This window comes from Pseudoalteromonas sp., assembly GCF_036960685.1.
GTDB lineage: Bacteria > Pseudomonadota > Gammaproteobacteria > Enterobacterales > Alteromonadaceae > Pseudoalteromonas.
The window spans coordinates 1-115343 of sequence record NZ_JBALXK010000008.1; the positions used below are offsets into that span (position 1 = coordinate 1).

The window sequence follows — 115343 nt, forward strand, 5'->3', positions numbered from 1 at the left end:
TATTTACCGAGTAGGCGCATGAGTGCTTTGTCTTTGATTTTACGGCTAACACGATTCATCAGCATGTCATGATCTACTTCATCAAAGAACTTAGACAAGTCGATATCAACCGCTGTTTTATAACCTTGTTTAACACAAGACTGAACATGGTTCACTGCTTGACTGGCTCTTTTATGAGGGCGATAACCATAACTATGTGGTGAAAATTGAGGCTCAAAGTAAGGGCTGATCACTTGAGCAATGGCTTGTTGGATCACTCTGTCGATAACAGCAGGAAATCAAAAGGGTCAAATCTTGACTCGATACAATACAATTTTTGACTGGCCGCTTTTTGCTCCAGCCGTTTTTCAATTTGATTCTTCCATCGTTGGGTTTCGTTGCTCTCAACCACAACCTACGTGGTTAATTTAACGTCGGACTATGCTGTTTTCCTAGAACCTAGAACCTAGTACCTTTTCCCTTGCAACTTGTAGCTTTCAACTTAAAATTTACCGTTTACCGTTTACCGTTTACCGTTTACCGTTTACCGTTTACCGTTTACCGTTTACCGTTTACCGCTTACCGCTGACCGCTTTACCTCCCACTCACTCCTTTACTTTCTGCCTGCGCGAGTTGTATATATTTACGCTCTACCAGCTGCGATAGCGGCACCAGTTCAAAGCCTTGTTGTTCCAGTTCGGGGAGTTTGCGTTGTAAAAATTCGATAGTTTCAGGGTAAGGGTGGGCGATTGCGATGGCGAAATTATAGCGCTCGGCTTTATATTTTAATTCGTTGAGGCGAAATTGCAGTTGTTGTTCATTAACTATGTTGTCTAAAAATACATGGCGGCCAACATTCTCTACACCATATAAATTAGCGACGTTTTGCGCTTGGCTTAAGCCGGTAGTGCGGCTATCTAAAAAATACAGATTGCGCTTTTTTAGCACTTCCATGGTCCATTTCATAGGCTGGCTTTCTTGGGTCAGTGCTGAGCCCATGTGGTTATTCACGCCTTTAACTTGTGGCAGTGTGGCAAGGGCGTTACCGAGTGTATGCTGTAATTGTTCTTTGCTCATATCGCTGGTGAGTGCGCCGGGGCCAAGTGCTTTACTGTTATCCAGTGCTTGCATCGGAATATGCAGCAGTAATTCTTTATCTGATTGACTGGCCAAGCGAGCAAAAATTTGTGAATAGGGGGTATGAGGCAAAATCGAGAACGATATTTTACCTGGTAAATTTAAGGTTTCGAGGTCGCGTTGATGATTACCAATATCGTCAATCACGATGGCTATTTGTTTACCTGCTGCAACAGCGGGTAAGCTGCAAATAGCCAATAATAGCCAAGCTAGTTTTTTCACGTTTATAATTTTTATTATCTTTTTTTATGAGCTACAACGTTTATTTCATCGTTAATAGCTGCTGCGCCTTTAATAACAGAGGATCGCTTACGGCTGAATTTTGCCATAACGGATCGTCGCTTCCTTGTTCATTTTTTATTATAACTACTTTATCTATTTGTGAAAGGGTTGATTGATTAATCGCCACGTCGGGGGTCACGCCAACACCATCAATTGACTGCCCTGAGGGGGTAAAATATTTTGCTGTGGTTAGTTTTAGGGCTGTATTACCATTACCAAGTGGGATCAGCGACTGTACAGAACCTTTACCAAATGACTGGCTACCGATTAACGTTGCACGGTGGTTGTCTTTTAATGCGGCAGCTAAAATTTCTGCTGCTGAGGCCGAGTTTTCATTGATCAACACCACAATAGGGGCGCCATTTAAAATATCGCCTTTTTTAGCGCGATAATGTTGGTTCGCATCATAAAAGCGGCCTTTGGTGGTCACTATAGTGCCACTTTGTAAGAACAGATCAGAGACCGCTACCGCACTTTGTAATGTGCCGCCTGGGTTATCGCGTAGATCAATTACTAGTCCTGTTAGTGCTGCGCCATAATTACTTTGTAATATGGTTATGTGTCGTGCTACATCATGTAAAGTGTGGTTGCTAAAGCTATTAATCGCTAAATAGCCAATGCCAAAACCAGACAGAGAGCTTGTCACGCTTTCTAGGTTAATTTCAGAGCGAGTAATTTCAAAATCAAGAGTATGTGCTGCATTAGCGCGTGCAATCGTTAAGGTGACTGCTGCGGTGTCGCTGCTTTTTATCATTTGTGCAACTTGGTTGATGTCTTTATCTATTACCGTTTGTTGATTGATGGCGAGCACAACATCATCTTTTTGTATACCGGCCAGAGCGGCAGGGGAGTTTTTAATGGTGTTTATAATAACTATTTTTTGATCTTGCAGTTTTACTTCTATGCCAAGTCCAGTATAGCGACCGTTAGTGCTACTAAATAACGCTTCTAGTTCTTGCTCATCAAGGTACTTAGAATAGGGGTCTAGCTGCGCTAGCAAGGCTTCAAATTGTTGGTTGTTTTCGAAACTTTGTTGCAGTGCTAAATCTTCCACATAATAGGCGTGGATATTAAAGAGGATTTCATTTTTTTGCTGGCTTTTTAAATCGCCGACGGTAGTAAGCGCAAAGCTATTAAAGCTCAGGCACAAAAAAAGGCTAGCTAACAATAAATAACTGAATAAATAACTGATATAAGCGCGCGTTAAAGCAAGGTGCTGTAACTGCTGTATTTTTAATTGTGTATGTGGCATCAGCTGCTCCCAGTGGGGTGCAGCTGTTTAATCACTTAAATGCGTCTGCACCATTTTACAGGATTTACTGCGCGTCCTTTGTGGCGTATTTCAAAGTATAGACCAGAATTTGCTTGTCCGCCGCTTTGTCCAACTAAAGCGATTATATCGCCTTGACGAACCATATCGCCCACGTCTTTTAACAGGGTTTGGGTATGACCGTATAAACTCATAAAGCCGTCACCATGATCAAGTACAATCACCCAACCATAGCCTTTTAACCAATCAGCAAAGACCACTTGGCCATTGTGAACACTTTGTACGTTACTGCCTTCTCGTGCGCCGATTAATACGCCCTTCCAGTCAATGCCGCCGTGTTTTCGCTGTCCGAAGCTGTGTTCTATTTTGCCTTTTGTTGGCCAGTCTAACTTTCCTTTACTGCTTGCTAAGCCGAGTAGTTCAACCTTTTTACTCTTCTCTTTTTCCAACTCTTGTAGGGTTGTGACTAAGGTTTTTTCATTCTCTTTTAGGTAATCAATAGAGTTTTTAGTTGAGCTAAGTTTGGTTTTTAGCTCACTAATATTTGCTTTACGTTGCTGCTGTGCAGCTATTAGTGCTTGCTGGCGATTGGCTTGCTCTTTATGTAGGGCAACTAAATGAAGTTTGGTTTTTTCAAGTTCAGCTTGCACCGCTTCGATTTCTAGCAGTAACGCTTTTAATTCTTCAATTTGTTCAATACGTGCTTTGTTAAGGTAATTGTAATAGCTTAATGTTCGCTCAACTTGTGCGGTATTTTCTTGATTCAACAGCATTTTTGAATAGTCATGCCCACCGGACATGTAAGCACTTTTTATTTGTGCGGCAAGGGCTTGTTGTTGCTCTTGGCGTTCTTTTTCAAGCTTATCAGCTTGTTGCTGTTGCTGCTTTTGTTGTTTTTCGGTATCGCGAATTGATTGCTCCGCAATATTCAGTGCTTTGGCATTTTTCGCAATATCAAGTTCATGCTGCTTAAGGCTTTTTTGTGATTTAGCGATGTCTTTACGTTGAGCTGCCAATTCGGCTTGGCTTTGCTTTAACGCACTTTGAATTTCACTGAGGTCTTTTTTAGTACGGTCTTCATTAGCGACAGCCGAAGCTGCCACCAATGAAGACATAATTAACGTACTAACAACTAAATGTTTAACGCATCTACGCATAGTTTATTTCAAAGTCATGATCGGTGTGCCGGTCATTTCGCTTGGTTGTTCCATACCCATTAGGTGTAGCATGGTAGGTGCAACGTCGCTTAAGGCTTTGCCTTCGCTTGGCGTTGCATCACGACCAACATAAATAAATGGTACAGGTTCGCTGGTGTGAGCCGTATGGGCTTGGCCGGTCGCAGGATTAGCCATTTGCTCGGCATTACCATGATCCGCTGTAATTAATGCTTCACCGCCAAATTCTTGTAAGGCAGCAACAACACGACCAATACAGTGATCAACCGCTTCACAGGCTTTTACTGCGGCTTCAAACACGCCTGAGTGGCCAACCATATCGCCATTTGGGTAGTTACAAATAATTGCGTCGTACTTGCCGCTTTTTATAGCTTCAACAAGTTTGTCGGTGAGCATTTCTGAATTCATTTCAGGCTGTAAGTCATAGGTGGCAACTTGTGGTGAAGGAATTAGCTCGCGGGTTTCACCTTCGAATTCATTTTCACGGCCGCCGCTGAAGAAAAACGTCACGTGTGCGTATTTTTCAGTTTCTGAAATACGTAGTTGTGTTTTATTGTGTTTTTCAAACCATTCGCCTAAAACATTAGTTAAAGGGACGGTGGCGAAAGCGGCTGGAGCGTCGATGTCTGCGGCGTATTCGGTCAACATAACAAAAGCACTTAATGCTGGTGCTTTCTTTTTAGCAAAGCCGTCGAAATCTTTATCAACAAATGCGCGGGTCATTTCACGGGCACGGTCGGCTCTAAAGTTTAAGAAAATAACGGTGTCGCCATCATTAATTTGTACCGGCTCTTGGTCTGGTGCCGCGATTGTGGTGGCTGCAACGAATTCATCGTTTTCATCACGTTCATAAGCGCCAGCTAATGCATCGACTGCGTTAGTATAATTATGCTGTGCAATACCACTTACCATTAGATCATAGGCTTGTTCAACACGGTTCCAGCGATTATCGCGGTCCATTGCGTAGTAACGACCAATGATTGAAGCAAGACGACCACAATTTAATTTACTGAACAGAGCTTCAACACGTTCAATCGACGCCTTTGCACTGCGAGGTGGGGTATCTCGGCCATCTAAGAAAGCATGAAAGTACACTTCTTTTGCGCCGCGAGCTGCTGCTAATTCGATTGCAGCTAGAATATGATCTTCATGGCTGTGTACGCCGCCTGGGCTTAGTAAACCCATTAAGTGAACAGCTTTACCGGCATTAACTGCTTTATCTATGTTTTCAACTAACACTGGGTTATGGTCAAACTCACCATCGTCGATTGCTTTAGTGATACGGGTAAAGTCTTGATAAACCACACGACCTGCGCCTAGATTGACGTGGCCAACTTCTGAGTTACCCATTTGCCCATCAGGAAGACCAACATCTAAACCCGAGCCAGAAATTAGGGTATGCGGGCGAGTTGCCCAAAGTTCATCTAAAACAGGGGTATTAGCCGCTAAAATTGCATTACTTTGTGCATCTTCACGGTATCCCCAACCATCTAAAATCATTAATACGAGAGGTTTTTTATGTTGTGTCATTTTGGTTCCTGAAAATTAGCTCCTGTTTCAGCTAAGCATACCGTGTTTTGTAGTTATGATCAGCAATCAAAGCTGCATATTAAAATATTTCACTCTCTGGTAATTTCTAATCAAGCACGTATACTTGCGTGGCTAGGGCATTGCCCTTACGTTTAACCCCAGCGCTAAAGGCGCGGGACAATTTTCATAGTGGAAGACGCATGGATCAATATATTGAATTTGTCGGTAATCATCCGATATTAAGTTTAGCGTGGGTTGCTTTGGTTGCACTCATTGTCGGCGGTTGGATTAAAAGTAAGTTTTCAGCAATTCGTCAAATAAACCCGCAACAACTAACGTTATTAATTAACCGTGAAGACGGTCTTGTTGTAGACATACGTGCCCAAAAAGAATTTAATAATGGCCGTATAGCAGGCGCAGAGCACCTTAGCCCTGAAAAAGCCAAACAATCTGACTTTTCAAGCCTTGAAAAGTCTAAGAGTAAACCCATTATATTGGTATGCACCACAGGCATGACTGCTTCTGGTATCGCAACTGCCATGCATAAAGCTGGTTTTGAATCAGTGTATGTATTGTCTGGCGGAATGGGGGCATGGCAAAGTGCCGGTCTACCAACGACAACAGGTCGCTAATTTACTTAGTTAGGCCGCTAGAGGAATTGTTATGAGTAATGTTGTTCTTTACACCAAAGCGTATTGTCCTTTTTGCCAACGAGCATTGGCATTGCTAACCAGTAAAGGTGTGCAATTTAAGAATATAGATATCGGTGTACAGCCTGAACTTCGCGATGAAATGATCGCCAAAGCAGGTGGCGCGAGCACAGTACCGCAAATCTTTATTAATGATGAGCATATTGGCGGTTGTGACGACATGATGGCGATTGAAGCCCAAGGCAAGCTTGACGCAAAGTTAAACGCTTAAACATTTATTATAAAAACGATTAAAAGTTAGGAATTATCATGAACGAAGAAAATCAGAACGTAGCAGCACAAGAAGAAACTGGCGCACAATTTACTATTCAACGTATTTATACAAAAGACGTGTCTTTTGAAACGCCTAATTCACCTGCTATTTTCCAAAAAGAATGGACGCCAGAAGTTAAGCTTGACCTTGATACACGTTCAAACAAATTAGACGAAGGTGTGTTTGAAGTTGTGTTAGCATTGACAGTAACAGCGTCAATCGGTGAAGAAACTGCATTCTTATGTGAAATTCAACAAGCGGGTATTTTCACTATCGCTGAAATTGAAGAAGTACAACTTGCACATATGCTAGGCGCATTCTGCCCTAACGTGTTATTCCCATATGCGCGTGAAGCGGTATCTAACTTAGTTAACCGTGGTACGTTCCCACAGCTTAACCTTGCACCTGTAAACTTTGACGCGTTATTCGCGCAATACATGCAGCAACGTGCAGCGCAAGCTGAACAGGCAACTGCAGACGCATAATCGATGAATACAGCCAATTCAGCTGTTACAGTATTAGGGGCGGGGTCTTATGGCACCGCCCTTGCTATTTGTTTAGCCCGAAACGGTCACCAAGTGACACTTTGGGGGCGCAATAGCGATGACGTTGCCACGCTTGCAGCTGAGCGGAAAAATCAACGTTACCTACCAGACGTCACATTCCCTGACACTTTACACCTTGAAGCCGACTTACATACAGCAGTAACTGCAAGCCAGGTTATTTTGGTCGTGGTACCGAGCCATGCATTTGGCGATACGCTACAGCAGATTAAGCCTTCATTACTTGATGGCGCGCAAGTGGCGTGGGCGACCAAAGGCTTAGAGCCTGATACGGGTAGATTACTGCAAGAAGTTGCCCAACAAGAACTTGGTGATGACGTGCCATTGGCTGTGGTTTCGGGCCCTACTTTTGCCAAAGAAATGGCAATGGGTTTACCTACGGCTATTTCTGTGTCGTCAACATCAACCGCTTTTGCAAAACAGCTTGCTGATTTACTGCATTGCGGTCGCTCATTTCGGGTTTATAACAATAATGATTTTATTGGTATACAGCTCGGTGGTGCGGTTAAAAATGTAATTGCAATTGGCGCGGGTATGTCTGATGGCTTTGGTTTTGGTGCAAACGCTAGAACTGCATTAATCACGCGTGGTTTAGCTGAGCTGTGCCGTTTAGGCTGTGCATTGGGCGCGAAATCTGAAACCTTTATGGGGATGGCAGGTCTTGGCGATTTAATACTCACCTGTACAGACAATCAGTCTCGTAACCGACGCTTTGGTTTAGCGCTTGGTAAAGGTGAAGGTGTTGAGCGGGCGATTGAATCAATTGGTCAAGTGGTAGAAGGTTACCGCAACACCAAAGAGGTTTATTTACTGGCGCAACGCACCGGCATTGAAATGCCTATCACTGAGCAAATTTATCAGGTACTTTATGAAAATAAAGACGTGAAAGAAGCTGCGATGGCGTTATTAGGCCGCGAGCAAAAATCTGAGTAACAGTGCCTTGTAGCTGTCAGTGTTTATGAATTTGTATAAACACTGGCAGCTAACTGAGTAACTAAAGCGGAATTTAATCATTACTCGAGCTAGATTGTTTTTTCTGGTTATTTTTTTTAATAAAAGCAGCTACTTTATCAGCATGAAGCGGGCGGCTATAGTAATAACCTTGCATGGTATTACATCCCATTACATGCAGCATATAAGCCTGTTCCTTCGTTTCAACGCCTTCTGCAACGACATCTATTTTTAAGTATTTTGCCAGACGAATAATGGTCGCGGTGATATTACGGTCCTGTTCACTATCAATAATATCTTTAATAAAAGAGCGATCTATTTTTAATGTATCTATTGGAAAACGCTTTAAATAACCAAGTGATGAATGCCCCGTGCCAAAATCATCCAGCGCAATAGTAAAGCCAAGCGCTTTTAAACGATTCATTTGCTGCTGGGCAAATTCGGGGTTATCCATCATGGCACTTTCAGTAATTTCCAGCTCTACACAGCGTGCTGGCACATCGTAGTTTGTTAAGCATTCGGTAAGCGTTTCTACTAAGCTACTTTGTTGAAAATGCAGGGCAGAAATATTAATTGCCACTTTACCAAAACCAACCTGTTCATTACGCCATAATTCGAGCTGTTTAAATAACAGCTTCATTAGTAATAACGTCAGCGGAATAATCGCGCCATTTTGCTCCGCCAGCGGTATAAATTCATCCGGGCTAATAATACTGCCATCAGCTTGCGGCCAACGGACTAATGCCTCAAAGCCATGAATTTGATTTTTATCTGCATTATATTTTACTTGGTAAAATAACTCGAAGTCTTGGTTTTCGATAGCCCTGAATAGTGCACTTTCTTTACTAAGTTCATTTGTGTCTATGGTGTGTTTAGATTTATCAAAAAACTGATAGTTGTTATGGCCCATTTTTTTTGCGTGGTTAAGGGCACTATTAGCGCTGCGCATCAGTGCTTCGCTGCTGTAGCCGTTTTCTGGGTAGACGGCAATGCCACAACAGGCTGAAATAAAGCTCTCTATCCCATCAAGCATAAATGGTGTTTGAAACTGTTTAAGTATATTGTCGGCAAGCTTCTTAGCGAAAAAGATGGTCATCCCGGAATATAAATAGGGCGGCACCAGCACTGCAAATTCATCGCCGCCTAAGCGGGCGAGTGTATAGCCAGAATCAAGATTACGCGATAGCCTACCAGCCACTTCTTTTAGTAATTCATCACCAATGGCGTGTCCGAGCGATTCATTGATTTTATTAAAGTTATCTAAATCGATAAAAATAATCAGCAAGTCAGGAAAGTTGTTATTGCAGCTTTTAATTGCTTTATTAACGGATTCTATAAAAATAGTACGGTTAGACAGCCCAGTAACAGCATCTCGGGTGGTCAGTTTTAGCATTGCACGTTCATTGTTCTTGCGTGCGGTTACATCTGAAAATAGCCCAATATAATGCGCGCTACTGTTGCGTAAGTTAGGCGTTTTTACTTTAGTGATCGACAGATCTAATGCATAAGGCTGGCCGTCCTTGCGTAAATTCCAAATTTCCCCAGACCAATAACCATCGGTTTCCAAATCATTATGGATGAGGCTTTCTAGTTTTTTATCGCGACCATTTACAGTTAACGCTTTAGGTTTTTTACCTACAACATCAGCTAAAGTGAATCCACAAATTGTTGTAAATGCTTGGTTTATGTTTGTTATTTGAAAATGCTCATTGGCAATCCAAATCGCATCTTTCGATTGTGCCATGAGTGCGTTAGCTAAATTGTGTTTTGCAGCACTTTTTAATTTATAAATAATGAGTAGCAGTAATAGCGCAAACACAACGGTTAAAATCAAATAGTTGAACCAGTTAGGGAAGCTAAACGCGGTTTGTTTAATCATTAATACTAATGGTTCGCTACTTACTTGATTGAGGTTTTTAACTTCCAAGTAAATATTCTTTTTATTACTTGCCAGTGACAGCATCGATTGCGAACTTGGTAGCGGCAGCCAAAGCCCATTAGGATCGAGCCGATAAGACAGTCGCATAGGTAAATCGCTATTACTGCTGAACCACACAGATATACCTTGCAGTGTTTGGAGTGCATTTACGGCATTCGTTGCTAAGTGGTAATAATGTTGGTCATTTTCTTGATAGTGCAAAGTTAGATGACTGACTGAAAATGAACTAAATTGTGGTGTTGTTTGCGTTGCGTGTACTTCTAATAACGTGCTGCCGTTATCTGCAAAGCGCATTATTTTGTCACGGTAGCTAACGGTAAATTGCGCTTCAGGTAATTGCTCGAGGCTAATTGAATCATCGATATTTGCAGCCATGCTGCGGGTGGCATTTTCAACCCAGATAGTGTCACTGGGTCTGTAGAGTTTGATTGCTTGAGAATCGACTACCCAAAGCGTATTGAGTGGTGCTCCATAAATGGCTGAAGTATCAAGCTCACTGACTTGATTAAAGTGAATGCTGTTTGTTGCCAGTGCAAAGTTCTCAGTTGTTTGCCATAACCCGTTATTGCTGGCAAGCCAAAGCCTTGATGAATGGCGTTGATAATACATATCAGTGATCTTGCCAACCGATTCTGTTTGCACTGTTAATGGCGTGACTTGTTGATTGTTTATATAAAATAACTGCTCGCTATTGCTTGCTAAATACTGCCCATCACTGAGGTTTGTAAAAGCGCTAATGTTGCTAATTGGCAGTGTGAAATTTTGTTGTTGGGTTGCAAAATCATAATTGATTAATTGTTTTTTGGATGCAATCCATAAGGTTGTTGGTGCCGTGAAATGTAGTTTGCTTACATGTTCTGGCACCAATAAATCAAAGGCTTGGTTGCGGGCACTGTATAAATATAATCCGCTGGCGGTTGTTATGGCCCACTTGTCATCGCGTAAATAATTAATATTGAGTACTTTTTTATCCTCAGTATAACTATCTATTTGCGCCAACATTTTAAAGTATTGCTGTATTCTGGGGGCGGGGCTATTAGTGATTGGTGTTGCAATAATTTGCATTGCAGGAAGTTTTAACCAACTTTTAGTGATTGTTTGCAACCACAGTTGATCATTATTTTGCTTGATTGATAAAAAACGCGCTGGGGAGTTATAAAATAGAGGCTTACTGTTTTTGGTTGTTAAATCATATTTATACGCTTGATTATTATGTAAGTAATAAAGCTGCTCTTGAAAGAAGTGTAGGTGTTGCACATTGGTGTGGTTGAGCTTTATTACCTCTAATGAGTGAGTGTTATTGTATAGATAATGTTGTTTATTACTGGTGGTGATCAGCAGCGCTGTTGATGTTTGGTTTGGGCTTAATTGACTAATCTCTGAGGGGGCAGTGAGCTGGGATATAATTTTATTACTCGCAATATCAAAGCGACTCGCTAAACTCCCGCCAGAATGCAGCCATAGGCTGTTATTAAAGCCTAATGTAAGCTCGACTATTTGCTCAGAAAAAGTGAATACAGAATGCAGTTTTTCATCTTTTATTGTGTAAATTTGCCCTAAGTGCAGAAAATAAAAACCGTGATCTGTGCTAAATATTGGCTGCGTTAAAGGGGTATCAGTAAGTTGAATTAACCGATTGTTTATTAAATTTATTAAGCTTAAGCCTCGCTCAGTATTAATTAATAACCACGATTTATAAGAGGCTACTTGTAAAATATCAAGCGTTGCGAATGACAAAAAAGGCGCGGTTTGGCTACTAAAAAGGTGTGCTGAGTCGTAGTTATATAAGCCTTTCTCAGTTGCCAGCCAATACGCATTACTCGGGCTTTGAGTAAAGTCATTAATCGCGGGTATAGAAAGCTCGTTGGCGTTTAATTCAGCCACACTCGCGTTTACATTAACAATAAATAACAGGCTGATAAGGCAGCATGTTTTAAGCATAAACCGCATTGCAATCCATTGAATAAGTTTAAAAAGAACGTATTGAGAATAGTGCAGGAATAGATAAAATGCGAATCGGTGAAAGTGAAATTTATTGTATTGCGGGTAACTGAACTTACAGGCTTAAGCGCCTAACGATTTAGGCGCATATTTATGCTGCTTACTGAGCGTTAGGAAAGCCTAATTGGCGCCATGATTCATAAACAAACACAGCCACTGCATTTGATAAGTTCATGCTTCTACTGTTAGCTTGCATTGGAATACGTACCCGTTGCTCATTGGGTAACGATTGAATTAAATCATCTGGTAAACCGCGTGTTTCTGGGCCAAATACTAAACAGTCACCCGCTTCATAGCTTGCTTGATGATGAAACTGGCTACCTTTAGTGGTGCAGGCGTATACTTTTTTAGGTTTGCACTTTTCCAGGTATGCTTCAAACGAGGCGTGACGTTGCACATGGCTAAACTCATGATAATCAAGGCCTGCTCTTTTTACGCGCTTATCATCCCACTCAAAGCCCAACGGTTCGATTAGGTGCAAGGCAAAACCTGTATTTGCGCACAAACGAATAATATTGCCTGTGTTAGGAGGAATTTCAGGTTGGTATAAAACGATATCAAGCATAACGAGCCTTATTGGTGATCTACATTTTGACGTTCGAGAGTATACACGAAATAAATAAAAAAAATGATATACTCATTTTAATCAAACAGTTTAAAACATAGGCAAAAGCGTGCATCAGCGTAGTTATGAATTTTGGGTGAAAACCGCCAGTATCGTTACCATGGTAATGGTGAGCTTGATGATTGCGGCTAAGTGTTGGGCATGGCTTGCGTCTGGGTCTGCATCAATGCTCGGCTCACTCACAGACTCTTTGATGGATATTACCGCCTCAGCAATGAGTTTTATGGTGTTAGGTTATGCACTGCGCCCTGCGGATGACGATCACCGCTTTGGACACGGCAAAGCTGAAGCTTTGGCTGGGTTAGGGCAGGCAGCCTTTATTGCCGGCTCAGGTTGTTTATTGGCGTTTCATGGGATTGAACGGTTATTTAATCCGGTGGTATTAAATCATTCTATGTTGGGTGTGTGGGTGAGTATTTTTGCTATTGCCTGTACCTTGGTGGTGGTTTACGTACAAACCAAAGTGATAAGTCATACCGAATCTATCGCGATTAAAGCCGACTCAGTACATTACAAAGGTGACTTAATTTTAAATGCCGCGGTATTAATTGCGATTTTACTAGCACAAAATGGCATGCTTTACGCGGATCCTATTTTTGCCATTGGCGTGGCTGGTTATTTACTTTATAACAGCTGGGATATTGCAACCCAAAGTGCCGACCATCTAATGGACAAAGAGCTTCCAGATGAAGAAAAAGCCAGCATCGTATTAATTGCCAACAGTCATAAGGATGTTTTTGGTGTCCATGATGTGCGTACGCGACAAGGCGGTAAAGTTAAGTTTATTCAAATGCATTTAGAGCTTGAAGACCAACTACCTTTGATCCGTGCTCATTACGTTGCTGATGAAGTTGTAGCAATGATCCAACAAGAGTTTAATTGCGAAATGGATATTTTGATCCACCAAGATCCCATGTCACTGAGTCAAACAAGTGCTCAACTCAGTGAATCACAAAACTGATAAAAACGGCTAAGTACAGCTTGGCGAATGGGGTCTTGTTCAAACAACAGCTCGTGTTTTGCACCAGCAAAAGTCTGTAAAACTGCATTGTTTTGGCGATGTACCAACTCAACTTGGGCTTGGTTATCAACAACCGTATCGTTTTCAGCACTGGCGATAAAAAGTGGAATAGCCAGCTGTTGGTCTAGCCTATCAATAAATTGAAACACGGTGTGCAACCAACCATAAGTCACACCACCAAGTTGTAACACGCTATCGCTGCGATAAATCTCTCTAAATAGTTTATAACGGTACTCACTATTGGTGAGGCTGTTGATAGAAAATTCCTCAGCCAAATAATTTTTTTGACCGAATGCGTAGCATTGCTTGCCGCCAAGTTTACAGGCGAGCCAAGCCACAAATCTAGCCAGTGGTTTGGGGATGCCTTTTGTGTGAATATCAAACATAGGGGCAGATAAAAATACGCCACTGTAGTTATGCTCAAACCGGGTTAAAAAATCAAAGGCAATTGCACCGCCCATTGAATGGCCTAGTATTATTTTTTTACCTTGAAAGTGCCTGTTGACTATTTGTTGGTCAAATAAAGCGAAATCGTCAGCATAATCACTAAATTTATTTACATACCCTTTATGGCGGTTAGCTAACGCGCGATAGGAGCGGCCTTGCCCTTGGTGATCAATAATAAAAACCGCATAGTTGTTTTGCTGTAACTCCCAAATGAGTTCTTGGTATTTGTCTAACCCTTCAATACGCCCTGAGCAAATTACTACAGCAGCTTTAGCCTGCTCAGGAACAATATATGCGTAATGTAACTTGCCGTTATCCGTTGTTAGTTGCGCTTTGTACACGTTGTGTTTAAAAAACGTTGATATCTCAGGTTGTTGGGCTAGTAAGTTTGGCTCTGTACTGTAAAACATGGTGTCCATTATTATTGTTGTTTATCCAATGGCAGTGCAATGCGCACACACAGCCCGTTTGGTTGGCTATTATGCAGTGTTAAGCTACCAGCATGCGCGACAATGGCATTTTTCGCAATAGCTAAACCAAGCCCAGTACCACCGCTGGTTCTGTCTCGAGCATCCGATTGACGAAAAAACGGCTCGCATAGCTTAGTTAAATTTTGTGGTTCAACACCCGGGCCATCGTCACGGATCTCTATATAACTTGCATCGCTTAAACTCAGTGATAGGGTAATAGTGTGTGTCGCATATTTTATAGCATTGCGTAATACATTTTCTAGCGCACTGGCAATTAAACTCTCATCACAACGAATATCAATATTAAGCTGACCTTCTACAAGCAATTGCTTATTAGTTTGTTTAGCCTCAAATTGAGCATCATTTAACACATGATCGATGATCACTTGCAATGACTGTTGATGCAGCGATAGTGTTTGGCTTTTTGCTTCTAAGCGTGATACTTGCAACACATCGGCAATCATTTTATCGAGTTGGTTGGCCTCTTTTTCAATGCGTAATAAGTAGGTTTGGTTTTCTTCTGGGGTTTGCATTTGCGCAAGTCCCGTAGCCATTTTAAGGCGAGTTAAGGGAGAGCGTAGCTCGTGAGAGATATCAGCCAATAAGCGTTTTTGTGCGCTGATCAATTGCTCTAACTGAGTTGCCATACTATTAAAGTCACGGCCAAGTACACCCAGTTCATCTTGTCGGTTTGGGTCAATGTCAGCACGCGCGGTTAAATCGCCATTAGCGAGTTTAACAGCCGCTTGTTTTAAGTGATTGATAGGTGCAATAAGATTACGACTAAATATAAAACTTAATGTTAGCGATGCAAGTAGTGCTATTACTACTTTTAACCAAATCGGCATGAGTCTTAGCCGCACGAAAAATGGCGTTTGGTGATTTTCGTCGACTTCGTATAAGTAAAAGGTACCTTCAGGAAGGTCTATTTTAATTGGCCCGAATGCTTGGTAATACTCAGTAAAAATAATTTGCGGCGTCATATTTTTAGTGAAATTAATTAAACTTAAATCAATTTCATTGGGAGGCGTGCGGCTAGTTATTGAATGCTCAGGCTGATCTGAATTTAAATACAGCAGCTTACGCTTCGCTAAGCGCGGATGCATTAAAATATCTGCTACGGCTTTATTGTGCTTTACTACCGTACGCTCAATGCCTTTTGCTGTGTATTGCAGGTTTTTTAGCATTGGGCCATGTAAATCTTCATTGCTAACTTGATTAGTGGCAATATTACTTAGAAACACCAAGGCGGTGATCGTGCCTATCACCGTCAGCCAAAACCACACAAAAATTTTAAAAAATAAAAAGTGTTTAGGGTGCTTAAGCCAAGCAAAGTGCGTTTTGCTATTCTCCTTGGATAAAGACATAGCCCGTTCCTCGCATGGTTTTAATTCGTTCGGCGCTATTAAATTCGGCAATTTTTTTACGAATATTACTAACATGCATATCAATAGAGCGATCAAAAGAAGCCAAGCGTCTGCCGAGCACCTCTTCACTTATTTGCTCTTTACTGACCACTTCACCCGCGTGTTTAACCAGTAAGGCAAGTACTTCATATTCAGTACCGGTCAGGCTTAGAGGGTGTTCATCAACCGATGCCTCGCGAGCGGCTAAATTAATAATGATATTATTAACGCTGAGCTTATTAGAGCTGTTGTTGGTTAAACTGGTAATGTGCTCAATACGACGCGTAATGGCTTTAACCCGCGCCAGTAACTCCCGGTGGTTGAACGGTTTTGGAATGTAGTCATCAGCCCCTAGTTCAAGGCCAAAAATACGGTCAAAGTCTTCACCTTTAGCGGTTAGCATAATCACCGGCGTTAACTTTTTTTGCCTAAGCTGTTTAAGCACTTCAAAGCCATCGAGCTTTGGTAGCATCACATCGAGTAAAATGAGTGCATAATCATGAGCAAGCGCTTGCTTTAAACCTTGCTCGCCATCGTGTACACATTCAATTTGAAACCCTTGCGCAGTTAAGTACTCACAGAGTAACTCACATAAACCGGTATCATCATCAATCATTAATAGTTTCATTTGCTCACCTTAACTACGCTGGAATAACTTCATTTTACGCCTTAACGGGCCTAAAAGTGAACCTTTACACAACCTTTACATTGCTTTGCGTTGCTTTGCACTTGGTTGGTTATAGTGAGCATAACAACTGAACACGCAGTAAGTTCGCAACCAACCAAAGGTAATTATTATGACTATTTCAAGTAAAGTTTCTAAACTAGTATTAATTTGTGGATTAGCAACAGCAACCTTAGGCACTGGCGCTGTAATGGCAAAAGAAGGCATGCAGCATAAACAAGGCCATGCTCAACAGCATAAACAAGCACGTTTTTTATTATCTGAGCGTGGTGTTAAAAAATTAGATTTAACTGAGCAACAACAAACCGAGTTAAAAACTATTTTTGCTGAGCAAAAAGCTCAATTTAAAGCGCTTCGTGGTACTGATAAAGACGCGATGAAGCAAGCACGTGCTGCACATAAAGCGCAAATGCAAGCATTATTAGATATGCCAACATTTGATGAAGCCGCAGCCAAAGAGTTATTAGCGCAGCGCCAAGCTAAAGGCGAGCAATTTGGCTTAATTAACCTAAAAACTCAACACCAAGTATGGCAAGTATTAAATGCCGAACAACGTGAAAAGTACCAAGAGATTAAAAAGCACATGCGTAAAAAAGGTCATAAAAAAGGTGACAAAAAACGCAGCCGTGACGAGCAAACAGCAGGCTAAGTAATTACCACAATTACTAAAGCAAAAAATGAAGCGCGGCAGAGATCCCGCGCTTTTCTTTTTTAACGACCCATGTAGCGAGTTTACCTCGTGGCTGGCTTTCGTCACTTAAAGACTTTTTGCACAAGGAGAAGTGAATGAGCGTAAATGAGAAGAAAAATGCCGCGGGCTTCGAGCAACGAGCTCCGAATACACCCCAGCACCTAGCCACTACCTAGGTCCTGTTTTTACAATTACTTCTCTAAAAGCGCAGCGCATCATAACCTCTTTGTGAATAATTTATATTTGCGCGGGGTAAACCCGCGCCTACGAATTGGTCGCAGGTTTTATATCGCGTCATAGTGACGATAGATAGCAAGGTTGCTTGATAAGTATACGTTAGTTGCGTATATTTAAGCACATTCGCAAGGCAAGTTAACCTTACGCACTCATACTGTAAGTGACGCGAGTGAACTCGCCATTTCACCCGATGAAATAATCAATATTCGCGAAGCATTTAATATGTCGCGCGGCGTATTTGCAAACTTATTACATACCTCAGCAAGAACGCTAGAAAACTGGGAGCAAGGCCGCAGCGCACCTAATGGTCAAGCAGTTACTTTACTAAAGCTAGTACAACGCCATCCTGAGACATTGAACCAGATAGCTGAGTTGTAGAGTTCGTTTTCCTAGCCCCTATAACCTAGCACCTATGTTAACTCTTTAATCGCTCTACTAATTCCATCTAAACTCAGCGGGTACATGCGGTTGTTCATTAGCTGCTTGATAAAATCAATTGATTGGTAATAACGCCAGTGTTCTACCGGTTGTGGGTTAAGCCAGGCGACTTTATCAAAGTGATTGGTGATGCGATTAAGCCATACATTTCCCGGCTCTTCGTTGTAGTGCTCTACAGAGCCGCCGGCATAGGCAATTTCATATGGGCCCATAGTGGCATCCCCTACAAAAATGACCTTATAGTCGCTGGTGAACTTGTTGATCAGCGTCATGGTATCAATTACGTTTGAGTGGCGGCGTTGGTTGTCTTGCCATACGTGTTCGTATAAACAGTTATGAAAGTAGTAAAACTCTAAGTGTTTAAACTCGCTGTGCGCGGCGCTAAATAATTCTTCACAGGTGTGAATGTAATCATCCATTGAGCCGCCAATATCAAACAGCATTAATACTTTTACCGCGTTGTGGCGCTCTGGTGCCATTTTTACATCAAGCATGCCGCCTTGTTTGGCGGTAGCGCGAATGGTCTCGTTTAAGTCGAGGGTGTCACTGGCGCCAGTGCGGGCAAATTTGCGTAGCTTTTTAAGGGCGAGCTTAATAGTGCGTGAGCCAATTTCACGGTCAGAATCCAGATTACGATATTCGCGTTTATCCCATACTTTTACTGCACGGCGGTTGCGGTTGCCGTCTTGACCAATCCGCACGCCTTCGGGGTTATAACCATACGCGCCAAACGGCGATGTACCACCTGTACCCACCCACTTATTGCCGCCGGCGTGGCGTTTTTGTTGTTCTTCTAGGCGCTGTTTGAGGGTTTTCATTAGCTCATCAAGACCGCCCATGGTTTTGAGTTGTGCTTTTTCTTCATCACTTAGGTGTTTTTCAAACTCTTTGCGTAGCCAATCATGAGGTAAGTCGTGTTGCTGTTTTAAGCTCTCGAGTAAGTCGAGATCGGCAATGCCGCTAAAGTAATCAGCAAAGGCTTTGTCGAAGCGGTCAAAATGGGTTTCGTCTTTAACCATAATGGTACGGGCTAAATAATAAAATCCGTCAACATCGGCAAATACCGCGCCTTTTTTCAGCGCGTTGATCAAATCAAGTAGCTCGCGCAAACTGACAGGTAAACGGTATTCACGTAATTTGAAGAAAAACGCAATCAACATCTTAACGGCGGCTCATAAAGGCAAGTTTTTCAATTAAGCTGATATCTTGCTCATTTTTTAAAAGCGCGCCAAACATTGGCATTAAACCGCCTTTTTGAGTTTTATCGTGCAGCGTTTTTGCATCGATGTCTTCAGCCATTAATAATTTAAGCCAATCGAGTAGTTCGCTGGTGGAAGGCTTTTTCTTAATGCCGTTTACTTCACGTAGGCCAAAAAATACTTCCAGCGCTTGGCGTACTAAATCTTGCTTAACGTGAGGGTGATGCACATCAATAATTTGCTGCATTTCATCGGTAGATGGAAAGTCAATATAATGGAAAAAACAACGGCGTAAGAATGCATCGGGCAGCTCTTTTTCGTTATTAGAGGTGATGATCACAATAGGGCGCTGTTTTGCAACGATGCGCTCGCCAGTTTCATAAACATGAAACTCCATTTTATCAAGCTCTAATAGTAAGTCGTTCGGGAATTCGATGTCGGCTTTGTCTATTTCATCAATTAATAATACCGGGCGTTTATTATGCTCTTCGCCATAGGTAAATGCTTGCCAAAGTTTGCCTTTTACTATGTAGTTGCCAATATCATGCACGCGCTCATCACCCAATTGACTGTCACGTAGACGTGATACAGCATCGTATTCGTATAAGCCTTGCTGGGCTTTGGTGGTTGATTTGATATGCCATTGGATCAGCGTGGTATCTAAGCTTTTAGCTAACTCTTCAGCCAGCATGGTTTTACCCGTACCAGGCTCGCCCTTTATAAGCAGTGGCTTTTCCAGCAATATCGCCGCATTCACCGCTTGTTTTAACGCTGAACTTGCGATGTAGTTATCTGTAGAATTAAATTGCACGTAAATACCTTATCTGGTCTGAGCAGTAAACAATATGACTATCATGCCATAGTTATTCAACCTCTCCAAGGTATGCAAAGCGAGGAATAATTTGGCCGTCTTTCTCGACGGTTTCGCTAAACATACTCAGTGGTCGTGCCCACATGCCAAACTCACCATATAAGGCTTGGTAAATCACCAATTGTTCTTCGGTTTCACTGTGGGTGGCAACATAAAACACTTTGTATTTAGGCCCTTTGTAGTGTTGGTATATGCCTGATTTTAGGGTATGTGGTTTTATTGCTGTAGTCATGTTTTGATCTCTTGTATAATTTATCTTTGCACTTTTAATGCTAACTAATTTGCCAATACTATGAACTATATTTCGTTAGATGATTACAAAAAAGCGTGGGTTTTTCGCCATCAAGATGCGCCGGTAACAGACCAAGACCTTGCTTTAATTAAACCTATGAGCCATGAGCGTGCCGCAGTTTTATGGAGCACTATGGTGAGCCGCGAGCATGACCACCCTGATTTTTTTGAAAAAACAGATTGGTGTGGCAATGACGACAATTTCTCGCAAACTATTGCATGGGAAGCTGCCTGGGAAGAAGGTGCAGAGCAGTTGCCTACAGAGATTTTAGCTCATCTTGATTGGCAAGCTAACACTACGGTGTATTTTTGTATGGCTCGTGACAACATCATCGAAACCAGTTTTGATGTGTTTAAACGCAATTGGCAGAACTTTATGTTTTTAGCTGATGGCAGTTTGTTGCTTGGCAAAAAACGTAATGAAGTAGTGCAATTTTTAGCAACTGGCGATGCAAAATTAGGCGCAAAGGCTGACGTTAAGTAACTTGAACGTTATTTAGGTAAATTGAAGAGCTTAAAAAGCAGTCAATACTGTGCTATAAAACAAGCAACTAGATGTTTTTGAGTACAATCGTTGGCTGCAAGCGACCCTTTTCAACAAGTCGATATTTGGCAATCTGATGCGCAGCGTGTGCTATACACGCAGCTGTGTAATGCCTTTTATGCGCGAGAAATTGCTTTGTTAGTCGCGGAGCCTAATGAGCAACGCCTACGCAAACGATTAAAAAGCCTTCCTTTTTATATTGAACGTGCGGCAGCCGCAGTGGTAAATGGTCAGGTTCCTTTTCAGTTAGATCCCCACAATGGCAGCTGGCTTGATAAGCAAAAGTTGCAGCCACCTAACGAAAAAAATAATGATGATTTTTATCAAATACACAAAAAAGTGGGTTTAATTGTGCCGCTGTTACTCAATCACGCAAATCAAACCCGTGTTGCAATAGACAGCATCGACCAAGTAAGCGACAATAAACTTCATTGTAATGAGCATGGTTGGTTTGATGACCAAGGGCTGCCTGTTGAGGGGCAATCTGTGGTGTTGTTAAAGCCTACAAAAGCAACAATGGCCGCCGCATGCTGTGGTCATCAGTGGTTTTTTGATAAACGCACGACACCGCGAACTTTATCACTGAGAGAAATGCTGTTAGCAGGTAATATCAATTGGCGTAATTTAAAACGCCCCCATGTTCGAGTTAAAAAAATATAATACCAGTTGCCTTAAGCGCATTATAAATTTGTACTGGTAGAGTAAAACCAAGGAGTGTTTAATGCGATTTTTTCAGCTCGCGCTACTGTGTTTAGCGTTATTTGTGCAATACCGATTATGGTTTGGCCACAATGGCGTACAAGATTATAGCCGTTTAAAAACCGCTGTTACTTCCCACCAAGATACCAACGCTCAGCTACTTAAGCGCAATAAAGTACTTAAAGCCGACATTGAAGATTTAAAACTTGGTCAAGAAGGGGTAGAAGAGCGTGCCCGTAATGAATTAGGGATGATCAAACCCGGCGAAACATTTATTCGTGTTTTACCTGGGCAACAACTCAATGAAAACTAATTATACCCTTGCTGTTATAGTCCCAGCCGCTGGCGTGGGAAGTCGAATGCAACACTCAGCCCCAAAGCAATATATACGCTTAGCTGGCAAAACAATTCTTGAGCATACACTGGCTAAGTTAGCGCAGCTAAAACAAGCATCCCGTATTATTGTGGCGGTGAGTGATGATGACCCTTATTTTGCTGCTCTGGAGTTTATCGATCAACGCATTGTGCGAGCAAGCGGCGGAAAAGAACGCGCCGACTCAGTACTTAATGGTTTATTGGCATTAGCAGACAACCCACCTGATTGGGTGTTAGTGCATGATGCGGCAAGGCCATTAGTGACACTGGCAGATATTGAGCGCTTACTGACTGACTGCATTAGCGCCGATGAAGGTGGTATTTTAGCCAGCAAAGTGAAAGACACCATTAAACGTGGCACCACCCACAGTGAGCAAACCGTGCCACGAGATGACTTATGGCAAGCGTTGACTCCGCAATTATTTAAGTACCAAGATTTAACTCAGGCACTACAAAGTGCGCTCGCCCAACAGGTAACAATTACCGATGAAGCCTCAGCAATTGAATGGGCTAAGAAGCCTGTTAAGCTGGTGGCAGGGCGCAGTGATAATATTAAAATAACCACCCCAGAAGATTTAGATTTAGCCAACTTTTTACTCCAAAAACAACACAGTGAGAATGCATTATGATTCGAATCGGCCATGGCTTCGATGTCCATAAATTTGGTGGCGAAGGCCCGTTAACTATTTGTGGTGAAAAAATTGCTTATCCGCAAGGCTTTTTAGCGCATTCCGATGGTGATGTTGCTATTCACGCATTATGCGATGCCATTTTAGGTGCCTTGGCGATGGGGGATATTGGCAAGCATTTTCCAGATACTGCTAGTGAGTATGAAAATATCGACAGCCGTATTTTATTGCGTCATGTTGTTGATTTAGCTAAACAGCAAGGTTATGTGCTGGGCAATGCTGATGTGACGATTGTAGCGCAAGCGCCAAAGATGCTGCCGCACATTCAAGCTATGCGTACTAACTTAGCCGCCGATTTAAATGCTGAACTTAGCCAAGTAAACGTCAAAGCCACCACCACTGAAAAGCTTGGTTTTGAAGGCCGCAAAGAAGGTATTTCAAGTCATGCAGTGGTTATCATGAGTAAACAATCACTATGAGTGAGTTAAACTATTTATACGGTGCACCACTATCTAAAGCGGATTTTAAAACCAGTGCTGAAGATTTTATGGTTGATGAAGACCTAGGCATAGAATTTACCGGCAGTGGTGAACATGTGTGTTTACAGGTGGTAAAAAAAGGTGAAAACACCCAGTACGTTGCTAAGTTACTAGCCCAAAAAGCGGGGATTTCACCCCGTGACGTAAGTTACGCCGGTATGAAAGACCGTCACGGTGTGTGTAGTCAGTGGTTCAGTGTGCCAGTCCCGATTAAAAAGGATATTGATTTCACTGAGCTCAATAGTGAATCATTGTTTATTATTGCTCAGCAACGTCACAACCGTAAGCTGCGTACTGGCTGCCATAAAGGTAATAAATTTACCATTACGTTGCGTAATGTCACACAGCCGTTAGATATTCTTTGTAGAATTAATGCCGTACGCGCCGGTGTGCCCAACTATTTTGGTGAACAACGCTTTGGTCACGATGGTCATAATCTTGAAATGGCCAAGCGAATGTTTGCCGGTGAGCGCATACGTGATAAAAAACTACGCGGTTTAATTATCTCTGCGGCACGCTCTTATGTGTTTAATCAAATTGTGAACTTACGTGTTGCTGAGCACGGCCTAGCGAAAACGATGCACCGAGAAGTGTTTATGCTCAGTGGCAGTAATGCTTTTTTTGAAGATGCCATTAGCGATGAAAATATCGCACGACTTGCCTCTGGCGACATTATGATGTCTGCGCCTTTGGTGGGTAAAAGTGAAAAAGGTCTCACCGAACAAGAAAAAATATGGCTGGCACCTTATCAAGAGTGGTGTGATGGACTTGGTGAATTAGGGCTTAAAAATGAACGTAGAATGCTGCGTTTGATACCACAAGATTTAACCGTAGCAACGATTGACGAAACCACCATTAAATTAAGTTTTGGCTTACCTAAAGGTACCTTTGCTACGGCATTATTACGTGAGCTGGTGGATTACACTGATGCCAGCCCCCGTGTACATAAAGAAAAGGACGCTGAAGATGAAGATTCTGCTAAGTAATGACGATGGCGTAAATGCAAAAGGGATTGCGGTGTTGTATCAAGCACTGACGCAAATTGCTGAGGTTACCTTAGTGGCACCTGATCGCAATTGCAGCGGCGCAAGCAACTCCTTAACCTTAATGAACCCACTGCGGGCAACCACACTTGATAACGGCTTTATTTCTGTCAATGGCACCCCAACAGATTGTGTTCATTTGGGCGTTAATGAATTACTGACAGAAAAGCCCGATTTGGTCGTTGCAGGTATCAACCACGGCGCCAATTTAGGTGATGATACCTTGTATTCAGGCACTGTTGCTGCTGCAACTGAAGGCCGTCATTTGGGTTTGCCCGCAGTGGCCGTATCGTTATGCTCTAAAGAAGGCAATCACTTTGAGACGGCAGCAGCGGTGACTGTGAGTATTATTAAAGAGCTGGCTTCTCATCCGTTGCCAAAAGATCAAATTATTAATATCAATGTGCCAGACATCCCTTTATCTGAACTTAAGGGTGTGCAAGTTACCCGTTTAGGGGCTCGCCATAAAGCCGAAACCATGACAAAACAACAAGACCCATGGGGCCGTGATATATACTGGTACGGTGTTTTGGGGGCTGAAAGTGATGCAGGTGAAGGTACTGACTTTTATGCAATTAATAATGGCTATGCCTCAGTTACCCCATTAAGTGTTGATATGACTGCTAAAGACAGTTTAGTAGCGGTTGGAGATTGGCTTAAAACAATGGAGATCAACGGTGCTGGCTAATTATACTCGCAGCGCGCGTGCGTTGGCTGAATTATTACAGCGTGAGGGTGTTGAAGATAATGTGGTGCTCAGCGCTATTGCTGATATTCCACGACATTTGTTTATAGATGATGTACTCAAACACAAAGCCTATCAAAATACAGCGTTACCAATAGGCCAAGGGCAAACAATCTCGCAGCCTTATATTGTTGCGCGGATGACGGAGCTGCTGCGTTTAGCTGGAGTGCGTGAAAAAGTACTCGAAATTGGCACTGGCTCTGGCTACCAAACCGCGATATTGGCTAAAACCTTTACAAAAGTATTTTCGGTGGAACGTATTAAGGCGTTACAATGGCAAGCTAAGCGCCGTTTACATAACCTTGATCTTTATAATGTATCCATGAAACATGGCGATGGCTGGCAAGGTTGGCAGTCGCAAGCGCCATTTGACGGCATTATTGTTACTGCTGCTGCATCGCAGGTACCGCAGGCATTACTTGACCAACTTAGTGATGGTGGGGTGATGATTGCGCCAATCGGTAATGAAGACCAGCAACTGGTTATGGTTGTGCGCGAAGGCGAAAAATTTACTCAACATGTTATTGCGCCAGTTAGGTTTGTGCCTTTAGTCCCTGGCGATATTGAATAGGAAGTCACTTTGAAATTGTTTACTAAGTTGTATGATATGGCATTAGTGTGGGCAAAACATCGCCACGCAGAGCGTTATTTAGCAGGGATGAGTTTTGCTGAATCAGTTATCTTTCCTATTCCACCGGATGTAATGCTGGCGCCTATGTCGCTTGCACAACCTAGCAAAGCGTGGCGTTTTGCTACATTTGCTACTGTTGCTTCAGTGCTTGGCGGGGTGTTGGGTTATTTACTCGGGTTTTGGTTGTTTGAACCTGTAGTAGAGCCTCTAATCGCGCAAATGGGCTGGCAAGAAAAGTTTAATATCGCCTTAAATTGGTTTAAAGAGTATGGCGTATGGGTGGTGTTTTTAGCAGGCTTTTCACCTATACCTTATAAAGTGTTTACCATTGGTGCAGGACTTTTGCACATGGCGTTTTTACCTTTTTTATTAGCTTCCGCTGTTGGTCGCGGTGCGCGTTTCTTTTTAGTCTCAGCACTGATGAAATGGGGCGGAGTAAAAATGGAGCAAAAATTACGTCAATATGTTGAAGCACTTGGCTGGGGATTAGTGATTTTAGTGGTGGTTGCATACTTTTTATTACGTTAAGCATTAAAAACCACAATTATTAGTACAAGGAGCAAAACACCATGAATAAGCAGTACATTTTCTATGTTACTTTATTTACAAGTGTTTTGCTCAGTGCTTGCTCTTCTCGCCAAGCGCCAGCGCCAGTCAGCAGTTTAAATACCAGCGTTAAACCTTACACAAGCAAAGTTAATATTAATGGCGATCGCTATGTTGTAAAAAAAGGCGATACGCTCTATTCAATAGCCTTCAGTGCTCAGCAAGATTTTCGAACGTTGGCAAAAAATAATGATATTCCAGCCCCTTACATTATCCATCCCGGTCAGGTCGTTTCGTTTAAAAAACCACCAATAAAAACAAAAAAGCAGAAAAAATATACGAATTCGAGTAAAAAGTCTACAAAAGAAACACAAAAAAATAACAAAAAATTAAAGAAAGAGCTTGATCAGCCAAAACAACGAGAGTATGTTCAAAAACAAGCTAGTAAAAAAGTTAGTAATTCCAACAGTTTGATTCCAGGAAAGGTACATTGGTCTTGGCCAGCTAAAGGGGCAGTAACACAGCGGTTTTCAACCAAAGAAAATGGCTATAAAGGGTTACAAATTACTAATAAAAAAGGTGTGGCTGTAGTTGCTGCTGCACAAGGAACAGTTGTATACGCGGGGAATGCGCTTAGAGGATACGGTAATTTAATCATTCTGAAACATAATGATGATTATCTAAGTGCTTATGCACATAACTCTAAGTTATTAGTGAAAGAAAAACAGGATGTGAAAGCTGGGCAAAAAATCGCAGAGATTGGCAGTTCAGATTCTGACGTAACGGCATTGCGTTTTGAGATCCGTTATCGAGGACAGGCTGTTAATCCCGAGAAGTATTTGCCTTAGCTATCGGGTATTGAACACAGTGATATAAGATCACTTATTTGCTTGAGGGTACGCTCATGGGTAACACAGCAAAAATAGAGAAGACGAAAAACGCGGTTGATGATAAATTTGATGATATAGCAGTAGAAGATACTGCTTCTGAATTGTTAGATGACGTCGATAAAGATGATGACAAAGAAGATGAAATATTTGCCAAAGAGGAAGTAACTAAAAATTTAGATGCGACTCAACTATATCTTGGTGAGATTGGTTTTTCACCGCTATTGAGCGCCGAAGAAGAAGTGTTTTTTGCCCGCAAAGCGTTAAAAGGCTGCAGTGCCTCCCGCAAACGCATGATTGAAAGTAACCTCCGTTTAGTTGTAAAAATTGCCCGCCGTTATAATAACCGAGGCTTAGCGCTATTAGATTTAATCGAAGAAGGTAATCTTGGTTTAATTCGCGCGGTTGAAAAATTCGACCCTGAACGTGGTTTTCGATTTTCTACTTATGCGACTTGGTGGATCCGCCAAACCATTGAACGTGCCATTATGAATCAAACGCGCACAATTCGTTTACCTATCCATGTAGTAAAAGAGCTTAATGTTTATTTACGTACCGCACGTGAGTTAACCCAAAAGCTTGATCATGAACCGACAGCAGAAGAAATTGCAGCATCACTAGACAGACCCGTTGAAGACGTGACTAAAATGCTGCGTTTAAATGAAAAAATCACTTCTGTTGATACGCCAATTGGTGGCGAAAATGATAAGGCATTACTTGATATTATCGCTGATGAAAAAGGCTTTGGCCCGGAAGGTGAAGTACAAAACAATGATATTAATAAGCATATTGTTGATTGGTTAGGTGAGCTAAACCCTAAACAACGTGAAGTATTAGCGCGTCGTTTTGGTTTACTAGGCTATGAGCCATCAACGCTTGAAGATGTTGGTCGTGAAATTGGTTTAACTCGTGAGCGAGTAAGACAAATTCAAGTTGAAGCGCTACGCCGCTTAAAAGATATTTTACAGCATGAAGGGTTAAGTACTGATAGCTTGTTTGATCAGTTCTCATAACTGCTTACACAGCAATAGACACAAAAACACACACACAGAAAATAATTATTAAAAAGCTGAAGAGTTAAACTCTTCAGCTTTTTTTGTGGTTAACTTTTACCTCAAAGTAAAGCTTTGAGCTTATAAAGTAGCGCATGAGCTTGGCGCGGACTTAAGTCATCAATATCAATATCAGCAAGCTGGGTTTCTACTTGCGAAGGTTCAGCTTCGAATAGTGAAGGCTGTACGGCATTAATATCAGCAGTAACTGGCTGATGGTTTTCGAGCATTTTAAGTTTTTGCTTGGCTTGTTTGATCACCGCTTTTGGTACACCCGCAAGCGCTGCAACTTGTAAACCAAAACTCTTACTTGCAGCACCATCAAGTACAGTGTGCATAAAGGCAATAGTGTCGTTATGCTCTATTGCATCTAAATGAACATTGACCAATCCAGCTTGCTGCTCAGCCAGTTCTGTCAGTTCAAAGTAATGGGTTGCGAACAAGGTTTTTGCCGATATTTTGGATGCTAAGTGATCGGCTGTTGCGTAGGCAAGCGATAGCCCATCGTAAGTACTGGTGCCACGGCCAATTTCATCCATTAGCACCAAAGACTGCGCGGTGGCATTGTTTAGTATTGTGGCTGTTTCGGTCATCTCGACCATAAAAGTAGAGCGACCTGAAGCTAAATCATCGCTGGCACCAATACGGGTAAATATACGGTCGATATTGCCAATTTTAGCGCTGTCTGCTGGCACAAAACTACCAATGTGTGCCATTAACACAATCAGTGCAGTTTGGCGCATATAGGTTGATTTACCGCCCATATTTGGCCCGGTAATGATCAACATTTTACGCTGCGCATTAAGCTCTACCGGGTTGGCGATGAATGGGTCTTTCATGACTTGTTCAACTACAGGGTGGCGGCCTTGTTTGATGCTAATATCGTCATTATCGCAAAGCTCAGGCTTAGCGTAATTAAGCGCAATCGCACGCTCAGCTAAGTTATTTAACACATCTAAATCTGCCAATGCGGCTGCCATTATTTGTAGCTGCTCAATGTGCGGCGCTATAAATTCAAACAGTTGTTCATATAGTTGTTTTTCAAGGGCAAGGGCTTTAGATTGGCTGCCGAGTACTTTGTCTTCGTGCTCTTTAAGTTCTGGGATTATATAGCGTTCATTATTTTTAAGTGTTTGACGACGAATATAATCAGCAGGAACTAAATGTGCATTGGCACGGCTTACTTCAATAAAGAAACCATGCACGCGGTTATAGCCAATTTTTAAAGTGCTAATGCCAGTGCGCTCGCGCTCGCGCTGCTCGAGTTGTTCTAGTACATCTGTTGCACCTTGGCTTAATGAACGCCATTCATCGAGTTCACTGTTGTAACCTGGGGCAATTACGCCGCCATCACGAATTAATACCGGTGGGTTTTCAATTACGGCTTGTTCAAGTAATTGTTGTAACTCGGGTAACTCAGGTGATTGCGCGACGATTTGACTGATGCGTGGATCGCTGGCATCGGCTAATAATTGATGTAACGGTGACAGTGCTTGTAATGCACTGCGCAGGCGCGTTAAATCACGCGGGCGGGCAGTCCATAAAGCTAAACGAGCAATCACGCGTTCAATATCACCAATTTGCTTTAACGACTCATGTAGTTCGCCACACAGTTGCACATCGATAATAGCGCTAATGGCATTAAGACGGGCGTTAAGTTCAGGTTTAGAGCGCACTGGCGTATGAATACGGCGTTTTAACAACCGCGAGCCCATTGCTGTTGCTGTTTTATCAAGTACTTGCGCTAGGGTGTTTTCAAAACCGCCAGAAAGATTGACTGTCAGCTCTAAATTTTTCCGGGTGGCGGCATCTAAAATAACAGCGTGTTCGTTATGCTCTAAAGTGATGGCGCGAATATGCGGTAGCGCTATGCGCTGTGTATCTTTTACGTATTGCATCAGGCAACCAGCGGCAACTAATGCTGCTTTGGCTTTATCAACCCCAAAACCAACTAAATCTTTAGTGCCAAATTGCTCACATAACAAATGTTGGGCGGTATCTAAATCAAACTCCCATTCAGGGCGACGACGAATACCTTTAATATGCTCAATTAAATGAAAGTTGCTAAAGTCTTCACTATACAGTAACTCTGCCGGTGCTAAGCGCTGTAAGGTTGAGCTAAATGCTTCTTCAGTATTTACTTCAACAATATTAAAACGGCCTGAGTTAATATCTAAATAGGCAATCCCGTACACGCCCTTTTTACTTTGCCAAACACTGGTCAGTAAATTATCTTGGCGCTCTTGTAATAATGCTTCATCTGAAATAGTTCCAGGGGTAACAATGCGCACTACTTTACGCTCAACAGGTCCCTTACTGGTTGCAGGGTCGCCCACTTGTTCACATATCGCAACGGATTCACCCATTTGAACTAAGCGGGCTAGGTAATTTTCTACCGCATGATAAGGGACGCCTGCCATCGGAATAGGATCGCCACCGGCTTTACCACGGTGAGTTTGTGAAATATCAAGCAGTTGTGCTGCACGTTTTGCATCATCAAAAAATAGCTCGTAAAAGTCACCCATGCGATAAAACAGTAAAATATCACGATGCTCAGATTTTATTTTTAGATACTGCTGCATCATCGGCGTTTGTTGACTTATAGTGTGTGGTGCATAAAGATCGAACGACATGTATTTACCCAAAGGCTGAATATGGAATTACATCAAGAGATTAAAACACTTGCTGCGCAATTAGGCGCTATTTTAACGGATAAACGCTTATGGATCACTAGTGCTGAATCATGTACTGGTGGGGGAGTGAGTTATGCACTAACCGATACCCCAGGCAGCTCGGCTTATATTGACCGTGCATTCGTTACTTACAGTAATCAAGCAAAGCAGGATTTACTGGGTGTGAGTGAGCAAACCTTGGCTTTATATGGCGCCGTGAGTGAGCAAACCGTGTTGCAAATGGCGGCCGGTGCTTGCAAGGCCGCTGGGGCTGATATTTCGGTTGCGGTATCGGGGATTGCAGGCCCTGGTGGTGGCAGTACAGAAAAACCAGTGGGTTTAGTATGGTTTTGCATTCAAATTGACGATAAACAGTATCCGAGTCAACAACTATTTGCTGGTGATAGAGCGCAAGTTAGGCTACAAGCTATTGTTTATTCTTTAAAAACTATTATAGAAAAGATAAATTGATAAAATTAGCTTGATACTGTGATTTCATACAGTATACTTGTCTGCATTAGCCGGATTTGGAGAGTAAAATGAACGATAACAAACAAAAAGCGTTGGACGCTGCTTTATCTCAAATTGAACGTCAATTTGGTAAAGGCTCAATCATGAAATTGGGTGACAACAAAGCGTTAGATATTGATGCGATATCAACAGGCTCTCTGGGCATTGATATCGCTTTAGGCATAGGTGGTTTACCTATGGGACGTATTGTTGAAATATATGGTCCTGAATCATCAGGTAAAACTACGCTAACTTTACAAGTTATCGCTGAGGCACAAAAAGAAGGCAAAACCTGTGCATTCGTTGATGCTGAACACGCACTTGACCCAATTTACGCACAAAAATTAGGCGTAAATATTGATGAGTTATTAGTTTCACAACCTGATACCGGAGAGCAAGCACTTGAAATTTGCGACATGTTAGTTCGCTCAAGCGCGGTTGACGTGGTTGTTGTCGATTCGGTTGCTGCACTTACACCAAAAGCTGAGATTGAAGGCGACATGGGCGATTCGCACATGGGTCTACAAGCACGTTTAATGTCACAAGCATTACGTAAGCTTACTGGTAATATCAAACGCTCAAACACTTTATGTATTTTCATTAACCAAATCCGTATGAAAATTGGTGTTATGTTTGGTAACCCAGAAACCACTACCGGTGGTAACGCACTTAAATTCTACGCGTCAGTACGTTTAGATATTCGTCGTATCGGCTCTGTTAAAGAGGGCGATGAAGTGGTGGGCAATGAAACCCGGGTTAAAGTGGTGAAAAACAAAGTTGCACCTCCATTTAAACAAGCTGAATTTATTATCATGTACGGTGAAGGTATCTCTAAGCATGGTGAGTTAATTGATTTAGGTGTTAAGCATAAGTTGGTTGAAAAAGCCGGTGCTTGGTACAGCTACAATGGTAGTAAAGTTGGCCAAGGTAAATCTAATTCGATTAAGTTCTTAAAAGAGAACCCTGAGATTTCAGATGAGATCGAAGGCAAGTTACGCGATATGTTGTTATTAAAAGCGACAATCAAGCCTGACGATATTGAAGATGCTTTACTAGCAGATGATGCTGAGCTTTAAAAGTATTGAATAAGCGCGATTTGACCCGAGCTTAATTATAAAAAAGCCGCTAAATTATTTAGCGGCTTTTTTGTTTTTATAGTTTGCTAGCTAGTTATAACTGCCAATTTACTGAGACTGCATAGTTACGCGGTGCACCGTAGTAACCTTGCTCCCAATACAGACTATGGATGTATTTTTCATTGGTGACGTTATTAACATTGAAAGACACACCAACATTATCCGTAATATCGTAGGTCGCCATTAAGTTTAAGATACCGAATGCATCTTGTTTGGTAACAGGTGTAACACCTAGTGCGGTAATTGGCTGAATACGTTTCGTGTCATCTTGCCAGCGGTAATTTAAGCCAAACGTTAATCCTTCAATTTCAGGTACTTTATGAGTGACGGCAAGTTTATATTGGTTTTTAGGGGTGTAATTTTTAACAAGCTCATCCCCGTCAATATTGATGTTGCTATAACTAAAACTAGTACTGAGGGTGTCAGTTATTTTACCGCTTAGCTCCACTTCAAAACCATCACTGTTAATGCCATCTGCGCCATAGTAGCGGGTATCATCAGGTGCTGAGCCTGGAATTGCAACCGCAAGGCCAACCTGCTTGGCATCAAAGTACGCAAAGGTCACAAACAGATCACTATCTAGTAATTGTGCTTTTACGCCGATTTCACTGCTTTTACCTGTGATTGGATCGAGGTAATCGCCAGAGGTGTCACGTTCAGTTTGAGGTACAAATGTTTCAGTGTAGCTTGCATAAGCAGATAAGCTTTCGTTGATATCGTACACAGTGCCAAAATAAGGAATTGTTTGATCTGCTTTTTTGTCTTTGGCAACACCATAAGACATGCCTTTAGACTGCCAGTTAACTTGGCTAACACCGGCTAATAAACTCAGTGAATCTGTTGCGCGAATACGTGTAGAAATATAAGCAGAACGCTGTCTGTTCGTTACATCGCCACCACTCAACCCGTCAGTTAGTGTAGGCACTGGCGCTACGCCATCCCAACCACCAAGCTCTGGCATTAGTGGAGAGCCATTACCAGTTGTAGTGTCTTTAAGCGATTTATCATAGTTGTCCATATCAGCTTGGCTTACACCAAATGATAAATCATGCTCCATGCCAAACAGGTTAAATTTACCAGCGGCGTATAAATCAAAAATATCGTGCGTGTCTTTGTGATCATACTCACTGGCATAGCCTATTAAGCCAAGGCCGGTTTCACGATCGGGAGTACCAGAGACGTAAAATAACTCAGAGTCTTGCTCATTCACTAAATGCGCGTAATTTGCTTTTAAAAACCACGTATTTGTGATGCTTTGTTCAACTGAGATGAAAACTTGCTCAGTCGAGTTGTTCCAATATGACCAATCAGATGCGGTGCTTGTCGACACATCAAAGTTTGTTGCGCTGCCATCGCTATAATAAAGAGGTAATGCACCCCAGAGCGGGCTGTCGGCATCTTTTTGTTGATTGACATAATTTACCGATAAAGTTGTGCTATCAGTAAGTTTGCCTTCATAGGCAAGGTAGTAAATAGTCTTGTCTTGCTCGTAGCGATCTAAGTATGAGTCTGTTTTTTGTTTAGTAAACGCAACACGGACAGCCTGGTTTTCAGTTAATGCTGTTGAAGCATCGAGTTCCAAGCGTTTGTTATTCCATGAGCCATAAGAGGCAGATGCACTGACTTTTGTTTGATAAGTTGGCTTTTTTAGTACCATATTAACGGTTGCAGAAGGATTACCAGCGCCTGTCATTAAACCATTTGCGCCACGTACAACTTCTACGCTTTCAAAAATAGAAGTATCGAGGGTACCTTGAATTGATCCGTTATCTTGCGGAGTGCCCATGCCGTTTACTTGGAAATTAGTAATTTCAAAACCACGGGCTTTAAAATAGGTGCGATCTGTTTCTATTTGTTCAACGGTGACACCGGGGGTTGTTTCTAAAACTGCATTTATATCATCGAGAGAAAAATCGTCCATTAATGCGCGTGATATAACCGAGATCGACTGTGGTGTTTCTTTAATTGTTAAGCCCAACTTTGTTGCAGACTGGGCATCTTCCGTAATGTAATTTTTATGATGTTGTCCATACACAGCTATCTTTTCAAGGGATTCATTGTTGCTTTCTTCAGTTGCGTGAGCAACACCACTTAAAGCTAGCGAAGTAAACACTGCTAATTTAGATAAACGTAAAAACTGCGGGGCAGACATGTGACATTCCATAAAGTTCAAAAGAAGTACGTAATTTAATCTAAATAGCAATGATTTGCAATTCTGCATTGTGCTTTTATTAATAAAGTGTGTGAATAGTAGGTAATAAAAAAGCGGCCAAGGCCGCTTAAGGAAGTAATAAAAGTTAAATTGTTAAACTCTTAGAATGCGTATTTCACTGAGAACTGTAAGCGTTCCATGTCGCCATCATTACCGCTTTCTACTTCACGCTCAGCATGTTTTAGTTCTGCACCAAAGGTGAGCTTTTTAACCGGAGAGTAAAGAATATTGGCACTGTAGCTTTGGCTTGATTTGGTTGGATCGCCAGTGATGGCTAATAAATCGGTGTTGTTATCTGCTGAAAAGAATGAATAAACAAAGGTAGAACGCCACTGGCTATTCCAATTTTGTTGATACGCAATAAAGCCTGATGTTGAATCAATTGCGTCCAGCTCGTCGCCATTTAAAACCGCGCCATGAGCAACGTTTACACCAATATAGCGACCTAACCCTTTACCTTGTGTAAGCATAAATTTGAGGTTGTTTTCACCAAAGTTCACTTTACCAGAAGCACTAATACCAAATGAGGTTTCGTCTGCATCTAAGCCATTTTGCTTATAAGTAAGTTGACGTGCAAGAGCGGCTACAACAAATTCCCCCCAATCAGCTGACATATTATAGCGAGCGGTAAAATCAGGAAGTGTTGAGTCATCAATGGTTGCCCGTGCACCACCTTGTGTGGTGATAGTGCTTTCAGGGTTTTCTAACGAGAAAGACCAATTGCCTGTGGTGTAGCGAGCTTGTGCTTGACGCACAAATACAGTGCCCTCAGCAGGACCAATGAAATCTAATGTTTCTGGTAATGCACCGACATTTTGGAAGTTTGACCATGCTTGACCAAACAACCAGCCATCATAAGTAATAAACGCTTGGCGAATACGCGGCGCGTATGAATTGCTCACACGCTCATCACCGCCTGGTGCCGAGGCAATAAAGTCGACTTCAATTTTGGTTTTAATTTCTTTACCGTCATCGAGCTTAGTTGCAGTGCCTAAGAAAAAACGAGATTGACGGGCATGCATGTCGAATACTGGATCGCTATCAACATCAGTTCCGACTGGGGTTGTGCTAGGAATGTAAAAGTCACGACCTATGCTGCCACCAGCGGGTACACCGTCTGAGTAGTCACTCCACATTGCATCTAGTTTTACATAACCGCCGTAAGTCACATCAGTACCACCGATGGTAGCTGCCTGAGCTGTAGCTGTTAGTGCGCACAGTACGGCTGTGGCGGTAAGTGTTTTTAATGCTATCGCTTTAGTTGTCATAGTTAAAGTCCTATTCTTGGCTACTTGTTGCATTATTGTAATTATGTTGTGATACCACTTTTGATTAAGTATGCTTTTTACTCAATTACCTATTGGTCTATTAGACTAAGGTGGCAGGTTACTTTGTAACACAACCACACTTTTAACACCTTGTATTAATAGTGCAAAAACCTAGTATTTGAAAGTATGCTAGGGTACAGATAAATAAATCAAAGATAATACAACTAAGGTCTAATACTTTCGCTCGCTATGCTGAGTGATCCTTGAGGTAGGCCTTAGGCAAGTAATTAAAATGGAGACGAGTATGTCACAAAGTATCTATCCAGTTCCTGCACATATCAAGAATGCAGCCATAGTTGATAATGATAAATATAATACACTTTACAAGCAATCTATTGATGATCCAGAAAGTTTTTGGCGCGAACACGGTAAACGTCTCGATTGGTCAACACCTTTCACAAAAGTAAAAAACACGTCTTTTGATAAAGGTCATATTGATATTCGTTGGTATGAAGATGGCGAGCTTAATGCTTCGTACAACTGTATTGACCGCCACCTTGCAACTAAAGCTGATAAAACAGCATTGATCTGGGAAGGTGACGATCCAACACAGAGTGAGCATATTTCGTATCAACAATTGCATGACGAAGTGGCAAAATTTGCCAATGGTCTGAAAAAACTTGGCGTGAAAAAAGGCGATCGTATTGCTATTTATATGCCTATGTCACCGCAAGCTGTTTATGCTATGCAAGCATGTGCACGTTTAGGTGCCATTCACTCTGTGGTATTTGGTGGTTTCTCACCATCAGCAATTGCAGACCGCATCAAAGATTCAGGCGCTAAAATTGTTATCACTTCAGACGAAGGTCGCCGTGCAGGTAACACTGTGCCACTAAAAGCCAATGTTGATGAAGCGGTAGCGCAAGAGTCAGTCACTACTATCGAGCATGTCGTTGTTCATCAGTTAACTGGTGGCGACGTACAGTGGCATGAACATGATGTATGGTGGCATGATTTAGTTGCAGACCAACAAGCAGACTGTGCTCCAGAGCCAATGAATGCAGAAGATCCACTGTTTATTCTTTATACCTCAGGTTCAACAGGTCAACCTAAAGGTGTTGTGCATACCACGGGTGGTTACTTAGTGTATGCATCAATGACCCATGAATATGTATTTGATCTAAAAGAAGACGATATTTTTTGGTGTAGCGCCGATGTGGGCTGGATCACAGGTCACAGCTATATTGCATACGGCCCATTAGTTAATGGTTGTACGCAAGTGTTATTTGAAGGTGTGCCAACTTACCCAACCGCAGGACGTATGGGTGAAGTGGTTGATAAGCACAAGGTAACTATTTTATATACCGCACCTACAGCAATTCGTGCATTGATGGCGAAAGGCGATGAGCCAACGGCGACTTCACATCGTGATAGCTTACGAGTGCTAGGTTCGGTTGGTGAACCAATTAACCCAGAAGCGTGGACATGGTATTACGAAAGCATTGGTAAGAGTAATTGCCCAATTGTAGATACATGGTGGCAAACTGAAACGGGTGGCATCATGATCACACCTTTACCTGGCGCGACTGATATGAAACCAGGTTCTGCAACGCGGCCATTCTTTGGTATTGCGCCGGCATTATTTGATGCAGAAGGTAATACCCTTGAGGGCGCAGTTGACGGTAACCTTGTTATTCTTGATAGCTGGCCTTCTCAGGCACGTACAGTTTACGGCGACCATGAACGTTTTGAACAAACTTACTTCTCAGCTTATCCAGGTGTGTACTTCACGGGTGACGGTTGTCGTCGCGATGAAGATGGCTACTACTGGATCACAGGCCGTGTTGATGACGTGTTGAATGTGTCAGGACACCGTCTAGGTACTGCTGAAATTGAAAGCGCATTGGTCGCTCATGAAGCTGTTGCTGAAGCCGCCGTTGTGGGTTACCCGCATGATATTAAAGGTCAAGGTATTTATGTTTACCTTACCCCAAATGAGGGTGTAACGGTCAGTGACGAACTAACTAAAGAGGTACGTAACTGGGTACGTAAAGAGCTAAGCCCAATTGCATCGCCTGATATGATCCAATGGTCACCAGGTTTACCAAAAACTCGTTCAGGTAAGATCATGCGCCGTATTTTACGTAAAATCGCAGCAAATGAACACGAGCAGCTAGGTGATACCTCGACACTTGCCGATCCAAGTGTGGTTGATGAATTAATCGAGAACCGATTAAATCGTTAAATATGCGTTAAAAACTTGATTAGAAGTTGATTCTAAACGTAGTATATCGGCTGTCAGCTATTCGATAGGTGACAGCCGAATTCATTAGGAGTGAACCATGAGTCAGTTTTTAATAGCGGACGACCACCCGTTATTCCGTGAAGCACTAAAAGGGGCATTATCTGCAAAGTTTGACGACTTGGAAGTTTTCGAGTCAGAAAATTTTGAAACTACATTGCAGGTGCTGAGCGAACAAGAAGATTTAGACATCTTGTTACTAGACCTACATATGCCAGGTAGTGGCGATTTATACGGCCTGATCCGCATTCGCGAAGATTACCCAAGTTTACCAATTGCCGTCGTCTCTGGTAGTGAAGACATCAATATTGTTTCAAAAGTAATGAGCTACGGGGCGATGGGATTTATTCCTAAGTCGTCATCATCCGATGATATTGCTGGCGCAATAAATCAAATACTCGACGGTGATGTATGGCTGCCTGTTGAACTAAAAGACAAAGTAGCGAGCATTGCTTGCGAAGATAAAGAAATAGCCGCTCAAGTTGCCTCACTCACGCCACAACAATATAAAGTGCTACAGTATCTACATGAAGGTTTGTTGAATAAACAAATTGCCTACGAATTACATATTTCAGAAGCAACAATTAAAGCACACATTACTGCTATATTCCGTAAACTCGGGGTTTATAACCGTACTCAAGCGGTACTCATTGCAGCAAAATTACAACTCGAACCTATTGAGCAAGCACAATAATTACAATGTAAGAGTGTTTAATAATAAAAATAAAGAGGCTATTTGCCTCTTCATTTCTACTTGTTTAGTAAAACTTAACTAAACACCACCGTCCGGTTGCCATTAATAAATAGCTTATGTTCAGAGGCTAATTGCAGCGCTTTACAAAACACCGTTTTTTCAACGTCTTTACCCATTTTTGCCATCATTTCAGCGGTATTAGCATGATTTACATGCGTTACATCTTGCATAATAATTGGCCCTTCATCGAGCTCATTATTAACAAAGTGCGCTGTTGCACCAATGATCTTTACCCCTCGTTCAAATGCTTGGTGATAGGGTTTGGCGCCAATAAATGCTGGTAAAAAGGAATGATGAATATTAATAATTTTACCGTCAAAGCGGCCAACAAATTCAGGGCTTAAAATTCGCATGTATTTAGCCAGGCCAATAATATCTGGTTTGTAACTAGCAATTAAGTCACCCACTTGCAGGTCGTGTTCAGCGCGTGATAACCCTTCATGGCTGACCACATGAAACGGCACATCAAAGCCCTTCGCCAATGGTGCTAAGTCAGGGTAATTAGCAATTACAGCCAATACTTCAATATTCAGCGCTTGCTCAAACTGCTTTAGCAATACGCCGCCCAAGCAATGCGCTTCTTTAGTGGCAAGCAACACGACTTTGGTTTTTTCGTCAGTATGCAGTGCTAATTGCGCGCCATCGGGTAGCAAAGCCTGTAATTGATTTAAAAAGTCAGGTGCTGGTGCGCCAGTTAATTCAGTACGCATAAAAAAGCGCTGGGCGTCTTTATCTACAAATTCATTATTACGAGTAATATTTAAATTATGTTGGTGGCAAAGTCCGGTGATTTTAGCTATTAAGCCTACATCATCGGCACATTGCGTAGTTAGTATCGTGTTCATTTTTCCTCATTCTGATCCCGTGAACAGTGGCTCCATTATTTGTTAATTTGTCACTATTGCAAGGGCTTTATTGAATGATTGACTATAAATCACGTTGATTTTAGTTGGCCACGCAAATTACTGGGGGTCATCCCCGTCCAGCGTTTGAAGGCGCGGCGAAAATTAGTTAGGTCACTAAAGTTAAGTTCGCCTGCGAGGGTTTCGTTAGTTTGCGCTAAGGTTGTAATGTTAAACACCGCAGTTTGACGGTTGATACAATCTTGTAAGGCGCTAAAACGAGTATGATGCTGTTTGAGTTTTCGCTTAAAAGTGGCGGGGCTCATGGTGAAATAGTGGGCAACGGTTTCAAGGCTATGCTGTGGATGAGTTGCAATGTGATCACGCACTAATTGCAGCCAAGAGCTAGCGGGTACTGGTTGTTGCTGTATGGTGGTTAACGATTGTTGTAATAAACTTGGGCAACTATCAATTAAATGTTTGTTGTACAGCTCATCACTAATACTGATCATAAATAACTGTTGTGAAAATTTGCAGCTGGCTTGCAGGTTAGTGTGATACTGCTCTATGTGTTTGGGCTCAGGGTAAGGAAATGAAAAACAGAGATCGCTGTTATTTCCTATTCGCCACTTACAAGTTGCGGCTATGAAACTGGCAAATAATTCACAGCTAAACTGCTCAATAGTGGCACTCATTGCACCAAAGCTGAGGTTAATAATAAAGTAATGGCGGCCTTGATGATGTTTATGCTGGGCGTTAAATAAATTAAAGCCATGCAAAGGTGAGCGTGTTAGTAGCTTTTGCAAGGTGCGTAAACTTTCTGCTTGCGAAAATGCGCTGTACAGCGGGTTATGGTTGAGTAGTTTACGACCGAGTAGAAAACTGAGTTGATGTTGGTTATCAAATTGGCGGCAATTTTCTTGTAGTTGATAAAACTGCTCAACAGTAATCGAGGCTGTTCCTGCTGCAAAGTCTTGGTAAAATAATTTAGTGCCTTTGAGTAATTTATCTGGGTGTACTCCACGGTGCTTTGCTAAATCAACGAGTTGTGCCGCCCACGACTGCAAGCCTTGGCACGGCGTGTCGATATAGCTTAGCTGACCCGATTTAGCATTCACACCAGCATTCACGCAGTTTGCTCATCAGAATATTCGTGCAAGTGCTTATTTTTTAATAGTCCTTGATGCAACTTACTTAACAAACCTGACGTCGAGTCAGTGGTTGTTGCAGTCACTAAACTCGTATGTACTTTTTGGTTATGAGTCAGCGTGTTATCGCTGCTGTTAAATGAAAATGCCTCTAATGCTGCGACAATAGATAAACTCAGCTGTTCTGCGACAGCTAGTTTTGTATTTGGTAGCATGACAATAAAGCAATCACTGGCGTAACGGCATACTAAGTCTTGTTCGCGGACATTGAGTGTGATCACTTGTGCAAACTCTTGCAGCAGATTATCGCCTTCAGCGTCGCCAAATTGACGATTAAAGCGATCAAACTGGGCAATATCGAACATCAGCAATGAAAAACCATGCAGGTTATGGTGCAATAAATTTAGCTCGCGATTAATTTGGCTTTTCATATAATCGGCACTGGCAAGGCCGCTAATTGCATCACTGAGTTGGTGTTCTCGGTAAAAGCGTTCCCGGTTACGCAGCTGTTGATTTATGCTCATTTGTTCTTGGTGCCAATGATAAAGCGCAATGGTCATTAAAATCATGCCAAAAGGGGCGGGAATTGATTCAATAGTGCTGAGCCATGCTTGCTCATCGCTATAACTGACAAACTCATCAATAAAATCTAATGTCATAGATAGATTCATAATCGCAAGACCGGCGAATAATAAGTTGGTTACTCGTCCCTTCGGCCTGCTTAGTAGAATAAAAAATATCCACACTAGGGTCATGGCAGTAATGCCACCTTCGCCCGCAACATCAAACCAATCAACTTCACTGTGGCCTTTGTATTGGCCGTAGCTTAATGTCAGGGTTAATACGCTGGCCAGCATTACCACTAAAATCAGTAGTAATGAGCGATGTAATTTTAAAAACGATAAATTCATATTGAGCTCAATTGGTCATGTCTGATTGGCAGAATAAGCAAACAGCTTTAATGCCACTAGGGTCAGATTAGCTCACAGTGATGACATATTTTTTACGTTCAGTGATTTATTTCGCTAAACACCGCGTCTTTTCGTTGAAAAATACAGTTTGGCTAGGGGTCAAATTGGCTCATTTTAAGCTCTTTGAGTGCTTAAAAAAGCCTAATAACAGTGAATTAACTGTATTGCCTGAAGGACTGACATATTTCTTTCATGATTGCCCCTTAGGGTGTTGCTGCAAGCCAAGCATGGCCAAGCAAATAATTAAAATCACTAGCAGCAACCAAGAGAACAATTATGAACCCGTTTAAGACGTCACCTTTTATTAAGTCGAGTATTGCATTAGCGTGTTGTGGCATTTTATATGCGACTCCAGCCCTCGCCGATGGCCGTGTGCAAGGACGTATTACAGATGCCAGCCAAAGTGTGTATTTTGGTGGCGCGAAAGTATCGGTTAAAGAATTAAACTTAAATACCGTTAGTAACCGCGATGGCTCGTTTTCGTTTAATAAGCTACCAGCCGGCGACTACACCTTAGTAGTTGAATACATTGGCGCACCATCAGTAGAACAAAAAATAACGGTGGTGGATTCACAAGTTTTCACTCAGCAAATTATTATTGGTGAGCAGCAAGAAGCGATTGATAACATTATTGTCTATGGACAAAGTGCTGGGCAAGCTGGGGCAATTAACCGTCAAAAAAATGCAACTAACTTAAAGTCGGTGGTCAGTGCTGATTCGATTGGCCAATTTCCAGATCAAAATGCAGCAGAAGCACTACAACGCCTACCGGGGATTTTTATTGCTCGCGACCAAGGGGAAGGGCGCTTTGTTGGTATTCGTGGTATTGATCCTAATTTAAATAACGTCACAGTCAATGGCTTAAATGTGCCATCACCTGAGGCAGGTGTACGCTCAGTGGCGATGGATGTATTACCAAGTGAGCTTATTCAAAGTTTAGAAGTCAGTAAAACGGTTACCCCAGATATGGATGCCAGTGCTGTTGGTGGTTCGATTGAAGTCAAAAGTCTTAGTGCCTTTGACAGAGCGGGTGAGAGCTATAGCTTTACTGCACAAGGCTCGTATAACGAACTAGAATCTAAAACCAGCCCTAAACTATCAGGCAGCTACACCAATATTTACGAGTTAGATAATGGCCTTGATTTAGGTGTTGCAACGGCAATTTCGTGGTTTAAACGTGACTTTGGGTCGCGCAATATGGAAACCGATGGCGGTTGGAGCAGCTTTGATGTTGAAGATGCTATAACCGGTGATGACGTTGAAATATTTGGTGCAGAAGAAATTGAGCAACGTCACTATAAAATTACCCGTGAGCGTTTAGGCGCAGCTCTTAATTTAGATTTACACAGTGGTGCAACGGATAAGTATTATCTACGTACGCTATACAGTGATTTTTCTGATGATGAATTCCGCCAACGTAATGAGTATAAATTTAGCGACGGTAAATTAGTTGATAGCAACGGCGACAGCGCTAATTTTAGCGGTGCAGAAATGGACCGAGACACGAAAGACCGCTATGAAGAACAAAGTATTTTATCTATGGTACTTGGTGGCGAAAATCAATTAGATAACTGGTTTGTTGAATACAATGTAGGGTATTCAAAATCAGAAGAAAAAGAACCAAATCGTTTAGATGTTACTTTTGCCGGTGAAGATATTGATATGGGCTACATAGCTCGTGTAGACACGCCATTACTAAGCCAATCGGCTAATGCTCATGACTTAAGCCAGTTCGCGATGGATAAAATTGAAGCTAGCAATAACCTTAGTGAAGATGAAGAGCTTAGTTTTAAACTTGATTTTAGCCGTGATTTTGTTTGGCAAAATAACAATGGTGAATTTAAATTTGGTTTTAAACACCAAAGTCGTGAAAAGCGTAACGATGTTAACGTCTCAATTTATGATGGTGACTTTTTAGATGCGACGGGCAGTGATTTTGCGGCCCCTGAGCCTGATTTTGATTTAGGCAGCTTTGGACCAGGCCTTAACCGTGGAGCAATTCAGACTTTTTATAATGCCAATAAAGCCGGATTTGCCTTTAATAGCAACGAATCACAAATTGAATCTGATGGCCAAAGCTATATAAGTAATGAAGATATTACTGCCGCTTATGCGATGATCAGCATGGATATTGATAAGTTACATGTGGTTGCCGGTGTACGTTATGAAGGCACACAATTTGATACCAGTGGTAATCAAGTTGAATTAGTGGTTGATGATATTAACGATACTGAAACGGTTACCACCACGCCTTGGCAAGTCAGTAAAGATTACGACTACTTTTTACCAAGCTTAAATTTACGTTATAACGTGAGCGATAAATTGGTAACACGTTTTGCCTATACTAACACCATAGCGCGGCCAACGTTCAGTGATTCGGCGGCGTATCAATTAATTGAAACCGAAACGCTAGAAGACGATGGCGTGCAGGTAACAGAGCGTAAAGCTGAAGTGGGTAACCCTGACTTAGACCCTTACGAATCAATGAATTTAGATGCCTCTATTGAATATTACCCAGGCAGCATTGGCGTGTTATCGGCGGGTATTTTCTATAAAGACATCGACAACTTTATCATTCAACAAGAAGTGCAAGATAACGGTGATTGGGATGGTTTTGACGAAGTGGTGCAAATGGTTAATGGTGGCAAAGCCTCATTAACGGGTATTGAACTAAACTGGAACAAAACCTTTAAATCAGGATTTGTACTTGGCGCAAACGGTACCTTTATTGATGCTGATGACAAGTTACCAAACCAAGCTGATACCGTAGCGAATATCATTGTAGGGTATGAGAATAATGCCATTAGTACACGTTTAAGTGCATCATATAAAAGTGAAAGTTACCAGTTTGATGATGCGGATATGGCAGTGTATGAAGACAGCCACATGCAGTTAGACTTTAGCAGTAAATACTATTTCAACGACACCATGAATGTGTACTTTAATGCTACTAACTTAACTGATGAGCCTATGTACTTGTATCATGGCGATAAGCTTTACAACTATCAGTATGAATCTTACGGACGTACCTTTGAACTAGGCTTTACGTTCTCTTCTTTATAAAGAGTATACCCAAACCACCTTAAGATGCCGATGAGCCTGTCACTTTACGCAGGCTCATAATTGAGAATGTTATGATTAAAAAAACAACTTTATCCCTTGCACTTAGTGCTTGCCTTACCACTATTGGCTGCACCTCTAAAACATCTGATACCACGCAAACAACTGCCACGAGTAATATTGAATTTTTAGCGTTTGGTGATGGTGGCTATCATGTTGACTATCCAAAAACCAAACACATCACCAATCCTAAAAATAAACAGCAATTTATTGCTGCAGAGCTTACTGATTGGTTAGAGGATTATCGTCCTCGTGCAGAATTTGATCATGCGCCAATATATGTTTACCCAGATACAAATATTGCGACCGAGCAAGGTGGTGCGCAGGCAGTCGGTATCGCAATGGCAAAGCTATGTGAAACCAAGCAGTGCCAATTTGCTATTCAGTTGGGTGATAATGTTTATCCTGATGGCGCCGATGCTGATGATGGGAAAGATGATCAAAAGCGCTTATATGATCTTGTTTATGCGCCACTTAAACCATTATTTCAGGCTGATCCGAAGTTAATGGTGTATTCAGCACTAGGCAATCACGACTGGAAAAGCTCGCGTAAAGGCGTTGCACTGCAAACCGAGTGGATGGCGCAGCAGGCGAACTTTTTTATGGGCGAAAATGGTTACTACAGTTACAAAATGGGTGAACCGGGTAATGATGTAGAGTTTTTTGTGCTTGATACCAATATGCTACTTGCGGGACAAACTTTTTATGATCTGCCGCTAAACCCCGATGGCAGTGAAATGGATGAGCAGCAAGCAAGAAAAGAGGGCCGTGCTGAACTAGAAATACACGATCCCCATGAAGGGCCACAAAATGGTGAAGACTTAGCCCAGCTTGCGTGGCTTAAACAAGGCATAGCAAACTCAACGGCGAAATGGAAACTGGTTTATGGTCATCATATTTTATGGTCAATTGGTGGCACTAAATATAGCGAAGGGCATGTATTGCGCAGGTTGTTAATGCCAACTCTTTGTAAATACGCTGATGGTTATATTGCAGGTCACGAACATGATTTAGAGTTACTTAGTGATGATTGCTCAAAATTCGATTCAGGTAATAGTGTTGGTAAATTACCGCTGATCATCTCAGGTGCTGCATCAAAAATGCGTGGTAAGCACACGCCATTTGCACAATTTCAAGAGCGCCAATACCCTGAGTATGATTTATTGTGGTCAAAAAGCTTTGTCTGGGGATTTAGTCATATCAGTCTTGATAACCAAACTAATCAATTGGATGTGAGCTTTTACACGACGCCGCGAGACTTAAGCGGCCAGGTTATTGATGAAGGCAGTTTTAGTTTTTCTAAACGTACTCGCTAAGTTGCAAACAAAGCCAGTGCTTCGCGCTGATTTGTTATTTTAATGTATAAAAATGTGCGTTTTATTTGCACATTTATACACTTGTTTACGAATTCGTAAAGAACTGTAAGTGCAGGTAATGCTTTGTAAATCATGGAATTATTCCTTTTGTTAATGGTCATATTCAAACTATTAACAATAAGGAATTGATTCCATGCGTGGCCCATTATTTAAAACTGCACTAACAACCTCTCTAATTGCAACACTTACTGCGTGTTCGGGTGATGATTCGAGCTCCAGCAAAAGTGGTTACATTCAATTGTACAATGGCTCTTACAATAGCCCATATACGCGTTTATTTATTGATGATGCTGAGCGTTCAGGCACTGACTTTGGTGATGTAACGACCCGTCATAATTACAGTACTAATGACTATGACGTAAACTTTAAGTACCTTGATGCAAACGATAGCTATATTACCATTAGCGAACAAACGGTTTCGGTCAAAGATGATATGACCCAATTATGGGTCATGAATGGTGATTTTACAGAGCCGACATTCAGCGAGCTCAGCGTGCCTACCGGTGGTGATGAGGGGTCAGCTAACTTAGGCTTTTTTAATATTGTTGGCGAAAACTTGAGTTTTGATGTGTATTTAGCAAATGATGATGGTTTGTTTGATACTGCAGAGCTCATTGCCTCACCAACTTATTTAAATGAGTTGGCGCTACAAAGTTTTGATGAAGGCTATTACACCTTGTACTTAACGCAAAGTGGCAGTACTGATGTGTTATTTGAATCATCCTCAGTGTATTTTAATGACGAGGCGAGTTATGTGGTGATGATCCGCCCAAGTTACGCCACCGAAGAAAACGGCATCACCCTTGATGTTGTTACATCAAGCAATAGCGTTACAGCGCTTAAGCATCAGAATGCACAGGGGCAATTGCGCTTTATCAATACCATTGATGATTATTCACAAGTCAGTTTTAGTGCAACGCGTGGCTCGCAAACGAGTGCCACAGATGTAACGACTAATGATATGTACTCTAACTACCTTGAGCTTGATCCAAACAGCTACAGTATTGCAATGCTAGATGAGTCAGGTAACAAGATAGTCGATAACTTTTTACTTACCCTTGAGCGTGAACAAAGTAACCTTGGCGTTTTCTACAATGACAAAGATTACGGCCCACGAATGATGACGGTAAAAGAGACCTTAACCCCAAGCAGCTATAGCCATAAAGTGACCGTTGTTAATTTAATTGATAGCTATGTAGGACAAGATATTAGTGACGTAGATGTGGTGTTTACGCTTAACGGTGAAACGGTTGATGATGCTAAAAATATTATTGATGGCATTGATCAGTACGATCAAGAAGACCAAGTAGTTGATAATGAAATTTATACTACGTATGTACTTTATGAGGATAACGGCCAGCAAATTGTGCTTATGCAACAAGGTGATATGGACTTTAGCCAAGAAGGTAACTACATCTTAATTCTTGAACATGATGAAACAACGAGTACTGGTTACAAAATGACGCTAGAACGTACCGTTACTGGCTCGGTAGATGACTCAGTAGAATAATCTGGATTTTAATCTCAGCCTTAGCGCTGCTAGGCTGAGATTTTTTGGGTATATTTTCAATACACTTTACGCTATAAGGAGGTATTAAAAGTAGTCAAGGATTGAAAAATGGATGATGTCATAGGCCTCATAGTCATTTTATCGTTAGTTATAGTCGCAGGCTCGATTGCTGGTTTAGTTGCTTTAACAAAAGTGAGTGCATTAAAGCAAGATGTTGCGGCCTTAAAAAAACAACTACACACAGTTATAGCGAACAATACTAGTCAGCAGCAAGCTCAGCATCACAGTAGAGCGCAAACGGTGCAGTCGCAAGTTGAACGTCCAATTGAGCCGATACGATCACAGCATGTGAAAACTGCTGAGCAGCAAGATGCAGCAATAAAGCAAATAACCCCTACTACAGCAAATAGCCGTGAAAAATTACCTTCTCCCTCCGCGTTTGATCTTTTTGTTAGTAAATTAAAAAATCAGTTTCAACAAAACTGGATGACTTGGATTGGCGGTGTCGCGCTGGCCTTTGGCGGGATATTTTTAGCAAAATATAGCTTAGATGCGGGTTTATTATCGCCAAGTTTACGGCTCACTTTTGGTGGCTTATTTGGCATTGCACTAATTGCAGGGGCTGAATATCTGCATCGAAAAGGCATTGTTTTTGAAGGCTTTAATAATTACGTGCCCGCGGCTCTGGCTGGTGGTGGGTTTATTAGCTGCTTTGCATTAACGCTGCTTGCCTACTCAAGTTATGCGATGTTAAGCCCAACCACGGCTTTTGTGATGCTAGCTGTTATTGCACTGGCGGCAAGCTCCATGGCACTGCGCTTAGGGCCATTGCTCGCTGTGTTAGGTATTGTGGGTGCGTACAGCGTACCAATTTGGGTTAATACTGGCAGCGGTAACTTAATGGCGTTATTGATGTACATTGGCTTTGTTACTTTGTCTGCGGTGTTAGTGGCGCAAAAGGTAAAGCGGCCATGGTTGTGGTATTTACTTTGGGCAGGGCATATTGGCTGGTATTGGGTGGCGCTGAGTGTGATCAATACACAGCAATATTGGATTGTTGGTGGTTTTGCACTGCTATCGATTATAGGTTTAATCGCGATGATGCGTTTAGGTTTAACATTGCGGTTATTAGAATATCGCCCATATAGTTTACAGCGGCTATTAAAATTACAGCCTGATCACCCATTATTGTTAGCGATTGTGGTGCCGTTATTGGTAGCGATAGTAATTTCTATGACGAGTGTGCAATGGCAAATTGTCATGGTGTGCTTAATCGTCATGTTGCTATTTTTGGTGCTGCAAAATAGCCGTTGGGATCTGTGGCAAGGCCTAGCATTGCTAATTGCTGTGCTGCTGATTGTTAGTCAGCAAACGTATAACATTGATAGTAACGACCACTTATTTATATTTAAAAATATGTATGGTTTTGGTTTATTGCTCGGCATAGGTTTTTGCTGCTATGGGCTGTACTTTGGTGCCCGTTACTATAAACGTTTAAGTTTTCATTTAATTGCGGCATTTAGTGTGTTTACCCTAATTGCTACGCTTTACACTATAACTTCAGAGCAAGACTTAGCTGTGGCGTATTCATTATGGACTGTATTGTTGCTGCTTAGCAGTGGTGTGCTGATTAAACGTGCCCAAACTGCTCGAACACAATGGCAGCAGTTTAGTTATTGGGTGGGTGCTAATGCCAATATTACACTTTGCTTAACTATGTTACTTGCCGATAGTGGCTTAACGCTTGCGTTGGCTATTCAAGTGTTGGTTGTAAGCTTTTTGGTTAAACGCCACAAAGTGCCAATGCCGCACTGGCCAATTAAAGTATTAGTAGCGGCGGTCCTTGCACGACTCACCTTTGCGCCGTGGCTATACGATACTGATTTAACCTTTTTAGCACTACACTGGGGCATAGTGGTTTACCCCATTGCTGTTGGACTATTTTGGTTTGCCGCAAAACAATGGCAACAAACAGAGATGAAAATATGGCTCGAAGGAGCTGCACTACATTGTTTGGCATTATTTATTACCACCGAAACCAGCTACCAATTAGTCGGGCATTATCCTCAGCTTTTTTCTCTAAGCTTTTATGAGCAAGTTTTACTCAGCTGTAACTGGCTCGCGTTAGGCTGCGTTTATTTATATCGCGCGCAAAGTGCAGGGCAATTGGGCAAGTTATACCGCATTGCAGGCCTTATTTTATCTGCGTTAGCTGGCTTATTGTTAATCAATACAACACTCGATGATAACCCGTTATTAATGCGTCTTTATGTAGGAGAAACGCCATTATTGAATTGGCTGTTATTAACTTGGTTAGTCCCTAGCTTGCTAGTACTGTGGTTAGCTAATTTAGTTAAATCGATCAATGTTAAATTGAGCCAAATTACACTGGGTGTGTCTGGTTTATTAGCGGCGTTAGCTATCACCACATTGATCCGTCAATATTGGCAAGGCGGTTTCATTTATCTTGATAAAGCGACCAGTGACGTTGAGCTATATAGTTATTCGATTATTTGGTTATTACTCGGCGCTTTAGTGGTGATAGCTGGACATTTAAAGCAGCAGCTGTTGTTACAAAAAGTCGGTTTAGGCATTCTTGGCGCAGTGATAGTAAAAGTGTTTTTAATTGATATGGCAAGCCTTACCGGTTTACTCAAAGCGGTATCATTTATTGGGTTAGGGCTATCGCTTGTGGGCTTGAGCTGGTTGTTCCAAAAGCTCAGAAGTAAGACTAACCATAGAGATGTGCTTGGGTAAATTGCTAGGCTGTATTAAACTAGTAAAAAAATAATCGAGGCTGATATGTTAATTTTAACACCATTTGGTAAAGCACTTTCGTCATTAGAACTGGCGTTGCAGCAACCCAAAAATGAGTTTATTCGAGATAGTGTTATTCAGCGTTTTGAATACAGTTATGAGCTTGCTTGGAAGATGCTCCGCCGTTACTTAGTTGAAGACATGGGCGCTGAAACACTCGCACCACTAAGTCGTAAAGATTTATTTAGGTTAGCCGCTGATAAACAACTAATAAATGACCCTCTTCCTTGGTTTGAATATCATATTGCGCGAAACACAACTTCCCATACCTATGATGAAGCGGTTGCTGAAAAGGTCTATCAAGCTGCAAAAGCTTTTTTTATTGATGCCAGTCACCTGTTAGCAGAGCTTGAGCGTAGAAATGCAGATTGAACAGCAACACTTAAAAATCATAGAAGATTGTTTACAAAAGCAAAATTTAAGTGATAAAGGAATCGATGTATATATATTTGGCTCTCGAGCTAAAAATACTGCTAGAACTTATTCTGATCTAGATTTGGCCTTAAAAGCTAAAAACAAAGTAATTGAACACACCGTTATTTTTAAACTTAAAAATGCTTTTAGTGAATCAAACTTACCCTACCTAGTTGATGTGATAGATCTAAACGCCATAAAGCCTGATTTTTATAATGCGATTAGTGATGATCTTATTCCTCTTAAGTATTCATAGATAAAGTGCAAGGCGTTTAATTAAACGCCTTGGGCTAATTTGAGGAAAGAGAAATATTACAGATAAGCCTTCATTCACGTACTGTGATTCAGCAGTGCTTTTAACTTTCCAGGCTTTATTGGTTTGGATAAATAATGTATATCCTCAGCTTTAGTGGCTTGTTTTAGTTCTACGTCGCGCACTGCTGTAATTAAAATAGCGGGCACGTTGGCTTGCCAAATCTCCCGTAGGGCTTTAATTAAGCTGATGCCGTCGTGATCATGTCCTAGCTGGTAGTCCATTAAGATCACATCGGGTGCGCTGTGTTCATTTGCATATGTCAGTACATTTTCAACTTGATCAAACAACTGATAATTAGCTTGCCACTTTTGTAATAAACTGGCCATGGCATTAAGGTTCTCTGGGTCGTCATCTACGGCGATGATGTTCATCGCGGAGCGCTCTGCAAATAAGCTGTTAGTTGCCAGCTTTTGTTGCACAAACTGGCTTTCACCATAAGGTATTTCGATACTAAAACAGCTACCTTTTTGTGGTGTTGAGCGCACATCTAAGCGAATTGATAGTAAATCAACCATACGTTTTACTACGCTAAGGCCTAGGCCAACGCCTTTGTTGTCAGACGCTTCTATGCGGTAAAAATCGTTAAATATTTTGGCTTGCTCTACTTCGCTAATGCCAGGGCCGGTGTCCCATACTTCTATGCGCAGGTGATGCTTGCGTTTGCGACAAGCCACTAAAACTTTACCAGAATTGGTGTATTTAACCGCATTTGATACTAAGTTCTGCACAATTCGTCGCAGATAGGTGATATCGCTGTGGACAATATGTTGCCCGCTGCGCACCGTGAGCTTGAGGCCTTTTTCGCTTGATAAAATAGCGTACTCGTTGCGCAGTGGCGCGAGAATATCGTCAATACTAAAGTGGCGCGGGGTCGGGGTCATTGCACCTTGTTCTAATTTGGCAATTTCTAATAATGCTGACATTAGATGTACAGTTGAATCGAGGCTCGCTCCGAGTTTTTCAAAGTTGTTGATATTATTATCAGCAAGGGATTTTTCATCAATGGCAGCAAGGTATAAACGCGCAGCATTGAGAGGCTGTAAAATATCATGACTGGCTAAGGCTAAAAAGCGAGTTTTACTGTCATTTGCTTGCTCTGCCTCACGTTTGGCTAATGTGAGTGCTTGCTCTGTTTGTACGCGGCTTTCTATTTGTGCTTCGAGATCTTTATTAATAGTACGGATTTCTTGGGTACGGGCTTCAATGCGATTTTCCAAGTCCATATTTACTTCTTCAAGCGCATTTTGGGTAGCGATGTGGGTAGTAATATCTGAAAAGCTGGTTACAAAGCCACCATCGGGCAGTGGATTACCAATCATTTCGTACACTAGACCATTACGACGATGACGAATAAAGTGATGCGAACTGCCGTTTTTTAAATGCTGCACACGTTTTTCTACTTGACGCTCTATTTCACCTGGGCCACATTCGCCGCGCTCAGCGTTATAACGAATAATATCTTCAATCGGTTGGCCTACCTCTAAAAAACCTGCGGGATAGTTAAACATTTCTGCGTAGCGTTTATTCCATGCCACTAGATTAAGCTCTTTATCAACAACTGAAATACCATGGCTTAGATTTTCCAGCGAGGTGTAGAGTAAGTTTTGGTTAAATTGCAGGGCTTGAGTGGTTTCATCAAAAAAGTTAACTACTTCTTCAAATGCCATGCGTTTACCTGATGCTACGGTATGAATAAGTGCTTGTGCAGAAGATGCCCCCAATACGCCTGTTAAAGCCCGTTCGCAGTAGGCTATAAACTCAGGGTCTGGGTGCGTATTATTATCATCAAGTTGATGGGTTAGCGAAAAATGTGCAAGGACTTGTTGGCTTCGTTGAATCCCTAAAAAGGTTTGCAGTAGCACTTTAAAATCGTACACAGTGGCTTTAACATTTTTGTTTAAACGCCTTGCCAGCACCGCTTGCTCTTTTGGATTAACAAAAGCCGCGGCTTGAATTTTATCAATCAGGCGCTCATCAGCACCCAGTGAAAAGCTGATGTAACAGCCTATATTGGCAAATAACGCAATCAAGGTGCCACGGGTAATGAGTGTTTGCTGTAATTCTGCATCAAGAGTATTGCCAGCATCGAGTATTGGCAGCATTAAAAACAGTATCCAGCAGATCAAACCGGCTAATAATCCGGCATAAACACCGTAAGCATGGCCTTTACGCCAGTACAAACCACCGACAATCGCAGGCAATAATTGCGTCACTAATGAAAACGCAACTAAGCCCATACTCGCAAGGGCTTTGCCATGACCAAACCATTGCTGGTAGAAGTAAGACAAGATCAAAATACCGGCGATAGTAAAGCGCCTCACTAGTAATATTTGTGGTTTGTAGCTACTAGTAATGAGGTTACGTTTGAATTTACGACGTAGCATTAACGGTAATACCACATCATTTGAGATCATGGTGCTGAGCGTCAAAGTGGCAACCACAATCATCGCAGTCGCCGCGGAAATGCCGCCAATAAATACAAAAGTGGTGAGCAATACATTGTCATTCATTAATGGCAGCGCCAGTACAAAGCTATCTGGTGAGAAGCCATTGCCAATTTCTGGGTGAATCGCCGCGGTAGCAATCGGTAAAATCATTGCTGCAGTTAGTAATAAATACAATGGGAAAGCCCAACGGGCGGTGAATAAGTGGCGCTTGTCTTGGTTATCAACCACGGTAACGTGAAACTGGCGTGGTAAACAGATAATGGCAGCGGCGGCCATTAATGATTGGCCAATAAAATTAAAACTCAAAAAGTTAAAATTGTTCCAGTGTTGCCACAACGACTCTTTAATTTGTAATTCACTGGTACTGGGTAAGTTATACAAAGTGAACAAAGCTAAACCAGCTACAGCTACTAAGGCGAGTAGTTTTATCATCGATTCAAACGCTACCGCAAGCATTAACCCCGATCGGTATTCGGTTACATCAACTTTGCGAGTACCAAAGAAAATCGCAAACATCGCCATGATCAAAGTGGCAGATAACGCCACCATTGAACCAGATATTTTGTTGTCGCTTTGCAGTAGTAAAAAGCTATTACTGAGTGCTTTAAGTTGCAAGGCGATATAGGGAATAGTTGCCAGTAAGGCGATAAATGTCACCATAATTGCGGTGGTTTGGCGTTTACCGTAGCGAGCAGAAATAAAGTCGGCAATGGTGGTGATATTTTGTTTTTTACTGACCAGTACTAGTTTGCGTAAAAAGCCTTGTCCGAAAAAAAACAACAATGCAGGGCCTAGTAAAATCGGCAAGTAGCTCCAACTGCTGGTGGCTGCAGTGCCCACAGAGCCGTAATAGGTCCACGAAGTACAGTAAATACCCAACGAAAACGAGTAAACAAAAGGATGGTGGCTAATTCGTTTGGCCAGTGGTGTGGTTTTATCGCCCCAGTTTGCAAGCCAAAACAAGATGCCAATGTACGCTAAAGCGACAAAAATCAATGCAGCAGTCATGTATATATTCAATTTTTATTTTGTTATTGCACACCATACCAGAAGTTTTGCTTATTTTGAGCTGTCAATTTTAGACTAGAATCCGCAATTGTTCTTATCTTTTTGATATGCATGGGTAATTTTGAGTTTTTAAGATCTATTAGACTAATGTCGCAGATCTGCAACATAGCCTTGATGAATAGTTATTATCACCCAGTGTAAATAGTTAACATGATGATAATTAATGTTTTTTACTTGTTTTTAATAATGTAGCATTTGCAGTTTACGTAAACGTTAACTTGTTGTTACGACTATGGTCTCAATTCAATATTAAGGCAGCGTTGCTAAATTGGTTAGTGCAGATAATAAAAACCACATCACTTTTTACAGATGTTAAAGAGGAAATAAAAAATGGCTTTTAAAGATGAAGAACAAGCAAAAGCTTATTGGGCGGAAAACATTTCACTGCTGTTTAAATTATTAGCAGTTTGGTTTGTCGTGTCATTTGGCTTTGGCATATTACTGGTTGATGTACTTAATGAAGTGCGTTTCTTTGGGTTTAAACTTGGCTTCTGGTTCTCCCAGCAAGGCGCGATTTACACCTTTGTGGCTTTGATTTTTGTGTACGTTTTCAAAATGAATACGTTAGATAAAAAATACGGCGTAGACGAATAGGAGCTAAGCAATGGATGTTCAAACACTCACGTTTATAATTGTCGGTTTAAGCTTCGCGCTTTATATCGGCATTGCAATTTGGGCTCGAGCGGGCTCAACCAACGAATTTTATGTAGCAGGCGGCGGTGTGCCACCACTTGCTAATGGTATGGCAACTGCTGCGGATTGGATGAGTGCTGCGTCATTTATCTCTATGGCAGGTATTATCTCTTTTGCCGGTTACGATGGCGGCGTTTACTTAATGGGTTGGACAGGTGGTTATGTATTACTTGCCATGTGTTTAGCACCTTATTTACGTAAGTTCGGCAAGTTTACTGTGCCAGATTTTATCGGCGATCGTTACTACTCACGTACAGCTCGTTTAGTGGCAATTTTGTGTGCTATCTTCATCTGCTTTACTTATATCGCAGGTCAAATGCGCGGTGTAGGCGTGGTGTTTTCTCGCTTCTTAGAAGTTGAGATTGAAACGGGCGTTTACATTGGTATGGTTATCGTATTCTTTTATGCAGTATTAGGCGGCATGAAAGGGATTACCTATACTCAAGTAGCACAGTATTGTGTACTGGTATTTGCTTACCTTGTTCCTGCAATATTTATCTCTATGATGATGACAGGGCATTTCTTCCCACAAACTGGTTTTGGTGCGACATTAATTGGCGGTGAAGGTGCTTATGTTCTTGATAAACTTGATGGCTTAAGTGCCGAACTGGGTTTTGCGCAATATACTGAAGGCTCTAAGAGCATGATTGATGTGTTTGCCATTACTGGTGCCTTAATGGTGGGTACTGCGGGTCTTCCGCATGTAATCGTACGCTTCTTCACTGTTCCACGTGTTAAAGATACCCGTATCTCAGCGGCATGGACGTTAGTGTTCATCGCGATTGTTTACACAACAGCACCAGCGGTTGCAGCATTTGCCCGTGTTAACATGATTGATACGATTAACGGTAAAGATGGTAGCGGCACAGAATACGCAGAAGCACCAGCTTGGATCAAAAACTGGGAAAGAACAGGCTTAATCACCTTTAATGATAAAAATGGTGATGGCAAAATGTTTTATACAGCAGGTAAAATTGATGATCCAAACAGCGCTAACGAAGTTAACGTTGACCGTGACATCATGGTACTTGCGAATCCAGAAATTGCTAACCTACCAGCATGGGTGGTGGCGCTAGTGGCTGCCGGTGGTATTGCTGCGGCACTATCAACAACAGCAGGATTACTACTGGTTATTTCGACCTCCGTATCGCATGACTTACTCAAGCGAACCCTAAAACCCGACATTAGCGATAAGCAAGAGTTACTCGCAGCGAGGTTGGCAGCCATGGTTGCGATTGTTATCTCCGCTTACTTTGGTATTAACCCGCCTGGATTTGTGGCGTCGGTGGTGGCATTTGCATTCGGCTTAGCTGCTGCAAGTTTCTTCCCGGCGATCATTATGGGTATCTTCTCTAAGAAAATGAATAAAGAAGGTGCAGTTCTAGGCATGGTAACCGGTATCACCTTTACTGCGGCTTACATCATTTTCTTCAAGTTTGTCAGCCCAGAGCTAAATAATCCTGAGCATTGGTTCTTAGGTATTTCGCCTGAAGGTATTGGTTTAGTTGGTATGCTTATTAACTTTGCAGTTGCTGCAATTGTAGTTAAGTTTACCGCTGATACACCGCTTGAAATTCAAGAAATGGTTGAAGGTATTCGTAATCCTAAAGGTTCTAGTGAAGCTCACGCTCACTAACAACTCTGATACTCTATTAATTAATATTAATAGCTCCAAAAGCCCGACTTAAGTCGGGCTTTTTATTTGCCGCTGATAGCAGTACAGTGAGTGTACGATTGTTTTTTGCGAGTAGACAAATGAATAATGAGCAACAGGAAGTCGCCCAGTTTGTGCTAGCACAAATGCCATTTAGCGACCTTGATAGCAGTGCAACTGATTACTTTGTAAAGCATCTCGATGTTATTTATCTTACCCGTGAAAATCAAACGCAATGGCTGCAATCAGCCTCACCTAAACTGTTTTTAATTCGCTCAGGCTTATATGACTTAGTGGATGCAAAAGGCGATGTGATCACCCGTTTAGCACAAGGTGATTATTTTGGTTTTCCTTCACTACTGACCGGCGAAGCAATTCAAAATCGTTTAGAAGTACAAAAAGAGGGCATTGTTTATATGCTCAATCAAGATGCGTTTGACTACCTGCGTCGTGAATATAAACGGTTTGAACAATACTTTGTGCGTGCTCATGCTAATCGGTTGTTGTCATCCCATTACAAAAGCCAAAATGACAGTTGGTCTGAGCGCAAAATAGCAGAATTGATGTCCCGTAAGGCCGTGACCCTATCACCTGATGCGAGCATTCGCCAAGCGGCTAAAAAAATGAAAGAGCACGGTGTTTCATCAATTATGGTTACCGAGTATGAACGTTTAGTCGGGGTGGTGACCGATCGCGATCTACGCAACCGTGTATTAGCCGATGAAGTCGATCCTCAGCAAGCCGTACGTTCGATTATGAGTGCAAAACCGAAGTTTATTTTTGAAAATAACCGAGTGTTTTCGGCGCTGCATTTAATGCTTAAACACAATATTCATCACCTCCCTGTTCTTGATGAACATCATAAAGCATTAGGGATGATCACCAGTACCGATTTATTGCGCCAGCAAAAGAGTGACCCCGTACAACTGATTGGCCGTATTTATAAAGCTCACAGTGTGACTGATTTAAAACGCTACGCGGCTGAAATACCTGAGTTATTGCGCAGTTTTTCGCATAACATTGATGATATATCTTTGATAGGTAAGCTACTTAGCGGCTTAACTGATGCGTTAACCTCACGACTCATTTATTTATTTCAAGAAGAGTGCGGGGCGGCGCCGACCAGCTTTAGTTTTATTTGTTTTGGCTCACAAGCGCGCGAAGAGCAAACCTTACATTCAGATCAAGACAATGGCTTATTACTGCCAGATGATTTAACTGAGCAGCATCAAGATTATTACCGTCGCATGGGGGAGTTTGTTTGTGAACAGTTGGTAGAGTGCGGAATTAGGCGCTGCCCAGGTAATATTATGGCCAGCAGTGAATTGTGCAGAATGAGTCTATCTGATTGGTGTGAAAAGTTTTTTGCTTGGATAAAAAGCCCAACACCGCAGGCTATGCTGAACTGTAAAATATTTTTTGATTTACGCTTTATTGAAGGCTCTACAGCGCTTTATACCGCCTTTTGTGAGCAGCTAACCCGGATTTCTCGCAACGAATTATTTTACGCAGCAATGGCTACCGATATTAAATCGAACTCAGTGCCAATTGGTTTATTTAATCAGTTTAAACTCGAAAAAGACGCTAAACAGCATAAATACATCGATTTGAAAAAGCGCGGTGTGGTGATCATTAATGATATAGTGCGCCTATATGCGTTAAAAGCAGGCATACGCCGAGCGAACACCCAAGAGCGTTTAGATGCATTGTTGAAACATTCATTATTAAGTAATCACGATATATATAACTTAAAAGACTGTTGGCGATTTTTAACTCAGTTACGTTTGCGCACACAAATAAACGAAGAAGGCTTACCCAGCAACTGCATTAACCCAGATAAATTAAATTCTCTTGAGCGTCATCAATTAAAAGAAGCGTTTTATCTGCTTAAGCTGGCGCAGCAAGCTGCGGCATTTAAGTTTGCTCGTGGGAGTTTATAACTATGTGCTTTACAGTGAATACGGTGACAAGTTAAGTGGTTAAACGTTGGTTGAGTCGTTATTTTGCCCGTAAGCTATTACTTGCTGAGAATGCATTAACACAGCGCTATTTAGTGATTGATTTAGAGCTGACTGGGCTAGATCCAAAGCAGCATGAAATTGTCTCGATTGCATGGGTGCTGATAGAAAACCAATGCATTAAACTAAGCCAGTCGCAACATGCAATTAATAAGGATGTACAGCGTCTTGAGCAAAGCCCTGTTTATCATGGTATTGCCCAGCACGATGTCGCAACAGGGCAAAACTTGGCTGCTATTTTAGCGGCCCTTAGTGCACATTTTTCAGATGCTATTTTAGTGTTTCATAATGCCACCTTAGACTGGGGATTTTTAAAGCAGGCATTTCAAACTCACGGTTTGGCAATACACCCTAAATTGATACTAGATACCTTTCATATTGAAAAAAAACGCCTGCACCAACAAGGACACGAAATTGGCCTGGATGATTTAACCCTTGGTGCTTGTAGGGCGCGTTATGAGTTACCTTATTACAGCACTCACCATGCACTTACCGATGCCATGGCGACCGCAGAGTTGTTGTTGGCACAGTGCCATCAAATAAGTTGTGGTAAGGAATTAAAATTGGCTTCGTTGGTTTGATGTGATACTGGTTTGAGTATTATCGCAATTTATCGTAGCTGAATGGCTGCTATAATTAGCACCTAAATTAATTCATAAGTATTAATTTTTATTTTCGAAAACAGGCTTTCACAGTGCAGTTATTCGATACGGTGCTTGCTATTATAGGGCGCTGTTATTTTACTTTTTCTTCTGGTTTTTTATCTATGAAAAATAATTTATTGCCATCTTTAGCGGGTGTTTTAGTGAGCTTGTTTGTTGTGTGGTGGCTGCACGGTTTTTTACTGGCTGATCGGTGTTTAGATGCCGGTGGCGCAATTAATTTTGAAACAAACCTGTGTATGAGCAAAAGTGAGCATGTCATCGAACTTGCTACATCATCAACTATGTTAGTTATATATTGTGTGGTGATTATGACTTTGTCGCTATTAGTCAGCAGATTAATAAGTAAGCTATTTAAACGTTAGCGATATAGATCCCTAGATCCTAGAGGCTAGGACTTAGGATCTAGGATAAGGTCGATTACCAAAATCGGGCCATCTTAAGTGAATATGCAAACATTTATTTAACCTAGCCTCTTATAATAAAACTCAAGGTCGATTACCAAAACTGGGCCATCTAAAAGGGTTAATTTTAAGTTTCTGCTGTTAACCTCTTATATTCAATCCCAAGGTCGATTACAATACCGCCATCTAAAAGGCAGGTTGCCTTTATCTGCAAGCAACTAGAGTGGATTTTCTTTCTAATGGTAATCAAACTTGCAATTAATGGTTTTGGTCGAATTGGTCGAAATATTGTCCGCGCGCTATATGAATCGGGACTTAGCGATAATATTAAAATTGTTGCGATTAATGAATTAGCAGATCCTGAAGGGATTGCTCACTTACTGAAATATGACACCTCCCATGGTCGTTTTAAATATCCGGTGACCTTAGGTGAAGATTCACTGAGTGTCGCAGGCGATACGATCGCATTATTCTCTGAGCAAAACCCGATTGAACTGCCATGGCAGTTACTTGATGTTGATGTGGTTTTAGAGTGTACAGGGGTTTATCATTCCCGCGAACACGCGCAATTGCATCTTGATGCAGGTGCTAAAAAAGTTTTATTTTCTCAGCCTGCTGATGCAGATGTTGATGCCACGATCGTGTATGGTATTAATGATGATGAACTGCTTGCTGAGCATACAATTGTTTCTAATGGTTCATGTACGACCAACTGTATCGTGCCGGTGATTAAAGTGCTTGATGATGCGTTTGGTATTGAATCTGGGGCGATTACGACTATTCATGCGTCGATGAACGATCAGCAAGTGATTGATGCCTATCATCATGATTTACGCCGTACCCGCGCTGCAAGTCAGTCTATTATTCCTGTAGATACTAAACTAGCCCGTGGTATTGAACGTATTTTACCTAAGTTTCATGGCCGCTTTGAAGCCATTGCAGTACGCGTACCTACTATCAATGTGACTGCGATGGATTTGAGTGTGACGGTTAACGCCGATGTTGATTTAAATGCTGTGAATAAAGTATTAAAAGCGGCAGCGAGAGACCGTCTAGAAGGTATTTTAAGTTATACCGAAGAGCCATTGGTATCAGTTGATTTTAATCATGACCCACATTCTTGTATTATAGATGGCACGCAGACACGAGTCAGTCATAAACGGCTGATAAAGTTGTTAGTCTGGTGTGATAATGAATGGGGTTTCGCTAATCGTATGCTCGATACCGCACGGGTTATGATGGCAGTAAGTAATTAAATAAAATTTAGAAACTAAAATAAAACCTATATATTTCAAGTCAGTATCGTTAACTAAGGAGAAGTCCATGTCGGTCATAAATATGGCAGATTTAGATTTAAACGGCAAACGCGTGTTAATTCGTGAAGATTTAAATGTACCAGTAAAAGCAGGTAAAGTGACCTCAGATGCACGTATTCGTGCTGCATTACCAAGTATTAAACTTGCCCTTGAAAAAGGCGCTAAAGTAATGGTGATGTCACACCTAGGCCGTCCTACGGAAGGGGAATACAACGAAGAGTTTTCATTAGCACCAGTTGTTGATTACTTAAATGAAGCACTTGAGCAAAATGTACGCCTTGAAAAAGATTATTTAGATGGCGTTGAAATTGCCGATAATGAAGTGGTGGTTTTTGAAAACGTACGCTTCAATGTTGGCGAAAGCAAAGATGACGAAACACTATCTAAAAAACTAGCTGCATTATGTGATGTATATGTAATGGATGCATTTGGCACCGCTCACCGTGCTCAAGCATCTACCCATGGCGTTGGTTTATTTGCAGATGTGGCATGCGCAGGCCCACTATTAGCGGCTGAATTAGATGCATTAGGTAAAGCGCTTGATAACCCAGCGCGTCCGCTTGTGGCAATTGTTGGTGGTTCTAAAGTATCAACAAAATTAACCGTACTAGATTCACTATCAACGATTGTTGATCAGCTAGTCACCGGTGGCGGTATTGCTAATACCTTTATTGCAGCAGCAGGTTTCCCAGTTGGTAAATCACTCTACGAAGCAGACTTAATTGATGAAGCAAATAAGTTAAGTGCAGCGGCGAAAAGTAACAATGGCGAAATTCCAGTACCAACAGATGTGGTTGTTGCTAATGAATTTTCTGAGTCTGCTGTGGCAACATTAAAAGATGTTAGCGAAGTAACAGACACTGATATGATTTTTGATATCGGCCCAGATACAGCAAGCAAACTTGCAAAAATTATTGCAAACGCAGGTACTGTTGTGTGGAATGGCCCGGTTGGCGTATTTGAATTTGATCAGTTTGGTAATGGCACACGTGCGATTGCACAAGCGATTGCTAATTCAAATGCATTTTCAATTGCTGGTGGCGGTGATACGTTAGCAGCCATTGATAAATACGGCATTGCCGACAAAATCTCGTATATTTCAACTGGCGGTGGCGCTTTCCTTGAGTTTTTAGAAGGGAAAAAACTACCTGCAGTTGCTATGCTTGAACAACGCGCTAAGTAATTAGCGTTGGCTCAGTGTACTTATTTAGGTAAGTACGCTGAGTACGATCAGTTATTAAATACCTCTCACCCTTATTTAATACTGGTTTTGTATAACGGTAAATTTGGCGAAAGCCAAGGCTATCGAGGTGCAGTGATTGCACCAAACTCAACTATTCCGTTCGAACTAGGTAGTTTTGCGCGTGCGCAGCTATCGACAATTTGGAGAATACCAAATGGCTTTAATCAGTATGCGACAACTTCTTGATCATGCAGCTGAACATGGTTATGGCGTACCCGCTTTTAACGTTAATAACCAAGAGCAAATCCGCGCTATTATGATGGCGGCTGATAAAACTAACAGCCCAGTGATTGTACAAGGTTCAGCGGGCGCTCGTGCCTACGCTGGTGCCCCATTTATTCGTCACATGATTTTAGCAGCCGTTGAAGAGTGGCCACATATCCCTGTGGTAATGCACCAAGATCACGGTACTTCACCTGGCGTTTGCCAACGTTCAATTCAATTAGGTTTTTCATCAGTGATGATGGATGGCTCATTAATGACTGACGGTAAAACACCGTCAAGCTATGAATATAACGTTGATGTTACTCGTAAAACGGTTGAACTGGCGCACTCATGTGGTGTGTCTGTTGAAGGCGAACTCGGTGTACTCGGTTCACTTGAAACAGGTGAAGCTGGCGAAGAAGATGGTGTTGGCGCAGAAGGTAAGTTAACCACAGATCAAATGCTTACTGACCCTGAAGAAGCAGCAGATTTTGTTAGTAAGACTCACGTTGATGCGCTGGCAATTGCGTGTGGTACATCACACGGTGCTTACAAGTTTACCCGTCCACCTACGGATGATATTTTAGCGATCGAGCGTATTAAAGCGATCCACGCACGTATCCCTAACACTCACTTAGTAATGCATGGTTCGTCATCTGTACCGCAAGAATGGCTTGAGATCATCAACCAATACGGTGGTGAGATCCCACAAACTTACGGTGTGCCAGTTGAGCAGATCATCGAAGGTATTAAGTTTGGTGTACGTAAAGTTAATATCGATACTGACTTACGTTTAGCATCAACGGGTGCCATTCGTCGTCATTTAGCACTTAACCCTGCGAACTTTGATCCACGTAAATACTTAGCCGAAGCAACAAAAGCGATGACTGAGATCTGTGTTGCGCGTTATGAGTCATTTGGTACTGCGGGTCAAGCTAGTAAGATCAAACCAATCTCACTGGATGATATGCACCTTAAATATTTAACCGGTGAATTAGATCCAAAAATTAAATAAATAAATTCATTAAGTTATTTAATGAATAAACAGCCAGTAGTGTCATGCTACTGGCTTTTTTTATATTTGATCAATAGGGATCATTATTTTACCAAGCGCTAAATTTGGGATCACTGATTTACTAACTATATGCCGTTGGGATCAGATTTTTACTAAGGATCGACTTGGTAGCGAGTATTTTTGGTGTATTAATAGTCACTTCACAGCTTGCTTGTTTAAATGATCAACAACTTATAGATTTTGCTAGGTAAAACACTGATCCCAGATCTAACTCGCTTAGTAAAAGCATGATCCCTCACTCACTACTTGGTAGAATTTTGATCTCTATAGATGATCCTTACTCATTTGCTGTAGCCAAAATAATTAAAGATCGCTATTGTAATTTTAATGATTAAAGCGGATTAAAGTGTAATAAATAGCTAAGACGCGTTGTCATTTTAAAATAATATACGATGGTCTTTGTTTAAAATGGATACGAGTTAAAATATTTATACTAGTTATAAAGTATTGGTTAAATCAATTGAACTGATGTTATTTACAGTTATTTTGTTCCTTAAATGGGTTAATTGCTGTTTTTTTCCCTGCATTTTGATTTACACGTTACACTTTCATAAAAATGTCATACTTAGTCATAATAATGAAAACTAGTTCGATAACGAAAGAGATAAATTGGAATGTCACGTAAAGTACTTGTCGTCGATGACGAAGCACCGATCAGAGAGATGCTGGTTTTTGTATTAGAGCAAAACGGTTTTCAGGCAATTGAAGCAGAAGATTATGATTCTGCCATTGCAGCAATGGTAGAACCTTACCCTGATATGGTGCTACTGGATTGGATGCTACCAGGGGGTAGTGGAATTCAAATCGCCAAAAAATTTAAACAAAGTGAATATACTCGGCAAATTCCGATTATCATGCTGACTGCCCGCGGAGAAGAAGAAGACAAAGTGCGTGGCCTTGAAGTCGGTGCGGATGATTATGTTACTAAGCCATTTTCACCAAAAGAGTTGATGGCACGTATTAAAGCGGTTATTCGTCGTGTTTCGCCAACCTCGCTAGAAGAAGCGATTGATGTCCATGGCTTACGCTTAGACCCTATTTCACACCGTGTTACCTCACAAGGTAGCGAGCTGGATATGGGGCCAACTGAATTTCGTTTACTGCATTTCTTTATGACTCACCCTGAGCGTGTTTATAGCCGTGAACAGCTACTAGATAACGTGTGGGGGACTAATGTCTATGTTGAAGATAGAACGGTAGACGTGCATATTCGTCGTTTACGTAAGGCAATTGCACCACTTGGTCATGACCGTTTAGTACAAACTGTACGTGGCGCAGGTTATCGCTTTTCAAGTAAACTATAAAACATTCAGACCAAGGTCGGTCTTACTCTAAGGTAAAGTGAGTGTATGTATCGAGTTGTTAATAAACAGGCGTTAGCAAAGCGTCTGTTTATCTATTTCCTACCCTTATTATTAATTGGCGTGCTGATTGGCGCGCCATTTTTGCTTTTATTTTTAGGTTCTTTTTCACTGCTTGTTTGGCATTACCATCAATTATATCGGCTAAGTGACTGGCTATTGAATCAACGTAGTTTTAATCCACCGGAAGGCGAGGGTGCATGGGAGCAAGTGTTTGAAGGGATCTATCATTTACAACACCGCAACCGTAAAAAACGCAATGAATTAGCGGATCTGATCCGTCGTTTTCGTGATGGTGCTGAAGCGGTACCCGATGCTGTGGTGGTATTACAGCGAGATTTAAGTATTGTTTGGTGTAATCAATTAGCGTTAAAAGTACTTGGCTTACAGTGGCCAACTGATCATGGTCAGCGTCTTGATAATCTAGTGCGCGATCCTAAATTTGCCAAATATATGCAAATGGAATTGTTTGATGAAGCACTTGAACTGGAAAGTGGGCACAGTGTTGAGCAAGTTTTAGAGTTTCGAGTGATGCCTTACGCCAGCTCACAATTAATGGTGGTCGTCAGGGATGTGACGCGTTTGAAGCAGCTAGAACAAATGCGTAAAGACTTTGTCGCTAATGTCTCTCATGAATTACGTACGCCATTGACCGTTGTTACAGGCTATTTAGAAATGTTTGATGGTGATATGGTGCCGCCGCCAGCGATGTGGAATAAAGCCCAAGGCACTATGCTTGAGCAATGTAAACGCATGGACAGCCTAGTTAATCAGTTATTGTCGTTATCACGAATTGAAGGCGCTCGACGACAAGATAACGATAAGGCAGTCAACGTACCGCAATTACTCACCTACATAAAAACCGAAGCCCATTCTTTGAACCAAGATAAAGGCCATGAGTTAATCTTCGATATTGACGCCGGGCTTGATATCAAAGGTTCAGAAGAAGAGCTACGTAGCGCATTTTCTAATTTAGTATTCAATGCCATTCATTACACCAAAGCTGGCGGTAAAATTACCGTAAGCTGGCAGCTAAAAGATAAGCAAGCGCATTTTGCGGTAGTTGATAATGGCGATGGTATTGCTGCTGAGCATATTAATCGTTTAACGGAGCGGTTTTATCGGGTGGATAAGGCGCGTAGTCGTACCACAGGTGGTTCAGGGCTTGGCTTAGCAATTACCAAGCATGTGTTAACCCGCCATGATAGTAAGTTAAATATCAGTAGTAAATTAGGGCAAGGTTCCACGTTTTCGTTTGCCTTTAATAGCGATAAAACGGTGCTACTAAACAATTTCGCTGAAAACGCTCAAAGTCATAAAACTGTCATTTAAGAGTAATCTAACTGTCATCTGTTCTCTTTAGAGTAGACGGCAGTTAAGAAATGGACGAACCAAATCGGAGTAACCCCATGAAATTTAAAAACCTCGTAGCCGCAATGGGTGTGGCAGTAACAACATTTGTATCTGCACAAGCTATGGCTGTCGATGCAGACATTCCTGAATATCAAAAAACCAGTGGTATTTCAGGTAATTTTTCATCAGTGGGCTCTGATACATTAGCCAACATGATGACCTTTTGGGCAGAAGAATATAAGCGCATCTATCCAAATGTAAATATTCAAATTCAAGCGGCTGGTTCATCTACAGCACCTCCAGCGCTAACAGAAGGCACTGCTAATTTTGGCCCTATGAGCCGAAAAATGAAGTCAAAAGAAATTGAAGCATTTGAAAAGCGTTACGGTTATAAGCCAACTGAAGTGCGCGTGGCTATTGATGCGCTTGCTGTATTTGTGCATAAAGATAACCCTATTGAAGGCCTGCGTATTGACCAAATCGATGCGATTTTCTCTTCAACACGTAAATGTGGCGCAACAGCAGATGTAACGCGCTGGAGTGACGTAGGTTTAACAGGTGATTGGGCTGCTAAAGATGTTCAGCTTTACGGACGTAACTCTGTATCGGGTACTTATGGTTACTTTAAAAGCAAAGCACTGTGTAAAGGTGACTTCCGTAATAACGTAAATGAGCAGCCTGGTTCAGCTTCTGTTGTACAATCAATTTCATCATCAGTGAATGCAATTGGTTACTCAGGTATTGGTTATAAAACATCAGGTGTGCGTACAGTACCACTGGCGAAAAAAGGCGATAACTTTGTTGATGCAACACTTGAGAATGTAGCAACTGGTAAGTACCCACTGTCGCGCTTTTTATATGTGTATGTGAATAAGCACCCTAATAAGCCGCTTGCACCAATTGAAGCTGAGTTCTTAAAAATGGTGTTATCGCTAGATGGTCAAAAAATTGTAGAGAAAGATGGTTATGTGCCGCTTTCTGGCAAGATGGCAATGAGTGAACTTAAGAAGCTAGGTCTTCTTTAAACTCAACATCAACGCTGAGTTAATAAAAAAACCGCGCAATGTAAATTGCGCGGTTTTTTTATGGGCTGTTTAACTAAACGCCTTAGTTAAACAGTTTCTTTTTTATTTGTTGATGGGCATTTAAAACGCGCTTACGTTTACTTAAACCTTGGCGTTTAAAGCTTTGTATTGGCATTACAACTGGTTGTTCTTGAGGCAATGCTGGGATTGTGAAATTAGCCACTTCATCGCTTGGTAAAGCAATTTCTTGCTCATGTACACGCAAAGCGGCAAGTGTATCGTCATTATCAATTTCACTTGGACAAATAAATATGCCCATTTTACGTAACTTAACACCTAAGCCAATGCTGCTTGAATAGCGCACAATTGGCGCGGCTAAAATTAAGCCGACTAAAATGGGTGACAACCACCAAAAGAAAGTAGGTGTATAGTAATAAGCAACACCACCCCATGCAATGGACACTAAAGTCGCTATTAACGTATAGCCAATAGCCTCTTTCCAAGGCACCATACGACCTGAACGTGGTTGTGCATCCCACGATACTTTTTTACCTAAAAATACACACACCACAAAGTAGCTGTGAAATACCATCATCAATGGTGCAACAATTATGGCAAAAACCGTTTCTATTAATGATCCGAATATAAGTTTCAGGCTACCGCCAAATTGTTTATTCCTGTGTATTAACGTAACGATAAGTCCCATTAATTTTGGCAGTAATAGTAATCCTATAGTGATAAACAGTAACGAATCAATAAGCTCTGTTTTCGCTATCTGCCAAGTTGGGAATAACTGGTAAGGTTGATTGAAATAAACGTTACTATTCATAGCACGCGTTACTGCATCAACCGTACTTAACACCAACATAGATAACCAAATCAGCGAAGAAATATACGCGGTCGCACCTAATAAGAAGTGTAACTTGTTCATTAGTTTTATACCTGATGAAGGTAATAAACCTAAATGTTGGATATTACCTTGCACCCAACGTCTGTCGCGTATTGCGTAATCTAAAATATTACTGGGGACTTCTTCGTAGCTGCCTTGAACATCACTTAATAAAATAACATCCCAGCCTGAGCGGTTTAAAAGAGCGGCTTCAACAAAGTCATGGCTTAGGATCTCACCACCAAAAGGGGCTTTACCTTCAAGTACAGGCAGCCCGCAGCAGTTAATAAAGGCTTCAACACGAATAATAGCATTGTGACCCCAATAGTTGGCTTGATTGGTTTGCCAAAAAGCGGAACCAGTTGCTAGCATTGGGCTGTATAACACAGAAGCAAATTGTAAAAAGCGACCGAAGAACGTTTCTTGTCTAACTGGAATAGGGATTGTCTGGATCAACCCGGCATTTGGGTTGTTGATCATGCTTGTTGTAAGCTCAAGCATACATTGTCCTGTCATAATGCTATCTGCATCAAGTACAATCATATGTTCATATTGGCTTCCCCAGCGTTCACAAAAATCAGCTAAGTTACCTACCTTACGGTGTTTATTATCAGTACGGTTACGATAGAAAACCTGCTTTGCAGTTTCCCCTAAACGTGCAGTTAGTGCATGCCAAGCTTTTAGCTCATTGCGTGCAATGTCTTTATCTTGGGTATCACTTAATAAATAAAAATCAAAATGCTCAAACTGACCGGTCTTTAAAAGCGAGCGCAGGCTCACTTCAAAACCAGCAATAACGCGTTCAGTATCTTCGTTGTAAATAGGCATCACTATGGCAGTTTTGCTATTACTTAACGCTTGGGGGTCTATAGTAATCGGCTTTTGACGTTTTAGAGTCAATGGATCGATTCTCAATAATTGCAGAATAAAACCCATGCAGCCACTACAAAATGCAGTCACAATCCAAGTGAAAGTGATTGAAAATAGCGCAAGTAAGGCGTACTCAAGTAAGGTCATGGAGTTTGAATTTAAAATATCAAACATGATCCACATGCCATAAGCTGAAATATACAGCACTAACAACGTAAATAGTGCTATGCGTGATTTTCTAAAGGGTATTGCAGCGTTACCTGCTTTACTTTTATTGAACATCGTTTGGATACCAGACATAGCTCCATACCTCACTTACTTCTTTGTCACGTAGTGTTAATGATAAGCGCATATCAACTGGCTTATCTCCCTCAGGCGCGATTTTAAACGCAACACGCCATCCCTGATTATTCGGTAATTGTTGTACTGTTTTATCGCTTACTGCGCCTGAATTAAGCGATAAGTTAGCGAGTAGTTTGATATTGGGCGATAAGTTATTAATGGTGTCACCGGTAAAATCGACCGTAAATTGGCGATGACTTTGCGGTGGTGGATTTTTTTCACCAGGTAAGGCCGCACTGCCAATTCGAGTACGTAACACATGAGCTTTATTTTGATTGGCCAATACCGCGTTAAAGGTAGACATTTTATAGCCAAAGCTGAGTGTTTCACCTGCTTTTAGTGGTTTCTCCGGTACCCAGTAACTGACAATATTGTCATTCGTTTCAGTGTCTGTTGGTATTTCAACTAACTCTACTCGGCCATTACCCCATGGCTCTAGAGGCTCAATCCATAAGCTTGGACGATCATGGTAATGTGCTTCTGTATCAAGGTAGTTATTAAATTCACGATCACGCTGCGCAAGACCAAAACCTTTTGGGTTATCATAACTAAATGAAGTGACGCTAAGTTGTTTTGGATTGTTCAGCGCACGCCAAACCCATTTATCATCCTGTGATTGCATTAATAAGCCATCAGAGTCATGCACTTCTGGTCGGTAATCATCAAAGAATTTAGTGCTATTTTCACCGTGATAAAACATGCTGGTAAGCGGTGCAATGCCGAGCTTTTTAATATCTTTACGGGCAAATATTTGCATTTGTGTGGTTATTTCAGTGTTTGTTGATGGGCTTATCTCAAAGCGATAGGCACCAGTCACTGACGGGCTATCTAGTAATGCATAGAGCACAATATTAGTATTTTCTGCTGTTGGTTTTACCAACCAGAACTCTTTAAACACAGGAAATTCTTCGCCTGAGCTGAGTGCGGTATCGACTGCTAGGCCGCGGGCTGAAATACCATATACTTGTTGTGGACCAACTAAACGAAAGTAAGAAGCACCTTGGAACACCGCCACTTCATCTTTGTACTCGTTATTATTGAGTGGGAAATGCAGTCGAAAACCTGCGTGGCCTAATTGAGTGCTACCTAAAGCTGCGCTAATTTCCTGCTCAAGCGGTGCAGCAGTATTATCATAGCGGTAGTAATCGGTTTTGAAAGGCAATTTTTGTACCTTGCCATCAGTGCTCACTGTATTGATCGCAATAGGATTTTTATAAAGGAAACCAGGGTGAAATAGCTGTACTTCATACAAGCTTTCATCTTTCCAAATGGCATGATCTTGGCGAAAACGAATAGACCTATAATCTTGGTAGCTAATATTATTTAATGTGTCTATGGCAATTTCAGGTGCGGCTACATAGTCGTTGGCAGCGAGTTGTTTAGCTCTAGCTGTGATCACCTCAAAGAGTCTTTCTGAAGGAATGGTAAGCAGAGTTGGTTTTTTTACAGAGACAGGTGTAACTGTGTCTGGCTTTTTAGCAGGCTCAGCCGTCACTGTTTCTGGCGGTGTAATTGGCTCTTCTGCTGCACCCACATTACAAATATACAAAGCTAATAATGTAGCTAGCACACTACTTTTTTTAAATGATGGAGACAGAGCTGCTCGCGTTTTCGTTCCCATGAGGTTTCCTTTAGCCGTTACCTAGTTAATTTTAAATTTGTAAGAAGTTGTGTTTAATAAGTTACATTCAGCTTTGCAAGAAGTGAACCTTAAATAACCATTTGTATTTAAATAGCTTTTTTATTTCTTATCATGCAGATGATGTACTTTCTTTGTATAAGCGGGAAATAATTACATGGAATGTATGACTACTTCTTACTAATGTAAGTAGATGTTACTAGATGCAACCTTGCTCTAAAGTGAATGAAAAGGCGTTTACATAAATTTTGTTACGGGGTCAAGGAATTGCGATAGGAGGGGGACTTGCCAATCATATGAACAATCGGCAAGGTAAACTATTATTGAACGTTACCTAATGCTTCAGCATTTGCTTTACACTGGTTGTAAGCTTCAATACATTTTGTACTACAAACTTTATGCACCATACCTTCACCGGTACTTTGCTGTTCGCAGTTTACTTCGCATTGGTAGTTTTGCTGAGCACACTGCTGCATTTCTGGATTTTCTATTTGACTTTGACAGCCAGCTAGCACACCAATACACAGCGCAATGCTTGATAATTTTATTAATGAGTTCATGCTTATCCCTAATTATTGTTATGTAATATCAACTTGCAGATTATCTATAAGCCTAACTGGACCTAAAAAAGCTGCGGCCAAGATCACTAAATGACTATCATTGAGTGTAGCGTTTTTTAGTGTATCGCGCTGCGCTATTTCAAAATAATCCGGTTTGAGTCCCGCTTGTTGTAATCGTTGCGTCGCCTGTTGGCATATTTCGGCAAAATCTCGTTTGCCTGCGTTTAGTTGCTCAGCGCTCCAATTTAGCGTTCTAAATAGCTCTGTGGCGGTTTCTTTTTGATTCTCTGATAAGTAGCCATTACGAGAGCTCATCGCTAAACCTGAGACTTCACGGCTAGTGGCAACGCCAATGATCTCAACAGGAATAGATAGGTCATGAGCCATGGTTTTAATGACTTGTAATTGCTGAAAGTCTTTTTCACCAAAGCAGGCGTAATCAGGTTGAACTAAGTTAAATAACTTAGTTACAACAGTGGCTACACCACGAAAGTGACCAGGACGTGAGCCACCGCAATAGCCCATTGAAATACCTGGTACATCAACAAAGCTTTGTGCATCTAAACCGTTTGGATAAATGGTTTCCACAGTCGGCGTAAAAACAATATCGGTGCCTAATTCGGCAAGTCCTTGTTTATCTGCAACTAGGGTGCGAGGGTAGTTGTCCAAATCTTCGTTTACGCCAAATTGCATTGGGTTTACGAAAATGCTCACAACAACTTTATCGGCCATATTTTTAGCTTTTTCAACTAACGAGAAGTGACCTTGGTGTAAATTACCCATAGTTGGCACTAAAGCGACGCTCAGGCCTGCTTGGCGCCATGCTTTAATTTGGCTGCGTAAGGATTTGATTTCAGTGATCGACTGCATTATTTAAACTCATGTTCCGTGCTTGGAAAAGCACCGCTTTTAACGTCGTTACAATACTTTTTCACTGCATCTGGCATGTTGCCAGTTTCGAGTAAAAAGTTTTTAGAAAATTTAGGGATATAACCTGCTGAGATGCCCACTAAGTCATGCATAACAAGAATTTGCCCATCAGTTTGATTACCTGCGCCAATACCAATTGTCGGGATTGATACCGCATCGGTGATCAACTTAGCAAGTTCTGATGGGATGCATTCAAGTACGATCATTTGTGCGCCAGCCGCTTCCAGTGCTTTGGCGTCGCTAATCATTTTTTGTGCTTGTTCAGCGCCGCGGCCTTGAATTTTAAAGCCCCCAAATACATGCACAGATTGCGGCGTTAAACCTAAATGACCACACACCGGAATACCTTGCTGCGTAAGCGCGACAATTGAGTCATACAGCCATTCACCCCCTTCAATCTTGACCATGTTAGCGCCAGCGCGCATTAACTCAGCCGCATTTTTACAGCTTTCGGCCGGATTTGAGTAGGTCATAAATGGCATATCAGCAATAACGAATAACTCACGGCTACCAGCGCGTACACTGCGGGTATGGTAGGCGATATCTTGATTGGTAACAGCCAGCGTATCGTCACCCCCTTGTAATACCATACCTAATGAATCGCCAACTAAAATCACATCAACGCCGTTATCGTGAAATAACTTTGCAAAGCTTGCGTCGTAAGCTGTTAAAGCAGTAATTTTTTGCTGTTCTGCTTTCATTTTATTGAGCGTAGAAACGGTTATTTTAGACATAGTATCCTCGTAGGCAACGGCCTGAAATTAATTACAGAGGTAATTGTTGTAATTCGTTTAATGCCAAGTTAGCGGTTACACTGTGCAGTGGTGTTCCATTAGGCAGCGAAATATCTGGGGCGATCTCAAGTAGCGGATAGACAACAAACTCGCGCTCGGTTAGTCCATAATGAGGCACAATCAACCGTTCACTCTGAATGACCTGATCGCCAAATAATAAAATATCAATATCTAAGGTGCGTGGCCCCCAGCGCTCTGCTTTTCGCACTCTACCGTGCTGAAATTCTATCTGCTGCGTTAGATCAAGCAACTGCTCAGGCAATAAGTTAGTTTTAATTGCTGCAACAGCATTGACATAGTCGGGTTGATCTTGCGGGCCCATCGGCTTGCTGGCGTAATAGTGCGATACGCAAATAAACTCGCATTCGGCTAACGCTTGTAAAGCGGCTATAGCGTTATCAAGTTGCTGACGTGGGGCGTTTAAATTAGCCCCTAAACCAAGATAGACGATTGGCATGCTTATTCAGCCGCCGGCTTTGGGCTACGACGGCGAGTACGACGACGGCCTTTAACAGCCCCTTGGCTACCTAATGCTTTGACCATGTCTTTTTGGCCATTGATGTCTTGCTTTAAGTAGTCAGTCCACCAATTCACTAATTCTTGATGTTGTTTTTCACCCGCTTCTACACGCAATAATAAAAAGTCATAGGCGGCTTTAAAACGAGGTTGCTGAGTTAAACGATATGCACGTTGCCCTGAGCGTTTATCTAACCTGTGCTGAATATGCCAAATATCGCGGGCACCTAACGTGAATCGTTTTGGCACTGCAATATGTTGCGCATTTTCACTAAGTACTTTGTTCATTGCTTGAGCAAACGCATCGTATTCCGATAGTTGCTCCTGCGCTTGCAAGGTTTTAGTGATCTTCAATAATGGAAACCACAGTAATGCGGCAAAAATAAAGGCCGGTGTTACTTTCTTTTCGGCATTGATTCGCTCATCGGTATTGCGGAACATTTGGCGGATCAATGCAAACTCTAAACCATCTGGATTACTGTCTAAAATAGTATCAAGGGCTGGGAATAATGATTTGAACAGGCCATATTTACGTAGCATTAAAAAGTTTGCTTCGGCTTTACCATTTAAAAACAGCTTTAGTGTTTCTTCAAATAAGCGTGCTGGTGGAATGTTATCTAACAGGCTTGCTAATTCTTTTAATGGTTGCTCGGTTGCCGGTGCAATTGACATGTCTAGTTTGGTGGCAAAACGAACCGCGCGCAGCATACGCACTGGATCTTCACGGTATCGGGTTTGCGGATCACCGATCATTTCGATTTGTCTGGCTTTAATTGCTGCTAAGCCGTTAGCGTAATCATGAATTGAAAAATCATTAATTGAATAGTACAAAGCGTTGATGGAAAAATCACGACGTTCAGCATCTTCTTCAATGCTACCAAACACGTTGTCGCGCAGTAGCTGGCCTTGGTCACTCGATTGACTGATCTGGTTTTTATCTTCAGGCGCTTCGTGATGACCACGCATGGTGGCCACTTCGATGATCTCACGACCAAACACAATATGCGCCAAGCGAAAGCGACGGCCAATTAAACGGCAATTACGAAAGAGCTTTTTAACCTGATCTGGTGTGGCATTGGTTACTACATCAAAATCTTTTGGTTGTTGACCTAACAAAATATCACGAATACAACCACCAACAAGGTAGGCATCGAAGCCACCGTCTTTGAGGCGATATAACACCTTGATTGCATTTGGGCTAAATTGTTTGCGAGAAATACCGTGCTCATTGCGTCCAACTATTAAAGGTTGCGCAGAGACTTGAGTATGTTCGGCTGTTGCTAAGGCGGTTGGGCCTATAATTTGCCGACAAAATTGAAAAAGCTTGGAAATAATAATCTGTCTCCCACAGAATTTGGTTATTTGATGGACGCCATCAAAAATCTAACCAAGTATAGCTGCACTTTGCTATTAACTGCACATGTATAGTGTTATTGAATAACTTTGTTGTTGCTATAATTGAGCACACCCTTAACGCAATTGATATTAATTAAATAAATTGCACATTTAAGGTTGGCTATCATATACCAGCAAAGCTCAAAAATTAAGTTGAAGGCCTTAAAATTAGCCATTTTTAGTGAATTTTTATTTGTTTAAATGCGTAAATAGGGGTGACTGGCTGTGTGAGTTTTGAGAAATTTGAATTTCAGCCACGTTTGGCACACTTTCTAAGTTGTAATTATCGATTGCCCAGTTCAACATTTTATCAATGCTTAACTCAACGAGTTCTGGCTGCGGGGCCAAACCTAAAAATTCAAATGCACTGAGCAAGGCCGGTTTAGGGTTGTCTTTAACAATCGCTGGCGCATAGTTTTGCTTTGATAATTTAAAACCGGGTTTAGCGACTGCCAATGGTAAATGAGCATACTGCGGCGCTGCGCTATCTAACTGTTTAAATAAACTCAGTTGGCGGGCTGTTGGTTCAAGTAAGTCAGCGCCGCGCACAACATGAGTAATACCTTGCTCAATATCATCTGCAACCACTACTAATTGATAAGCAAATAAACCATCGCTGCGTTTTATTAAATAATCTTCGTGGGCTAAATCACGGGTTACGCTAACTTGACCTTGAATGAGGTCATGGTATTGGCATATTGGATGCTGTTGAATTAAGCGTAATGCGCTGTGTGCTTGCGAGTGGTTTAAATGACGACAATGAGCTTGATAAATTCCGCCAAGCGCTTTGATTTGTTTGCGTGAGCAGTGGCAAGCATAAATAAGCTGCTGGTTATTTAATTTATCGAGGGTGTGGGCATATAAATCATGGCGCTTGGTTTGATAGACAACCTGTTCATCCCAATATAAACCATAGGCTTCAAGGGTGGTAAGAATATCTTTTGCTGCGCCTTCAACAACACGTGTAGTGTCGATATCTTCTATTCGGACTAGCCAACTACCTTGGTTGCTTTTAGCGTCAAGGTAACTGCCCACAGCCGCCACAAGTGAGCCAAAATGAAGTGGCCCAGAAGGTGACGGTGCAAAACGACCGCGATAGTTGCGCCTAGGCGCAGTAACGGCTGTGGTAGACATTGATTAATTACTGATAATTAACCACGGCCTGATTGTTTTTCTTTGATTTCCGCAAGAGTTTTACAGTCTACGCATAAATCTGCAGTAGGACGTGCTTCTAAACGGCGAATACCAATTTCAATCCCGCATGAATCACAAAATCCAAAATCATCTTCTTTAATAAGAATTATTGTTTTTTCAATTTTTTTGATCAGTTTACGTTCGCGGTCACGAGTACGTAGTTCTAAAGAGAACTCTTCTTCTTGTGCTGCACGGTCAACTGGATCAGGGAAGTTAGCTGCTTCATCTTGCATATGCGATTTAGTACGGTCTACTTCGTTACGTAAATCGTTGCGCCATGCTTCCAAAATAGTTTTAAAATGAGTGCGTTGTGCCTCATTCATATACTCTTCGCCCGGCTTTTCCTGGTACGGTTCTAATCCGGCCTGAGCCAATAACCCTAATTTTTTTTGGTCTGGCATAACTTTCTCCTAAATCCTTAATATAATGCCCAGCTTTAGCCGGCGGCTATAAATAACAGAATCCTATGGCCTAGGCAAATTTATTTTTAATTTATTGGCTGTGGTTAAATAATTTTCACTGTTTAAAAAGAAAATTTGAAAAAAATAATGGGCTTTTTAATCAGTCTGCTATTTTCTAACTGGCCTAGTTATATGGGCAAAAAAATGAAAAGCAACTTAATTTTTTACATCTTTCGTAATTACTGTGGCTTGAGTGCTTTGAGGGTTAAATTTTTTAGGTGTACATCCATACCAACGTTTAAATGCGCGTTGAAAAGCGCTTTGTTCACAAAAGCCTAAGCGATTGGTTATTTCAAGCAGGGTAACTTTTTGTTGTAGCATGAGTTTGGCATGGTATTTACGAAGCTCATCTACTAGCTGTGAATAACTACAATTTTGTGAGCGTAAATAGCGTTGTAAGCTGCGTTTTTTAAAACCTAAATGGCAGGCTGCTTGCTCAATGGTAGGGACTTGTGGCAAATGCGCGGTAATAAATGCTTTCAGTTGATTTATTTCGTCTTGTTCGCTCACTAAGGTACTTGCTTGCGCGGCGAGTAAATATTCAAGTTCTTTATTGGCACTGTGTAATGGGCTGGTTAATAAGCTGCTTTTAAAGCATAAGCAATTATGACTTGCACAAAATTCTATCGGACAATTAAACACGGCTTTATAAGCTCGTAAGCTGGTTGGATTTGGCTCAGGGCGGGTCAGCTGAACTTTCTCGAGTGCCAGCTCGGTTGTGTTGTAACAGCAATGTTTGGCAAAAGATAACCAACTACTAAATAACTCATCCACCATATGATGCGCAATTTCAATGCTAGGTTGCCAAGTTAAATAGCTTAGCGAGTTATCGCTTCGCAAGTTAATAGTCCCGATATTACGAACTGTGGTGTTGAGCTTTTGCGCATGCAATAATACTTTTGCTAATGAATCACTGACCAATGCAATGTGCCCTAGCAATCCCCAACTTTGGGTTTTTAATGATTGGCCAAACTTTAAACCGATATGATCACACTGTAATGTCTTTTCAGCGTAACTCATTAGCTGTTCATAATCTTCAATAGGAAAGCGGTAACGGCTTTCATTAAGATAACGAGCGCGTGTTGCTAGTAGTGCGTCAAGCTCAGTTGATGCTAGACCTTGTGCAATTAGAAAGTGTACAAGTGCACGAATTATTTGGCTGCTAACAAAGTACATAACGGACAATCTTGCATGGAGAATTACCAGCTAAGCTGCATTAATTGGCGCGCAAAGTCAATTTTTTGCGCAAAAGGTCAAGATTTAGTTTATGTAATAAGGCAAGGTAGCCAATGGATAAAACAATAATAGATAGGAACTTCACAATGAAACTTCACACACTTTCAATTAGTATCGCAGCGGCCCTGTTACTCAGTGCTTGTGGTTCAGATGATGATAAAAATGTTATTGAGCCACCGCCACCAGTGGTTGTTGAACCAACGCCAGAACCGGCGCCAGTAATAACCGCTTTTGATGACGATAATAAACTCGATGCCAATATTCGTTGGACTACCTTTGGCGTTCCGCATATCACCGCTGATAATCTGGAAAGCCTCGCATTTGGTAGTGGTTATGCGTATGCAACAGATCACGCATGTTTATTGCTTGATCAAGTGGTTAAAACACGTGGTGAGCGTTCAAAGTTTTATGGTCCAGATAAAGTGCCAGGCAGTGGTGATTCTGCGCATTTAATTTCTGATTTTGGTTATAAAGCTTTAGGTGTTAATGCCTATGCGAAAGAGCATTATAATGAACTAAATGAAGATAGCCGTGCCCATTACGAAGGCTTTGTTCAAGGCTTTAATAAATATGTGAGCGATATCGGTGTTGATAACTTAGCACCAGAATGTGCATCGCAGCCCTGGGTGTTTGCATTAACGCCTGAAGACATGCTGGCTTATGCAATGGCAACAGTACAATTAGCTAGTTCAGCAAACTTTTTAGATTTAGCCTTTTTAGCCAATCCTGGTGATGATGGTGAGTATTTACCAACTCCAGCTGCGGCAGCTGCCAACTCAGTCTCTAGTGTGGTTAAAAACCTTAATCAACAGGCTAAAAGTTTTAAATTAGAGAAAAAATACCAGCACCTTGGTTCAAATGGTTGGGGACTTGGTAAAGATAAAATGGCCAATGGCAAAGGCGGCTTATTAGCTAACCCACACTTTCCACATGAAGGAAACTTACGTTTTTGGCAATCACACTTGACCATTCCAGGGGCTATGAATGTAATGGGTGGCAGCTTACAAGGCATGCCAGGGCTGATCAATATTGGTTTTAATGAGCACGTCGCATGGACACATACATTTTCCACAGCACGACACTTTTTAATTTACCAACTAACGCTGAACGAAAATGATCGTATGAGTTACAGCGTGGAAGGTGATAACCATACAATCACTAGTAAAAAAGTCACTGTTGAAGTTGCTGTTGCACCTGGCATGACAATTAATTTAGAGAAGGATTTTTATTATAGTCACCATGGTTTGATGATCGAAACACCTGCTGCAAACGGTTTAGGCTGGGATGACAGCCAAGCATTTACCATTAAAGACGCCAACGAATTTAATATGGATGTGGTTGCCCAGTGGTCAGCGCTTAACCAAGCCCGTAGCTTAGATGATATGAAAGCATCATTTGCCCAATTTGATGGGGTGGCGTTTAACAACACTATGGCCACAGACAAAGAGGGTAATGTGTTTTATGTTGATGACAGTACCGTGTTAAATGTAGGTGATCTTGCTAACAAAGCGATCCGCCTTCAGCCAGAACTAGTTGCACTGCGAGAATCAACGGGATTCGATTTAGTACCGGGTAACTTAAAAATATTTGAAAGCGACGGTAATGTGCCTTTTGAAAAAGCGCCACAATTGAATCGCACCGATTACGTACAAAACTCTAACGACAGCTACTGGGTTACTAATCCGCAGCAGCCGCTACTGGGCTTTGCTGCACAATATGGTGATGTACAACAGCCGCTTTCATTGCGAACTCGGATGGGATTAAAGCTATTGCAAGACGGTGGTGGTCAGGATGGTTTGTTCACTCTGGAAGAGCTGGAAACCGCGTTAATCGGTAACCGTATATATTTAGGTGAGCTGGTGTTTGAGCAATTAGTCGCTCAGTGCCAGGTACAAGGTGATACTCCGGTAATGCTTAGTAATGGTCAAAGCATAGACCTAACGCAAGCCTGTGATGTTCTTGCACAGTGGAATGGTGCAATGAACTTAGACACTAAAGGTGCTGCATTGATCCGTGAATTTGCACATTTATTTGATCCTAAAACTCATCTAGCCGATAACTTTGATGTGACCAATCCTGCTAATACGCCAAATACTCTTCGTATTGATGGCTCAGCATTAGTTGCTCTAGCGCATGCTGTTACAACACTGCAAAGTAATGGTGTTGCCCTTGATGCAACGCTTGCACAAATGCAATTTGTTGAAAAAACCTTAGCTGGTGGTAACGCCAGTGGTGAAAAACTGCCGTGGAGTGGACCAATGCATGTTGAAGGTGGCTTTAATGTGTTTCGTTATGACCGCAGCAGTACCACACGTTCAACCTTGATCCCTTATATTGATCATCAAGCGTTGAATGATGCAATAACTGGCCAGCCGTTGCGCTCAAATCTTACGGCCTCAGGATACCCAGTTAATTATGGCTCAAGTTGGATGTTTGTAATGAACTTCACTGACGAGGGCCCAGTTGCAAAAGGGATACTAACGATGTCGCAAAGTTCCGATTCAAGCTCGGAGCACTTTGATGATCAATCACGTTTTTACTCTGAGAACGCCACACTTAGACCGCTACTTTTCAAAGATGAAGACATTAATCTGAATTTGATAGATGAAATTGATTTGTCACTGACTAAGCAATAAAAGGGATATTTTCGGTCAGAGTAACCTCTCTGGCCGAAATTTTTGCCTTATAAGCCAGCACTTCTACACCCACTGCAATCGCTTGATTTAGTAATTGTGCGTACTTCTGGTCAATATGCTTAGCAGCACTCACTTGGCTGATCCCTTCATGTAACACGGCAAATAGTAAAACCGCTCGATGACCTTGTTCAACCATTTCAATTAATTCGCGAATATGCTTTTGACCCCGCAGAGTTTGTGCATCGGGAAAATAACCTTGTCCGCTAAGAGGTGAATCTTGGCTCAATAAGGTGACTGACTTCACTTCAACATAGCAATTTGGGCGCTTAGAATCACTGAGTAAAAAATCAATACGACTGTTTTCTTGGCCATATTTCACTTCGCTTTGTAATTGTTCATAACCGCTTAGTTCGTTGATCAAATTATTTTGCAGGGCTTCTTCGACCACTTTATTTGCCATTGCCGTATTGACACAAATTAACTGCTGAAACTGATTTTGCGTCAGTTCTAGGGAGTGAGGGTATTTACGCTTGAGGTTAGCACTGGTTGAATAAAAAGCGGCAAAATCAGGTTCAGCGCAGCCCGTCATTTGCCCCGTATTGGCACAATGAGCAGTAAATTCAGAACCGTCCGCTAAGCGTAAATCGGCTAAAAACCGCTTGTAGCGCTTAATTAACGTGGCTTGTTGTAATGGTGGTGCAAATTTCATTATTTAGTCTCATTCGGTTGGGAAGTTGTGCCAGCTATAGTAGACTCAGTGCCACTATTTAGCGCAAAGAGTATTCTAACATGTCTGAAAAATTTGTTGTTCAATTAAGCGAGCAGGGTGCTGCATCGCATTGGGGCGAAAGCGCCACGTTATCTTTTAATGAGCAAGGTGCAACCGTTCATTTATCTGAGCAAGACACATTGGTAAAAGTACAAAAAGCCGCGCGCAGTATTGCTAATCAAGGCGTTAAAAATGTAGTTTTAGCTGGTGATTGTTGGTGCACTGAAACGCAATGGGCATTTTATCAAGGTTTTGTTTCGCCAAAAACATTAACAGGTGTTGAGTTTGCAGAAACTGCAAAAACCGACAGCGAAGAACTCAAGTCATTATTACGTTCTGCTACCTGGGCACGTGAAATGATCAATGGCACTGCTGATGATATTTTCCCTGAAAGCTTGGCTGGTAAAGCGGCTGAATTTATTCAATCACTGGCACCTGAGCATGTCAGCTATCAGATCATAAAAGGCGATGCATTACTTGAGCAGCAATGGATTGGTATTCATGCTGTTGGTCGTGGTAGTGAGCGCCCGCCAGTGTTATTAGCGCTTGATTACAATCCTACCGGTGATGAAAATGCTCCTGTGGATGCGGCGCTTGTAGGTAAAGGCATTACGTTTGACTCAGGTGGTTACTCAATCAAAGCCAGCGAAGGCATGCTTGGTATGAAATGCGATATGGGCGGGGCAGCAACAGTGACTGCAGGCCTTGCACTAGCCATTGGCCGCGGAATTAATAAGCGTATTAAATTGTTTTTATGTTGTGCTGAAAACTTGATTTCAGGACACGCTTACAAGCTAGGTGATATCCTGACTTATAAAAATGGCACAACCGTTGAGATTGTAAATACTGATGCAGAAGGGCGCTTAGTCCTTGCTGATGGCCTAATGGCTGCCGGGGAAACGGGTGCACCTCTTATTATTGATGCAGCTACACTTACCGGCGCGGCACTGGTTGCTGTTGGTCAAGAATACAATGCATTATTTGGTCTTGATAAAGAGTTTGTACGCGAAGTCGAAGGCTTTGCAGGGCAAGAAATGGAAGGCGCATGGCCATTACCGCTTGAAAAATGGCATCAACAAAACTGCCCATCACCTTATGCTGATACGGCAAATAGCCGAGCTCAAAAAGGTGGCGGCTATGGCGGCGCATCAAATGCTGCTGGTTTCTTATCGCGCTTTGTGCCAAATGATGGCAAAGGCTGGGTACATATTGATCTAGCTGCGGCATTTAATATGGGCAGCACTAGTCAGTGGGCGGCAGGCGCAACCACAGTGGGTATGCGTACCGTAGCACGTACTTTGTTAGAAAAAGCATAAATTTAAGATGCTAAAAAGCGCCTACATTGGCGCTTTTTTATTATCTGAAAAACAGTAATTACAAACTCAAACAAGCTTTTTTTATTTATTTACTGTAAAATCATGCCCCACTTTTGTCGTTCAAGTTTGCTGTAAACTACACTTGAACGATCTACTTACACTGGGGTTTCTATTATGTCTGATAAGACTTACATCACGGCTCAGCAACTGCTCGAAGATTCTTTTCGCGTTGCGGCACAAGTTTACCAAGATGGTTTTCGTCCTGATTTTATAATCGGTATTTGGCGTGGTGGTGCTCCAATTGGGATCGCAGTGCAAGAGTACTATGATTATAAAGGCATAGAAACAGACCATATCGCAGTGCGTACATCTTCATATTACGGCATCAATAAGCAATCTAAAGAAATAAAAGTGCATGGTTTGCATTATATTATTGAGAATGCTAATGCCGGTGATTCATTATTGATAGTTGATGATGTATTTGACTCGGGACGCAGTATTTTTGCACTGAAAGAGAAACTTTCAGAACTAATGCGGTTAAACTTGCCACAAGATATTCGCGTGGCTTGTCCGTATTACAAACCGAAAAACTCAAAAGTAGATATGAAGCCTGATTACTATATTCATGAATCAGAAGAGTGGTTGGTATTCCCTCATGAACTCTCAGGTCTAACACCAGATGAGATCATCGCAGGTAAAACAGATTTAGTAAAAATACACGATATTTTATTAGCAAAATAAAGTTAGTAAAATAAATTTATTGAGTGAAAAAAGGCCTTTAAAAGGCCTTTTTATCTTTTATATGCTAAATAACCAGAGTTCAGGTTAATGGCGTAATGATTATGGCTATTAAAGCTGTGAAAAACTATCTACGTAATCACTGAGCCTATCCAAGTCGACTGCTTTGAGTCCATCGTTTGAGCGCGCGACTAAACCTTTTTCTACTAATTCAGATACTACACGGCGATAAGCGCGTTCCGTGGTGGCAAAGCGTTCGGCTTCGGCATTTACGGTCGGGTATGCACGCAGCAGTGTTGGGTTGTTCTTTTCTGCACGTAGTAAGCAATCTTTCGCTATATTGTAACCCAGTGGTAATAGCAGCTTATCTAAGTTGATTTTTTGGTTCTCTTGAAACTTAGCGGCAATGGTTTGTGCCGTGTATAAACTGAGTTCTGGTTTTTCAAGTAATAAGGCGCGCCAGTGTTTCAACTCTATTAAGTTATAGCTCACATCACTAAAACAGGTAACTGTATAAATGCAAGGGTTGTTGTTAAGCGCTTCAATTTCACCAATTAGGGTATTGTTGCAATCTAGCTGGCCTAATAGCAAGCGACGACCATTACCTACATCATAACTAAACGATATAGTGCCGTTTCTGACCAAAACTAATTTACTTAGAGGTTGATCTTGGTGGATCAAAACTTCTTTTTTAGATTGTTGATAGCGACTGCCAGCAAACGTAAGCAACTGGTCAACGAGATAACTAGAAAAATGATATTGAAACATCAACAATGCCCTTCGGACAATTGTCCTATTTATTACACCTTAATGACGTTAGCATTAAGATTCTAAGAATTTACGCTAACTTACTAGTTTAGTTAACGAGATTAATTAAGCTTAATACCTGATATCCCGTGTAATGATTATTAAAGTCTGCTTTTAGCAGCTTTGGGTTTTTAGTAAGTTAGCCTTTTTATACTGTTGCTATATTGTGGAATATCTTTGTGTAAACTACAACATTTGCAATGCTAACCTAAAGTATCGGAGAGAACAAATGAGTTGGGAATATTTGGGCTATTTTGCCTCTGCTTTACTCATTGCCTCTCTAACTATGAGTGATGTAAGTAAACTTCGTTGGTTTAACCTTGCAGGTTGTATTGCTTTCACTGCATACGGTATCGCAATTGCCGCATGGCCTGTGGCCATTACCAACGGTTTGCTGACGTTTGTTAATGTTTACCATTTAATAAAACTTCATCGCCAACAACAAAATCCACAACACTCTGTCGATTAAGCTGTTATTCCTGCGATACATCTGGCTGCGCTTTTTGATAACGTAGCTCGCCGCCAATCCATGTTTGATTGACCTTAATTGTAAATATTTCCTGTACTGGGACTTTGAAATAATCTTTGTCGATCAAAATAAAATCAGCCCATTTACCTTGCTCTAAACTGCCTAACTTAAACTCTTGATGTGCAGCATATGCGGCACCTAATGTGAACGCTCTCAGTGCATCTTCTCTGCTGAGTGCTTCGCTGACACGCCAACCATTGGCAGGTAATTGATTATGATCTTGGCGAGTTATAGCTGAATAAAGGCCATCAAATGGATTGGCCAGTTCAACAGGATAATCAGAGCCCGCAGCGACCACAGAGCCTTGATTTAAAAAAGTCTGCCACGCATAAGCGCCTTGCAATTGGGTATCAGCAAGGCGTTGCTCTGCCATATGCATATCAGAAGTTGCATGCACAGGTTGCATCGATGGAATTATTTTTAGTGTTTTGAAACGAGGTATATCTGCTGGGGCAACTATTTGTGCATGCTCTATGCGATTACGTAATAAAATACCGCCGGTTTTTTTAAACACATTTTGATAGGCATCCAATACAATATGATTTGCCTTATCACCTATGGCATGGGTATTCGCGCTAAAACCATGACTAAAGCTTAGTGTGAAAAGTTGCTCTAATTTTTGCTGGGTCTCTAACATTAAGCCTTGGTGATTTTTTCTATCGGCGTAATCATCAAGTAACGCAGCACCTCGGCTACCCAAGGCGCCATCAGCGTATATTTTTACACTGCGGATAGACATAAAGTCATTTAGATCTTTATAACGACCAGCTCTGAGCATGCTTTCAAGCGCAGGATCGGTTGCGCTGAGCATTGCCACAATACGCAGTGGTAGTGTGCCTTGCTCTGCTCTTTGTTTATAAATTTGCCATGTTTGTTTATCAATACCGGCATCGTGAGTTGAGGTTATGCCTAGGCTCACTAAGTGTTGGCCAGCCTGAGTTAATGCGTTACTTACGTCTTGATCTGATGGGGCCGGAATATGTGCCGTGATCAAGCTTTCAGCTTTATCGATAAAAATACCGCTTAGTTTACCGGCTGGTGTGCGAATAATTTCTCCACCCACTGGAGCTTGCGTTGCAGTGGTTAACTTTGAAAGTTCCATTGCTTTACTATTAACCCAAATAGCGTGCCCATCTACGCGTGAAAGTACCACGGGAATATCTTTAACAATCTTGTCTAGATCAGCGGCAGTGGGAAACTGTTTATCGGGCCATAATTCTTGATTCCAACCGCGGCCAATTATCCAGCCATCTTTATCTTTGGCGAATACCGCAAGTTGCTGTTGGATTTGTGCAATCGATGTACTGCCGCGCAAATCCAGCTGTGTTAGGTTATTACCTAATCCAATAACATGGCCATGGGCGTCGATTAAGCCTGGTAGCAGAGTTTGTTGCTCGGCATCGAATGCTTGAGCATCTGGAAAACTAGCTGCAAGTTTTTCGTCACCGAGCTTAACTACTTTGCCATCTTTAATTACTAATGTGGAAAATTGTTGCAACTGGCCGCTGTAGGTCGGCGTGTAACCGTTGGCGTTATAGATCACTGTGGTATTAGCGATAGCAGGTAAAGACCAAGCGATGATACAGGCAAGGAAGCATTTCATTATTAATATTCTTTTAATTGCTTTTGTTAACTAAACAGTAACAGAGAATAGTGAGTCTGCAAATTAAATCTCATAATTTATTTAATGTTTGGTGTTTTAAGCTATGCTTATGAATTAGTTATTATTATTTCATTCTAATCGGAACATAAATGAAGCTTAACCAACTCGCTATGCGTAGCAAATTCATACTCTTATCAGCTTTAATATGCATCATTTTTATCGTTGCTATGGCATTTATAAAAGTTGCGAATAACCAAACTGCAACAGGTTTCGAGCGTTTCTATCAACATAACTTTATGGTGACTAAACTCAGTGCCGACCTCAAACAAGCGCAAGATGGTGTGTTATCCGGAGTAAGAGGGCTGCAAGTCGTTTACTTATTAGGTTTACAAGAGCAAGCGCCTGAAATGCTCAAGAGCATTGATGATAATGTTGCGCTGACTGCACCGTTAATACAACGCATTAGCCAAATATACAAAGGCGAGGCTAATTTACTTACGGCATTAAAAAGTAACTCGCAGCGTTATGAGCAAGCAGCTATTGCGTTTAAGCAAGCGATGGAAACAGCCCCTGATAATAAAGCCGATTATGCTATCTATCGAGAGTTTGTTGATTCGCATCGTGCCTTAACTACTTTTTTTGAGCAGTTTGAACAAGCTAACATTGCGCAAGTTGCTAAAGCGCAAGCGACTGCCCAGCAATCCATCAATTTTGCAAATACAGTGTTTTACTTATCAATTTTTATAGCGCTTGGCTTAGCTTTATTATTTAGCCATATGCTGTCGAAAAAAGTAGTAATGGGACTAACGGTTGTTAGCGAAAGTGCCCATGCATTACAACGCGGCGAATTAGATCAATACTCTCAAGTTGAAGGCGATGATGAAGTCGCTGACTTAAGCCGTACCTTAGACGCTACAATTAGCCACTTAAATACTACTCTTGCCACTATTTATAACTCTGTAGCACAGGTTAATAATCATAGTAATGAGTTACTCAGCTCAAATACTCAAATTCAAACAGCGACATCAGAGGTGTCCGATCATACAACGCAAGCCGTAACTGCAATTGAGGAGTTATCGGTCACGAGTAAGAGTATTGCGGTAAATACCGCAGAGTCGGCAACAGCCTCTGATAGCATGATGACACTTGCCAATAGTGGCTTAGATGCTTCTGAGCAAACAAAAGAAGCTGTAAGTCATTTATTAGGCACATTAAATGAAACCTCAGACGTTGTTGATCAACTGCAAAGTGAGTCTAGCAAAATTGAGACTATTCTGGATGTGATCCGTAATATTTCCGAACAAACTAATTTGCTCGCACTAAATGCCGCGATTGAGGCTGCTAGAGCGGGCGAACAAGGGCGTGGTTTTGCCGTAGTGGCTGATGAAGTACGTACTTTGGCCCAGCGTTCGCACAGTTCAGTAAACGAGATTGAGACAATGCTTGGACAACTGCGTTCAGCAAGTCAGAACGCAGTGACAATGATGGCTGATAGCACCAGAGTTGCAGCGCAAGCGGAAGATAAAATGGATGAAAGTAATCGCTTATTAAAAGAGATTATGCAAATGATCAATCAAGTTAACGACCAAACCCAGCAAATAGCAACAGCAGCTGAAGAGCAATCAGCCGTTGCCGCTGATATTAGCCAAAATATGCATACCATCCATACATTGACAGATACCACTGCTGATATTTCGCAGCAAACTGCAAATACCAGCAATAGCATGGCTGAACAAAGTCAGTTGGTATTAAAGCAAGTTGCATTTTTTAAATTAAAATAATGCACTAAACTTATTTACTTGCGTACAGGCTAAACTCTGCCAGCGATAACCTGTTATCTTTATCGCTGTCATAGCTTTTAAAGCGTGACCATAAAGCGGGATCTTTTGCTGACTCTGAGCGACTCAGTAAACCGTCTTCATTACGGTCTAATTTTTTGAATTGCTCAGCGATATTATCAGTTGTTGCAAAACTGCCACAACTAACAGCAAGGAGTAAAATTAATCCCAATTGTGTGGTGTATTTCATAGGGGGAAACTCATTAATGCAGGTTGTTAGTTAAAAAATTTTTAAATTCGACAAGTGAAACTCTATCGTCTCGGTCGCTATCCCAGCGCTGAAACTGCTTTAGTAGCTGCGGCTGAGCATCCAACTCATTTTTGGTTAAGTAACCATCTTTATTACTATCTAAATGGTCAAAACGTTGTTTTACATCCAGCGCCATTGCACTAAAGCTGGTCGCTAGTAGCATAGTTAATATTGCTAATATGCCTTTCATTGTTAAGGTCCTTTTAGTTAACCTAAACTTCGCTTAGTTCAAGATAAAGTATTTGCCATAATTTAAGTCCCAACATTAAATCCATTTACACACTCCCTCCGGGATTATGGCAAATACTTTAGAACCTTTTAAATCTTAAAGTTTGCAAACTCTTGCTCTGATAAAAATTCGTCATTATTATCATCAAGATCAGTAAATTGCTTCAGCAAGGCGTCGTTTTTCTTCGCTTCAAGCAATGATATTTGGCCATCTGCATTGGTATCTAATTGTGCAAATTTAACGTTTGCTTGCGATGCTAAAACGGTGGCACTAATGATTAAAAACATTAATGAAAAGGCGGCGATAAGTTGTTTCATAGCTGTATTTCCTTATAGGCAAGTTATTGTAAAAACTGCTTAAACTCAGTTAGAGATAGTTGACCATTTTGGTCTTTATCTATTTGCTCAAAGCTTTCGTGCAGTACGGCATCTTCAGAAGCTTCCGCTTCACTTAATGTGCCATTACTGTCTTTATCAAGCTCAGCGAAGGTAGCCTCAACATCAATAGCAAAGCTATTAAAACTAAACAGTGCGCTGCAGCACAAACATAATGGGGCTAATATTTTCATATAATTACCTAAACAATAGTGGTTGCTTCAAGTGTTACAAGAATAATGCCAATAAAATAAATTCATAAATATCAGTGTTTTATGTGTTTTTGGTGAAAGTGGGTGTGAAATAATGACTCGGTAGTGTGTCTTTTTTGCAACAAACTTTTACGCTAATCAAAAAAGTTATTTGAAAACAGTCAATTAAGTTGTTTCAATTTAGCGTCAGTCAGTTTATATAGCGCTACACAGTTCGCCTTATTCATTATTCTTATTGATTCAGCTAGTGTATAAGTAACACCTTCCATAATCAGACATTTAACTAAAGGAGTAGCGATAGTGGCCTCATTCGCTAAAAAGTACAGTGCATTACTTCGTTGGCGACCTAATTTAATTGGCCAGTTCTTGTTTAGTACTTTGTTATCGCTGCTGCCATTATCACTGGTCGTGATTGTATTTTTAAATGCCTTAAATAAACAGCTTGCCGTGACTCAGCAAATCGTCAGTGATAATTATCAAATAACTAAGTCGTTTAATAATCTCAAACAAGACCTCAATAGTTTAGAGCGGGCGACGCGGCAAAATTGGGTGCTAAAAAGTGAATCACTTGATGAATTGATTGTTGATAAGTGGCAATCGTCGTTACAGAATATCGATGAACTCACTTTTATTAGCCCTGCAGAGGATTATGTTAGTCAATGGCAGCAACTTGCCAAAGAGTTGCAGTTAGCGCATTCAAAGCTTGTTAGCGAAGGGTTGCAAGATGCGCAATTATTTATTCCGGTGAGTGAATTAATTGCTCGGCAAACGTTATGGTTAAGAGACCAAAATGAACTACAAATAACTAAAAATCAGCAACAGTTAAAAGCCTTACAAGATTCATTTATAAACTGGTTAGTGGCGCTTACTCCATTAACATTACTCGTTGGCGGCGGATTTTTGTGGCGTATTAGTGGCCGATTAAAAGGCTTAACGTCGGTTATTGATAAGCTTGGACAAGGTCATTGGCAGCAAAAAATATCAGTGCAGGGTTCTGCCGAACTAGTGGAGCTGGGTAATAAATTACAATGGGTGCAAGAACAGTTGCATCAATTAGAGCAACAAAAAGATACCTTCTTACGCCATGTTACCCATGAACTGAAAACCCCATTAGCATCAATGGTTGAAGGTACTGATTTATTAGCCGATGAAATTGTAGGACCAATTAATAAAGAACAACAAGCTGTATTAGAGCTTATCACGCAGAGTATGGTGCGTCTGCGAGCAATGATAGACAGTTTACTTAGCTACAATGCAATTCGCAGCAGTAAAGAAGACTTAAGTGAGCTGGTTTTTTCGCAATTAATAACCAAGATCAACAGCCACTTTGAACACCGCTTAGTGGCACGTAAGCAAAGTTTATGTTGGCATTGTGATTTACCCGAGCAGCCGCTAGAAATAGCTGCGGAGCTGGTTGAAATGATTTTAATACAATTAATTTCTAATGGCTTGAAATTTTCACCGCAACAGCAAGCTGTTGATATCCATTTATCGTTAGCGGGACATACTTTAAAAATGATCGTCAGTGATCAGGGCACTGGTATTCAGGAGCAAGAAAAATCACATATTTTTAGTGCTTTTTATCAAGGTAAAAATGCCAAAGATGTGACCGCGCAAGGTAGCGGCTTAGGACTGACAATTGTAAAGGAGTCTGTTGAGCAATTAATGGGAACTTTGCAGCTTGAGCATAATGAGCCACAAGGGTGTCGTTTTGTTATTCAAATACCAACCATTAATCCAACCAATAAAAACCAAGGAGTTAATTAGCATGGGCGTGCGTTTAAATGCCATTTTTGTGGTTTGTTTTACCACTTTAGGGCTCGCTGGGTGTGAGTTAACTGAACAACCAGTAAAAGCAAACAATATTGAAACAGCGCCAGTTACGAAAGTGGTTGAGCCACACACTGATGGTTTACCAAACCCTAAGCCTCGGCCAAAAACAGATCCTATGTATCCACCAGCAGAAATAATTATTGGTTGGCATGCGAAGGCCTGTGGTGGCTTTAAAGTTGCGGCGAGTAAAGTTGCTTATATTGGTACTAAAGAGATCCAGAATTATTTTGATTTTAGTTGTAAAAATAATGTATTAGCACCGGAAAAAGTTTTAACTCAATTACTAAAACTTGATCAAGCGTATTATTGGCCAGATGATATAAAACAGTATTTATGGTTGCAAAAACAACAAATAAATCAGCAGATAGACGCTAAAAAACAGCAGCAAGCGCTGAATAATAAAATGCAAGAGACACTGTCATCGCTGGCGACGATCGAACAGCAATTATTATTACGCGAAGAAACCAAGGAGCAGTAATCATGTCAATAGAACAAAACCAAGGCGCACGAATTTTACTGGTTGATGACGATGCAAGTTTATTAAAGCTGTTGGCTATTCGTATTGAATCAAAAGGCTATCAAGTTACAACCTGTGAAAGTGGTATTGCTGCTTTACAGCTATTAAAAAATCATGTCTATGATGCTGTGGTTACCGACTTGCGGATGGATGAAATGGATGGCATGGCATTGCATCGTCAGCTGCAAAAACGTTACCCAGCATTGCCGGTGATCATGATGACGGCTCACGGTTCCATTCCAGATGCGGTTGAGGCCACCAAACAGGGGATTTTTGCTTTTATTACTAAACCGGTAGATAAAGATGAATTGTTCGATAGTTTAGCCAAAGCAATTGAAATACATGGCCTGAGCGCCGATGAAAACACATCAAGCAGTAATATAGTGACTCGCAGTGGAGCTATGTTGCATTTGCTTGAACAAGTTAAGTTACTGGGACCGACTCATGTCAATGTGTTGATCTCAGGTGCTAGTGGCACAGGTAAAGAGTTACTAGCGAATGCGATTCATCAACACAGTCATGTCAGTGAAGGCCCATTCGTAGCAATTAACTGTGGTGCGGTGCCTGGGGAGTTACTTGAATCTGAATTATTCGGCCATAAAAAAGGCGCATTTACAGGCGCAGTTAAAGATCACCAGGGGTTATTTCAACAAGCCCAAGGTGGCACCTTATTTTTAGATGAAATAGGTGATATGCCACTTAATTTACAAGTTAAGTTATTACGTGTCCTGCAAGAAAAAACCATTCGTCCAGTGGGCTTTCAAGAAGAGATCCCGATAGATGTACGGATAGTCTCAGCGACCCATAAAAATTTACCGGATGCGATTGCCAATCAACAATTTCGTGAAGATTTATATTATCGCTTAAATGTTGTTAACCTAAAATTACCGCCACTGTGTGAGCGCAGAGAAGATGTGAGTTTATTAGCGCAGTATTTTAGCGCCACTATAGCCAAACGTATGGGACAAAAAGAAAAACGCTTTGCCAGTGATGCAATGCACGCATTAGTTCGTCACGATTGGCCAGGTAATATTCGCCAGTTACAAAATGTTGTTGAGCAGGTAGTTGCACTTACCCCTGGCGAGGTAATATCGGTACAGCTGGTGGAGAGTGCGCTTAATAGTAATGAAAGTAATGTTGAGCCGCTTTCGCTAAATGATGCTAAAAAAGAGTTTGAGCGCGATTATGTTATTAACACCTTGAAAATGGCGGGTGGTAATGTGGCTGAAGGGGCAAAACTGGCTAAACGTAACCGTTCAGATTTTTATAAGCTAATAAAAAAACACAACATAGACGTTGATAGCATTTGTTAGGAGAAAACATGCAATTATTTATGGTGTATTTAGGTGGGCGGATCCAAGGCTGCCATATAGAAATGCATGATGTTCGTTTTGTGGTAGGGGAGTCAATTGAGCAAACTTACACAAAGTTAAAAGTCCAGTGGGTTGGTGATAAAAACAGTGTGCATATGGATAGCTTTATGGCGGTCAATCATATCGATGGTTTTGCCGTAACTGTTGTTGATGAGCCTGTTGAACAAGCTGAGCAGTTATACTTTGTAAATTTAGGGGCGTACCGGGCTGACAGTTTAGCGGAGCAACATGATTTTGCTTTGTATGTCGCCCGCAGTAGTGACGAAGCTAAACAAAGAGCAAAAGAGCATTTACTGGCTGGCCTAAGCCATATTCATAAAGATGACTTATACGACGTAGATGATTGCTTTGCGGTTGATTTACTCGACAGCCAACTTCACATAAAGCTCACCCCGAGTGGGCAGTCCCAGAGCATTAAACCAGATTGGTTTGGTTATCATATTTTATAGAAGTATTGTTTGATTAAGTTGCTAACTGACTAAGCGGCTAATCGTGGTCGCTTTGTTCTGTACGCTCTTGGTCTTCGCTATTACTGGCAATTTTAAAGGCAATAATCACCAAGCCAAACATGGCAAAAGGTAGGGCTGCAAGTAAGTACTCTGTAAGGTTACTGTCAGCAAAGCTGGCTTGTAATAAAAAGTGCCCTGCGACGCAGAGTATGATCACAATGAGGAGAATAGGTAATAAAATAAGTTCTTTTTTGGCTGAATGAGTTTTCATTATTAGGCGGTGCTTTTACAAGGTGCGCCATTGTAATGAGCAAAGCGGTTTTAGGTCAAATAACTTGTTTTATAAATAACACCTGATTGCGCTGTATCAAGCTTTTCAGCCTCAGGTTCTAAGTCTTCACTGGTGGCCTCATCACACTCAGCATGATTATACAGGTCGAATATAAAATCGATTTCTTCGCGCTTTAACACAGTTTGCATTTTAACCTCCTAATAATCAGTCTAAAATTTGCTGATACTAAGAATATGCCTGTGAGCCTGAATTATAGGTGAACACTTATTGATCAAAGTGTGTAGAAATGTAACCCTCAGCTTTTTTGGGTTACATTTTTAGCGACAGGTATCCTGACAATGAACTCAACACCATCACCTAGTTGATTATTAACCGCTTTTACACTGCCTTTATGATATTCACACACTAAACGAACAATATATAAACCCAAACCTAAATGAGGCTGCTGTTGCAGTTGTTGGCTACGTACGGACACCATAGAGTCAAAAATATGTTCAGCCAGTCCCTCTGGTAATAATGGCCCGTTATTTTTAACCGTTAAAACAGCATCGTTATCGTTTTTAGTTAAGCTGACACTAATTGCGCTATCACAAAGGTTAAACTCTAATGCATTATTAATGAGTTTATCGAGTAACTGAGCGACAAATTCAGGCGCCCCTATCATTGTTAAAGGAGAGTCGCAAATATCGACTGTAAACTCTTGTTGCGGGTAGGTGAGTTGATAGCCCTGCATACAGCCTGTTATTACTTTGCGTAAATCAAATAGTTCAGCTTCAGCGCTTTGGATGCTTTGTTCAAGTCGTGTTGCTTCGCTCATGGTGGTAATAATTTTACCTAAACGCTCAACCCCTTCACTGGCACGATCGAGGTATTTTTGGCTAAGCTCACTTTGTGGCTGCATTTGTAAGTTCTCCAGCGAGCTTCGCACTACTGCAACAGGGGTTCTCAGCTCATGGGATAATCGCGACGACATGGTTTCTAAATAATTAGTATAACCGCCTAAGCGACCAACAATATTTGCAAAGCTACGTGATAAATCGCCAATCTCATCGTTTGCGTCACTATAATCAATGCTACCCGTTACTCGACCTTGAGCATCAATGGCTTGCTCTGCGGTATCACGAAGGCGGCGGATCCTAGTTGATATTCTCGAAGCAAAAAAGAACAGGGTAACTGTGCCTATTAGCATGACCGCTAAAATTACATTAAACAGTTTTTCCAATGATTTATTTCGTAACGTGCGTACACCGTTGGTGGTCTCTTCGGCGACCACGGCACCAATTACTTTATCTTGGATCCAAATAGGATAAGCGGCAGATAAAATAACCGCTTTGTTATCTGGGGTCAGTCGCCATGATGAGGCCGGTGTTCCCGTAAGTGCTTTACCTATGTGTGTACCTTGCATAGCCGCAACATCATGTAAGGTATCTAAAAACTCATTCTCAGGACGGGTAAGTACTTTATAGTAAAGTGGGTGCAGGTAGTTTTTCTCAAACCGTTGCCACCAGGTTTTTGCGGGTTGATCATTAAGCCCATCGGCCCACACGCCGTCGGCATGATGAATCGATCCCGACTGTGCTAATACGCGATGATGATTATCAACCACCCAAATACGGCTGCCGCTGTGCCCCATGCCTTTTAAAATTCGGTTTATTTCAGGGGAAGGAACCAGAACAGAGCCAATATCATTGGGATTTTGTAAATTTGAAGTCGACATAGTCTGTGGCTCAGGCTTGCCTTGATCCCAATCTTCAATTGCAAAGCCGAGCTTATTACCAAGCATACTTAACGGAAAGCGCAGTTCAATATTGTAACCGTTATCTGTACTAATAAAGTAACCTTGGATTTTAGTAACTGGCTGCTTAGTTTCGGCGTCAAAGGCATTCACCCAGCCATCTTGGCGAGCGGCAACTATATAGTGTTTAAATTGCCCCTGTGGGGTTTTTAACATGATCTGTAAATGGTCGTTGCGGGTTAAGCTCAAACTGTTTTTAGCACGATAAACTAACGAGTCATCGGTTACTTTAAAAACCGCATATAAAAATTCGCTATACTTCCCCACCATGTGATCAAAAGACAGATCCGAACTTTGATGATCGGTTTTATCTCCTTGTAAATACCGTTCATCATAGTGCCACATTAAACTTTGATACGGTTGCCAGTCAGATAATTTACCGTCGAGCTGAATCGGGTTACTGAGGTTATATGCATAAAGATCACGGCCTTTGACGACTTGATCTAAAAAGTTGGTTTGCGAATCAAATAGCGCTGGGCGCTCATGTAGTGCTGTAGCGAGTGCGCGGGTAGTGCCGACGAGGGTTTTTTCTTGCCCTTGGCGTAAAAACTTCTCCATTTCCCACACATATTCATAGCCTAACCAAGGCAATAAAAATAGAAAGCATGACAGCAAAATAAACTTGCTGCGCAAACCAAACCGCAGCATTACAGTTGCTCCCAGCGATAACCCATACCGTACACGGTGTCGATACAATCAAACTGCGCATCTAAGGCAATAAACTTTTTACGGATCCGTTTAACATGAGAAGTGATAGTACTGTCGTCGACATAAATCTTTGCATCACTCATTAATTCGTGGCGGCTTTTAACATGCCCTGGGCGTTGGGCTAGTGAATGCACCATCCAAAACTCTGTGACGGTTAAATCGACTAACTGCTGCAGCCAAAACACTTGCATACGTTTTGTATCAAGAGTGAGAGGACCGCGGTTGAGTAAGGCATTTTGATCTGCAGGTTGCTCAAGGGCTTCCATGCGTCTAAACAGCGCACCAATACGCGCTGCTAAATGTGCCATGCTGATGTCTTTAGTAAGGTAGTCATCTGCGCCCATGCGCAGGCCGCAAACGGTATCAATTTCGCTATCGCGAGCCGTTAAAAAAATAATCGGCAAGGTTTTAGAAAGTGAACGTAAGGTTTGGCACAGCAAAAAGCCGCCATCAATTTCATGACCTAAACCAATATCGACAATTGCTAAATCTGGCAAGGTGTCGTTAAAAGCATGCTCTGCACTTTGACGGTCACTATAACCACAGACCTGATACCCTTGTGCGCTGAGCATTTCCATGTAGTTTTCGCGGATTGCAGTTTCATCTTCAATGATGGCTATTTTCTTCATCGTTATACCTTTGTTTTGTTCTCGTTGCACTATACCTAATTTTTTTCCTTGGGTACTGGCAAAAAGGCAATTGCCATTTTTTTGCCACAATTGCTCAGCAGTTTGCCTTTTTTGCTCCCCTTTGTTGCCACTTCAACTTGTTTTAATAGCGTTATACCAAATCGGGCAGCTACCAACCCATGAGTTGCCAACTATTAAGTTATTAAGCAAAAAAGGATTACACCATGAAAAAAATTATTATCGCTTGCACTATCGCTGCTATTTTTGCAGCACCTAACTTAGCGCACGCTGACACAAAAACAGTGACCGCAAATGAAACCCATAAAGAAACGGTTATTGGCTTAAGCACCGGTGCAATTTTAGGCGGTATTGTTGGCGGCCCAATTGGTGCTTTTGTTGGTGCATTTGCTGGTGGTTTAATTGGCGATAAAGAAGTGGCTGAAGATAAAATTGCCGAGCAACAACGTGCGTTAGTTGTACTGCAAGATAAAACCGATGATTACCAGCATGTACTGGCGCAAAATACGCAAATGAGTGAACAACTCGATATGCTTGAAGCCAATAATGAACGCCTTGCCTTAGCGCAAATGCATAACCTAATGGCAATGACTATCCAATTTAAAACCGCTTCAAGTGAGATTGCTCCGCACTTTGCCAGCCAACTTGATCAGCTAGTTAACTTATTACAAAGCCAACCTGACTTGCAGTTAGATTTAAATGGCTTTGCCGATCAGCGTGGTGATGAGCTTGCTAACCTAATGCTTTCAAAACAGCGCGTTGAGGCTGTGCAACGTTATTTGATCCAGCAAGGGATCGCGCCAACTCGTTTAACAGCCACTGCATTTGGTGAACAACAAACAGTGGCTGATAACGATAACTATGAAGAAAACATGTTTGATCGCCGTGTAACGTTAACAACTCGTCCAAGCACACAGCCGTACAGCCAAACTGCGAGTAATTAATTGCCATTTTGCCAAGTAGCTGCCAAGGGAGTGAATTTTATGTTGAGTAAACCAAGCAAAGTGCTGACCCGTAGCCGATTATGGCTTCGGGGAAGCCTTTTTACCGTTATCGCGTTTGTTAATTTTGCGAGTAACGCAAGTGCATCGCCAGAGTTAATTATGTTCGACAGTAATGGTGCTAAGGCTGCACCTGGGGTTATTGTAAAAAGTGCTGCCACAATGACAGTCACTGGATTGATAAACCATGTTGTAGTAACTCAACATTATCGCAATGAAAATCCATTTGCCGTTAATGCACGTTATGTTTTTCCGCTGCCCGAAGAAAGTGCAGTGCATGCCATGACAATGCACATTGGCGAGCGAGTGATTAAAGGTGAAATTGATAAAAAAGCACAAGCTGAGCTGCGTTTTCAACAGGCGCAACAAGCAGGAAAACAAGCTGCTTTAGTCCATCAGCAGCGCTCAAACATGTTTGTCACTAACGTGGCAAACATCGGCCCAGGCGACGACGTGCAAATAGAGCTGAAATATCAAGAAGTGATTGATTATCGCAGTGGTACATTTGCACTGCGATTTCCAACCACAATCACGCCGCGTTACCATCCATTTAATGCAGTGCTACAAGAGCAAGGCGAGCGTCCAAATGTTGAAAAGCAACCTGCTAGTTTATTTGCGCCATCAGGTTGGATCACACCTTTTTATGCAACCACGAGCCATGGCGATGCACCACAAAGTGAATTTAGTTTAACAATTAATATTGATGTTGGTTTAGAGTTGGTTGATATTCAATCAAAGTATCATCAAATTGCAATTGAAAACCCAGCCTTTGGCCAATATCAAGTAGCCTTAAATGAGCCTAATGCAGTAAACCGTGATTTTTTACTGGAGTTTAAACCACTGCAAAAAGAGCAAGCGCAAGCTGCATTTTTTACCGAGCAGCTTAATAATGGTGAGCGGTTTGGTTTGCTAATGCTGCTGCCGCCAGATGATCATTTTACGCAAACCCAGCGATTAGCTAGAGAGATGATTTTTGTCGTTGACACTTCAGGCTCCATGCATGGTCAGTCAATGGAGCAAGCTAAAAGTGCGCTGCACTATGCTTTATCGTTACTTGATAGCAATGATAGTTTTAACATTATTGGCTTTGACGACCAAATAATGCCGATGAGTAATAACCCTGTGCCAGCAAATGATTTTAATTTACGTCGAGCTGAGCGATTTGTTTATAACTTACAAGCAGATGGCGGTACTGAAATTAAAGGGGCTTTAGATGCTGTACTAGATGGCCGTGAGCATCTGGGATATTTACGCCAAGTGGTATTTTTAACGGATGGCAGTGTCAGCAATGAAGATACCTTGTTTAAGCATATTAGCGCGCAGCTGGGAGATAGTCGTTTGTTTACGATTGGTATTGGCAGTGCGCCAAATAGCTATTTTATGCGCCGCGCCGCGGATGTTGGTCGGGGCACTTTTACTTATATTGGCAGCAGTGGCGATGTTAAGCCCAAAATGCAGCAGCTGTTTGATAAGTTAGCACACCCGGCAATTACGCAGCTTACGTTGACGAGTGAAGCCGTCAATCAGCAAGGCGAATATCAACAACTTGAATATTGGCCATCACCATTACCTGATTTATATTTTTCAGAGCCAGTAATGGTGGCGGTTAAACTTGATAACCAAGCTGCAATCAGATTAACTGGGCAAACAGCGCAAGGACCACTTGCAATAAAATTAAACACCCAACAAGGGCAATCAGCGCAGGGGATTGCAAGGCTATGGGCGCGTCAAAAAATTAAATCGTTATTACTTTATAACCAACAAGAGCAGGTAAAAGCACAAGTTGAGAGCTTGGCGCTTGAGCATCAATTACTCAGTCCATTCACCGCTTTTGTCGCCGTAGAACAAACACCTGCCAATATTTTTGCTGAACAAAATGTACAAGCTGCTAATCAGTTACCACAGGGGTTAACCATGCGATTACCGCAAACTGATGGCCAGAGTCGAATGTATATTTTGTTAGGGCTGTTGTTATTAACTGGATTTGCTGTGCTTAGGTTTAAAAAATGAAAACAGTGTTTGGCATCGTCTTGTTGATTACGGGTTTAGGCTTGCTCGGCCATGGTGGTTATATGCAAGGCAAAGCATGGCTGGCACAGCGACTAATAGAGCAGGCTTGGCAAGTGGCACTGACAACTCCAGATCAGCAGATTAGGCCATGGTTTTATGCTGATAGTTATGTAACGGCGCAATTAAATTGGCCAAGCCAAAAACAAACATTAACAATATTAGCAGGAGCCAGCGGGCGTAATTTAGCATTTGCTCCGAGTCACTTTTTACCCAGTGGCGAGCTTGGCTCTGATAGTGGCGTTTTGATTGCAGGGCATAACGATACCCACTTCGCATTTTTACAAAAAGTGGAAGTAGGCGAGCAGTTTAGTTTGCAAACTCAAAATGGCGTGATAGAGCAATATCAAGTGCGTGGGATTGATGTTATTCATCAATCCCAACATGACTTCTTAAAACAAGCTGGTTTGTACTTACTGACCTGTTACCCTTTTAACTCGTTAGCATCAGGCACTGAGTTACGCTTACTCGTTTCAGCAGATAAAGTATCTGCTGCTAATGTATCATCCGATAAAGCCTCGTCACTGACATCGATAACCAACTCTTGATGGCGTTGGCTTATCATCACGCCAATAAATACCACAAAAATACTTAACCATTGCCCTAAGGTGAGGATCTCTCCCAAAATAATTGCCGACAGAATAAGCGTGAAAATTGGAATTAAATTTGAATAGGCTGCGGCAGTAAGCACAGACACTTTACTAATTGCATAGTTATACATGCCATAGCCGCCGAGTGTGACACATGAGCCTAAATATAGAATGCTTAGTAAGGCGGTTAAATCGTGCTGATTTTCGCTAGGTAAATCAATAAATAGTAAAAATGGCGCAAAAAATAGGCTGCCACTAAAACCTTGTAGCGCAATGAGCGTAAGTGGTGAATAACGGGCGGCTAAGTGCTTTACTGAAACGGTATAAAATGCCGCACACACCATTGCCATTAACTCTAAAAAATTACCAAGTAATGGGTTTGGGGCTTGCTCTGACGTTGGCGACAGTAAAGTAAGTAAAATACTGCCGCCAATACAAAAGGTGAAACCAAGGACAATGGCTTTACTAATGTATTCTTTGAGCATAAAAAAAGCCAAAAATGCCACTATTATTGGCAAGCAGGAAACAATCACACCCGCTTGTGAGGCCGAGGTATATTCCATCGCATGGCCTTCAAATAAAAAGTACAAGCAGGGTTCAGCCAAGGACATACCCACTAAGTATTTCCAATCGCCTTTGTGATAGTCAAAACGGATCACATAACGCCATAAGCACAGTGCTAACACTAAGGTGGTGAGCATGCGCAAAAAAATCACTAAAGCGGGATCGTAAATTGCAATCGCATATTTTAATGCGATAAATGAGCTGCCCCATAAAAAGGTAGCAATGATCAAACAAAGGCTAGCTGGCATAAACGTCGTATGATTGTGGTAAAAGGCGATCCTAGCATGAATTTTTTTTACTTGTTCAAAAATCGATAAATGGTATAAATAAATCCTTCATTTTTGAACCGTAGTAAAAAGCATGCAAAGGGCACAGGTAATAGTGGTTAAGCTGGGAACGAGTGTACTCACCGGCGGCACCGATAAACTCGATAAAGCGCACATGGTCGAACTTGTTCGTCAATGTTGTGAATTAAAAAAACAAGGCCATCAAGTGGTGATGGTATCAAGTGGTGCTGTAGCGGCTGGTCGAGAGCAATTATTAAAACCCTGTGGTCGTTCAATACTTGATAAGCAGATGCTGGCTGCAATAGGCCAAGGACAATTAATACATACATGGCAAAGTTTATTCGCTTTATATGGTGTCAATGTCGGGCAAATGCTGCTTACCAGAGCTGACTTAGAAGATCGCGGCCGTTACTTAAATGCCCGTGATACGCTGATAGCTTTACTCAATTATGATGTAGTGCCAATTATTAATGAAAATGACGCCGTTGCGACTGCTGAAATTAAAGTGGGTGATAACGATAACCTTTCGGCGCTGGTGGCAATATTAGCAAATGCGGACAAACTCTTACTATTGACCGATCAAGAAGGCTTATTCACCAGTGACCCCCGAATTGATATTAATGCGCAACTTATTGATGAAGTAAATCATATTGATGATGAATTACGCCAACTTGCTGGTGGCAGTGGCACTAGCTTAGGCACCGGTGGCATGGCAACGAAATTACAAGCCGCTGATATCGCTCGTCGTGCTGGGGTTGAAGTGATCATTGCCAAAGGGGCGGGTGAAAATGTCATTCTTAACTGTATGAGCGAACAATTACCAGGCACCCGCTTTGTAAAGCTCACTGCGCCCAGAGATGGTCGTAAAAAATGGCTGTTAGCAGGGCCTAAAAGTAGTGGTCAGGTAGTTATAGATGATGGTGCAGTTAATGCCTTACAACAACAAGGCGCTAGTTTATTAGCCAAAGGTGTTCGCGGTGTACGCGGGCAGTTTGAACGTGGCGATTTGATTGATTTAGTCACCAGCGATCAGCAATTAGTAGCCCGTGGTTTAGTGCGCTTTAGTAAAGCGGAAACAGATTTAATTAAAGGCTGTCATTCCAGTGAAATTGCTAAATTATTAGCGTTTGATTGCGGTAGTGAAGTGATCCACAGAGATGATTTGGTGTTGTTCTAAACTAATTATTTAGTAAAACCGCAAAGCTAACCTAAACTAAATGTTATGTATTTGTTTAGGTTGGTTTAGATGATAGCAAACCCTTGCGGACATGAATGGATTGTATTCTTAACGCAACAAACCGAAGAACAGCCTTTAGATGCTGCGCTTATCACTGCTGTTTCAGGCCTGTCTGAAGTCAAAGTATTTGCGCTGTATATTAATAAACATTTCGATCCACAAATCCCTCCTACTTTACTCAATTCAGACAGTCAAATAGAACGACTTTCGTCTGATGAAGTGATGTACCTGTTAGATAAAGTAAGCAAAAATAAAGTACGTGTGAGCAGTGCATTTGGCTGCGTTACAACGTATGTGCCGATGTATTATTTAGGCACTGTTATTGGCCTATTAATAGTTGAATCAAAAGACGATTTGCCCGAAGGCATTGGCGTGTTAGCACTGCATATTTTAAATGTTTATGCTAATCAATTAGCCTTGCTCCATAAATCACGGTTAGACCCTTTAACAGAGTTACTTAATCGGCAAACGTTTGATAAAAAAGTGATTGAGCTTATTTCCAGTGATGAATTTTTAGCTCATGAAGAGCATTCGGGACAATTGCAGCCTTGGTACTTAGCAATCATTGATATCGATCATTTTAAGCGTGTGAATGATAACTTTGGTCATGTCATTGGAGACGAAGTTATTTTATTAGTTTCGCGGTTGCTAAAAAATAATTTCCGGTTTGAAGACTATGTTTTTCGTTATGGTGGTGAAGAGTTTGCGGTGTTATTTCAAAGTCATGACGAACATGCTGCCCACAATGCACTGAACCGCTTGCGAGCCAATATTGCCGAATATCCTTTTCCCCAAATAGGCTCATTGACGGTTAGCGCTGGTTTCTTAGAGCTCAATTATGTTGATATGGTTGCATCGTTAGTACATAAAGCAGATTTAGCACTGTATGAATCGAAAAATAACGGTCGGAATCAAGTTACTGCTTATAGCGATCTAAACTTAGTGGATGATATTGCCAGTGATGATGGCATAGAGCTTTTTTGAATCTTTTGCAGTGGCTTTAACTGTGCTAAAATCCACGCCCTTAAATCGTTGTAAACAGGGCTCAGTTGATGAAATTAGTTCGTTGGTTATTAGGTAGTTTAATCCTCTTTTTTGATTTTGTATTTACTCCTCGCAGTAAAAAACGCCCTGCGGATGAGCAACAACAGTTAGATCAGCTTACCGCTCAATTTAAATTATACCAATTCAAAGCGTGCCCTTTTTGTGTAAAGGTACGCCGTGCGATTAAGCGTGAAGGCTTAAAAGTTGAAACTCGCGATGCTAAGAATAACGAGCAATATCGTCAAGAGCTGCTTGAGCAAGGTGGCAAAATAAAAGTGCCTTGTTTGCGTATTGAACAAGATAATCAAGTCACTTGGTTATATGAATCAAACGATATTATCGCTTACTTAAATAAAGCGGCAGCTTAATATTCATTTTGAAAGTGCATTTGCTATGTTAGCATTTAGCGCATATTTTATTGTCCATTGAAAGAGAACATAACCATGACAATCCGTACTCGTGTTGCGCCGTCACCTACTGGTGACCCGCACCTTGGCACCGCTTATATCGCCTTATTCAACTATTGTTTTGCTAAGCAACAAGGTGGTGAATTTGTCCTTCGTATTGAAGACACCGACCAAGTGCGTAGCACACCAGAATCAGAGCAAGCGATCATGGATAGCTTACGTTGGTTAGGGCTTGAGTGGGATCATGGTCCTGATGTGGGTGGTGAGTTTGGCCCGTACCGTCAATCTGAGCGTAGCGATTTATATAAAAAGTATGCTCATCAACTTGTTGATGATGGCAAGGCGTTTTATTGTTTCGCCACGAGTGAAGAACTAGACCAAATGCGTGAAGAGCAGATGGCGGAAGGTCTGCGCCCTAAGTACGATGGTCGCGGTTTAAAACTGAGTGATGACGAAGTTAAAGCAAACTTAGCCGCTGGTAAGCCTTATGTTATTCGTATGAATATTCCAGCTGAAGGCACATTTAAATTTAACGATTACTTACGTGGCGAAATTGAGATCCCGTGGGAAAACGTAGACATGCAAGTGCTGTTAAAAGCTGACGGTTTCCCAACCTACTTCTTAGCCAATGTGGTTGATGATCACCACATGGAAATTAGCCATATTTTCCGTGGTGAAGAGTGGATCAACTCAGCACCTAAACTATTAAAATTATATGAAGATTTCGGCTGGCAAGCGCCAGTATTAGGGCACTTACCATTATTACGTAACCCTGATAAATCAAAGCTTTCTAAACGTAAAAACCCAACCTCTATAAATTACTATAAAGAAATGGGTTACTTGCCAGAAGCGGTGCTTAACTATTTAGGCCGCATGGGCTGGTCAATGCCAGATGAGCGTGAAAAGTTCACCCTTGCTGAAATGATTGAACACTTTGATATGAAACGTGTATCACTCGGTGGTCCAGTATTTGATGTTGATAAACTAAGCTGGTTAAACGGCATGTGGATCCGCGAAAATTTCTCTGACGAAGAGCTGATCCAACGCTTTGTAGATTGGAAATTTAATGGTGCCATGCTAGCTAAGGTTTTGCCTGAAGCGAAAACACGTATTAATACTCTATCAGACATGGTTGATTTAGCAGGGCATTTTGTTGGTGGTATACCAACTTACGATCCAGCACTATTAACTGCTGGTAAAGCCGATGAAGATGTAATTCGTCAAGCTTTACAGTTCTTTATATGGCAGCTTGAAGGTTTACGTAGTTGGCAAAAGCCAGAAATTTTTGCAGTTGCAAAAGCTGTAGCAACTTTCCATGAATTGAAGATCAAAGACTTCTTAGAACCGATTTTTGTGGCTATCACTGGTAAAACGTCATCAACGTCAGTACTTGATGCCATGGAGATTTTAGGCTCAGATCTATCGCGTGCACGTTTACGTGTAGCGCTTGCGCATTTAGGTATTTCTAAAAAGCAGGCAAAAAATATTGAACGTGCGTACCGCGAATATCCAGCTGCATAAATCCTCGTTTTAAACCGTTTCTAAAAACCGAATGTTGCATTGTCAATGTTCGGTTTTTTTATGGTTATTTATTAAAATAGCTGCCTTGTCAGTTGTTGCTGTTAAGCAAATCAAAAATTAAACAGCTATTTGCAATAAATATGCGTTTTACTGTGTGCTCGATTGAATTTTATATTCTTAATTTTATTTTTTTTATATATGTATTATTCTTCTGTGTGTTTGCTAACTTATTGATTTTTTAGCTACCTCGCGGGTTTTTAACTGTTTAAGGTGTTTTTGTTGTTAACTATGTGTACAAAATGCTACATGAAGTTGAATTATTTATGAGCTCCTTTGTGGTTGAATAAGTCTATTAAGTTGAAATGGATATTCATGCTTATTGAATAATTATTTTTTCTTTTACAATCACTCAGGGGAAATGTATGAAACTTAAAATTGTTGCGGTTGCTGTTGCAACCGCTATTTGTAGTGCAGGGGCATTGCAAGCTGCGAATATTAAAACAGTGGGTGAAAACACGCTGCAAGCACCTAATACTACAGCGGCTGAAATCCAAGCGTTAACGAATAAGATCTTAACGCAAGATTCAGCAACAATTTTTAAAAACAATGGCTTAAATGTACAAATCAACGCACAACAAGGTAAGTTCCAAGAAGAAGGCCTAGATGGCGAGCATGTTTATATTGTTAAGCTTAAAGGCAACTCAGTTGCACTAGAAGCGCAAACATTTGACTCATCATTAGCGCGCACTATGCGCACGCAAGGTGTTACTAAAATATTTGAAAAAGGCCGAGCATCAACGCCTGCTGTTGTTGAGTACCAAAATAAATTAATAACAACACAACAGTCAGTAATGCAAAGTGTAACGGCAAGAACTGGGCGTACAGAAATGCGTCGTCAGTTTACTAAAGCGCTGAATGGTTTCTCAGTAAAAATGACTGAAAGTGAAGCAATGCGTGTTGCTGAACTTGGCACGGTTGCATCTGTGATGCGTTCAAAATTATATGATTTATTGTCTGACGAAGGGCCTACACATATTGGCGCGGATCAGGTGTGGGATGGCACGAGCGTGCCAAGTGGTATTAACGGTAAAGGTGAAGGCCAAATCGTTGGTATTATAGATACTGGTATCAATTCAGATCATCCTTCATTTGCTGCTGTAGGCGCTGATGGTTATAGCCATGTTAATCCATTTGGCGAAGGCAATTATGTTGGTGACTGTGTTGAAGAACCAGATGAAGTGCAGTGTAATAGCAAACTGATTGGTGTGCGCTCATATGATGTGGTGACTGATTCATATTCAGCAATGATCCCAGGTTGGCCTGCAATTGGTGAAGATTATGGCGGTCATGGTTCACACGTAGCATCAACAGCAGCAGGTAATGTGCTTTATGATGTACCATACATGATTGCCGGCACCGGCGATGAAATGGATGGTAAAGTCCTTAAAGGTGGGCTATTCCCACAAATCTCAGGTGTCGCACCGCATGCTAATATTATTTCATATCAGGTATGTTACCCAAGCAGTGACGAGTATGCTGGTTGTCCCGGAGAGGCGTTAGTTGCAGGTATTGAAGATGCGATTGCCGATGGTGTTGATGTAATTAACTTCTCGATTGGTGGTGCCGATTCAAACATTTGGGCCGATCCAGTACAACTAGCCTTCTTAGCTGCTCGTGAAGCAGGTATTAACGTTGCAGCTGCAGCAGGTAATAGTGGTCAAGCGTGTGGTGCTGCTGAATGTTTTGGTTATTTAGATAACTCATCACCTTGGCTTGCTCAAGTTGCTGCGACAACGCACGGACGTAGTATCGTGGTTGAAACGGCGATTGAACATGCGGGCTTTATTGCTCCTGAGCTTGGTTCAGAAGTACCTGATTGGTCAGAAACAGGCCTTATTGGTGGCGCAATCAATAACGAAGAAATCACCGGTGTGGTTGTTTGGGCGAAAGATTACCAAGATGTAAATGGTGAAACTGACAGTAAAGGGTATTGTACTGCTGATTTCCCTGAAGCAACATTTAACTTCTATAAAGATGGCACTGAAATAGCTGGTGCGGCTGATGGTAGTACCAATGTTATTGTTGTTTGTCAGCGACATATACCAACAGATCCAGAGGCGAATGCACGTACTGCAAAAATTGATCATATTAAAGCCGGTGGTGCTGATGGCTTTATCATGTTTAATGAAGATAAAGCTCAAACGACCGTTCCTGAAGCCTATTCATTACCTGGCGTTCATTTTTCCTATGACCAGTGGAATGGAGTATTCCCAGACGAAGGGTTAGAAGATTGGGTTGATAGCTCAAGTGAAAAAGGTCACATGATCACAATTAAGCCGACAGTAATTGAACGTCGTGTTAATGAAGAAGACGCGGATTGGTTAGCACCGTTCTCATCTCGTGGCCCTTCATATTCAAATATTGATATTTTAGCACCAGCAGTGGCTGCGCCTGGTGTTAATATTTATGCCGCTTATTCTGATGAACAAGTGTTTGCTGCAGTACCAAATGGCCAAGATTTTGCGTCAATCAGTGGTACTTCTATGGCGTCACCACATGTGGCGGGTTCGATGACGTTATTACGTCAAATTCACCCTACATGGACTGCAACAGAGATCCAATCTGCACTATTAATGACGGCAGACAATGTTGTTAAATATCGCCGTACAAATAGCGCGACCGGCAATGTAGATATCGCCGAAGTATACCGTGCAGGCACGGGCCGTATCAATGTTGCAAACGCTGCAAAAGCAGGCTTTGTAATGGATGAAACGGCTGATAACTTCCTTGCTGCAGATCCAGCAAATGGTGGCACGCCGCATAAACTGAATATGCCAAACCTGGTTAACTTCTCGTGTAAACCTGAGTGTCAATGGGTTCGTACTATCAAGGCTACTGAAGATGGCACCTGGAATGTGACACACGGTGATGTTGTTAACTGGAACTTAGACATGAATAACCAGGCAGCGCAAAACGGTGTCAATATTGAAGTTATTCCAAACACATTTAGCTTAAAAGCAGGCGAAACACAAACCATCATAGTTAAAGCGTCAATCATGGATACGCAAGATGTTGCCAGCAACGCTGAAGTTGAACTGCATACTAACTTGATGTTTGAATCAGATAACGCTGAGCTAGCAGACGCGCATTGGCCATTAGTGTTTAAATATGAGCGTGGTGACTTACCATCATCAATGCAAGTTGATGTTCATAGCGAGCAAGGTCAATATATAGCAAAAGGTCTACAGTTACCTAATACAGAAGCACCCGTAGCGAGAGCATATCAGCCTGTTAAGGCAGATGTTAAAACACTTACGCTGCCTAAAGATGATGATAGAACTTTCCCTTGGCAATTAGGTGCGGCTGAAGGTGATTTCCCAGCAGAAGAGCTTTTAGATGAAGCCGTTTATACTCAGTTTAATCAAGTTCCAGCTAACACTAAGCGCTTTACTGTTGAAGTCTTAGATATAGAGTCTGAGCTTGAAGGGACTACATACCGGGGCAACGCGATTCTTTTTGTCGGTAAAGACTACAATGGCGATGGTATTATTCAGCCACAAGACGAAATATTATGTGCTTCAACCGCGCCAATAATAAAGAACTTCTGTAATATCAATAACCCAGAAGAGGGTAACTATTGGACTATTGTTTACAATGATCGTGAGTTGGGTTATGTAGGGGTAGAAGAAACATTTGAAGTTGCGTTTGCTACGGTAACAGACGAGGTCGCGAGTAACCTTAATGTATCACTGCCTGCTAGTAACGGGACTACACCAGCCAATATGACCCTTAATTGGGATATGGCAATGGATCAAGGTGATGTTTACTATTCACTTATCGATGTTGGTACTTCAGCAGTTAACCCTGACAACATTGGCACTATTCCACTGCGTTTAGACCGTGGCAATGATGTTGTACACTTAGATGCACCAGTTGAGAAAGCGAAAGTGGGTGAAAAAATCCCATTAACTTTTGAAGTCTTAGCTAATAACTCAGGGTATGACCGTGATTACTCGTTTGAGTTAAGCATTCCTAAAGGCTTAAGTGTTAGCCGCGACTCAGTACTTAGTTCGACTGACGAAGGTGTTAATATTGAAGTTACTGGCGATAAAATAATTGTCAGTGGGATGCAAAAAGATACCCGTGATATTGCAGCGGATTATATTGTAACGGATAACATCACTGATGAGATGTGTCGTCTACCTGACTTTGGTAACAGTAATCCAGGGGGTTATGTAAGCCTTTCTGAGTTTGGTATTTCGCCAATGCTGTCGGGCTTTACAGATACGGGGTTATCTAACTACCGTATGGGTCATTTTATCTCAATCGATACATTGTTTAATGGTCAGTATGATTCGTATGCACTATATAACAATGATGGTGTATCAAATGTTTCTACAGGTCATCTTGAAATAAAAGGTATGGGTGCAGTTGGTCCTGTTCCAGCGCGTTTAATTCAGCCTCAACATGTGCAATTCCCAACAGAGTTTTATCCACCAGAAATCCTTGCGCCATTATGGCGTGGCTACTATAACACCGACTCTGGAACGCTAAAGGATGAGTTATCGGTTGGCTTATCGGCTAATGAGGGTATCTCATTAGCAACAACGTCATCAGGCTGGGCTGTTATTGAGTGGGATAACGCTTCTGACTATGGTAATGGTAATTATGATCGGGATAGCGGTAAGTATACGTATGATAAGCGTGATAACAGTTTTGACTTTGAAGTAATATTTAATGTTAATACGCGCTTTGGGGAAAATGAGCACGAAATTTACTATGCTTACGATAATATTGACTTTGGTAGCACTGGACCGCAAGGCAGTATTGGCTTGCAAGGCTATAAAGGCTTAGTTGGTACATTTGGTGCTTTAGATGGCCCATTGGCTGTTGATATTGCGTATAACAACTTAGATGAAGTTGTAAAAGACGACTACATCATTTGTATGGATTACGTAGGCCCAGAGTCATCACAATTTGAAGTAACAGCATGGGCAGAAGTACTTCCTTCGGCATCAGGTCAAAACCTTGAAATTATTGCGACTACGTCAATGGTAGGTACTGCTGATAAAACGGTCATCAAGACAGTATCAGTACCGAGCAATATAACGGTTGTGCCATTGAATGACATGACTACCACAGAAGAAACTGCAGTATCGTTCGATGTTCATCATATCGATGAAATGAATTCGAAGAATGAAATCTCGGTCATTTCAGCAGATGTAACTTATGAAGTGGATGGCGAAACAGTCACAATTACACCAGTAGCAGACTTCTTTGGTGAAACTGAAATCGAAGTTGTGGTATCAGATATCGAAAACCCAACAGATAAAGCCAGCACCACGTTTATGCTAACAGTGACAGGTGTGAGCGATGCACCAGTTGCAGAAGTAGCTACAACTGAGGTGGTTATCACTGAAGGTGAAGTAGTCACGCTAGATGCATCAACATCAGTTGACCCAGACGGCGATGAGATTACCTTTGCGTGGTCAGGAAATGGCGTGATTGCAGATGCCACAGCAGCAATGACCACAGTATCAGGTCTTATGGCAGGTGAGCACACGTTTACAGTAACAGTGTCAGATGGTGAACTTGAAGCAACAGCTACAGTAAATGTAACAGTAGTGACAGTTGCTGAGCGCTTAGCGATTGATGCGATAACAAATCTATCAGTTGATGAAGATAACAGCACAGAAGTAGCCGTGAACTTTGATAATCAACTAGGTAAAGAAACCGTTATTACAGCGATGGCAAGTAACGCAAGTGTTGAAGTGATGGGCCATGAAACAGGTTCAATGCTAAAACTAACACCAAATGCAAACTACAATGGTGACATTGAAGTAACAGTTATGGTTGCTTATGCAGATGAGCCGACAGCGGTTGCACAAACGACATTCACATTAACAGTGAATGCAGTGAATGATGCACCTGTTGTTGAGCTAAGCGAAACGCATATCTATGTTCGTGAAGACCAAGTACCAACGTTAACAGCGTCAGCGACAGACCTAGATGGTGATGAGCTGAGCTTTACATGGGAAGGTCCAGGTAACATTGCAACGCCAACTGCAGCGAGTACACAAATCTCAGGTCTAGTACCGGGTGATTATGTGTATACAGTGACAGTAAGCGATGGCAGCGAGAGTGTATCGCAAAGCATGCAAGTGTCAGTGACAGCCGCTCCTGAGGTTGTAGAGCCAGAAGATAATGATGATTCAAGCGGTTCATTAGCTTGGTTAACCGTGTTGATGGCAGGTTTTGCAGGACTAAGACGTCGTACTGTAAAACGTAAATAATCACTCCCCTAAGTGTGTTATGTAACAAAGGGCCCATTCGGGCCCTTTTTTCATGCTTAATTTAAGTTTGAAGTGCTGTAACCCTTAACCCTTCCTTAGTTTCCACAGCATTAAGTTGAACTCAGTATGTTTAATGTCTTGTTACGGCTGTACAGTGATTTTGTTTCAGTTGTTAATGTGGTGTACAAAAAGCTACATTCGAGTTTGCGACTTTTAACTTTGCGTATGGTTATATTGTAAGCACAAGGCCGTAAATATGCGGCTTTATTGAATAATAATTTACAATAATCTAGGGAAATTCCATGAAGCTCAAAACTGTATCAGTTGCCGTAGCTGCAGCTATTTGTAGTGTCGGTGCTCTTCACGCAGCAAATACTCAAATTGTTGATTCCAATACGCCGCAAGCCATCAATGCTACATTTGATGATATAAAAAAACTTACCGCTAAATTTCAAGATGTAAGCTCGTCAACCATGTTGCAAAACGATGGTTTGAACGTACAGCTAAATTCTCAAGGTAATAAATTTCAAGACGAAGGTCTTGATGGTGAGCATGTTTATATTGTAAAGCTAAAAGATAATTCGGTTGCATTAGAGGCACAAAATTTTGCATCACCATTAGCGCGTACTATGCGCAACCAAGGTGTGAGCAAATTGTTTGAAAAAGGCCAAGCTACAACCACAGCTGTTATTGATTATCAAAACCAGTTGTTAACAAAACAACAAACTGTAATGCAAAGCGTTACCGCGGCAACTGGTCGTACGGAAATTCGTCGTCAGTTTACTAAAGCGTTAAATGGCTTCTCTGTCAAAATGACAGAAAGTGAAGCAAAAAGAGTTGCTGGGCTTGGTGCTGTTGCATCGGTTATGCGCTCTAAAAAATATGACTTACTGTCAGATGAAGGCCCAACCCATATTGGCGCCGATAAAGTTTGGGATGGCACTAGTGTACCAAGTGGCATTCAAGGTAAAGGTGAAGGACAAATCGTCGGTATTATCGATACCGGTATTAACTCTGATCATCCTTCATTTGCAGCTGTTGGTGGTGACGGTTATGAACATACAAACCCATTTGGTGCTGGCAATTATGTAGGTGACTGTGTCGAAGAGCCTGATGAGGTGCAATGTAATAATAAACTCATTGGTGTACGCTCATATGATGTTGTTACAGATTCATATTCAGCTATGATCCCTGGTTGGCCTGCGATTGGTGAAGACTATCAAGGACATGGTTCGCATGTTGCCTCTACAGCTGCTGGTAACGTGTTATATGACGTACCTTACATGGTTGCAGGGGATGGCGAAGAGTCTGATGGTAAGGTATTAAAAGAAGCATTGTTCCCACAAATATCAGGTGTAGCACCGCACGCAAACATTATCTCTTACCAAGTCTGTTACCCAAGTAGTGAACAGTATTCTGGTTGCCCAGGTGAAGCACTTGTTGCAGGTATTGAAGATGCAATATCTGATGGTGTTGACGTGCTTAATTTCTCAATCGGTGGTGCAGATTCTAACGTGTGGGCTGACCCGGTACAGCTTGCATTTTTGGCCGCGCGTGAAGCGGGCATTAGTGTCGCAGCCGCAGCGGGTAATAATGGTCAAGCGTGTGGTGCGGAGTGCTTTGGTTATTTAGATAATTCATCACCTTGGCTTACGCAAGTTGCTGCAACAACGCATGGTCGTACAATTGCCGTGGATACTGCGGTTGAGTTTGCTGGCTTTATCGACCCAGCTCTTGGTTCTGAAATACCTTCTTGGTCTGAAACTGGCTTAGTCGGAGGTTCAATCAACACTGATGAAATTACCGGTGTCGTTGTTTGGGCAAAAGATTATGAAGATATCAATGGCGACAAAGATAACAATGGCTATTGTGTAACAGAATACCCTGAAGGCGCGTTTGATTTCTTCAAAGATGGCACAGCTATCCCAGGTGCTGCCGATGGTAGTACTAATGTAATCGTTGTTTGTCAGCGCCATGACCCCGCTGATCCTGCTGCTAATGCGCGTACGGCAAAAGTAACAAACATTAAAGCCGGTGGTGCTGATGGCTTTATTATGTTTAATAAACTGGCTGATCAAGGCACAGTTTCTGAAAGCTATGAGCTACCAAGTGTACATTTTACCTATGATCAATGGCATGGTGTTTCTCCTGCACAAGGTTTAGAAGATTGGGTAGATCATTATTCAGAGCTAGGCCATCAAATTACTATTAAACCGACGGTAATTGAGCGCCGTGTAAACAGTGATGACGCAGATTGGTTAGCTGACTTCTCATCTCGTGGTCCTTCATATCAAAATGAAGAAATTTTAGCGCCGGCAATTTCAGCGCCAGGCGTTAATATTTATGCTGCTTATTCAGATGAACATCCGTTCTTACCAACACCAAATGGTCAAGATTATATCGCAATAAGCGGTACTTCTATGGCGTCGCCGCATATTGCCGGCTCAATGGCATTGCTACGTCAAATCCATCCAGAATGGACGCCAGCGCAAATTCAATCTGCGTTACTAATGACCGCAGATAACGTGGTGCAGTATCGCCGTCTAAATAATGCGACAGGTGATATTGAAAAAGCTGAGACATACCGTGCGGGTACTGGCCGAGTGAATGTTGCAAGCGCTGCCAAAGCCGGCTTTGTAATGGATGAAAGCGCAGATAACTTCTTAGCTGCTGATCCATACAACGGTGGTACGCCACATAAGTTAAACTTACCTAACTTAGTTAACTTCTCGTGTAAACCTGAATGTCAGTGGATACGTACAATCACTGCAACAGAAGACGGCACATGGTCAGTAAGTCATGATGATGTTGTTAACTGGAACTTTGATAGTCGCCAGCA

98 protein-coding genes and 2 pseudogenes (1 of these 100 running past the window's edge) are annotated in these 115343 nt (G+C 41.7%); 58 read left to right on the top strand and 42 right to left on the bottom strand.

Annotated elements, in window-relative coordinates; all coding sequences use genetic code 11:
* From V7783_RS08550 to gpmM, 5 genes are all read right to left on the bottom strand, one after another.
* Positions 1-257, bottom strand: a 257-nt coding sequence (locus V7783_RS08550) for a reverse transcriptase domain-containing protein (protein ID WP_335678370.1), incomplete at its 3' end; no start/stop codon positions are given.
* Positions 258-573: 316 nt separating this feature from the next.
* Positions 574-1338, bottom strand: a complete 765-nt coding sequence (locus V7783_RS08555; RefSeq protein WP_335678371.1) for a divergent polysaccharide deacetylase family protein — start codon at positions 1336-1338, stop codon at positions 574-576.
* A gap of 40 nt (positions 1339-1378) precedes the next feature.
* Entirely contained in the window at positions 1379-2650 is a 1272-nt protein-coding gene (locus V7783_RS08560) for a S41 family peptidase (RefSeq protein ID WP_335678372.1), read from the bottom strand.
* A 35-nt stretch (positions 2651-2685) separates the two neighbouring features.
* On the bottom strand, positions 2686-3825 hold the full coding sequence (locus tag V7783_RS08565; RefSeq protein WP_335678373.1) for a murein hydrolase activator EnvC family protein: 1140 nt from the start codon (positions 3823-3825) through the stop codon (positions 2686-2688).
* Between the two features lie 3 nt (positions 3826-3828).
* On the bottom strand, positions 3829-5373 hold the full coding sequence (gpmM, locus tag V7783_RS08570) for a 2,3-bisphosphoglycerate-independent phosphoglycerate mutase (RefSeq protein ID WP_335678374.1): 1545 nt from the start codon (positions 5371-5373) through the stop codon (positions 3829-3831).
* Positions 5374-5573: 200 nt separating this feature from the next.
* On the opposite strand from gpmM, the gene V7783_RS08575 reads away from it, so the two are divergent.
* The 4 genes from V7783_RS08575 to gpsA are packed head-to-tail and all read left to right on the top strand — an operon-like array spanning position 5574 to position 7832.
* A complete protein-coding gene (locus tag V7783_RS08575) occupies positions 5574-6005 on the top strand; it encodes a rhodanese-like domain-containing protein (RefSeq protein ID WP_335678375.1) in 432 nt (143 codons plus the stop codon).
* 31 nt (positions 6006-6036) lie between these two features.
* Positions 6037-6294: a glutaredoxin 3 gene (grxC, locus tag V7783_RS08580; RefSeq protein ID WP_064665457.1), complete on the top strand. Its 258-nt coding sequence runs from the start codon at positions 6037-6039 to the stop codon at positions 6292-6294.
* 38 nt (positions 6295-6332) lie between these two features.
* Positions 6333-6821 carry a protein-export chaperone SecB gene (gene secB, locus V7783_RS08585; protein WP_169021213.1) on the top strand — a complete coding sequence of 163 codons (489 nt, stop codon included), beginning with the start codon at positions 6333-6335 and terminating at the stop codon, positions 6819-6821.
* Positions 6822-6824: 3 nt separating this feature from the next.
* A complete protein-coding gene (gpsA, locus tag V7783_RS08590) occupies positions 6825-7832 on the top strand; it encodes an NAD(P)H-dependent glycerol-3-phosphate dehydrogenase (protein WP_283709384.1) in 1008 nt (335 codons plus the stop codon).
* Between the two features lie 73 nt (positions 7833-7905).
* On the opposite strand, the gene V7783_RS08595 is transcribed toward gpsA, so the two are convergent.
* A complete protein-coding gene (locus V7783_RS08595; protein WP_335678376.1) occupies positions 7906-11673 on the bottom strand; it encodes an EAL domain-containing protein in 3768 nt (1255 codons plus the stop codon).
* 217 nt (positions 11674-11890) lie between these two features.
* Positions 11891-12355 (bottom strand): tRNA (uridine(34)/cytosine(34)/5-carboxymethylaminomethyluridine(34)-2'-O)-methyltransferase TrmL, encoded by a 465-nt coding sequence (trmL, locus tag V7783_RS08600; RefSeq protein WP_335678377.1) that lies wholly within the window; start codon positions 12353-12355, stop codon positions 11891-11893.
* Positions 12356-12515: 160 nt separating this feature from the next.
* On the opposite strand from trmL, the gene V7783_RS08605 reads away from it, so the two are divergent.
* Positions 12516-13376 carry a cation diffusion facilitator family transporter gene (locus V7783_RS08605; RefSeq protein WP_442961356.1) on the top strand — a complete coding sequence of 287 codons (861 nt, stop codon included), beginning with the start codon at positions 12516-12518 and terminating at the stop codon, positions 13374-13376.
* Here V7783_RS08605 and V7783_RS08610 read toward each other — a convergent pair.
* From V7783_RS08610 to V7783_RS08620, 3 genes are read right to left on the bottom strand one after another with little or no spacing between them, the layout of a single operon-like run.
* Entirely contained in the window at positions 13352-14293 is a 942-nt protein-coding gene (locus V7783_RS08610) for an alpha/beta fold hydrolase (protein WP_335678497.1), read from the bottom strand. The two genes, V7783_RS08605 and V7783_RS08610, sit on opposite strands and share 25 nt — an antisense overlap.
* Before the next feature lie 11 nt (positions 14294-14304).
* Positions 14305-15720 carry an ATP-binding protein gene (locus V7783_RS08615; RefSeq protein WP_335678379.1) on the bottom strand — a complete coding sequence of 472 codons (1416 nt, stop codon included), beginning with the start codon at positions 15718-15720 and terminating at the stop codon, positions 14305-14307.
* Positions 15698-16387, bottom strand: a complete 690-nt coding sequence (locus tag V7783_RS08620; protein ID WP_335678380.1) for a response regulator transcription factor — start codon at positions 16385-16387, stop codon at positions 15698-15700. The genes V7783_RS08615 and V7783_RS08620 overlap by 23 nt, the downstream gene beginning before the upstream one ends.
* Before the next feature lie 169 nt (positions 16388-16556).
* On the opposite strand from V7783_RS08620, the gene V7783_RS08625 reads away from it, so the two are divergent.
* Both V7783_RS08625 and V7783_RS08630 read left to right on the top strand, forming a co-directional pair.
* Positions 16557-17093: a Spy/CpxP family protein refolding chaperone gene (locus V7783_RS08625; protein ID WP_335678381.1), complete on the top strand. Its 537-nt coding sequence runs from the start codon at positions 16557-16559 to the stop codon at positions 17091-17093.
* Positions 17094-17492: 399 nt separating this feature from the next.
* Positions 17493-17750, top strand: a pseudogene (locus V7783_RS08630) (helix-turn-helix domain-containing protein); the annotation flags it as partial.
* Positions 17751-17782: 32 nt separating this feature from the next.
* Here the strand turns inward: V7783_RS08630 and V7783_RS08635 are convergent.
* The 3 genes from V7783_RS08635 to V7783_RS08645 are packed head-to-tail and all read right to left on the bottom strand — an operon-like array spanning position 17783 to position 20112.
* A complete protein-coding gene (locus V7783_RS08635; protein WP_335678382.1) occupies positions 17783-18970 on the bottom strand; it encodes a vWA domain-containing protein in 1188 nt (395 codons plus the stop codon).
* Position 18971: 1 nt separating this feature from the next.
* A complete protein-coding gene (locus V7783_RS08640; RefSeq protein WP_335678383.1) occupies positions 18972-19820 on the bottom strand; it encodes an AAA family ATPase in 849 nt (282 codons plus the stop codon).
* 52 nt (positions 19821-19872) lie between these two features.
* Positions 19873-20112 carry a DUF1653 domain-containing protein gene (locus V7783_RS08645; protein WP_335678384.1) on the bottom strand — a complete coding sequence of 80 codons (240 nt, stop codon included), beginning with the start codon at positions 20110-20112 and terminating at the stop codon, positions 19873-19875.
* A 60-nt stretch (positions 20113-20172) separates the two neighbouring features.
* Here V7783_RS08645 and V7783_RS08650 point away from each other — a divergent pair, with 60 nt between their 5' ends.
* The 11 genes from V7783_RS08650 to rpoS all read left to right on the top strand — a co-directional run bounded on the left by V7783_RS08650 (position 20173) and on the right by rpoS (position 27822).
* Positions 20173-20655, top strand: coding sequence for a DUF2947 domain-containing protein (locus V7783_RS08650; protein ID WP_335678385.1), 483 nt, complete (start codon positions 20173-20175; stop codon positions 20653-20655).
* A gap of 90 nt (positions 20656-20745) precedes the next feature.
* Positions 20746-21375 carry a hypothetical protein gene (locus tag V7783_RS08655; protein ID WP_335678386.1) on the top strand — a complete coding sequence of 210 codons (630 nt, stop codon included), beginning with the start codon at positions 20746-20748 and terminating at the stop codon, positions 21373-21375.
* Between the two features lie 61 nt (positions 21376-21436).
* Positions 21437-21727 carry a cell division protein FtsB gene (ftsB, locus tag V7783_RS08660; protein ID WP_335678387.1) on the top strand — a complete coding sequence of 97 codons (291 nt, stop codon included), beginning with the start codon at positions 21437-21439 and terminating at the stop codon, positions 21725-21727.
* Positions 21717-22418, top strand: coding sequence for a 2-C-methyl-D-erythritol 4-phosphate cytidylyltransferase (gene ispD / locus V7783_RS08665; protein WP_335678388.1), 702 nt, complete (start codon positions 21717-21719; stop codon positions 22416-22418). Before ftsB ends, ispD begins: the two co-directional genes overlap by 11 nt.
* Entirely contained in the window at positions 22415-22897 is a 483-nt protein-coding gene (ispF, locus tag V7783_RS08670; protein ID WP_335678389.1) for a 2-C-methyl-D-erythritol 2,4-cyclodiphosphate synthase, read from the top strand. Before ispD ends, ispF begins: the two co-directional genes overlap by 4 nt.
* A complete protein-coding gene (gene truD / locus V7783_RS08675; protein WP_335678390.1) occupies positions 22894-23943 on the top strand; it encodes a tRNA pseudouridine(13) synthase TruD in 1050 nt (349 codons plus the stop codon). The genes ispF and truD overlap by 4 nt, the downstream gene beginning before the upstream one ends.
* A complete protein-coding gene (gene surE / locus V7783_RS08680) occupies positions 23924-24688 on the top strand; it encodes a 5'/3'-nucleotidase SurE (protein WP_335678391.1) in 765 nt (254 codons plus the stop codon). Before truD ends, surE begins: the two co-directional genes overlap by 20 nt.
* Positions 24678-25316 (top strand): protein-L-isoaspartate(D-aspartate) O-methyltransferase, encoded by a 639-nt coding sequence (locus V7783_RS08685; RefSeq protein ID WP_335678392.1) that lies wholly within the window; start codon positions 24678-24680, stop codon positions 25314-25316. Before surE ends, V7783_RS08685 begins: the two co-directional genes overlap by 11 nt.
* A gap of 9 nt (positions 25317-25325) precedes the next feature.
* Complete coding sequence (locus tag V7783_RS08690) at positions 25326-25904, top strand: YqaA family protein (protein WP_064665476.1); 579 nt, start codon at positions 25326-25328, stop codon at positions 25902-25904.
* 41 nt (positions 25905-25945) lie between these two features.
* Positions 25946-26770 carry a peptidoglycan DD-metalloendopeptidase family protein gene (locus V7783_RS08695; protein WP_335678393.1) on the top strand — a complete coding sequence of 275 codons (825 nt, stop codon included), beginning with the start codon at positions 25946-25948 and terminating at the stop codon, positions 26768-26770.
* Positions 26771-26826: 56 nt separating this feature from the next.
* Positions 26827-27822, top strand: coding sequence for an RNA polymerase sigma factor RpoS (rpoS, locus tag V7783_RS08700; RefSeq protein ID WP_335678394.1), 996 nt, complete (start codon positions 26827-26829; stop codon positions 27820-27822).
* A gap of 101 nt (positions 27823-27923) precedes the next feature.
* Here the strand turns inward: rpoS and mutS are convergent, their stop codons facing one another.
* A complete protein-coding gene (gene mutS, locus V7783_RS08705) occupies positions 27924-30494 on the bottom strand; it encodes a DNA mismatch repair protein MutS (RefSeq protein WP_335678395.1) in 2571 nt (856 codons plus the stop codon).
* Positions 30495-30515: 21 nt separating this feature from the next.
* Between mutS and V7783_RS08710 the strand changes: the two genes are divergently transcribed.
* The gene (locus tag V7783_RS08710) at positions 30516-31004 is read left to right on the top strand and encodes a CinA family protein (RefSeq protein ID WP_335678396.1); all 489 of its coding nucleotides are present in this window, start codon (positions 30516-30518) and stop codon (positions 31002-31004) included.
* Positions 31005-31072: 68 nt separating this feature from the next.
* A complete protein-coding gene (gene recA, locus V7783_RS08715; protein ID WP_335678397.1) occupies positions 31073-32119 on the top strand; it encodes a recombinase RecA in 1047 nt (348 codons plus the stop codon).
* A gap of 94 nt (positions 32120-32213) precedes the next feature.
* On the opposite strand, the gene V7783_RS08720 is transcribed toward recA, so the two are convergent.
* On the bottom strand, positions 32214-34331 hold the full coding sequence (locus V7783_RS08720; protein ID WP_335678398.1) for a TonB-dependent siderophore receptor: 2118 nt from the start codon (positions 34329-34331) through the stop codon (positions 32214-32216).
* A 161-nt stretch (positions 34332-34492) separates the two neighbouring features.
* Entirely contained in the window at positions 34493-35659 is a 1167-nt protein-coding gene (locus tag V7783_RS08725; RefSeq protein ID WP_335678399.1) for a DcaP family trimeric outer membrane transporter, read from the bottom strand.
* A gap of 304 nt (positions 35660-35963) precedes the next feature.
* Between V7783_RS08725 and acs the strand changes: the two genes are divergently transcribed.
* Together acs and V7783_RS08735 are read left to right on the top strand one after the other, a co-directional pair.
* Positions 35964-37904 (top strand): acetate--CoA ligase, encoded by a 1941-nt coding sequence (gene acs / locus V7783_RS08730; protein ID WP_335678400.1) that lies wholly within the window; start codon positions 35964-35966, stop codon positions 37902-37904.
* 97 nt (positions 37905-38001) lie between these two features.
* The gene (locus V7783_RS08735) at positions 38002-38655 is read left to right on the top strand and encodes a response regulator transcription factor (protein ID WP_335678401.1); all 654 of its coding nucleotides are present in this window, start codon (positions 38002-38004) and stop codon (positions 38653-38655) included.
* A gap of 74 nt (positions 38656-38729) precedes the next feature.
* Here the strand turns inward: V7783_RS08735 and purU are convergent, their stop codons facing one another.
* The 3 genes from purU to V7783_RS08750 all read right to left on the bottom strand — a co-directional run bounded on the left by purU (position 38730) and on the right by V7783_RS08750 (position 41616).
* Entirely contained in the window at positions 38730-39560 is an 831-nt protein-coding gene (purU, locus tag V7783_RS08740) for a formyltetrahydrofolate deformylase (RefSeq protein WP_335678402.1), read from the bottom strand.
* A gap of 89 nt (positions 39561-39649) precedes the next feature.
* On the bottom strand, positions 39650-40687 hold the full coding sequence (locus V7783_RS08745) for a helix-turn-helix domain-containing protein (RefSeq protein ID WP_335678403.1): 1038 nt from the start codon (positions 40685-40687) through the stop codon (positions 39650-39652).
* Positions 40684-41616 (bottom strand): GGDEF domain-containing protein, encoded by a 933-nt coding sequence (locus V7783_RS08750; protein WP_335678404.1) that lies wholly within the window; start codon positions 41614-41616, stop codon positions 40684-40686. Before V7783_RS08750 ends, V7783_RS08745 begins: the two co-directional genes overlap by 4 nt.
* Before the next feature lie 336 nt (positions 41617-41952).
* Here V7783_RS08750 and V7783_RS08755 point away from each other — a divergent pair, with 336 nt between their 5' ends.
* The 6 genes from V7783_RS08755 (at position 41953) to V7783_RS08780 (ending at position 51169) form a co-directional block, all read left to right on the top strand.
* Entirely contained in the window at positions 41953-44739 is a 2787-nt protein-coding gene (locus V7783_RS08755; protein WP_335678405.1) for a TonB-dependent receptor, read from the top strand.
* A gap of 71 nt (positions 44740-44810) precedes the next feature.
* Positions 44811-46112 (top strand): metallophosphoesterase, encoded by a 1302-nt coding sequence (locus V7783_RS08760; RefSeq protein ID WP_335678406.1) that lies wholly within the window; start codon positions 44811-44813, stop codon positions 46110-46112.
* Positions 46113-46305: 193 nt separating this feature from the next.
* Positions 46306-47682, top strand: coding sequence for a hypothetical protein (locus V7783_RS08765; RefSeq protein ID WP_335678407.1), 1377 nt, complete (start codon positions 46306-46308; stop codon positions 47680-47682).
* Positions 47683-47790: 108 nt separating this feature from the next.
* Entirely contained in the window at positions 47791-50439 is a 2649-nt protein-coding gene (locus V7783_RS08770) for a DUF2339 domain-containing protein (protein ID WP_335678408.1), read from the top strand.
* 45 nt (positions 50440-50484) lie between these two features.
* A complete protein-coding gene (locus V7783_RS08775) occupies positions 50485-50871 on the top strand; it encodes a nucleotidyltransferase substrate binding protein (protein WP_016708527.1) in 387 nt (128 codons plus the stop codon).
* Entirely contained in the window at positions 50861-51169 is a 309-nt protein-coding gene (locus tag V7783_RS08780) for a nucleotidyltransferase family protein (RefSeq protein WP_335678409.1), read from the top strand. The genes V7783_RS08775 and V7783_RS08780 overlap by 11 nt, the downstream gene beginning before the upstream one ends.
* A 74-nt stretch (positions 51170-51243) precedes the next feature.
* Here V7783_RS08780 and V7783_RS08785 read toward each other — a convergent pair whose 3' ends face one another.
* A complete protein-coding gene (locus tag V7783_RS08785) occupies positions 51244-54684 on the bottom strand; it encodes a PAS domain-containing hybrid sensor histidine kinase/response regulator (protein WP_335678410.1) in 3441 nt (1146 codons plus the stop codon).
* Between the two features lie 390 nt (positions 54685-55074).
* Between V7783_RS08785 and V7783_RS08790 the strand changes: the two genes are divergently transcribed.
* The 12 genes from V7783_RS08790 to V7783_RS08845 all read left to right on the top strand — a co-directional run bounded on the left by V7783_RS08790 (position 55075) and on the right by V7783_RS08845 (position 67752).
* Entirely contained in the window at positions 55075-55338 is a 264-nt protein-coding gene (locus tag V7783_RS08790; RefSeq protein ID WP_004586074.1) for a DUF4212 domain-containing protein, read from the top strand.
* Between the two features lie 10 nt (positions 55339-55348).
* The gene (locus V7783_RS08795) at positions 55349-57073 is read left to right on the top strand and encodes a sodium:solute symporter family protein (protein ID WP_335678411.1); all 1725 of its coding nucleotides are present in this window, start codon (positions 55349-55351) and stop codon (positions 57071-57073) included.
* A 119-nt stretch (positions 57074-57192) separates the two neighbouring features.
* Positions 57193-59031, top strand: a complete 1839-nt coding sequence (locus tag V7783_RS08800; protein WP_335678412.1) for a DUF294 nucleotidyltransferase-like domain-containing protein — start codon at positions 57193-57195, stop codon at positions 59029-59031.
* Between the two features lie 35 nt (positions 59032-59066).
* Entirely contained in the window at positions 59067-59690 is a 624-nt protein-coding gene (locus V7783_RS08805; RefSeq protein WP_335678413.1) for a 3'-5' exonuclease, read from the top strand.
* 113 nt (positions 59691-59803) lie between these two features.
* Positions 59804-60136 (top strand): hypothetical protein, encoded by a 333-nt coding sequence (locus V7783_RS08810; protein WP_335678414.1) that lies wholly within the window; start codon positions 59804-59806, stop codon positions 60134-60136.
* Between the two features lie 278 nt (positions 60137-60414).
* On the top strand, positions 60415-61431 hold the full coding sequence (gene epd, locus V7783_RS08815; protein WP_335678415.1) for an erythrose-4-phosphate dehydrogenase: 1017 nt from the start codon (positions 60415-60417) through the stop codon (positions 61429-61431).
* Positions 61432-61498: 67 nt separating this feature from the next.
* On the top strand, positions 61499-62674 hold the full coding sequence (locus V7783_RS08820; RefSeq protein WP_335678416.1) for a phosphoglycerate kinase: 1176 nt from the start codon (positions 61499-61501) through the stop codon (positions 62672-62674).
* A 6-nt stretch (positions 62675-62680) separates the two neighbouring features.
* On the top strand, positions 62681-62920 hold the full coding sequence (locus tag V7783_RS08825; protein WP_335678417.1) for a hypothetical protein: 240 nt from the start codon (positions 62681-62683) through the stop codon (positions 62918-62920).
* Positions 62889-63953, top strand: coding sequence for a class II fructose-bisphosphate aldolase (gene fba / locus V7783_RS08830; RefSeq protein ID WP_335678418.1), 1065 nt, complete (start codon positions 62889-62891; stop codon positions 63951-63953). Before V7783_RS08825 ends, fba begins: the two co-directional genes overlap by 32 nt.
* Before the next feature lie 674 nt (positions 63954-64627).
* Positions 64628-65317 (top strand): phosphate regulon transcriptional regulator PhoB, encoded by a 690-nt coding sequence (gene phoB, locus V7783_RS08835; RefSeq protein ID WP_016708540.1) that lies wholly within the window; start codon positions 64628-64630, stop codon positions 65315-65317.
* A 45-nt stretch (positions 65318-65362) separates the two neighbouring features.
* Positions 65363-66706 carry a phosphate regulon sensor histidine kinase PhoR gene (gene phoR, locus V7783_RS08840; RefSeq protein ID WP_335678419.1) on the top strand — a complete coding sequence of 448 codons (1344 nt, stop codon included), beginning with the start codon at positions 65363-65365 and terminating at the stop codon, positions 66704-66706.
* Between the two features lie 77 nt (positions 66707-66783).
* Positions 66784-67752: a PstS family phosphate ABC transporter substrate-binding protein gene (locus V7783_RS08845; protein ID WP_335678420.1), complete on the top strand. Its 969-nt coding sequence runs from the start codon at positions 66784-66786 to the stop codon at positions 67750-67752.
* An 82-nt stretch (positions 67753-67834) separates the two neighbouring features.
* Here the strand turns inward: V7783_RS08845 and mdoH are convergent, their stop codons facing one another.
* The 10 genes from mdoH to V7783_RS08895 all read right to left on the bottom strand — a co-directional run bounded on the left by mdoH (position 67835) and on the right by V7783_RS08895 (position 78518).
* Positions 67835-69811: a glucans biosynthesis glucosyltransferase MdoH gene (gene mdoH / locus V7783_RS08850; RefSeq protein WP_335678421.1), complete on the bottom strand. Its 1977-nt coding sequence runs from the start codon at positions 69809-69811 to the stop codon at positions 67835-67837.
* On the bottom strand, positions 69783-71474 hold the full coding sequence (locus tag V7783_RS08855; protein ID WP_335678422.1) for a glucan biosynthesis protein: 1692 nt from the start codon (positions 71472-71474) through the stop codon (positions 69783-69785). Before V7783_RS08855 ends, mdoH begins: the two co-directional genes overlap by 29 nt.
* A 338-nt stretch (positions 71475-71812) precedes the next feature.
* The gene (locus tag V7783_RS08860; RefSeq protein WP_335678423.1) at positions 71813-72052 is read right to left on the bottom strand and encodes a hypothetical protein; all 240 of its coding nucleotides are present in this window, start codon (positions 72050-72052) and stop codon (positions 71813-71815) included.
* Positions 72053-72070: 18 nt separating this feature from the next.
* Positions 72071-72922, bottom strand: coding sequence for a pantoate--beta-alanine ligase (gene panC / locus V7783_RS08865; protein ID WP_335678424.1), 852 nt, complete (start codon positions 72920-72922; stop codon positions 72071-72073).
* Positions 72922-73716, bottom strand: coding sequence for a 3-methyl-2-oxobutanoate hydroxymethyltransferase (panB, locus tag V7783_RS08870; RefSeq protein ID WP_335678425.1), 795 nt, complete (start codon positions 73714-73716; stop codon positions 72922-72924). Before panB ends, panC begins: the two co-directional genes overlap by 1 nt.
* 31 nt (positions 73717-73747) lie before the next feature.
* Entirely contained in the window at positions 73748-74233 is a 486-nt protein-coding gene (gene folK / locus V7783_RS08875; protein ID WP_335678426.1) for a 2-amino-4-hydroxy-6-hydroxymethyldihydropteridine diphosphokinase, read from the bottom strand.
* Positions 74234-74235: 2 nt separating this feature from the next.
* Positions 74236-75594 (bottom strand): polynucleotide adenylyltransferase PcnB, encoded by a 1359-nt coding sequence (gene pcnB, locus V7783_RS08880; RefSeq protein WP_335678498.1) that lies wholly within the window; start codon positions 75592-75594, stop codon positions 74236-74238.
* 282 nt (positions 75595-75876) lie between these two features.
* Positions 75877-76821: a tRNA glutamyl-Q(34) synthetase GluQRS gene (gluQRS, locus tag V7783_RS08885; protein WP_335678427.1), complete on the bottom strand. Its 945-nt coding sequence runs from the start codon at positions 76819-76821 to the stop codon at positions 75877-75879.
* 17 nt (positions 76822-76838) lie between these two features.
* On the bottom strand, positions 76839-77282 hold the full coding sequence (gene dksA, locus V7783_RS08890; protein ID WP_064665509.1) for an RNA polymerase-binding protein DksA: 444 nt from the start codon (positions 77280-77282) through the stop codon (positions 76839-76841).
* A gap of 216 nt (positions 77283-77498) precedes the next feature.
* Complete coding sequence (locus V7783_RS08895) at positions 77499-78518, bottom strand: AraC family transcriptional regulator (RefSeq protein ID WP_335678428.1); 1020 nt, start codon at positions 78516-78518, stop codon at positions 77499-77501.
* A gap of 146 nt (positions 78519-78664) precedes the next feature.
* Between V7783_RS08895 and V7783_RS08900 the strand changes: the two genes are divergently transcribed.
* A complete protein-coding gene (locus tag V7783_RS08900; RefSeq protein WP_335678429.1) occupies positions 78665-81214 on the top strand; it encodes a penicillin acylase family protein in 2550 nt (849 codons plus the stop codon).
* Here the strand turns inward: V7783_RS08900 and sfsA are convergent.
* Entirely contained in the window at positions 81204-81923 is a 720-nt protein-coding gene (gene sfsA / locus V7783_RS08905) for a DNA/RNA nuclease SfsA (RefSeq protein WP_335678430.1), read from the bottom strand. The genes V7783_RS08900 and sfsA overlap by 11 nt on opposite strands.
* An 80-nt stretch (positions 81924-82003) precedes the next feature.
* Here sfsA and pepB point away from each other — a divergent pair, with 80 nt between their 5' ends.
* Positions 82004-83299, top strand: a complete 1296-nt coding sequence (gene pepB, locus V7783_RS08910; RefSeq protein ID WP_335678431.1) for an aminopeptidase PepB — start codon at positions 82004-82006, stop codon at positions 83297-83299.
* A gap of 174 nt (positions 83300-83473) precedes the next feature.
* Positions 83474-84040, top strand: coding sequence for a phosphoribosyltransferase (locus tag V7783_RS08915; RefSeq protein ID WP_210795128.1), 567 nt, complete (start codon positions 83474-83476; stop codon positions 84038-84040).
* 108 nt (positions 84041-84148) lie between these two features.
* Here V7783_RS08915 and V7783_RS08920 read toward each other — a convergent pair whose 3' ends face one another.
* A complete protein-coding gene (locus tag V7783_RS08920) occupies positions 84149-84805 on the bottom strand; it encodes a Crp/Fnr family transcriptional regulator (protein ID WP_335678432.1) in 657 nt (218 codons plus the stop codon).
* A 268-nt stretch (positions 84806-85073) separates the two neighbouring features.
* Here V7783_RS08920 and V7783_RS08925 point away from each other — a divergent pair, with 268 nt between their 5' ends.
* Complete coding sequence (locus V7783_RS08925) at positions 85074-85313, top strand: uroporphyrinogen decarboxylase (protein ID WP_335678433.1); 240 nt, start codon at positions 85074-85076, stop codon at positions 85311-85313.
* Between the two features lie 4 nt (positions 85314-85317).
* On the opposite strand, the gene V7783_RS08930 is transcribed toward V7783_RS08925, so the two are convergent.
* Positions 85318-86976 carry an amidohydrolase gene (locus V7783_RS08930; protein ID WP_335678434.1) on the bottom strand — a complete coding sequence of 553 codons (1659 nt, stop codon included), beginning with the start codon at positions 86974-86976 and terminating at the stop codon, positions 85318-85320.
* 149 nt (positions 86977-87125) lie between these two features.
* Between V7783_RS08930 and V7783_RS08935 the strand changes: the two genes are divergently transcribed.
* Positions 87126-88757 (top strand): methyl-accepting chemotaxis protein, encoded by a 1632-nt coding sequence (locus V7783_RS08935; protein ID WP_335678435.1) that lies wholly within the window; start codon positions 87126-87128, stop codon positions 88755-88757.
* Between the two features lie 10 nt (positions 88758-88767).
* Here the strand turns inward: V7783_RS08935 and V7783_RS08940 are convergent, their stop codons facing one another.
* The 4 genes from V7783_RS08940 to V7783_RS08955 all read right to left on the bottom strand — a co-directional run bounded on the left by V7783_RS08940 (position 88768) and on the right by V7783_RS08955 (position 89861).
* Positions 88768-89004: an EF-hand domain-containing protein gene (locus tag V7783_RS08940; RefSeq protein WP_335678436.1), complete on the bottom strand. Its 237-nt coding sequence runs from the start codon at positions 89002-89004 to the stop codon at positions 88768-88770.
* Positions 89005-89017: 13 nt separating this feature from the next.
* Positions 89018-89254, bottom strand: a complete 237-nt coding sequence (locus V7783_RS08945) for an EF-hand domain-containing protein (RefSeq protein WP_335678437.1) — start codon at positions 89252-89254, stop codon at positions 89018-89020.
* A gap of 128 nt (positions 89255-89382) precedes the next feature.
* Positions 89383-89610: a hypothetical protein gene (locus V7783_RS08950; RefSeq protein ID WP_335678438.1), complete on the bottom strand. Its 228-nt coding sequence runs from the start codon at positions 89608-89610 to the stop codon at positions 89383-89385.
* A gap of 23 nt (positions 89611-89633) precedes the next feature.
* Entirely contained in the window at positions 89634-89861 is a 228-nt protein-coding gene (locus V7783_RS08955; protein ID WP_335678439.1) for an EF-hand domain-containing protein, read from the bottom strand.
* A gap of 315 nt (positions 89862-90176) precedes the next feature.
* Here V7783_RS08955 and V7783_RS08960 point away from each other — a divergent pair, with 315 nt between their 5' ends.
* Genes V7783_RS08960 through V7783_RS08975 form a run of 4 tightly spaced genes read left to right on the top strand, consistent with a single transcriptional unit; the run spans position 90177 to position 94051 of the window.
* On the top strand, positions 90177-91646 hold the full coding sequence (locus V7783_RS08960) for a sensor histidine kinase (protein WP_335678499.1): 1470 nt from the start codon (positions 90177-90179) through the stop codon (positions 91644-91646).
* A 1-nt stretch (position 91647) separates the two neighbouring features.
* Positions 91648-92190, top strand: a complete 543-nt coding sequence (locus V7783_RS08965; RefSeq protein WP_335678440.1) for a hypothetical protein — start codon at positions 91648-91650, stop codon at positions 92188-92190.
* 2 nt (positions 92191-92192) lie between these two features.
* Positions 92193-93542, top strand: a complete 1350-nt coding sequence (locus V7783_RS08970) for a sigma 54-interacting transcriptional regulator (RefSeq protein ID WP_335678441.1) — start codon at positions 92193-92195, stop codon at positions 93540-93542.
* A gap of 8 nt (positions 93543-93550) precedes the next feature.
* On the top strand, positions 93551-94051 hold the full coding sequence (locus V7783_RS08975; protein WP_335678442.1) for a DUF1543 domain-containing protein: 501 nt from the start codon (positions 93551-93553) through the stop codon (positions 94049-94051).
* A gap of 37 nt (positions 94052-94088) precedes the next feature.
* Here V7783_RS08975 and V7783_RS08980 read toward each other — a convergent pair whose 3' ends face one another.
* The 4 genes from V7783_RS08980 to pdsR form a co-directional block, all read right to left on the bottom strand.
* The gene (locus V7783_RS08980) at positions 94089-94322 is read right to left on the bottom strand and encodes a hypothetical protein (protein WP_335678443.1); all 234 of its coding nucleotides are present in this window, start codon (positions 94320-94322) and stop codon (positions 94089-94091) included.
* Positions 94323-94372: 50 nt separating this feature from the next.
* Positions 94373-94531, bottom strand: a complete 159-nt coding sequence (locus tag V7783_RS08985) for a hypothetical protein (RefSeq protein WP_335678444.1) — start codon at positions 94529-94531, stop codon at positions 94373-94375.
* 107 nt (positions 94532-94638) lie between these two features.
* Positions 94639-96786, bottom strand: a complete 2148-nt coding sequence (gene pdsS / locus V7783_RS08990; protein WP_335678445.1) for a proteobacterial dedicated sortase system histidine kinase — start codon at positions 96784-96786, stop codon at positions 94639-94641.
* Positions 96786-97475 carry a proteobacterial dedicated sortase system response regulator gene (pdsR, locus tag V7783_RS08995; RefSeq protein ID WP_064665911.1) on the bottom strand — a complete coding sequence of 230 codons (690 nt, stop codon included), beginning with the start codon at positions 97473-97475 and terminating at the stop codon, positions 96786-96788. The genes pdsS and pdsR overlap by 1 nt, the downstream gene beginning before the upstream one ends.
* A 224-nt stretch (positions 97476-97699) precedes the next feature.
* On the opposite strand from pdsR, the gene pdsO reads away from it, so the two are divergent.
* From pdsO to V7783_RS09010, 3 genes and pseudogenes are all read left to right on the top strand, one after another.
* Positions 97700-98437 (top strand): sortase-associated OmpA-like protein PdsO, encoded by a 738-nt coding sequence (gene pdsO, locus V7783_RS09000; protein ID WP_064665528.1) that lies wholly within the window; start codon positions 97700-97702, stop codon positions 98435-98437.
* A gap of 39 nt (positions 98438-98476) precedes the next feature.
* A complete protein-coding gene (locus V7783_RS09005; RefSeq protein WP_335678446.1) occupies positions 98477-100504 on the top strand; it encodes a marine proteobacterial sortase target protein in 2028 nt (675 codons plus the stop codon).
* Between the two features lie 62 nt (positions 100505-100566).
* Positions 100567-100986 (top strand): annotated as a pseudogene (locus V7783_RS09010) (class GN sortase); the annotation flags it as partial.
* Here V7783_RS09010 and V7783_RS09015 read toward each other — a convergent pair.
* Positions 100986-101963: a DMT family transporter gene (locus V7783_RS09015; protein WP_335678447.1), complete on the bottom strand. Its 978-nt coding sequence runs from the start codon at positions 101961-101963 to the stop codon at positions 100986-100988. The pseudogene V7783_RS09010 and the gene V7783_RS09015 sit on opposite strands and share 1 nt — an antisense overlap.
* 112 nt (positions 101964-102075) lie before the next feature.
* On the opposite strand from V7783_RS09015, the gene proB reads away from it, so the two are divergent.
* The 6 genes from proB to V7783_RS09045 form a co-directional block, all read left to right on the top strand.
* On the top strand, positions 102076-103179 hold the full coding sequence (proB, locus tag V7783_RS09020; RefSeq protein ID WP_335678448.1) for a glutamate 5-kinase: 1104 nt from the start codon (positions 102076-102078) through the stop codon (positions 103177-103179).
* Positions 103180-103248: 69 nt separating this feature from the next.
* The gene (locus tag V7783_RS09025) at positions 103249-104223 is read left to right on the top strand and encodes a GGDEF domain-containing protein (protein WP_335678449.1); all 975 of its coding nucleotides are present in this window, start codon (positions 103249-103251) and stop codon (positions 104221-104223) included.
* A 68-nt stretch (positions 104224-104291) separates the two neighbouring features.
* Complete coding sequence (locus tag V7783_RS09030; protein WP_335678450.1) at positions 104292-104651, top strand: glutaredoxin family protein; 360 nt, start codon at positions 104292-104294, stop codon at positions 104649-104651.
* A gap of 75 nt (positions 104652-104726) precedes the next feature.
* A complete protein-coding gene (gltX, locus tag V7783_RS09035) occupies positions 104727-106211 on the top strand; it encodes a glutamate--tRNA ligase (protein WP_335678451.1) in 1485 nt (494 codons plus the stop codon).
* 422 nt (positions 106212-106633) lie between these two features.
* Positions 106634-112504, top strand: a complete 5871-nt coding sequence (locus V7783_RS09040; RefSeq protein ID WP_335678452.1) for a S8 family serine peptidase — start codon at positions 106634-106636, stop codon at positions 112502-112504.
* A 302-nt stretch (positions 112505-112806) separates the two neighbouring features.
* Positions 112807-115343, top strand: partial view of a S8 family serine peptidase gene (locus V7783_RS09045; protein ID WP_335678453.1) — the beginning only. Its footprint extends 3334 nt past the window's final position; the window shows 2537 of its 5871 coding nt (coding positions 1-2537); the start codon lies at positions 112807-112809; the stop codon falls past the right edge of the window.

Bases quoted from the DNA above. Each gene is read 5' to 3' on its own strand.
- V7783_RS08800 (WP_335678412.1), top strand. From the start codon at position 57,193: ATGAATAATGAGCAACAGGAAGTCGCCCAGTTTGTGCTAGCACAAATG.
- V7783_RS08975 (WP_335678442.1), top strand. From the start codon at position 93,551: ATGCAATTATTTATGGTGTATTTAGGTGGGCGGATCCAAGGCTGCCAT.
- V7783_RS08775 (WP_016708527.1), top strand. From the start codon at position 50,485: ATGTTAATTTTAACACCATTTGGTAAAGCACTTTCGTCATTAGAACTG.
- pdsS (WP_335678445.1), bottom strand. From the start codon at position 96,786: ATGCTGCGGTTTGGTTTGCGCAGCAAGTTTATTTTGCTGTCATGCTTT.
- V7783_RS08940 (WP_335678436.1), bottom strand. From the start codon at position 89,004: ATGAAATACACCACACAATTGGGATTAATTTTACTCCTTGCTGTTAGT.
- V7783_RS08980 (WP_335678443.1), bottom strand. From the start codon at position 94,322: ATGAAAACTCATTCAGCCAAAAAAGAACTTATTTTATTACCTATTCTC.
- gltX (WP_335678451.1), top strand. From the start codon at position 104,727: ATGACAATCCGTACTCGTGTTGCGCCGTCACCTACTGGTGACCCGCAC.
- V7783_RS08845 (WP_335678420.1), top strand. From the start codon at position 66,784: ATGAAATTTAAAAACCTCGTAGCCGCAATGGGTGTGGCAGTAACAACA.
- V7783_RS08735 (WP_335678401.1), top strand. From the start codon at position 38,002: ATGAGTCAGTTTTTAATAGCGGACGACCACCCGTTATTCCGTGAAGCA.
- V7783_RS08560 (WP_335678372.1), bottom strand. From the start codon at position 2,650: ATGCCACATACACAATTAAAAATACAGCAGTTACAGCACCTTGCTTTA.
- V7783_RS08925 (WP_335678433.1), top strand. From the start codon at position 85,074: ATGAGTTGGGAATATTTGGGCTATTTTGCCTCTGCTTTACTCATTGCC.
- phoR (WP_335678419.1), top strand. From the start codon at position 65,363: ATGTATCGAGTTGTTAATAAACAGGCGTTAGCAAAGCGTCTGTTTATC.
- V7783_RS08720 (WP_335678398.1), bottom strand. From the start codon at position 34,331: ATGTCTGCCCCGCAGTTTTTACGTTTATCTAAATTAGCAGTGTTTACT.
- recA (WP_335678397.1), top strand. From the start codon at position 31,073: ATGAACGATAACAAACAAAAAGCGTTGGACGCTGCTTTATCTCAAATT.
- V7783_RS08625 (WP_335678381.1), top strand. From the start codon at position 16,557: ATGACTATTTCAAGTAAAGTTTCTAAACTAGTATTAATTTGTGGATTA.
- truD (WP_335678390.1), top strand. From the start codon at position 22,894: ATGAGTGAGTTAAACTATTTATACGGTGCACCACTATCTAAAGCGGAT.
- mutS (WP_335678395.1), bottom strand. From the start codon at position 30,494: ATGTCGTTCGATCTTTATGCACCACACACTATAAGTCAACAAACGCCG.
- V7783_RS08725 (WP_335678399.1), bottom strand. From the start codon at position 35,659: ATGACAACTAAAGCGATAGCATTAAAAACACTTACCGCCACAGCCGTA.
- V7783_RS08695 (WP_335678393.1), top strand. From the start codon at position 25,946: ATGAATAAGCAGTACATTTTCTATGTTACTTTATTTACAAGTGTTTTG.
- V7783_RS09015 (WP_335678447.1), bottom strand. From the start codon at position 101,963: ATGCCAGCTAGCCTTTGTTTGATCATTGCTACCTTTTTATGGGGCAGC.
- V7783_RS08635 (WP_335678382.1), bottom strand. From the start codon at position 18,970: ATGTTGATTGCGTTTTTCTTCAAATTACGTGAATACCGTTTACCTGTC.
- rpoS (WP_335678394.1), top strand. From the start codon at position 26,827: ATGGGTAACACAGCAAAAATAGAGAAGACGAAAAACGCGGTTGATGAT.
- folK (WP_335678426.1), bottom strand. From the start codon at position 74,233: ATGCCAATCGTCTATCTTGGTTTAGGGGCTAATTTAAACGCCCCACGT.
- V7783_RS08785 (WP_335678410.1), bottom strand. From the start codon at position 54,684: ATGACTGCTGCATTGATTTTTGTCGCTTTAGCGTACATTGGCATCTTG.
- mdoH (WP_335678421.1), bottom strand. From the start codon at position 69,811: ATGTCTGGTATCCAAACGATGTTCAATAAAAGTAAAGCAGGTAACGCT.
- gpmM (WP_335678374.1), bottom strand. From the start codon at position 5,373: ATGACACAACATAAAAAACCTCTCGTATTAATGATTTTAGATGGTTGG.
- pdsO (WP_064665528.1), top strand. From the start codon at position 97,700: ATGAAAAAAATTATTATCGCTTGCACTATCGCTGCTATTTTTGCAGCA.
- V7783_RS08820 (WP_335678416.1), top strand. From the start codon at position 61,499: ATGTCGGTCATAAATATGGCAGATTTAGATTTAAACGGCAAACGCGTG.
- phoB (WP_016708540.1), top strand. From the start codon at position 64,628: ATGTCACGTAAAGTACTTGTCGTCGATGACGAAGCACCGATCAGAGAG.
- V7783_RS08985 (WP_335678444.1), bottom strand. From the start codon at position 94,531: ATGCAAACTGTGTTAAAGCGCGAAGAAATCGATTTTATATTCGACCTG.
- ispD (WP_335678388.1), top strand. From the start codon at position 21,717: ATGAAAACTAATTATACCCTTGCTGTTATAGTCCCAGCCGCTGGCGTG.
- ftsB (WP_335678387.1), top strand. From the start codon at position 21,437: ATGCGATTTTTTCAGCTCGCGCTACTGTGTTTAGCGTTATTTGTGCAA.
- ispF (WP_335678389.1), top strand. From the start codon at position 22,415: ATGATTCGAATCGGCCATGGCTTCGATGTCCATAAATTTGGTGGCGAA.
- V7783_RS08950 (WP_335678438.1), bottom strand. From the start codon at position 89,610: ATGAAACAACTTATCGCCGCCTTTTCATTAATGTTTTTAATCATTAGT.
- V7783_RS08790 (WP_004586074.1), top strand. From the start codon at position 55,075: ATGGCTTTTAAAGATGAAGAACAAGCAAAAGCTTATTGGGCGGAAAAC.
- V7783_RS08770 (WP_335678408.1), top strand. From the start codon at position 47,791: ATGGATGATGTCATAGGCCTCATAGTCATTTTATCGTTAGTTATAGTC.
- V7783_RS09040 (WP_335678452.1), top strand. From the start codon at position 106,634: ATGAAACTTAAAATTGTTGCGGTTGCTGTTGCAACCGCTATTTGTAGT.
- sfsA (WP_335678430.1), bottom strand. From the start codon at position 81,923: ATGAAATTTGCACCACCATTACAACAAGCCACGTTAATTAAGCGCTAC.
- V7783_RS08915 (WP_210795128.1), top strand. From the start codon at position 83,474: ATGTCTGATAAGACTTACATCACGGCTCAGCAACTGCTCGAAGATTCT.
- V7783_RS09005 (WP_335678446.1), top strand. From the start codon at position 98,477: ATGTTGAGTAAACCAAGCAAAGTGCTGACCCGTAGCCGATTATGGCTT.
- V7783_RS09030 (WP_335678450.1), top strand. From the start codon at position 104,292: ATGAAATTAGTTCGTTGGTTATTAGGTAGTTTAATCCTCTTTTTTGAT.
- V7783_RS08955 (WP_335678439.1), bottom strand. From the start codon at position 89,861: ATGAAAATATTAGCCCCATTATGTTTGTGCTGCAGCGCACTGTTTAGT.
- V7783_RS08900 (WP_335678429.1), top strand. From the start codon at position 78,665: ATGAAACTTCACACACTTTCAATTAGTATCGCAGCGGCCCTGTTACTC.
- V7783_RS08895 (WP_335678428.1), bottom strand. From the start codon at position 78,518: ATGTACTTTGTTAGCAGCCAAATAATTCGTGCACTTGTACACTTTCTA.
- V7783_RS08965 (WP_335678440.1), top strand. From the start codon at position 91,648: ATGGGCGTGCGTTTAAATGCCATTTTTGTGGTTTGTTTTACCACTTTA.
- surE (WP_335678391.1), top strand. From the start codon at position 23,924: ATGAAGATTCTGCTAAGTAATGACGATGGCGTAAATGCAAAAGGGATT.
- V7783_RS08945 (WP_335678437.1), bottom strand. From the start codon at position 89,254: ATGAAAGGCATATTAGCAATATTAACTATGCTACTAGCGACCAGCTTT.
- purU (WP_335678402.1), bottom strand. From the start codon at position 39,560: ATGAACACGATACTAACTACGCAATGTGCCGATGATGTAGGCTTAATA.
- panC (WP_335678424.1), bottom strand. From the start codon at position 72,922: ATGCAGTCGATCACTGAAATCAAATCCTTACGCAGCCAAATTAAAGCA.
- V7783_RS08575 (WP_335678375.1), top strand. From the start codon at position 5,574: ATGGATCAATATATTGAATTTGTCGGTAATCATCCGATATTAAGTTTA.
- epd (WP_335678415.1), top strand. From the start codon at position 60,415: ATGGTAATCAAACTTGCAATTAATGGTTTTGGTCGAATTGGTCGAAAT.
- trmL (WP_335678377.1), bottom strand. From the start codon at position 12,355: ATGCTTGATATCGTTTTATACCAACCTGAAATTCCTCCTAACACAGGC.
- V7783_RS08935 (WP_335678435.1), top strand. From the start codon at position 87,126: ATGAAGCTTAACCAACTCGCTATGCGTAGCAAATTCATACTCTTATCA.
- gluQRS (WP_335678427.1), bottom strand. From the start codon at position 76,821: ATGTCTACCACAGCCGTTACTGCGCCTAGGCGCAACTATCGCGGTCGT.
- gpsA (WP_283709384.1), top strand. From the start codon at position 6,825: ATGAATACAGCCAATTCAGCTGTTACAGTATTAGGGGCGGGGTCTTAT.
- V7783_RS08605 (WP_442961356.1), top strand. From the start codon at position 12,516: ATGGTAATGGTGAGCTTGATGATTGCGGCTAAGTGTTGGGCATGGCTT.
- secB (WP_169021213.1), top strand. From the start codon at position 6,333: ATGAACGAAGAAAATCAGAACGTAGCAGCACAAGAAGAAACTGGCGCA.
- V7783_RS08855 (WP_335678422.1), bottom strand. From the start codon at position 71,474: ATGGGAACGAAAACGCGAGCAGCTCTGTCTCCATCATTTAAAAAAAGT.
- pepB (WP_335678431.1), top strand. From the start codon at position 82,004: ATGTCTGAAAAATTTGTTGTTCAATTAAGCGAGCAGGGTGCTGCATCG.
- V7783_RS08710 (WP_335678396.1), top strand. From the start codon at position 30,516: ATGGAATTACATCAAGAGATTAAAACACTTGCTGCGCAATTAGGCGCT.
- V7783_RS08565 (WP_335678373.1), bottom strand. From the start codon at position 3,825: ATGCGTAGATGCGTTAAACATTTAGTTGTTAGTACGTTAATTATGTCT.
- V7783_RS08610 (WP_335678497.1), bottom strand. From the start codon at position 14,293: ATGTTTTACAGTACAGAGCCAAACTTACTAGCCCAACAACCTGAGATA.
- V7783_RS08795 (WP_335678411.1), top strand. From the start codon at position 55,349: ATGGATGTTCAAACACTCACGTTTATAATTGTCGGTTTAAGCTTCGCG.
- V7783_RS08780 (WP_335678409.1), top strand. From the start codon at position 50,861: ATGCAGATTGAACAGCAACACTTAAAAATCATAGAAGATTGTTTACAA.
- V7783_RS08760 (WP_335678406.1), top strand. From the start codon at position 44,811: ATGATTAAAAAAACAACTTTATCCCTTGCACTTAGTGCTTGCCTTACC.
- V7783_RS08645 (WP_335678384.1), bottom strand. From the start codon at position 20,112: ATGACTACAGCAATAAAACCACATACCCTAAAATCAGGCATATACCAA.
- dksA (WP_064665509.1), bottom strand. From the start codon at position 77,282: ATGCCAGACCAAAAAAAATTAGGGTTATTGGCTCAGGCCGGATTAGAA.
- acs (WP_335678400.1), top strand. From the start codon at position 35,964: ATGTCACAAAGTATCTATCCAGTTCCTGCACATATCAAGAATGCAGCC.
- V7783_RS08750 (WP_335678404.1), bottom strand. From the start codon at position 41,616: ATGAATTTATCGTTTTTAAAATTACATCGCTCATTACTACTGATTTTA.
- V7783_RS08615 (WP_335678379.1), bottom strand. From the start codon at position 15,720: ATGTCTTTATCCAAGGAGAATAGCAAAACGCACTTTGCTTGGCTTAAG.
- panB (WP_335678425.1), bottom strand. From the start codon at position 73,716: ATGTCTAAAATAACCGTTTCTACGCTCAATAAAATGAAAGCAGAACAG.
- V7783_RS08860 (WP_335678423.1), bottom strand. From the start codon at position 72,052: ATGAACTCATTAATAAAATTATCAAGCATTGCGCTGTGTATTGGTGTG.
- pdsR (WP_064665911.1), bottom strand. From the start codon at position 97,475: ATGAAGAAAATAGCCATCATTGAAGATGAAACTGCAATCCGCGAAAAC.
- proB (WP_335678448.1), top strand. From the start codon at position 102,076: ATGCAAAGGGCACAGGTAATAGTGGTTAAGCTGGGAACGAGTGTACTC.
- V7783_RS08755 (WP_335678405.1), top strand. From the start codon at position 41,953: ATGAACCCGTTTAAGACGTCACCTTTTATTAAGTCGAGTATTGCATTA.
- V7783_RS08620 (WP_335678380.1), bottom strand. From the start codon at position 16,387: ATGAAACTATTAATGATTGATGATGATACCGGTTTATGTGAGTTACTC.
- V7783_RS08970 (WP_335678441.1), top strand. From the start codon at position 92,193: ATGTCAATAGAACAAAACCAAGGCGCACGAATTTTACTGGTTGATGAC.
- V7783_RS08920 (WP_335678432.1), bottom strand. From the start codon at position 84,805: ATGTTTCAATATCATTTTTCTAGTTATCTCGTTGACCAGTTGCTTACG.
- grxC (WP_064665457.1), top strand. From the start codon at position 6,037: ATGAGTAATGTTGTTCTTTACACCAAAGCGTATTGTCCTTTTTGCCAA.
- V7783_RS08765 (WP_335678407.1), top strand. From the start codon at position 46,306: ATGCGTGGCCCATTATTTAAAACTGCACTAACAACCTCTCTAATTGCA.
- V7783_RS09025 (WP_335678449.1), top strand. From the start codon at position 103,249: ATGATAGCAAACCCTTGCGGACATGAATGGATTGTATTCTTAACGCAA.
- V7783_RS08930 (WP_335678434.1), bottom strand. From the start codon at position 86,976: ATGAAATGCTTCCTTGCCTGTATCATCGCTTGGTCTTTACCTGCTATC.
- V7783_RS08650 (WP_335678385.1), top strand. From the start codon at position 20,173: ATGAACTATATTTCGTTAGATGATTACAAAAAAGCGTGGGTTTTTCGC.
- fba (WP_335678418.1), top strand. From the start codon at position 62,889: ATGGCTTTAATCAGTATGCGACAACTTCTTGATCATGCAGCTGAACAT.